Annotated in this window: 87 protein-coding genes and 1 pseudogene (2 of these 88 cut by a window edge); 34 read left to right on the top strand and 54 right to left on the bottom strand. The window is 66.3% G+C overall.

From position 1 onward, the window contains the following. From ACTOWJ_RS14740 to ACTOWJ_RS14710, 7 genes are all read right to left on the bottom strand, one after another. A protein-coding gene (locus tag ACTOWJ_RS14740) for a hypothetical protein (RefSeq protein WP_441335380.1) crosses the window boundary here: on the bottom strand, nucleotides 1-15 show its 5' end (the start). 870 nt of this gene lie to the left of the window's left edge; only the first 15 of its 885 coding nucleotides appear in the window; its start codon is at nucleotides 13-15; its stop codon lies off the left edge, out of view. A 33-nt stretch (nucleotides 16-48) separates the two neighbouring features. Continuing rightward, nucleotides 49-357 (bottom strand): hypothetical protein, encoded by a 309-nt coding sequence (locus tag ACTOWJ_RS14735; protein ID WP_441335379.1) that lies wholly within the window; start codon nucleotides 355-357, stop codon nucleotides 49-51. Nucleotides 358-652: 295 nt separating this feature from the next. Continuing rightward, nucleotides 653-1,693, bottom strand: a complete 1,041-nt coding sequence (locus tag ACTOWJ_RS14730) for an NAD(P)H-dependent glycerol-3-phosphate dehydrogenase (protein ID WP_441335378.1) — start codon at nucleotides 1,691-1,693, stop codon at nucleotides 653-655. A gap of 28 nt (nucleotides 1,694-1,721) precedes the next feature. Then, nucleotides 1,722-2,231 (bottom strand): protein-export chaperone SecB, encoded by a 510-nt coding sequence (secB, locus tag ACTOWJ_RS14725; protein WP_441335377.1) that lies wholly within the window; start codon nucleotides 2,229-2,231, stop codon nucleotides 1,722-1,724. A gap of 325 nt (nucleotides 2,232-2,556) precedes the next feature. After that, a complete protein-coding gene (locus tag ACTOWJ_RS14720; protein WP_441335455.1) occupies nucleotides 2,557-2,994 on the bottom strand; it encodes a rhodanese-like domain-containing protein in 438 nt (145 codons plus the stop codon). Nucleotides 2,995-3,365: 371 nt separating this feature from the next. Next, nucleotides 3,366-3,788, bottom strand: a complete 423-nt coding sequence (locus tag ACTOWJ_RS14715; protein WP_441335376.1) for a hypothetical protein — start codon at nucleotides 3,786-3,788, stop codon at nucleotides 3,366-3,368. Nucleotides 3,789-3,837: 49 nt separating this feature from the next. After that, nucleotides 3,838-4,296, bottom strand: coding sequence for a YiiD C-terminal domain-containing protein (locus tag ACTOWJ_RS14710; RefSeq protein WP_441335375.1), 459 nt, complete (start codon nucleotides 4,294-4,296; stop codon nucleotides 3,838-3,840). A gap of 96 nt (nucleotides 4,297-4,392) precedes the next feature. Here ACTOWJ_RS14710 and ACTOWJ_RS14705 point away from each other — a divergent pair, with 96 nt between their 5' ends. The 3 genes from ACTOWJ_RS14705 (at nucleotide 4,393) to ACTOWJ_RS14695 (ending at nucleotide 7,699) form a co-directional block, all read left to right on the top strand. Next, entirely contained in the window at nucleotides 4,393-5,202 is an 810-nt protein-coding gene (locus ACTOWJ_RS14705; protein WP_441335374.1) for a uroporphyrinogen-III synthase, read from the top strand. A 210-nt stretch (nucleotides 5,203-5,412) separates the two neighbouring features. Next, on the top strand, nucleotides 5,413-6,390 hold the full coding sequence (locus tag ACTOWJ_RS14700; protein WP_441335373.1) for a uroporphyrinogen-III C-methyltransferase: 978 nt from the start codon (nucleotides 5,413-5,415) through the stop codon (nucleotides 6,388-6,390). Between the two features lie 58 nt (nucleotides 6,391-6,448). Continuing rightward, nucleotides 6,449-7,699: a heme biosynthesis HemY N-terminal domain-containing protein gene (locus tag ACTOWJ_RS14695; RefSeq protein ID WP_441335372.1), complete on the top strand. Its 1,251-nt coding sequence runs from the start codon at nucleotides 6,449-6,451 to the stop codon at nucleotides 7,697-7,699. A 58-nt stretch (nucleotides 7,700-7,757) separates the two neighbouring features. On the opposite strand, the gene ACTOWJ_RS14690 is transcribed toward ACTOWJ_RS14695, so the two are convergent. Together ACTOWJ_RS14690 and ACTOWJ_RS14685 are read right to left on the bottom strand one after the other, a co-directional pair. Beyond that, entirely contained in the window at nucleotides 7,758-8,216 is a 459-nt protein-coding gene (locus tag ACTOWJ_RS14690; protein ID WP_441335371.1) for a helix-turn-helix domain-containing protein, read from the bottom strand. A gap of 672 nt (nucleotides 8,217-8,888) precedes the next feature. Further along, nucleotides 8,889-10,469: a CocE/NonD family hydrolase gene (locus ACTOWJ_RS14685; RefSeq protein ID WP_441335370.1), complete on the bottom strand. Its 1,581-nt coding sequence runs from the start codon at nucleotides 10,467-10,469 to the stop codon at nucleotides 8,889-8,891. Between the two features lie 33 nt (nucleotides 10,470-10,502). Between ACTOWJ_RS14685 and ACTOWJ_RS14680 the strand changes: the two genes are divergently transcribed. Continuing rightward, nucleotides 10,503-11,867, top strand: a complete 1,365-nt coding sequence (locus ACTOWJ_RS14680) for a hypothetical protein (RefSeq protein WP_441335369.1) — start codon at nucleotides 10,503-10,505, stop codon at nucleotides 11,865-11,867. Between the two features lie 38 nt (nucleotides 11,868-11,905). Continuing rightward, nucleotides 11,906-13,183 (top strand): XVIPCD domain-containing protein, encoded by a 1,278-nt coding sequence (locus ACTOWJ_RS14675; protein WP_441335368.1) that lies wholly within the window; start codon nucleotides 11,906-11,908, stop codon nucleotides 13,181-13,183. Nucleotides 13,184-13,270: 87 nt separating this feature from the next. Here ACTOWJ_RS14675 and ACTOWJ_RS14670 read toward each other — a convergent pair whose 3' ends face one another. Continuing rightward, a complete protein-coding gene (locus ACTOWJ_RS14670; protein ID WP_441335367.1) occupies nucleotides 13,271-14,005 on the bottom strand; it encodes a hypothetical protein in 735 nt (244 codons plus the stop codon). Between the two features lie 122 nt (nucleotides 14,006-14,127). On the opposite strand from ACTOWJ_RS14670, the gene ACTOWJ_RS14665 reads away from it, so the two are divergent. After that, nucleotides 14,128-15,582 carry a sulfatase-like hydrolase/transferase gene (locus ACTOWJ_RS14665; RefSeq protein WP_441335366.1) on the top strand — a complete coding sequence of 485 codons (1,455 nt, stop codon included), beginning with the start codon at nucleotides 14,128-14,130 and terminating at the stop codon, nucleotides 15,580-15,582. 69 nt (nucleotides 15,583-15,651) lie between these two features. On the opposite strand, the gene ACTOWJ_RS14660 is transcribed toward ACTOWJ_RS14665, so the two are convergent. Next, nucleotides 15,652-16,929, bottom strand: a complete 1,278-nt coding sequence (locus ACTOWJ_RS14660; RefSeq protein WP_441335365.1) for an acetyl-CoA C-acetyltransferase — start codon at nucleotides 16,927-16,929, stop codon at nucleotides 15,652-15,654. 116 nt (nucleotides 16,930-17,045) lie between these two features. Here ACTOWJ_RS14660 and ACTOWJ_RS14655 point away from each other — a divergent pair, with 116 nt between their 5' ends. Both ACTOWJ_RS14655 and ACTOWJ_RS14650 read left to right on the top strand, forming a co-directional pair. Next, complete coding sequence (locus ACTOWJ_RS14655) at nucleotides 17,046-17,963, top strand: hypothetical protein (RefSeq protein WP_441335364.1); 918 nt, start codon at nucleotides 17,046-17,048, stop codon at nucleotides 17,961-17,963. A gap of 98 nt (nucleotides 17,964-18,061) precedes the next feature. After that, a complete protein-coding gene (locus ACTOWJ_RS14650; RefSeq protein WP_441335363.1) occupies nucleotides 18,062-18,595 on the top strand; it encodes a hypothetical protein in 534 nt (177 codons plus the stop codon). Nucleotides 18,596-18,684: 89 nt separating this feature from the next. On the opposite strand, the gene ACTOWJ_RS14645 is transcribed toward ACTOWJ_RS14650, so the two are convergent. The 5 genes from ACTOWJ_RS14645 to ACTOWJ_RS14625 form a co-directional block, all read right to left on the bottom strand. Next, complete coding sequence (locus ACTOWJ_RS14645; protein WP_441335362.1) at nucleotides 18,685-19,908, bottom strand: hypothetical protein; 1,224 nt, start codon at nucleotides 19,906-19,908, stop codon at nucleotides 18,685-18,687. A gap of 149 nt (nucleotides 19,909-20,057) precedes the next feature. Further along, on the bottom strand, nucleotides 20,058-20,540 hold the full coding sequence (locus tag ACTOWJ_RS14640; protein ID WP_441335361.1) for a GNAT family N-acetyltransferase: 483 nt from the start codon (nucleotides 20,538-20,540) through the stop codon (nucleotides 20,058-20,060). 248 nt (nucleotides 20,541-20,788) lie between these two features. Beyond that, on the bottom strand, nucleotides 20,789-21,355 hold the full coding sequence (locus ACTOWJ_RS14635) for a superoxide dismutase family protein (RefSeq protein ID WP_441335454.1): 567 nt from the start codon (nucleotides 21,353-21,355) through the stop codon (nucleotides 20,789-20,791). Between the two features lie 311 nt (nucleotides 21,356-21,666). Then, nucleotides 21,667-23,070: a nitrogen regulation protein NR(I) gene (ntrC, locus tag ACTOWJ_RS14630; protein WP_441335360.1), complete on the bottom strand. Its 1,404-nt coding sequence runs from the start codon at nucleotides 23,068-23,070 to the stop codon at nucleotides 21,667-21,669. Continuing rightward, nucleotides 23,067-24,122 carry a two-component system sensor histidine kinase NtrB gene (locus ACTOWJ_RS14625; RefSeq protein WP_441335359.1) on the bottom strand — a complete coding sequence of 352 codons (1,056 nt, stop codon included), beginning with the start codon at nucleotides 24,120-24,122 and terminating at the stop codon, nucleotides 23,067-23,069. The genes ntrC and ACTOWJ_RS14625 overlap by 4 nt, the downstream gene beginning before the upstream one ends. Before the next feature lie 261 nt (nucleotides 24,123-24,383). Here ACTOWJ_RS14625 and ACTOWJ_RS14620 point away from each other — a divergent pair, with 261 nt between their 5' ends. Beyond that, entirely contained in the window at nucleotides 24,384-24,833 is a 450-nt protein-coding gene (locus ACTOWJ_RS14620; protein WP_441335358.1) for a hypothetical protein, read from the top strand. A gap of 287 nt (nucleotides 24,834-25,120) precedes the next feature. Here the strand turns inward: ACTOWJ_RS14620 and ACTOWJ_RS14615 are convergent, their stop codons facing one another. After that, complete coding sequence (locus tag ACTOWJ_RS14615; RefSeq protein ID WP_441335357.1) at nucleotides 25,121-37,480, bottom strand: FimV/HubP family polar landmark protein; 12,360 nt, start codon at nucleotides 37,478-37,480, stop codon at nucleotides 25,121-25,123. Nucleotides 37,481-38,072: 592 nt separating this feature from the next. On the opposite strand from ACTOWJ_RS14615, the gene ACTOWJ_RS14610 reads away from it, so the two are divergent. Then, complete coding sequence (locus ACTOWJ_RS14610) at nucleotides 38,073-38,468, top strand: helix-turn-helix transcriptional regulator (protein WP_441335356.1); 396 nt, start codon at nucleotides 38,073-38,075, stop codon at nucleotides 38,466-38,468. Nucleotides 38,469-38,682: 214 nt separating this feature from the next. Here the strand turns inward: ACTOWJ_RS14610 and ACTOWJ_RS14605 are convergent, their stop codons facing one another. Together ACTOWJ_RS14605 and ACTOWJ_RS14600 are read right to left on the bottom strand one after the other, a co-directional pair. Then, nucleotides 38,683-40,035, bottom strand: coding sequence for an amidase (locus tag ACTOWJ_RS14605; RefSeq protein WP_441335355.1), 1,353 nt, complete (start codon nucleotides 40,033-40,035; stop codon nucleotides 38,683-38,685). 327 nt (nucleotides 40,036-40,362) lie between these two features. Beyond that, nucleotides 40,363-41,916, bottom strand: coding sequence for an MBG domain-containing protein (locus tag ACTOWJ_RS14600; protein WP_441335354.1), 1,554 nt, complete (start codon nucleotides 41,914-41,916; stop codon nucleotides 40,363-40,365). Nucleotides 41,917-42,230: 314 nt separating this feature from the next. On the opposite strand from ACTOWJ_RS14600, the gene ACTOWJ_RS14595 reads away from it, so the two are divergent. Then, complete coding sequence (locus tag ACTOWJ_RS14595) at nucleotides 42,231-43,211, top strand: AraC family transcriptional regulator (protein WP_441335353.1); 981 nt, start codon at nucleotides 42,231-42,233, stop codon at nucleotides 43,209-43,211. A gap of 229 nt (nucleotides 43,212-43,440) precedes the next feature. On the opposite strand, the gene ACTOWJ_RS14590 is transcribed toward ACTOWJ_RS14595, so the two are convergent. From ACTOWJ_RS14590 to arsH, 4 genes are all read right to left on the bottom strand, one after another. Then, complete coding sequence (locus ACTOWJ_RS14590; RefSeq protein WP_441335352.1) at nucleotides 43,441-45,063, bottom strand: PA domain-containing protein; 1,623 nt, start codon at nucleotides 45,061-45,063, stop codon at nucleotides 43,441-43,443. Next, nucleotides 45,056-45,526, bottom strand: coding sequence for a post-PEP-CTERM-1 domain-containing protein (locus tag ACTOWJ_RS14585; RefSeq protein WP_441335351.1), 471 nt, complete (start codon nucleotides 45,524-45,526; stop codon nucleotides 45,056-45,058). Before ACTOWJ_RS14585 ends, ACTOWJ_RS14590 begins: the two co-directional genes overlap by 8 nt. An 843-nt stretch (nucleotides 45,527-46,369) precedes the next feature. Then, nucleotides 46,370-46,789, bottom strand: a complete 420-nt coding sequence (gene arsC, locus ACTOWJ_RS14580; RefSeq protein WP_441335350.1) for an arsenate reductase (glutaredoxin) — start codon at nucleotides 46,787-46,789, stop codon at nucleotides 46,370-46,372. 1 nt (nucleotide 46,790) lies between these two features. Next, nucleotides 46,791-47,585 carry an arsenical resistance protein ArsH gene (gene arsH / locus ACTOWJ_RS14575; RefSeq protein WP_441335349.1) on the bottom strand — a complete coding sequence of 265 codons (795 nt, stop codon included), beginning with the start codon at nucleotides 47,583-47,585 and terminating at the stop codon, nucleotides 46,791-46,793. Nucleotides 47,586-47,625: 40 nt separating this feature from the next. Here arsH and ACTOWJ_RS14570 point away from each other — a divergent pair, with 40 nt between their 5' ends. Both ACTOWJ_RS14570 and arsB read left to right on the top strand, forming a co-directional pair. Next, complete coding sequence (locus ACTOWJ_RS14570; protein WP_441335453.1) at nucleotides 47,626-47,988, top strand: ArsR/SmtB family transcription factor; 363 nt, start codon at nucleotides 47,626-47,628, stop codon at nucleotides 47,986-47,988. A 44-nt stretch (nucleotides 47,989-48,032) separates the two neighbouring features. Next, the gene (arsB, locus tag ACTOWJ_RS14565) at nucleotides 48,033-49,058 is read left to right on the top strand and encodes an ACR3 family arsenite efflux transporter (RefSeq protein ID WP_441335452.1); all 1,026 of its coding nucleotides are present in this window, start codon (nucleotides 48,033-48,035) and stop codon (nucleotides 49,056-49,058) included. Nucleotides 49,059-49,170: 112 nt separating this feature from the next. Here the strand turns inward: arsB and ACTOWJ_RS14560 are convergent, their stop codons facing one another. Continuing rightward, nucleotides 49,171-49,413 (bottom strand): hypothetical protein, encoded by a 243-nt coding sequence (locus tag ACTOWJ_RS14560; RefSeq protein ID WP_441335348.1) that lies wholly within the window; start codon nucleotides 49,411-49,413, stop codon nucleotides 49,171-49,173. Between the two features lie 488 nt (nucleotides 49,414-49,901). Between ACTOWJ_RS14560 and ACTOWJ_RS14555 the strand changes: the two genes are divergently transcribed. After that, nucleotides 49,902-50,774: a LysR substrate-binding domain-containing protein gene (locus ACTOWJ_RS14555; RefSeq protein ID WP_441335347.1), complete on the top strand. Its 873-nt coding sequence runs from the start codon at nucleotides 49,902-49,904 to the stop codon at nucleotides 50,772-50,774. 51 nt (nucleotides 50,775-50,825) lie between these two features. Here ACTOWJ_RS14555 and phnX read toward each other — a convergent pair whose 3' ends face one another. The 6 genes from phnX to ACTOWJ_RS14525 all read right to left on the bottom strand — a co-directional run bounded on the left by phnX (nucleotide 50,826) and on the right by ACTOWJ_RS14525 (nucleotide 56,520). Further along, nucleotides 50,826-51,635, bottom strand: coding sequence for a phosphonoacetaldehyde hydrolase (gene phnX / locus ACTOWJ_RS14550; protein ID WP_441335346.1), 810 nt, complete (start codon nucleotides 51,633-51,635; stop codon nucleotides 50,826-50,828). Then, complete coding sequence (locus tag ACTOWJ_RS14545; protein WP_441335345.1) at nucleotides 51,623-52,753, bottom strand: phosphonoacetaldehyde reductase; 1,131 nt, start codon at nucleotides 52,751-52,753, stop codon at nucleotides 51,623-51,625. The genes phnX and ACTOWJ_RS14545 overlap by 13 nt, the downstream gene beginning before the upstream one ends. 16 nt (nucleotides 52,754-52,769) lie before the next feature. After that, a complete protein-coding gene (gene phnE, locus ACTOWJ_RS14540) occupies nucleotides 52,770-53,573 on the bottom strand; it encodes a phosphonate ABC transporter, permease protein PhnE (protein WP_441335344.1) in 804 nt (267 codons plus the stop codon). Continuing rightward, on the bottom strand, nucleotides 53,567-54,391 hold the full coding sequence (gene phnC / locus ACTOWJ_RS14535) for a phosphonate ABC transporter ATP-binding protein (protein WP_441335343.1): 825 nt from the start codon (nucleotides 54,389-54,391) through the stop codon (nucleotides 53,567-53,569). Before phnC ends, phnE begins: the two co-directional genes overlap by 7 nt. Before the next feature lie 25 nt (nucleotides 54,392-54,416). Continuing rightward, complete coding sequence (gene phnD, locus ACTOWJ_RS14530; RefSeq protein ID WP_441335342.1) at nucleotides 54,417-55,265, bottom strand: phosphonate ABC transporter substrate-binding protein; 849 nt, start codon at nucleotides 55,263-55,265, stop codon at nucleotides 54,417-54,419. A 151-nt stretch (nucleotides 55,266-55,416) separates the two neighbouring features. Further along, nucleotides 55,417-56,520 (bottom strand): OprO/OprP family phosphate-selective porin, encoded by a 1,104-nt coding sequence (locus tag ACTOWJ_RS14525; protein ID WP_441335341.1) that lies wholly within the window; start codon nucleotides 56,518-56,520, stop codon nucleotides 55,417-55,419. Between the two features lie 253 nt (nucleotides 56,521-56,773). Between ACTOWJ_RS14525 and ACTOWJ_RS14520 the strand changes: the two genes are divergently transcribed. After that, nucleotides 56,774-57,955, top strand: coding sequence for an alkaline phosphatase family protein (locus ACTOWJ_RS14520; protein WP_441335340.1), 1,182 nt, complete (start codon nucleotides 56,774-56,776; stop codon nucleotides 57,953-57,955). A 155-nt stretch (nucleotides 57,956-58,110) separates the two neighbouring features. On the opposite strand, the pseudogene ACTOWJ_RS14515 reads toward ACTOWJ_RS14520, so the two are convergent. The 8 genes and pseudogenes from ACTOWJ_RS14515 to ACTOWJ_RS14480 all read right to left on the bottom strand — a co-directional run. Beyond that, nucleotides 58,111-58,296 (bottom strand): annotated as a pseudogene (locus ACTOWJ_RS14515) (CoA-transferase); the annotation flags it as partial. 166 nt (nucleotides 58,297-58,462) lie between these two features. Continuing rightward, a complete protein-coding gene (gene pobA / locus ACTOWJ_RS14510; protein WP_441335339.1) occupies nucleotides 58,463-59,641 on the bottom strand; it encodes a 4-hydroxybenzoate 3-monooxygenase in 1,179 nt (392 codons plus the stop codon). A gap of 78 nt (nucleotides 59,642-59,719) precedes the next feature. Beyond that, nucleotides 59,720-61,195 (bottom strand): benzaldehyde dehydrogenase, encoded by a 1,476-nt coding sequence (locus tag ACTOWJ_RS14505; protein WP_441335338.1) that lies wholly within the window; start codon nucleotides 61,193-61,195, stop codon nucleotides 59,720-59,722. Between the two features lie 343 nt (nucleotides 61,196-61,538). Next, nucleotides 61,539-62,018, bottom strand: coding sequence for a MarR family winged helix-turn-helix transcriptional regulator (locus ACTOWJ_RS14500; RefSeq protein ID WP_441335337.1), 480 nt, complete (start codon nucleotides 62,016-62,018; stop codon nucleotides 61,539-61,541). A gap of 118 nt (nucleotides 62,019-62,136) precedes the next feature. Beyond that, nucleotides 62,137-63,477 carry a spinster family MFS transporter gene (locus ACTOWJ_RS14495; protein ID WP_441335336.1) on the bottom strand — a complete coding sequence of 447 codons (1,341 nt, stop codon included), beginning with the start codon at nucleotides 63,475-63,477 and terminating at the stop codon, nucleotides 62,137-62,139. Between the two features lie 29 nt (nucleotides 63,478-63,506). Continuing rightward, nucleotides 63,507-64,952, bottom strand: coding sequence for an alginate export family protein (locus tag ACTOWJ_RS14490; RefSeq protein WP_441335335.1), 1,446 nt, complete (start codon nucleotides 64,950-64,952; stop codon nucleotides 63,507-63,509). Nucleotides 64,953-65,047: 95 nt separating this feature from the next. Then, a complete protein-coding gene (locus ACTOWJ_RS14485; protein WP_441335334.1) occupies nucleotides 65,048-66,913 on the bottom strand; it encodes a feruloyl-CoA synthase in 1,866 nt (621 codons plus the stop codon). Between the two features lie 45 nt (nucleotides 66,914-66,958). Continuing rightward, complete coding sequence (locus tag ACTOWJ_RS14480) at nucleotides 66,959-67,789, bottom strand: p-hydroxycinnamoyl CoA hydratase/lyase (protein WP_441335333.1); 831 nt, start codon at nucleotides 67,787-67,789, stop codon at nucleotides 66,959-66,961. Nucleotides 67,790-68,089: 300 nt separating this feature from the next. On the opposite strand from ACTOWJ_RS14480, the gene ACTOWJ_RS14475 reads away from it, so the two are divergent. From ACTOWJ_RS14475 to ACTOWJ_RS14440, 8 genes are all read left to right on the top strand, one after another. Further along, entirely contained in the window at nucleotides 68,090-68,524 is a 435-nt protein-coding gene (locus tag ACTOWJ_RS14475) for a hypothetical protein (RefSeq protein ID WP_441335332.1), read from the top strand. 674 nt (nucleotides 68,525-69,198) lie between these two features. Next, nucleotides 69,199-69,933 carry a FadR/GntR family transcriptional regulator gene (locus ACTOWJ_RS14470; RefSeq protein WP_441335331.1) on the top strand — a complete coding sequence of 245 codons (735 nt, stop codon included), beginning with the start codon at nucleotides 69,199-69,201 and terminating at the stop codon, nucleotides 69,931-69,933. Nucleotides 69,934-70,224: 291 nt separating this feature from the next. Continuing rightward, nucleotides 70,225-71,145: a 5-dehydro-4-deoxyglucarate dehydratase gene (gene kdgD, locus ACTOWJ_RS14465; protein WP_441335330.1), complete on the top strand. Its 921-nt coding sequence runs from the start codon at nucleotides 70,225-70,227 to the stop codon at nucleotides 71,143-71,145. Next, complete coding sequence (locus ACTOWJ_RS14460; protein WP_441335329.1) at nucleotides 71,142-72,743, top strand: aldehyde dehydrogenase (NADP(+)); 1,602 nt, start codon at nucleotides 71,142-71,144, stop codon at nucleotides 72,741-72,743. Before kdgD ends, ACTOWJ_RS14460 begins: the two co-directional genes overlap by 4 nt. A 22-nt stretch (nucleotides 72,744-72,765) precedes the next feature. Continuing rightward, complete coding sequence (gudD, locus tag ACTOWJ_RS14455; RefSeq protein WP_441335328.1) at nucleotides 72,766-74,118, top strand: glucarate dehydratase; 1,353 nt, start codon at nucleotides 72,766-72,768, stop codon at nucleotides 74,116-74,118. A 27-nt stretch (nucleotides 74,119-74,145) separates the two neighbouring features. Beyond that, entirely contained in the window at nucleotides 74,146-74,994 is an 849-nt protein-coding gene (locus ACTOWJ_RS14450; protein WP_441335327.1) for an NAD-dependent epimerase/dehydratase family protein, read from the top strand. Then, nucleotides 74,991-75,902: an SMP-30/gluconolactonase/LRE family protein gene (locus ACTOWJ_RS14445; RefSeq protein ID WP_441335326.1), complete on the top strand. Its 912-nt coding sequence runs from the start codon at nucleotides 74,991-74,993 to the stop codon at nucleotides 75,900-75,902. The genes ACTOWJ_RS14450 and ACTOWJ_RS14445 overlap by 4 nt, the downstream gene beginning before the upstream one ends. Before the next feature lie 40 nt (nucleotides 75,903-75,942). Then, entirely contained in the window at nucleotides 75,943-77,232 is a 1,290-nt protein-coding gene (locus ACTOWJ_RS14440; RefSeq protein WP_441335325.1) for an MFS transporter, read from the top strand. A 183-nt stretch (nucleotides 77,233-77,415) separates the two neighbouring features. On the opposite strand, the gene ACTOWJ_RS14435 is transcribed toward ACTOWJ_RS14440, so the two are convergent. The 3 genes from ACTOWJ_RS14435 to ACTOWJ_RS14425 form a co-directional block, all read right to left on the bottom strand. Beyond that, nucleotides 77,416-78,660 (bottom strand): hypothetical protein, encoded by a 1,245-nt coding sequence (locus ACTOWJ_RS14435; RefSeq protein WP_441335324.1) that lies wholly within the window; start codon nucleotides 78,658-78,660, stop codon nucleotides 77,416-77,418. Nucleotides 78,661-78,753: 93 nt separating this feature from the next. After that, nucleotides 78,754-79,884: an aminopeptidase gene (locus ACTOWJ_RS14430; protein ID WP_441335323.1), complete on the bottom strand. Its 1,131-nt coding sequence runs from the start codon at nucleotides 79,882-79,884 to the stop codon at nucleotides 78,754-78,756. Between the two features lie 44 nt (nucleotides 79,885-79,928). Then, entirely contained in the window at nucleotides 79,929-80,711 is a 783-nt protein-coding gene (locus tag ACTOWJ_RS14425) for a FadR/GntR family transcriptional regulator (protein ID WP_441335322.1), read from the bottom strand. Between the two features lie 275 nt (nucleotides 80,712-80,986). On the opposite strand from ACTOWJ_RS14425, the gene ACTOWJ_RS14420 reads away from it, so the two are divergent. Continuing rightward, nucleotides 80,987-83,203, top strand: coding sequence for an alpha-galactosidase (locus tag ACTOWJ_RS14420; protein ID WP_441335321.1), 2,217 nt, complete (start codon nucleotides 80,987-80,989; stop codon nucleotides 83,201-83,203). Nucleotides 83,204-83,374: 171 nt separating this feature from the next. Here ACTOWJ_RS14420 and ACTOWJ_RS14415 read toward each other — a convergent pair whose 3' ends face one another. From ACTOWJ_RS14415 to ACTOWJ_RS14370, 10 genes are all read right to left on the bottom strand, one after another. Next, nucleotides 83,375-84,316 carry an aldose 1-epimerase gene (locus ACTOWJ_RS14415; protein ID WP_441335320.1) on the bottom strand — a complete coding sequence of 314 codons (942 nt, stop codon included), beginning with the start codon at nucleotides 84,314-84,316 and terminating at the stop codon, nucleotides 83,375-83,377. A gap of 24 nt (nucleotides 84,317-84,340) precedes the next feature. Continuing rightward, the gene (locus ACTOWJ_RS14410; protein WP_441335319.1) at nucleotides 84,341-85,543 is read right to left on the bottom strand and encodes a glycoside hydrolase family 27 protein; all 1,203 of its coding nucleotides are present in this window, start codon (nucleotides 85,541-85,543) and stop codon (nucleotides 84,341-84,343) included. A 29-nt stretch (nucleotides 85,544-85,572) separates the two neighbouring features. Beyond that, a complete protein-coding gene (locus tag ACTOWJ_RS14405; protein WP_441335318.1) occupies nucleotides 85,573-87,135 on the bottom strand; it encodes a sodium:solute symporter family transporter in 1,563 nt (520 codons plus the stop codon). A gap of 112 nt (nucleotides 87,136-87,247) precedes the next feature. Continuing rightward, nucleotides 87,248-88,132, bottom strand: coding sequence for a 2-dehydro-3-deoxygalactonokinase (locus ACTOWJ_RS14400; RefSeq protein WP_441335317.1), 885 nt, complete (start codon nucleotides 88,130-88,132; stop codon nucleotides 87,248-87,250). Beyond that, complete coding sequence (locus tag ACTOWJ_RS14395; protein ID WP_441335316.1) at nucleotides 88,129-89,058, bottom strand: SMP-30/gluconolactonase/LRE family protein; 930 nt, start codon at nucleotides 89,056-89,058, stop codon at nucleotides 88,129-88,131. Before ACTOWJ_RS14395 ends, ACTOWJ_RS14400 begins: the two co-directional genes overlap by 4 nt. A gap of 17 nt (nucleotides 89,059-89,075) precedes the next feature. Further along, nucleotides 89,076-90,224 (bottom strand): galactonate dehydratase, encoded by a 1,149-nt coding sequence (gene dgoD / locus ACTOWJ_RS14390; protein ID WP_441335315.1) that lies wholly within the window; start codon nucleotides 90,222-90,224, stop codon nucleotides 89,076-89,078. After that, nucleotides 90,221-90,853, bottom strand: coding sequence for a 2-dehydro-3-deoxy-6-phosphogalactonate aldolase (locus tag ACTOWJ_RS14385; RefSeq protein WP_441335314.1), 633 nt, complete (start codon nucleotides 90,851-90,853; stop codon nucleotides 90,221-90,223). Before ACTOWJ_RS14385 ends, dgoD begins: the two co-directional genes overlap by 4 nt. Nucleotides 90,854-90,873: 20 nt before the next feature. Next, the gene (locus ACTOWJ_RS14380) at nucleotides 90,874-91,659 is read right to left on the bottom strand and encodes an SDR family oxidoreductase (protein ID WP_441335313.1); all 786 of its coding nucleotides are present in this window, start codon (nucleotides 91,657-91,659) and stop codon (nucleotides 90,874-90,876) included. Then, nucleotides 91,656-94,868 (bottom strand): glycoside hydrolase family 2 TIM barrel-domain containing protein, encoded by a 3,213-nt coding sequence (locus tag ACTOWJ_RS14375; protein WP_441335312.1) that lies wholly within the window; start codon nucleotides 94,866-94,868, stop codon nucleotides 91,656-91,658. The genes ACTOWJ_RS14380 and ACTOWJ_RS14375 overlap by 4 nt, the downstream gene beginning before the upstream one ends. Then, nucleotides 94,868-97,681, bottom strand: a complete 2,814-nt coding sequence (locus ACTOWJ_RS14370; RefSeq protein WP_441335311.1) for a TonB-dependent receptor — start codon at nucleotides 97,679-97,681, stop codon at nucleotides 94,868-94,870. The genes ACTOWJ_RS14375 and ACTOWJ_RS14370 overlap by 1 nt, the downstream gene beginning before the upstream one ends. Before the next feature lie 461 nt (nucleotides 97,682-98,142). Between ACTOWJ_RS14370 and ACTOWJ_RS14365 the strand changes: the two genes are divergently transcribed. The 8 genes from ACTOWJ_RS14365 (at nucleotide 98,143) to ACTOWJ_RS14330 (ending at nucleotide 108,798) form a co-directional block, all read left to right on the top strand. Then, nucleotides 98,143-98,961, top strand: a complete 819-nt coding sequence (locus tag ACTOWJ_RS14365) for a TetR/AcrR family transcriptional regulator (protein ID WP_441335310.1) — start codon at nucleotides 98,143-98,145, stop codon at nucleotides 98,959-98,961. 235 nt (nucleotides 98,962-99,196) lie between these two features. Next, nucleotides 99,197-99,772 (top strand): RNA polymerase sigma factor, encoded by a 576-nt coding sequence (locus ACTOWJ_RS14360; protein WP_441335309.1) that lies wholly within the window; start codon nucleotides 99,197-99,199, stop codon nucleotides 99,770-99,772. A gap of 155 nt (nucleotides 99,773-99,927) precedes the next feature. Continuing rightward, nucleotides 99,928-101,004, top strand: coding sequence for a FecR family protein (locus ACTOWJ_RS14355; protein WP_441335308.1), 1,077 nt, complete (start codon nucleotides 99,928-99,930; stop codon nucleotides 101,002-101,004). Between the two features lie 290 nt (nucleotides 101,005-101,294). Then, nucleotides 101,295-104,720, top strand: a complete 3,426-nt coding sequence (locus tag ACTOWJ_RS14350) for a TonB-dependent receptor domain-containing protein (protein WP_441335307.1) — start codon at nucleotides 101,295-101,297, stop codon at nucleotides 104,718-104,720. 177 nt (nucleotides 104,721-104,897) lie between these two features. Next, nucleotides 104,898-105,473: a hypothetical protein gene (locus ACTOWJ_RS14345; RefSeq protein ID WP_441335306.1), complete on the top strand. Its 576-nt coding sequence runs from the start codon at nucleotides 104,898-104,900 to the stop codon at nucleotides 105,471-105,473. Between the two features lie 300 nt (nucleotides 105,474-105,773). Then, nucleotides 105,774-106,688: a hypothetical protein gene (locus tag ACTOWJ_RS14340; RefSeq protein WP_441335305.1), complete on the top strand. Its 915-nt coding sequence runs from the start codon at nucleotides 105,774-105,776 to the stop codon at nucleotides 106,686-106,688. Between the two features lie 352 nt (nucleotides 106,689-107,040). Next, nucleotides 107,041-107,793 (top strand): hypothetical protein, encoded by a 753-nt coding sequence (locus tag ACTOWJ_RS14335; RefSeq protein ID WP_441335304.1) that lies wholly within the window; start codon nucleotides 107,041-107,043, stop codon nucleotides 107,791-107,793. 39 nt (nucleotides 107,794-107,832) lie between these two features. Beyond that, nucleotides 107,833-108,798 carry a hypothetical protein gene (locus ACTOWJ_RS14330; RefSeq protein WP_441335303.1) on the top strand — a complete coding sequence of 322 codons (966 nt, stop codon included), beginning with the start codon at nucleotides 107,833-107,835 and terminating at the stop codon, nucleotides 108,796-108,798. 199 nt (nucleotides 108,799-108,997) lie between these two features. Here the strand turns inward: ACTOWJ_RS14330 and ACTOWJ_RS14325 are convergent, their stop codons facing one another. Next, nucleotides 108,998-111,199 (bottom strand): carbohydrate-binding protein, encoded by a 2,202-nt coding sequence (locus ACTOWJ_RS14325; protein WP_441335302.1) that lies wholly within the window; start codon nucleotides 111,197-111,199, stop codon nucleotides 108,998-109,000. Nucleotides 111,200-111,534: 335 nt separating this feature from the next. On the opposite strand from ACTOWJ_RS14325, the gene ACTOWJ_RS14320 reads away from it, so the two are divergent. Next, nucleotides 111,535-111,948: a hypothetical protein gene (locus ACTOWJ_RS14320; protein WP_441335301.1), complete on the top strand. Its 414-nt coding sequence runs from the start codon at nucleotides 111,535-111,537 to the stop codon at nucleotides 111,946-111,948. Between the two features lie 6 nt (nucleotides 111,949-111,954). Here ACTOWJ_RS14320 and ACTOWJ_RS14315 read toward each other — a convergent pair whose 3' ends face one another. Beyond that, nucleotides 111,955-112,863, bottom strand: a complete 909-nt coding sequence (locus tag ACTOWJ_RS14315; RefSeq protein ID WP_441335300.1) for an NAD(P)-dependent oxidoreductase — start codon at nucleotides 112,861-112,863, stop codon at nucleotides 111,955-111,957. Nucleotides 112,864-113,061: 198 nt separating this feature from the next. On the opposite strand from ACTOWJ_RS14315, the gene ACTOWJ_RS14310 reads away from it, so the two are divergent. After that, on the top strand, nucleotides 113,062-113,835 hold the full coding sequence (locus ACTOWJ_RS14310; protein WP_441335299.1) for a trans-aconitate 2-methyltransferase: 774 nt from the start codon (nucleotides 113,062-113,064) through the stop codon (nucleotides 113,833-113,835). A 69-nt stretch (nucleotides 113,836-113,904) separates the two neighbouring features. Here ACTOWJ_RS14310 and ACTOWJ_RS14305 read toward each other — a convergent pair whose 3' ends face one another. After that, a protein-coding gene (locus tag ACTOWJ_RS14305; RefSeq protein WP_441335298.1) for a TonB-dependent receptor domain-containing protein crosses the window boundary here: on the bottom strand, nucleotides 113,905-115,343 show its 3' end. 1,627 nt of this gene lie beyond the right edge of the window; 1,439 of the gene's 3,066 nt are visible here — the last part of the coding sequence; its start codon lies off the right edge, out of view; its stop codon occupies nucleotides 113,905-113,907.

Here is a 115,343-nt window from a genome sequence, read left to right as displayed (position 1 = left end):
AGCGGGATCGGCCATTGCTCGTTCGCTCCATCGATCGGGTCAGCGCGTTCAGGGATAAATCTGTTCTTCTACGTCGGCGTGGATCAGCAGGACTTTCTCGCCGTGATAGGGCACGCGCACTTCGGCCTGCCATTTGTCGTCGAGCGGAATCACGGTCTTGGCCATCGGCGCGCATTTTTCGCTGATGCCGCAGCGGTCGATGACGACTTTCAGCGTGTCGCCGGCCTTCTCGTAGTTGACGCCGCCGGAGTAGTAGGAACTCTCCGGGAACACGCTGTAGCGGATGCTCAGCTCATCGTCCTGCAGCTTCTGCACGACGACCGGCTCGACCACCGACTTGGAATAACGGGGCTTCATATTCACTCCTGTGCATGCGGCGACGAAAGGAAACAACGCGAGCAGAGCCGTCGATCTCTTCCACATAAGACGCTCCATCGATGCGGCGGTACGACCGTGCGCGGCGACGCTGAGCGCGCCACGCCGGCACGGCGCCCCGCGTCCGACGCGAGGGCTGTGCATAGCTTGAACGAAAAAAACGCGCAGAACCTGTCAACGGTCCAGAACCATCGAATCGGGCACGCGCGCTCAGCCTCTATGCCTCAGCGCGGGCTTCGCGACGCCAGGGCCGCAGCGAACGTGGCCGCCCAGCGGCTCAACCGAACAGGTCGTTCGGATACTCGGGCTTTTGTTCGCGCGAGAGCAGCTTGCGCAAGCCGTCGGACGGGGTGATCTGTCCGTGCAGCACGGCGCGCACCGCGCTGGAGATCGGCAGCTCGATGCCGTGGCGCTCGGCTTGGCGCATGACTTCATCGGCGGTCTGCACCGATTCGACCACCTGGCCGATTTCGCGCACCGCGTCTTCGATCGACTGACCGCGGCCGAGCGCGAGGCCCAGGCGGCGATTGCGCGACAGATCGCCGGTGCAGGTCAGCACCAGATCGCCGAGCCCGGCCAGGCCCATCAAGGTTTCCGGCTGACCGCCGATGGCTTGATTGAGGCGCAGCATTTCGTTGAGGCCGCGGGTGATCAGACCGGCGCGCGCGTTGAGGCCGAGCTGCATGCCATCGGCGACGCCGGTGGCGACCGCAAGCACGTTCTTCATCGCCCCGCCGAGTTCGGCGCCGAGCATGTCGTCGCCGGTGTAGGCGCGGAACGCCGGACCGTGCAGCGCATCGGCCACGGCCTGGGCGAAATCGGCGTCGTCGGAATGCACGGTCAACGCGGTCGGCAGACCTTGCGCGACTTCCTTCGCGAACGACGGTCCGGTCACCACCGCCAACGGCACGTCGGCGCCGAGCACTTCCTCGGCGACCTCATGCAGGAAGCGGCCGCTGCCGGGTTCGAAGCCCTTGGTCGCCCAGGCTACGCCTGCGTGCGCGGGCCGGTACGGCGCAAGCATGCGCAGGGTTTCGGCGAAGGCGTGCGAGGGCACCACCACCAGCACCAGATCGGCGTCCTTCAACGCGACGGCCAGATCGGTGGTCGCGCGCAACGATTCGGGCAAGGCGATGCCCGGCAGATAGCGCGGGTTTTCGTGTCGGGTGTCGATGGCCGCGGCGCCGTCGGCGTCGCGGCCCCACAGCACGGTCGGATGACCGTGCCGGGCGATCAGCGCCGCCAGCGCGGTGCCCCAGGAACCGGCGCCCAAGACCGCGATGCGCGGCTTGGGCGGGGTGGCGATCTGCGAACTCATGCGCGCGGCCGGGCCTGTGGGTTCAGGCTCAGGCGTTGCCGACGGTTTCCGCGTCGGCCAGGCTTTCGCCCTGACCACGCTGGCGCAGGCCTTCGGCGTACAGCGCGTCGAAGTTGATCGGCTGCAGGAAGAACGGCGGGAAGCCGCCGGCCTGGATCAGATCGCTGACGAGCTGACGGGCATAGGGATACAGCACGTTCGGGCAGTGGGTGCCGAGCATCGCGTCCAGGGTCTGGGCATCGAAGCCGATCAGACCGAACACACCGGCCTGCTTCACTTCGGCCAAGTACATCGGCTTGTCGTTGGCGGTGCAGGTCAGGGTCACGCCGAGCACGACTTCGAAGGCGTTCTCGCCCACGCGCTGCACGTTCTGCGACAGGTTCAGCTGCAACTGCGGCTGGGCGGCTTCGGCGAACACCGCCGGAGCGTTGGGTACCTCGAAGGAGACGTCCTTGACGTAAATCTTTTCGACGGTGAACGCGGGGCCGGTTGCGGCATCGGCCGGCGCGGTGGCGCCGTTGAGGTTTTCTTCGGACATCGGGTAACTCCCCCAGCAGAATGAATTTCGGAAAAGAAGCCGATTATGCCCGCTCGCGCGGACCGGGACCAAACGGCCCGGTGAGCGGCGCTTGCGGCATGGATCGACGATGGAGCCGTTTGGATTGAGGCGGGCCGGGTACCAATCAAGACCCGGACGGAACCACTGCACAAAACCGGACGACGCGGCCGAGACGGTGCGAGCCGCCGCGGCGCCGAGTCAGTTTCGCGGCCGCCGGATGCAGGAGGCGAGATTCGGCCGTCGCGGGCGGGCCTTGCGCGACCACCCTAAGCGCGGTCGATGGCGGCGAGGCGACAATCCGGACTCAGTTGCGGCCCTTGACCAGCGGCAGCTCGGCCTGCTGCCAGGCCTGGATGCCGCCGTCGAGCCAGTAGACCTGTTCGAAGCCGGCCTTCTTGAGCCGCTTGGCCGCGTCGGCCGAAGCCTGGCCATTGCGGCACACCACCACCACCGGCAACTGCTTGGCATTGGCCAGCAGCTTGCTTTCCGGATCGAACTGGCTGAGCTGGACCGAACGGCTGCCGGCGATATGGCCCTTTTCGAACTCGCCGCTGGCCGACAGGTCGATCACCAGGGCGTTGTCGCGGTTGATCAGCGCGGTCAGTTCGGCCGGACGCAGGGCCTTGTAGCCGCGAAACAGGCGCGCGACTTCGGTGTAGATCAGTGCGACGGTCAGGCCGGCGAAGCCCAGCGACAGGTACAAGTGGCGGCCGGCGAATGCCAGCAATTCTTCAAAGCTCACGGGATCGGGACTCACGCACAGGGCGAATCGGGGCGGGGCCGGCACGGCCCACGCGGGGCGGCGATTGTCGCCCAGGGCGCGCTGCGGCGCAAAAGAAGCGGATCTGGGGCGGCGCGGCCTGGCGGAGATATTCCCCGTTTGCCGCGTTTGAACCCCTTTCCCGCTTGCGGGGCGAGAGGCCGCTCTCGCGAGCCAATGGCTCGTGCGGCGCCGAACGCCCGAACGCTGTGCGTTCTCGGGCCGGGGTGGGGTCGGGTGAGGGCTCGGGAGACCCGCGCGCCCACATCCGCCGCTTTCACGGGGGTAGGCGCTGTCGGGCACCTTCTCCCGCACGCGGGAGAAGGAACATCAAAGGCTTATGCCTCGTGGGCTTACTGGCCTTCCCAGAAATCCGGCAGGCCGCTGATCAGCCACCAGGTCTTCACTTCCGGATCCCATTCCCAGGCCTCGATATAGCGCACGTTGCGCTCGGCCAGGGTGTGGCGGTTGATCACGCCGATATTGACCATGCGCACCGCCGTGCCCTTTTCCTTGTCCATTTCGGTGCCGACGTCGTTATAGCCGGAGACCTGGATCTGCTTGTAGCGCTCCAACTGCATCGGCGTGGGCGCCAGCTTGGCACGCAGCTCGGGCTTGATCAGGTTGGCCGCGCCCTCGAAATCCCCCCAGCGGATCGCCGCCGAATAGGCGTACTGCTGCTCGGTGATCTTGTTGTTCTGGGTGCCGGTGGTCTGGCAGCCGGTCAGGGCGAGCGCGAACAGGCAGGACAGCAGCACGAACTTCAGCAGGCGCATCGCGGACTCCGACGGAGGGGGACGTTCGGCGTGCATCGTACCCGCCGCGTCAGGGCTTAGCGATGGCCACGTAGCGGGCCGTGAACTCGGTCGCCACTCCGCCCTCGGGCAGCAACGCGCGCGCGACCAGCGAAGTGCGGGCGCGGCCGCGATCGCGCAAGGTGTTGAGAAAGCTGCGCCAATCGGCGTCCGGCGCGAGCTGGGCATGCACGTCCAGGTCGGCGAACAGCGGAGCCAGGTAACGGGTCTGGCTGTCGGCGACGTACACATCGGCGTGCATGCCGGCGTTTTCGATGCCCAGCGAGACCACGCCCCAGGACGCGAGGGTCATCATCGAGGCCAGGCTGCCGCCGAACGCGCAGCCCTTGTCGTTGAGGTGGTACGACAGCGGCGCATGCAGTTGCAGGCGCTGGCCGTCGTAGCCGGCGATGCTGACTTGCATCGCCGCGACCGGCGGCATGGATTGGTAGTGTTGATGAAGGCGTTGCAGGGCGGCGTCTGTGCTCATCGATCGAAGGCTGCGATTGCGTGGGGGAAAGGGAGCGGGCGGCGGCGCGACGATGCGCGACTGCCGCGAATGCGCGGGCTGTGCGAAGCTGATCGCATGAGCCGCGAGCCGCTGCGACCGCCGCGATGGTACGTGATCTCGTTGCGACCTAGCGACGAGCACGAAGACTTGCGCGATATCGTTTCGCAATACGGCGGCGCATTGATTGAGCTGTCGCCGTGGTCGATCCGCACCGAGAACACGTCGCTCGCGCGCGCCGCGCTGGCCGATGCCTTGAACGCACGGCAGATGTTGGTGACCAGCCCCAATGCGGTGCGTGCGTTGCGCGATCTGTACGCGCACGATCGCCGCCAGGCGAATGCGCTGCCGGCATTGCCCGCGCCGGGGCAGCGCTGGCTTGCGGTCGGCGCCGCCACTGCGGCGGCGTTGCGCGAATTCGGTATCGCCGATGCGCTCTGGCCCGAACGCATGGACAGCGAAGGTCTGCTCGCGTTGCCGCAACTGCAACACATCGACGGCGCGACGATCGGTCTGTTGACCGCGCCGGGAGGACGCGGCGTGCTCGCGCCGGCCTTGCAGGCACGCGGCGCGCGAGTGCTGCGCGCGGACATCTATGCGCGCGAACCGGCGACGCTGTCGCGCACCGAAGTCGCGCGACTGGTCGCGCTCGATGCGCCCGCGGTGCTCGCGCTGTCCAGCGGCGAGGCGTTGCAACGCGTATTCGCGCAGTTGCCGCCGCAGGCCATCGAGCGCTTGCGCGGCGTGCGCGTCAGCGCGGCCAGCCCGCGCCTGGCGGCACTGGCGCGAACGTTCGGTTTCGCCGATGTCGGCCTCGCCGACGGTCCCGGCGCGGCGCAGTTGCTGGCCGGTTACGGCGAGCGCCTGGGCATGCGCGGCAGCGACTGAATCCGATCGGGCGGTCCGGGCCGCGTCGGGTGGACGGCTGCGAACCGCCCGCGACGCCCGCCCGGGGACGGACTCAGGGGCCGGATCGGTGGCCGCACCGCGAGCGCCTGCACGCGCGAAACCGGACCGTGTCAAGACAGTCTTGATGCCTGCATCCGGTAGCATGACCGGGTCATGAGCGAGCCTTACCCATCCGTGCCTGTCGAATCCGTGCCCACTTCCCCGCCCGCCTCCCCCGCCCCGCGCCGCGGCTCCAACGCTTGGCTGTGGCTGCTGATCGTGCTGCTGATCGCTGCCGGCGGCGGTTGGTTCGGCTGGCGCCAGTGGCAGCAGCGCCAGACCCTGGAACGCGAGGCCGCGGCCGATGCCGATCAGCGCCTGGAGGCGCTGGATCAGCGCCTGGACACCCTGCGCACCACCCAGGAAGCGCAGAACCGCCGCATCGTCCAGGCCGACAGCACCAATCGCATACTGCGCGACGAACTGCACGGCATCGGCCAGCGCGCGGCGCTGATCGAGGACAGCGTGTCCAAGCTCGCCGACCCCGACCGCCATGGCGCTCAGGCCATGCGCCTGGACGAAACCGAATTGCTGCTGAGCCTGGGCCAACAGCGCCTGCTGATCGCCGGCGACCTGGAAGGCGCGCGCCGCGCCTACGCGCTGGCCGGCGGCGTGCTCGACGGCGTCGACGATCCGGCCTATCTGAGCCTGCGCCAGACCCTGCTGCAGGAAACCGCCGCGCTCAAGGAACTGGGCATCGAACCGCGGATGCAGGCGATGGCCAAGCTCGACGCACTGGCGCAGTCGCTGAGCCTGCCGGAAGAAGCCGCCACACACGCCGCGCCGGCGCCGGCGCCGTGGTGGCAGCGCGCGTTCGGCACCCTGATCGAAACCCAGCCGGTCGATCGCACCGTCGCCGCGCACCCCAGCGATCGCGCCGCCGCGCTGGCCGGGCTGCAACTGGAAATCTCGCTGGCGCGCGCCGCCGCCGAACGCCGCGACGTCCAGGGCTACCGGATCGCGCTCAAGCGCGCCGAACGCTGGGTGCTGCGCTTGTCGGCGCCCTCGCCTGCGCAGGACCGTCAGCTCGCGGCGTTGCGCGAGATGGCCGCGTTGCCGCTTTCACTCTCGGTTCCGACCCTCGGCACCACACTGCAGCAGCTGCGTCAGCTGCGCACGGCCCATTGAACGAGCTGTCGATCGGGCCATCCGCATGCGCGCTGATCGGGCCTAAGGAGGTGCCGCGATGAATCTGTTCCGCAATCTGCTGTTCTGGATCGTGCTCGCGCTGGTCGGTGCGCTGGTCGCGCAACTGTTGGTGCAGGATCCGGGCAGGATCGTGATTACCTACGGCGGCCTCAACCACATAACCAACGTGCCCAAGGCGCTGCTGATGCTGATCGGCACGCTGTTCGGCCTGTGGCTGGTGTGGAAGGTGCTGAGCCTTCCGTTCGTGACGATGCGCCGGCACCGCAAGAAGCAGGCGCGCGCGCGTTTGATCGACGGTCTGGACGCGTTGCATCAGGGCCATTGGGCGCGCGCGGAGAAGTCGCTGGCGCTGGCCGCGCGCAATCGCGACGTGGCCGCGATCGCCAGGGTCGGTGCCGCGCGCGCGGCCGCCGCGCGCGGCGACACGGCGGCGCTGGGCCAACACTTGGACATCCTCGCCGCCGATCACCCGATCGCGCGCGCGCTGGCCGTGGCCGACCTGGCCCTGGCCGAGGACCGCCCGGCCGATGCTTTGGCCGCGCTCGACGCCGCCAATGCGCAACCGCTGCCGCCGCGCGGACTGGCGCTGCGCGCGCAGGCGCTGGCCGCGCTCGGCCGCGCCGGCGAGGCCTACGGGCTGCTGGGTTCATTGCGCCAACAAGGCGCCTGGCCGGCCGAACGACTGAGCCGGCAGGAAGCGACCTGGGCCGAGGCGGCGCTGCGCGAGGCGGCCGACGCCAACGTGCTGGCCGACCATTGGGAAACCCTGCCCAAACCGCTGAAAACCGACCCGGCCGCGGTCGCCGCCTACGCCGAACGCGCGGCCGCGCTGCGCTGGGAAGAAGCCGCCGCCAAGAGCCTGGAACAGGCGCTGGACGCGCGCTGGGACGAATCGCTGGCCGCGCTGTACGGCCGTTTGCCGATCGGACGCCTCGACGCGCGCCGCGCCCAAGCCGAACGTTGGCTCGCCACCCAATCGGGCAGTCCGGGGCTGTTGCTGAGCCTGGCCCGCATCGCCCGCGCACAAGGTCAGTGGCCGCAGGCCGAAGCCTATCTGCACCGCGCCCTGGCCCAGGGCGCCAACAGCGAGGCCTGGGAAGAACTCGGCCACGGCTTCGCCCAGGCCGGCGACGAAAGCCGCGCCCGCTTGAGCTACCTCAACGCCCTGCGCGCCGCGCGCGGCGAGGCCGCCACCGAACTGCCGGGCCGCGATCTGCGCCAGAAGCTGTTCGACGAGGCGGTGATCGAGGAACGCGACGAGTTCGGGATGCCGCGGTTGCGCGGCTGATCGGTTCGCAAAATGAAAGAGCCCCGGGACGCCACGGGGCTCGATCGAAATGCCGAAATCAGGCGCGCATCCTTTCCGATTTTGCACTCCAGCCGGCGCCTTTCTCGCTGGCGACGAATTTCCTGGGCGCAGGCAGAGCGCACTCGAGCACTCGCAGCGACTGTAGTGCAACCGCCAACTTCTTTTCACCCAGTTTGGCTTGCTTATAAAGCAAGCGCAGCAACCTCTCAGCTGGCGCATCCACCTTGGAACGGCCCTTTTCCCACCGGGCAACCGCCTGCTCGTTGCAGCCGAGCAGTTCCGCCAGCATCTTCTGCGACAGCTCCAGCTCGGCTCTGATGAAACGGAATTCAGCGCCGCTCAACGAATGCGGACTGCTCACGATGATCGAACCAAGCGCGAGGTGGAGTCCATCCAGATCATGAATGGTCACGCCCTCTCCATAAGGAGTCTTGACCACTTTGTAGCCGTTTTTCAGGAATACGTTGGGCAGGCCGCAGCCCGCATAGCGATACATTTCAATCCTCCGAAAGGATTACGTACAGTTTTTCTACACGCGCACCGTCGACCGATGCCGCGACCTGGATAGAGAACCATCGACTTGCGGCATACCGTCTCATCCTGAACTCCCACAAGCCGTCTTCCGTGAACATCGGTCTTCCCGCGATCTTGCCTTCTCTCAAACAGGACATCGCCTGTTGAAAGAGCATGGCTCCGGCCATGCTTCGCTTCTCAGGAGGAGGTACGAACACCACGTTCGAGGAATCTTTAGCGGCTTGGCGAACCCGAGGTTCCAACGTGTTCGCCGTGATCCTGAAGCGGCTGATGGCCATCCCTACCCCAGACTTGATCCTATCAATTTGATAGGCATAAGCAACGCTGATTTCCGAAACGGTGACGGCCGTTCATGCGGCTATTAGTTTGGTACGGCGCCGAATCCAGCAATAGGGAGCGATGGTTGCGCGACCCCAATATCTGGGATCGGCAGTCCGCTCATAACAGCAGCGGGCGAATTCGGGCGAGTTACATCCGACTATCGCGATGACGGCCGCTGTCAGGACACCGCCTCCTGCGCCGATCGAGCGGCCGCGGATGCACCGACCGCCCAGGTCCAGTCCGGCCGCGTCTTAAACGACGACGGCCCCGTAGAGGGACCGTCGTCGTTTGCGCGCTTATCCAGCAGCCGCGTTCAATGCAGCGGCACCGTCAAGGTCGAGGGATCGGCCGACGGCGAGCTGAAGCTCACCGTGCCGCCGATGCGGCTCGCGCCGGTGTAGCGCGGATCGGTGGTGTCGACCACCAGCACCAGACGGCGGCCGGCGGGGATGTCCCAACTGGTCGCTTCCAGGCGCAGGTCGACGGTCTGGGCGACGCCGGGACGCGCGCCGCGCAGCGAGTACGGCTTGTGGCTCAACAGCAAGCCGTTGCCGAGCAGGTCGACGCTGTACAGATAAGCGAACAAGGTCACTTCGCTCTGGCTCGGCGTCACCGTGACGCGCAATTGCGGCATGCCGCCCAGTTGCCGTCCGGTCCAGGAGATCGGCGTCTGCCACACGCCGGCGCCGGCGCGCGCGACCAGCGGAATCGACGCCTGCGGCGCGACCTGCACCGACTGCAGAAAACCGCTGATGAAGGCCACGCCGGAATCGGCCAGGGTCGGCAGGCCGGTGAGGATGGTGTGGTTCCAGCCGGTGCTCGGCGCGCTTTGCAGGTTGCCGGTCGGCGCGATCAGCCCGCTCGGCCGGCTCAACGCGAACACCGTGGCGCCGCGCTGCACTTCGTTCCAATCGGCGTAACCGCGCCAATCGCCGTCCTGCGACTTCAACCGCACCGGCGGCTCGCGCTCGACGCCGTTGGCCGCGTTCTTGAGGTGGTGATCGAACCAGCGGCCGACCGCGTCGTAGACCTCGTTGGGCAGGCCCAGCGCGCCGGGCGCTTCGACCGTGGCATGGTCGCCGTGGCTGAAGATCAATTGCTTGGGCCCACTGAGGCGATTGTAGAAATCGATGTACTGTCCCGGCGGAAACAGGCTGTCGTTGAAAGCATTGGCCAACAACACCGAAGTGCCGTTGCGGTTCAAGGCGTCCACGCCGGTGACGGGGCTGCGTTGCGGCACGATCGGCAGCAGGCCGTTGACCGCACCGTCGAAATCGCCGAAGGCGATGCGCGCGGTGGCGGCCGCCAGTTCCGGGCCCGGTCGGCCGGTCAATGCACCGGCCACCACCAGCAGCGCCGCGCCTTGCTGGCTGACGGTGCGATTGGCGTACAACGAGGCCTCCAGATCGGCCCATCCGCTCAACGCGGCCACCGATTTGATCCGCGGATCGCGCTCGGCCGCCAGCAGGCTGATGCCGGCGCCATAGGAAATGCCGCTGGCGCCGATCTTGTTCGGATCGGCCGGGGTATGCGCCAGCGCCCAGTCGATCACCGCGCTGACGTCCTCGACCGTGCCCGGCCCGGCGACGTCGATCTGCCCGGCCGAGTCCCAGAACCCGCGCGAGGTATAGCTGACGACGATGTAGCCCTTGGACGCGAGCGTGCCGCCGCGGCCGACGTACTCCAGGTTCGGCGCGCCCCAACTGGCCGGCATCACCAGCAGCGGGAACGGTCCCGGGCCCTGGTCCTTGGGCACCATCACGAAGGCGCCCATCTGCGCGCCGTCCCAGCCGGGAATGCGCTGGTAACTGCCGGTGAATCCGCCGGCGACGGCCGGCACCGCGAGCGCCCACAACAACACACACGACAGCAACCACGAACTGAGCTTGCGCATGGGTTCGTCCCCTCCCAAGGACTGTTCCGCACGATGGATACGTTTGCGTACGGTTTAACCGCGCGTCGACCGTACCACCGCGAATGGATGCACAACAATCGTGCCTTTGTGCAACTTGGTGAACCGATGCGATCCCGGTCACGGAACCGGCAGACGGTCGGACGATCCGGCGTTTCTCACGGCAATCGCTGCTTCGGCGGTGCCGAAGGCTGCGCTGTGTCTTGGCTCGGCTTCGGCCGCGATGCTTTTCGCAGAGCGTCGTGCCTGAAGGCCCTCCCACAAAAGCCATCGCGTCTTGCCCAGCACGGCACTCCACCGCCGCGCTTTTTGTGGGACGGCCTTCAGGCCCGACGCTTTTCGATCAAGTCGCCGGGCAACATCCGATGGACTCAAAAACATTTGCGCCCCGCCACCCAGGTCGTCGCGAACACACGCCGCTCAACATGCAGTGCCGGATGTTTCTTCCCGCCCCCGCCGTCTACACTGCGACGCGTCATGCGCGGCACTGCCTGCGCGCCCCAACCGCATCAACAGAGGATGCCCATGACCACGGCTCGCGCACCGTATCGCTTGATCGCGGCGTTCGCCTGCCTGGCGCTGGCGGCATGCACCTCCGGTGCCGAGCCTTCCCGCAGTTCCCAGGAATCCCGCCCGATGAACGACGCCGACGCGCCGTACAGCGATCAACCGGTCGAGGTGAATCTCGGACCGCACCGCTTCCGCATCCCCGCGAATTATTTCGACACCCAGCGCGGACAGGATTCGCAAGGCTTGATGCGCCTGATCCTGCAATGGCCCGAGCTGGAGCCGCTGCCGCCGGGCGTGCGCTACTACCAGGGCGGCGAGGAACGCTTCGTTCGCAATATCGATATCAGCCCCAACTACATCGATCGGGTTGCGTTGCAAACCAGCCTGGAGCGCACGCTGATCTCGACCATCGAGTCGGAACAAGAGCTACGCGAAAACCCCACATTGAATCCCGATTTGCGGATCAAGGGAGCGCCGGTGCACGGCCTGACGCCCTACTACACCGATTTCGCCAAGGTCGACGCCTATTACGCCAAGCTCTACGGTGACAAGGCTAAAGCCGCGAGCGAACGCCACTCAGTGTTCAACAATGATTGGTTCGTCGGCCGCGCCGCCGATGGTACGCTGACGACAGTCATCAAATGCACCGCGCGCGAAGAGCCCGAGGGCGCGCAGATCGTGGACGGCCGACTCAAGCTGCTCGATACGCTGCGGTTGCCGTCCTGCGATCACACCTTCCTGTTGCCGCGCTACGGCAGCAAGATCAACGTGAGCTATCTGCGCATCTTCATGCGCGACTGGCAGCGGATCGAACAGCGCGTTCGCGATATCTTCGATCGCGGCCACGTCGCCGACGCCGCCCAGCGTTGACCCGGCATGACGGCGCACACCTTTTTCAAGGAGGAAACATGAGCGGACTGAATCAACAGGACTTGCAGATCCTCGGGCACTACGCCCGTAACGGAAATCGCGAGTTGTATTGGAACTACCTCGCGCAGATGCCCGGTAACGACGGCTATGGCCTGCTCGCCCTAGGCGTGGTGCGCAACGACAACGCGCCCGGACAGGTCGCCAATCTTTACGCAGACATGCGCGCCCGCGACGGCGGTCGCAACATGAGCGAGCGCGACTGGGAGAATTTCGGCGCCGACCTGATCCGCCAGGATTTGGCCCTGCGCCGGGCGCAGTTCGCCGACAACAACCCGGAGCGGGCCTTGAACCTGCCCGCGCGCGACGTGCAGACCGCGCACGACAACGCCTTCCACAACGCCCGCATCGACCCCAACGCCTGGACCCCGCGCGTGCTGTTGGAAGCCGCGCGCAACGGCCGCGGCGAGGGCGAAGTCGAGCGTATCTGGACGCACATGCTCGATAACGATTACCGCGGCGGCGAGCGCATGTACTACACGCTCGGCGACATCGCTCGCAACATGCCCGCCGGCGAAGCGGCGGCGTACACCGCGCGCCTGGGCCTGGTGCGCACCATGGCCGCGACCGGCGCGCATCCCAACACCGATCCCGACACCATCGGCGGGCATCCGCTGACCTATCACTACAACACCCGCGACGGGCGCTGGAGCCAGACCAGCAGCGGCGGCGAGATGAGCCACATCAGCGAAGTGCGCGATGCGCGCCTGCTGGCCGAACTCAACGATGCGCGCGGGGTGCGCTTGCATCGCCAGGACCTGCGCGACGATTTCCATCCGGCCGATCCCAATCGCAACCGCCCGATCGTCGCCAGCCCCTGGGTGGTGGCCGACAACGGCCCGGCGCCGGGCACGCCCGACACGCGTCTGGCCAGTGCCGAGGCCTTGCCGTCCGATCCGCGTCAGACCGGTCATGCCCGACATGCCCTGTACTGCCAGTGCCGCGACGGCGCGCATCAGTTGGGCGGCACGTTCGGGCCGGGAGGCCAAGACGGCGACCGATTGGGCGCGCGCTTGTTCCAGCTCGCCAGCGATCAGCGTTTCGCCAGCGTCGATGCGGTATTGGTCGGCGGCCAGAACGCCTTCATCGTCCAGGGCGATCCGATCGATCCGGCCAGCCGGCGCGCGCATGTCGGCCTGCGCGAGGCGCTGGACACGCCGGTGGAGCGCTCGTTGCAGGTCGCCGCCGACAACCGCGCGGCGGCGCCGGCCGAACCGGCGCAGGAGCCGCAACGCACCGCGGCGCGCGCGATGGTCTGAGCGGCTGCAGCGGCGAACCGGGGCGTCGGGCTCGAAGGCCCGGCGCGTTCGGCCGACCGAACGCGAACCTCGCCGATCGCGCGCGCCTCAGAAATCCACGATCTCGCCATCCTCGTCCAGCCGCGCATGCGCCACGCTGCGCGAGCGGATCAGTTGCAACTGCGCCTGGACCACCTTGCGCATGTACGCCGCGGTTTCGGCGTCGTCCTGCTTGCCGGGAAACCCGCGATCGGCGTGCAGTGCCTCGAAGGTGGCCCGTGCCTCCTCGAAACGGCCGAGCCGCCGCTGCAGTTCGCCGACCAGCATGCGCGAGTGATGGGCGCGGTCGCTGCCGGCCTCGCGCAGCGCGCGGCGTTGCCAGACCTGCAAGGCCTCGGCGGCGTAACGCGGATAACGTTGGCCGGCCTCCCAGGTCGCACTGAGCAGCACGTTGGCGATCGCGTCCTCCGATTCGCCCATGAACGCCATCTGCTTGGCCAGCCGGTAATACGGCGTGTCGTTGGCGATCCAGGCGCGGTACTCGGCCGATTCGACGAAGCCGCGCAGGCGGGTCAGTTCGGCCTCGCTGTAACGGCGGCTGTCGTCGGCGACGATGAAGCCGTTGCCCGGACAGGTCGGCAGCGGCGCCGGCGAGGCGATCGGGCCGAAGCGCTGGGTATCGAAGTACATGCCGAAGGAGGTGCCCGAACCCATCACCCGCGAGGGGAACGGCTTGCCGTCGATCGGGCAGGTCACCTGGATGTCCATGAAGGTCATCGCCGACGTCGCCAGCGGCGACAGGCTCAGGACGAAAACGAGGGCGTAGCGGGTCGCGGAGCGCATGACAGTTCCTTGTCGTGACGGAGCGCACATCTTGCCTCAAGCCGGACGGCGAAAGGAGACGACCGCAGTCCCCTCATCGGCGCAGTTCGCGTTTGAACCTGCATTCCCAAAGGAGCGCCGCCATGGTTCTGAGCGATCTGTTCGCCGAGGGCAAGCAGCCCAATGTACTGTTCATCATCACCGACCAGGAGCGCAGCCTGGCGCAATGGCCGGCGTCGTATCAGCCCACGCTGGCGGCGAAGATGCCTGCCATGCAGCAACTGACCGGCAACGGGCTGAGCTTCGCCAACGCCTTCACCGGCGCATGCATGTGCTCGCCGAGCCGGGCGACGTTCTTGACCAGCCAGTATCCGCAGATGACCGGTTGCCTGAGCACCGGCGGACCGCCGCTGCCGCCGCCCTCGGCCTTTCCGAATCTGGCCACGGTGCTCAGCGCGGCCGGCTACGACTGCTACTGGATCGGCAAATGGCATCTGCTCGGCGGCGAAGAGCCGGGCAGTTCCAGCGGCGATCTGGCACCGTGGGGATTCCAGACCTGGGATCCGAACGACGCCGGCATCACTCTGGGCACCACCTACCTCGGCGGCGGCACCATCGACGGCGCGCCGGGTACGCCGAATCAGAACGATCAGCGTTACCTCAGCGACGCCTTGGCGTTCCTGGCCGATCCGCCGGCCTCGCCGTATTGCCTGGTGGTGTCGCTGGTCAATCCGCACGACGTGCATCTGGGCTACATGAACCAGGCCGCGAATTATTACGACGCCAACGACTACACCGCGACCGGCGCGCCGCTTCCGGCCAACGTCGATGAAGACCTGTCGAGCAAACCGCGCGCGCAGTCGAGCTATACCTTCGTCCAGATGAGCGACGGCAACGGCGCCAGCGAACAGGACTTCGTCGATTTCTACGCGTATCTGGTCGAGTACGTGGATTCGCAGATCAAGCAGATTCTCGATGCGATGAGCACCGACGCGCTCAACCAGACTTTGATCGTGCGTTTCGCCGATCACGGCGAGCTGGGGCTGTCGCATGGGTTGGTGGAGAAATTCGTCAACGCCTACGATGAAGCCATCCACGTGCCGTTGGTGTTCTCCAACCCGCTGGTCTGGCCGCAGGGCGCCGCGACTCAGGCGCTCGCCAGTTCGGTCGATCTGCTGCCGACCTTGGCGAATCTGCTGGGGGTGAGCGCGCAGTTCTCCGGCCTGGCCGGTGCCGATCTGAGCAGCGTATTGGACGGCGGCAGCGACAGCGTGCAGGACTACGTGCACTACACCTACGACGACATGAGCCAAGGCGGTCCGAGCGTGATCCGCGCGGTGCGTTCTTCGCAATGGTTGTATGCGGTCTACGTGCCGACCGAGGGTTCGCAGGGCCAGGGCGGCGACTGGGAGATGTACGACTTGTCCGCCGATCCGCAGCAAGACACCAACTTGGCCGGCAATCCCGCTTACGCCGAGCAGCAATGGGTGTTGGAAGCCGAACTGGCGATACAGATGAAGGAAAAGAACACGATCCCGGCGGGCTGGCCACCGCAGTACGTTGCGGGGCAGAGTCGTGGCAGGCCTGCGCAGGGCTGAGCCGGTCATGCTCGCAGTGGCGCTTTACTCCCTCTCCCGCAAGCGGGAGAAGGAAGACTCAAGGAAAACTCAACGCTCCAGAATCGCCACTACGCCCATGCCACCGGCGGTGCAGATCGAGATCAGGCAGCGGCCGCCGCCGCGCTGTTTGAGTTCCTTGGCCGCGGTGGCGACGACGCGCGCGCCGGTCGCCGCGAACGGATGGCCGGCCGCCAGCGAGGAACCGTTGGGATTGATCTTGGCCGGATCGATCCGGCCCAGCGCCGTGTCCAGGCCCAGGCGGTTCTTGCAGTAATCCTCGCTTTCCCACGCGCGCAGCGTGCACAGCACCTGCGCGGCGAAGGCCTCGTGGATTTCGTAGAGGTCGAAATCCTGCAGGGTCAGTCCGTTGCGCTTGAGCATCTCCGGCACCGCCACGGTCGGCGCCATCAGCAGGCCCTCGCCGTGGACGAAGTCGACCGCCGCGACCTGCGCATCGCGCAAATAGCACAGCACTTCCAGGTTATGCGCCTGTGCCCATTCCTCGGACGCCAGCAGACACGCCGCCGCGCCATCGGTCAGAGGCGTGGAGTTGGCCGCGGTGAGGGTGCCGCGGCCGGAGGTCTTGTCGAACGCCGGCTTGAGCGTGGCCAGTTTTTCCAAGGTGCTGTCGGCGCGCAGGATGTTGTCGCGCGCGACGCCGCGGAAGCTCACCACCAAGTCGTCGAAGAACCCGCGCTCGTACGCCGCGGCCAGCTTCTGATGCGAAGACAGCGCCCACTCGTCCTGCGAATCGCGCGAGATGTTCCACTGCTTGGCCATGTCCTCGCAGTGATCGCCCATGCTCTTGCCGGTGCGCGGCTCGGCCACGCCGGGGAACTCGGGCTTGAGCTCGCGCAGGTGGAAGCCCTTGAACGCGGCGATTTTTTCCTTGGTGCTGCGCGCGCGCGCGGCCTGCAACAAACGTCGGCGCAAGCTGCGGCCGTAGACGATCGGCACGTCGGAGGTGGTGTCCGAGCCGCCGCCGATGCCGGCGTCGATCTGCCCGACCGCGATCTTGTTGGCGATGGTGATGATCGAATCCAGCGAAGTGCCGCAGGCGCGCTGCAAGGTGATGCCCGGAGTCAGCGGCGACAGCCCCGAGGACAGCGCGGCTTCGCGGCCCAGGTTCCAGTCGCTGCTGTGCTTGATCACCGCGCCCATCGCCACTTCGCCGAGCTGCTGGCCGTGCAGGCCGAACTTCTCGACCAGCGCTCCCAGCGTCCGCACCGACATGCCCAGGTTGCCGACATCCGCATAGGCGGTGTTCTGGCGGCAGAAGGGAATACGCACGCCACCGAGCACGGCGACGGGACGGATTTGACGCATCGGCAACACCTCTCAAGGGTTCACGCGCAGGGCCCGTCATCGCGGAGCGGGCATAATGGGGCTCAGTGTAGCGCCGCACACGCGCTCTACCAAACGCCAGCGTATCCTTGGTGACCATGACCTCAGCCAGCCCCTCCACCAGCGGTCCGACCGCGCCCCTGCACGTCCTCGGCGCCCTCGCCCTGGAGCTCAAGGGCGACGCCGCGGTGGTCCGCAGCGCCCTGCCCCGCCAGGACGCAGGCGCCCTGTCGGAGAAGATCGCCCGCGATCTGGCCGGCTTCGCCAAGGACGCGGCCGCGCTGGACCTGATCACCGTCGGCGCGCACTACGACCCGGTCGAATTGCTGCGCCCGGGCTGGCCGCTGCACCGCGAGCTCGACGATCTGGCCGCGCGCGCGCCGCGCGAACGCGGCGCCGAACAGGCCGGCCGGGTCATCGCCTTCGGCGCCCACGACGCCCAGTTGCCCGGCGCGCTCAGCCCCTCGCCCGATTACGCCGGCGGCCCGCTGCGACTGGTGCCGTTCGCGCTCAGCGGCGATCCCGAACTGGTCGCCCGGGTCGGCGAGATTCTCGAAACCGGCCTGCTCGAACGCGGCATGGCCGGCGCCGACACCGCCTTGGCCGCGCAGGAGGCATTCGGCCTGCAGATAGAACACGCGCGCTACCTGACCGTGCACGACCTGGCCGCGATGATGGCCATGCAATACGACCACGCCGGCCTGGGCCCGCTATGGCCGTTGCTGGAAACCGCGCTGCTGCAGCCCGAAGGCGAAGAATGGCTCGACGCGCCGCCCGAGCCGCTGGTGCACTACGCCGACGGCGAAGCCCGCATCGCCCTGTTCTCCCCGGCCGCCTGGCATGCACGCTACGCGCCCGAAGCCCCGTGCGGCACCGAAGAATGCCGCGAAAAGCTCAACCGCCGCTATCAGCATTTCGAAGCGCGGCTCAAGCAGATCGCAGCGGTGTTGGGCGCGCATGCGGTGCCGGTGACGTTCGTGCATTGCGATGGCGAACCCGAGGCGGGTCAGCTCTGAAGGGAGCCGCTTCCGGATCGTGTTGGTTGGATGGTGCCAGCCGGATCGTGTCGGCTGTTCGGTAAGCGCTCGCAAACGCAGTTCCATCAGGTGATGCAATGTCGAAACTCGCTTCGGGATTGGCTAGCGCACTGCTGATCCTGTTCACGCCCCTGCCCGCCCCAGCGCAACCGCCCGCGGCGACGGCGCAGGAGCCGGCGCTCGAACCCGCGCCCGAACCCGCACGTTATCCGCCGCCGCGGCCGCTGGAACACAAACCGGTCATGGTCGATGGACGTCTGACGCAGCCGCTGCGCCTGCGCGAACCCGAAGCGACCGTCGCCGACGAAACCCCACTGGACGGCGGCGATTTCCAGCAGATGGTCCTTCGTCTCGCGCTCAACGCCATGGTCGGCCGAAGGTCGCTCGCACCCGGCCTGACCCGTTACAGCAACATCACCGAGGAGACCCAGTGGTACGTGTACGAGGCGCCGTCGCCCTACGCGCCGGCAATCCTGCGCTCGCGGCTGTCGCGCGATGCGCAGGGACACTATGTGTTGAAGATCGCGCGGCGCTGCGACGCCAAGCCCGCGGCCTGCGCGAAGTTCGAGACGGAGATGGTCGAGCGGTTGCGGTTGGAACGCTTGCCCTGAGCGCATGAAGAGGCGATCGCCGCGAATCTACGTCGCTCGCCACGTCGAACCCAGGGCGTCGGACCCAAGAAGTTTGCGATCAAACGGCACTACAGGCTCAGGCGACCGGCCATTTGGCTGCATTTCTCGAAATGCTGCGGATTGCTCCAAGCTTCGTCGATCGGCGGCTTCTTCATCTTGGACAGCAACTCGATCAGCTTGTCGCGATCCTGCGCGTCGCAGGCGAAACGGGCATAGTTCTGCAGGTTCCACTCGTCCGGATAACGCTTAAGCACGTCTTCGAAACCCTGCTTCATCCGGTCCCAGCGCACATCGGTGGCGTCGAATAGATTGGACCGGTAATACGTCTGGGCTGCGTACCAGTAGATCCGCGCGTACATGCTGTCGCCTTCGGTCTTCCGGGTACGCTGCGCTGCACTTTCAGCGAATGCTTCGATGTGCTCGACGCTGCCATCCCATTTGGGCAACAACGTGATGAACATCGCGAAGTAGCTCGGGTAGTGGCCGGGAAACGCGCGCTCGCTTTGTTCCAGCACCGCCAACGGATCGCCGCCGTGCTTGCTGCCACGCATCAGCTTGAGCGTGAGCCAATAGTATTCCGGCGCATGCGAAGCCACGGCGCGCTCGTGGTCCAGGTACTTCAGTCCACCCTCCAACGTGGCGAGGAATGGCTTCCATACCGACTTAGGCGTTTTGGCCACGTAGAGATTGCCGCGAATATTCCAAGCGTGGTCCAGCAGCACGTCGGCGTGTAGTAGCCGCGGCAGTGGCGAATCCGGTGCCTCGCGCGCCCAATTCAAGGTCTGCTGCTCCAGCCATTGCCAGTGATGCGCTTTCGCCTCCTCCGGCACATTCTCCAACAGGCCGGCGCTAACACCGGAGAAGAAAATGCTGCTCATCCACACGCCGCTGGGCGTGCGCCGGCTTTTTTCCACGTAGTCGCGATAGGCCGCTTCCGCGTCGCGCAGACGCTGTTGCTTAACGAAGGCGCGCCCCTGAAAGAACACTGCGTCGCGCACTTGCTGCTCGTCGCCGTCGAGCGCCGGTTGGGTCTGAGCTGGATTGAGCAGTCGGCGTTGCTCCTCTTGCTGCTCTGCCAGTCGCTTGGCTTCATGGCGCGCTTCGTGCTGCCGAAAGGCTTGGTTCAGGGCTTCGATCCGCGCCTGTCGCTGCTTGAAGTCCTCCAGCATCTGGCGACGCCGCTCAGCGCCGCGGGCTTTCGCCTCGGCGATTCGGGCAGCGCGCTCGGCCGCCTGAGGGTCGGCGGCCGCTGCGTCGGAGGTCGCAGCTTTCGCCGCAGGCAGCTCGGGCACCGAGTCGACTGGAGCGGCGGTTGTCGCTGGTGGCGCCGATGGGGCGACAGGCTGCGCACGCAACGACGAGTGCGGCGAGAAGATCAGGTACCAGCCCAACAAGCCGGCCGCAGCCGCGCGCTTTCCATCCATGGCGTCTCATCCTTCGGTCAGAATTCGGACTCGTAAAGCAGGTAACCGCTATCGTCCATTCCCAGCGAGCGATAGGTCCGCTGCGCTGCGATGTTCTCGCGCTCTACGTACAGCCGCAAGCCCACCACCCCAGGCGTTACCTGGGCCAAGGCGGCGACGTGACGGTGCAGTGCGTTATAGACACCCTGCCGGCGATGCTCCGGCGCCACGTACACGCTCTGAATCCACCACCAGTCGCCGTTGCGCCAATCGCTCCATTCGTGGGTGAACATCAAGGTGCCGGCGGGTACGGCGATGGTTTCGTGGCCGGCGACCTCGGCCTCGCGCATGGCGATGAAGTAACGCGCCTTGGCCTGGTCGGCCAGACCGGCGGCGACGCCGGCGTGGACGGTCGCCGGCTCCAGGCGCTTGTGTTCGGTTTCCCAGGCCATCGCGATCATCCATTCGGCGATCAGATCGCGGTCGGCGGGTACGGCGTCGCGGATGCGTAGGCGGCTCATGGCGATGACGAAGAGGGGTCGTGGCTGTCGAGTCTGACAGCGGTGAGTTCAAATATCGCGCGAGGTTCGCAATTTTATTTCGGCGGGCGCGATCGGTGTGCGTGGCCGGGATATCCGGTCGCAGAGCGTCGGGCCTGAAGGCCCTCCCACAATAGCCCCCGTTGCTGCGAGGACTTTTGTGGGAGGGCCTTCAGGCCCGACGCTTTCCGATCCGGGCGCCACCCACACCCGGATCGAAGCACACCGGCTCAGCGCACGATCTTGATCACGCCGCACGCCAGACGCGCGCCGGCGTTGCCGGTCGGCTGGCTCTGGTAATCGTCGGGCGAGGCATGGACGATCACCGCGCGTCCGGCAACGTCGTTCGGTGCGCCGCCGCCCAGGGTCACGCCGCTGGCATGGGCATCGACCTTGGCCACGCCTTCGGCATCGGCGACCAGGTTGTCCATGTCGCCGGCGTGATGAGCGCCGTGATCGACCCGGCCGTGCGGCTGGCCGGCCGGATTGAAATGGCCGCCGGCGCTGCTGGCGTCGGCCGCGCTGCAATCGCCCTTTTCGTGGACATGGATGGCGTGAATGCTGTTGGGCGTCAGGCCGCCGATCTCGCCGGTCAGGTGCACGCCGTCGCTCATCGGACGCAACGCCAGCTTGCCGCTGACCAGACTGCCGGAGGCCGATGCCAGTACCACGGTGGCCGACTGCGCGGTCGATACCGGCTTGGGCGCGGGCGGCGGCGGCGTGGGCTTGGCGGTCTGTCCGCCGCAAGCGGCGAGTACGGCGACCGCGGCGGCGATCGTGGCGGTGCGAAGCAAGATCTTCATGCGGGGCTCCTGTTCGGCGCCGCCGCGGGGCGGCGCCGGGTGTCGTGAGGTCCGACGCTAGGCCTGCGCGAGTTCAGCGCGAGTGAAACGCGCCGCGAGGTCCGACGCGGTGATCGTGGCCGTGCCGCTTCGATTATGGCGCTGGGCGCTTGCGCGTGTGCGCCGGTGATGAAAGTCGCCAAGCTTCGCATCGTCGTGCGTTGGCGGTTGCGGTGCGGATCGCCGCTGATGGCGCATTGGAATCACGGCAACGACGTAGTTGTGGTTTCGCGGTCGCGGCTCGCGCCGCTCCTACAGGGCCGCGGTCAGCTGCGGCGGCGGCCGGGACCCAGTTTGCGCGTGAGCGTGTTGCGCCCCAGGCCCAGGCGCGCGGCCGCTTCGGTGCGACGGCCGCCGGTGTGCGCCAGCGCGGCTTCCAGCAACGCGCGGTCGAAGCGTTCGCGCGCATCGGCATGCAGGTTGGCGCGCCCTTCGGCGAGTTGCGCGCGCGCCCACGCCGACAGCTGCGTTTCCCATTCGCTGGCGTCTTCATTGCGAACGGGCGCGATGCCGAGCACTTCGTCCAGATCCTCGCGAGTGATCGTCTCACCCGGCGCCAGCGCGGCCAGGCGCCAACACACGTTCTCCAGTTCGCGCACGTTGCCGGGCCAGTCGTGCGCCATCAAGCGCTCCAGCGCCGGCTTGGACAAGCGCTTGGCCGGCGCGGCGAAACGCAGCGCGGCGGCGGCGAGAAATCGCTCGGCCAGTTGCGCCACATCGCTGCGGCGCTCGCGCAGCGGCGGCAGGCGCAGTCGCACCACGTCGAGCCGATGCAACAGGTCGGCGCGGAAGCGTCCCTGCGCGACCAACGTTTCCAGGTCCTGATGGGTCGCCGCGATCACCCGCACGTCGACCCGGATCAACTCGCGCCCGCCGACCCGGAAGAATTCGCCCTCGGCCAGCACGCGCAACAGACGCGTCTGCAACGGCAACGGCATGTCGCCGATTTCATCGAGAAACAGGCTGCCGCCGTCGGCCTGCTCGAAGCGGCCGATGTGGCGCCGCTGCGCGCCGGTGAACGCGCCGGCCTCGTGGCCGAACAATTCGCTTTCCAGCAATTCGGCCGGGATCGCCGCGGTATTGAGCGCCACGAACGGTTTGCGCGCGCGCGGCGATTCGCGGTGCAGCGCCCGCGCCACCAGTTCCTTGCCGGTTCCGGTCTCGCCGGTGATCAGCACCGACAACGGCGCTTGCGCCAGACGCCCGATCGCGCGGAACAGCGTCAGCATCGCCGGGGTGTCGCCGATCAGACTGTCGGCGGCGGCGGGCGCAGCCGTCTCGACCGGATCGTCGCCCGGTACGGCCGCCGCCAGCGTGCGCGCGGCCAAGGCCACCGCATCGTCCAGATCGAACGGCTTGGACAGGAATTCCTGCGCGCCGCCGCGGAACGCGCCGGCGGTGCTGGCCACGTCGGTGTAGGCGCTCATCACCACCACCGGCAGCGAGGGTGCGCGCGCCTTGAGTTTTTCCAGCAGCACCAGGCCGCCGTCGCCGGGCATGCGCACGTCGGTGAACAACAGATCCGGTGCGCCGCGCTGGGCCAAGGCCTCGAGCGCATCGGCCGCGTTCTCGAAACCGTCGACCGCATAACCGGCCTCACGCAACGCGGTGGCCAGTACGAAACGGACCGAACGGTCGTCGTCGACGACCCAGATGCGCGCCGCGCTCATGCGCCGTCCTCGTGGTGTTCGATATGCATCGGCAGCAGCAGCGTGAACACGGTGTGGCCCGGACGCGAGCGATAGGCCAGCGAGCCGCGATGTTCGCGCGAGACCTGCTGGGCCAAGGCCAATCCCAGGCCGCTGCCTTCGGCGCGGCCGGACACCAGCGGCAGGAATAACTGTTCGGCCAACTCGTCGGGCACACCGCGGCCGTCGTCGACGATCTCCAGACGCAGCGCGATCGGATGCGCCGCATCGGCGATGCGCACGCCGTGTTCGATCCGCGTGCGCAGGTGGACGTGGGTCGCGCCGGCCTCGATCGCGTTGCGCACCAGATTCCACACCGCCTGCATCAGCCGGTCGGCGTCGCCGTCGAATTCGGGCAGGCTCGGATCGTAATCGCGCACCAGCCGCACCGCCCAGCCGGCATCGGCCTCGGCCAGGCGCAGCACGCGCTCAAGTACGGCGTGGATATTGAGCGGCGCGTGCGGACGCGGCGGCGCCGGCGTGAGCAGACGATCGACCAGCCCGGTCAAGCGCTCGACTTCGCTGTCGATCAAACCGATCAATTCGCGCGCATCGGCATCGTCGACCCGACGCGCCAGCAACTGCGAAGCCCCCTTCAATCCAGCCAACGGATTGCGCAGTTCGTGCGCCAATCCCTTCAGCGACGCCGACAAGGCCGAAGGCAGCAACAGCGCCGGATCATCGCCGGGGAACTCATCGACCGGATGCGCTTCCAGCAACCAGCCGCCATCGTCGCGCCGGCTCAGCCACACGTCGGCGAAACGGTCCTCGCCGTCGGCATAGCGCAGACGCATCCGGCGCATCCGCAGCGGCGCCTCATCGCCCCGCGCACGCACCAACGCCAGCGCCAGACGGCCGTCGCCGGCGTCCAGACCGGCCAGCGGCCAACCCAGCAGACGCCGCGCGCCGATCCCGAACCAACGCGAGAACGCGGTATTGCAGCCGCCCAGCACACCGGCCGCATCGCTCCAGGCCAGCGGCGTGGTCAGGCTGTCCAGACTCAGATCGGGCGCGGGCTGGGGGTCGGAGGGCATTGCACCATGATAGTGCAAAGCGTGGAGGGGCGAGTCCACCAGCACGGACTGGTTACTGGTGGACATAACACCGAAGTTTGTAACGAAAAACAGACTTCGGTGTTTTTATGGCTTTAAAGCCGGGATCGATGCCATTCCGACCAGCTAATCGGAGGCAAGTTTTAGGGTGATAGTGTTAATGCTGGCTATCGACCCTAAGCAGACTCCGGCTCTGCAGGGTCTTGCCTCTAGGGGAAGGGCATGGCGCGAGAAGGATTGAGCATGTTTGTCGCGGCCGCTTTGCTATGCGGGTGTTCCACGCTTCAGTCGCGACATGACGATTTTTGTGGGGAGATGGCGAGATTCGCCAATGCGACCGCGCTTGGAGAGACGCGATCTGTTGAGCTTCGCACCGATTGGGGAAGCTTCAGCAAGTCCTGCGCACACAATGGCTACGAGCCCGGAGAGGCATTCTGCCAGTGGTTGATGGCCAACACATCGACCGAGTTTGCGTACGCAAACATCAGGCGTGCTTTGGTGTGCCTCGATCCGGCCGCGAACTTCGCGAGCGTTGGCCGTACCTCGCCGGAGTATTTGACCGGCAAGATCGAGTCCTACTACGCCAAGGGGGCCGAGGACAACGTGCGCGTCGAAGTCGAGTATTCGGACGGCATCGAAGGCGAATGTCCGTTGTTGAAGATAACTGCGGAGCGATGGGATGCGGCTGAGTAGCACGGGCCTAGGTAAGGCGCACGTAGCCACAGGAGACGTCTGTCGACGTCCCCCGCGCGCTCGGGCTCGCTCAAGGTCGAACTCGCTACATCAGGTCGGCGCCGTACCGTCCGGACGGTGGCGCTCACGTTCTCGCGCCGCGACTCCGCCACAGATGCGGACAGGTAGGTCGAGTTGTCGCACCGCGTCGTGATCGCGTCCTGACGCCATGCGCGCAGAGCCCAGGATCCGCCTGCGTTCCAGGTAGTCGGTCCCAGGCTCGCGCGCATGGCGCTTGTCCTGCCTGCTCAACCGCCGCACTGCGCGGACTGTTCCGGTGCCGCCGCCGCGGCGACGGACTTGAACGGTCCGTGGCGTTCGATATGGCTGCGGGCATGCTGGCCCACGACCTGCTTCGCCTCGGCCACCGGAATGTCCTTGACCGCATCCGCGCACGGAATGCCGATGTCGGAATTCGCCTTCAGTCGGTTCATGTTGTGCCCGTTGAAGGCCTCCGTGTTGCCGCGATACAGGGCGACCATTCGTTGCTCCAGAACACCCGTCGTCATGCGGCTCGCGATACCGGTTACGGAATCCCCGGGGACGGTGGAGTAACGCGAGCAGTCGTCGAGCATCGGTTGCCCCCGCGATGGCGCCTTGCAGGCTCCGCCGCCGGTGGACGCGGGGCTGCTCGGTTCGGCGACGGCCGCGGCCGCAGGCGCAACGGCCGCCGCAGCGACCACCGGCAGTGCGGCCGAGGAGCTGCCACCGGAGGAAGCCGCGGCCACGGGGGCCGCCGGCGCCACGGTCGCGGTATCGGCTTGAGCCGGCGCCCACGGCGCGGCGGCTACCGCCGCCATCTGCGTGGTTCCGCCGAAAGTGAATCGCAAACCCGCCTGAACCGAGTGGGCCTGATCGTCGCTGCTCAAGTCGGCGCGGTATTCCACGAAACCGGTGGCGCTGGGCGTGAACGCGTAGGTCAGGCCCGCGCCCGCGTTGATCCGGTTGCGGTCCGGCGAGAAGCCGGTGATCGCGAACCCGGGCACTTGGGCCGCGGCGAAGTGGTTCTGCGTGCGTGGCGCATCGTTGCTCAGGTCGTGCAGGTAGCGGATGTCGAAGGTGGGACGCAGACGTCCCGCCTTGGCGACGAAACGCACGCCCGCGCCCACCGTGGTCGTGCGGTAGTCCTCGCCTTCCACGCGCAAGTTGGCCTCACCGGCGCCGGTTTCGATCACATCGTCCAAGCTCAAGCTGCTGTGATAGACGCCGACCAGCGGCTCGATGCTCGCGCTCGCCGTTTCGAAACGCCATCCCGCTTCGACCATCGCATACCAGCCGTCGGCATCGGCGTCGGCCCTGGCCGTGCGGTTGAACACGCCCACATGCACCGGACGGGTGACATCGAAGTTGGTTTTCGCGTAGCCGGCCGCGCCTTGCACCCATGCGCCGCCCTCGGGGCGCGGGGCGTAGCTGAAGTGAGCGCCGAGGTACCACTGATCGCCGTCGGCGCGATCGCCGCGACGCGGCACATCGAAGTCGGACTTGGCCATGCCGAGATGTCCGCCCGCGCGGAGGCCTTCGCCGAAGGGAGCGTCTGCGCCCAGGGTCACGCCCCACACATCGTTGTCGATATCGGCCAAGGTGTCGTTGCCCTCGAACGCGGCATCTCCGCCGAAGGTGGTGGCCCAAGCCGTGAAGCCATCGTCGGCGCGCTCGGTCCGTCCCACGTCGAGTTGCTGCCCGACGCTGCGTTGCAGGCGTTCGGCGCCGTAACGCGAGGCGCTGAGCAACGAGCCGTAGGTTTCGCCGGTCAGCGTGTCGAACATCGGCACCGCCTGCTCCGCGGTGACGCCGCGCGCGGCGGCCACGAGCTGTTCGACGGCGGGGTTGCCGCTATCGGCCAAGGCTTGCAGCGCGTTGGCGACCGCCAGTTGGTTAGCCGGCAGCCCCGGGAACTCGTTGAAGCGGTTGGCTTCCTCAAGACGCAGGAACACATCGCTGCCTTGCGTGAACAGGCTGGCGGCCAAGAACGGCAGCGCGTTCTGGGTGACCGAGGAGAAGCCGCTTCCGCTCAGGGTTTGCGCGTCGATGATGCGGTAATCGGTGATATCGGCGTAGGCCCCGGCTTGCGGCAGCGCCACCACGGTGCCGCCGTTGAGCGCGGCGGTGCCGGCGACGATTACGCTGTCGGTGGCGCCGGCGCCGTTCTGGCGCAGGATCACGCTGGAGGTGGGTGCGCTGGTGAAGCTCGCCACGTTCAGTGCCGTGCCGGGCGCGCTGGTGCCGGCCGCGGCGCCGGTCGCGCCCGGAAGGCCGCTCGGCGCCAGCTTTCCTGCCAGCGCCAGATTGCCGCCGATGGTGCCGTCGCCGACCAGGCTGCCGCCCGCCGCGACCGTGGTATCGCCCGCGAAGGTTCCGTCGACCACGAAGGTGCCACTGCCCGCACTGCCGTCGCCGATGGAGGCGGTGAGGAAATTGGCGGTGGTTCCGCTCGGCAGGACCAGGGTTCCCGGACCGACCAGTTTCAGATTCTCGAAGCCCGCGAACGCGGGGCTGGTCAGGGTGCCCTGCCCGCCTCCGCTCAGCGACAACAGATCGGTGCCGCCCTGCCCGTCGACCAGACCGGTCACGTTGGCCAATCCGGCCAGAGAGCTGTTGAACACGTCGTTTCCGCCGCCGAGACTGACCGTGCCGGCCACCGAACCCGATGGCGACAAGGTCAACACGTCGTCGAAGTTGCCGAAGGTCGCGGTGGTACCGGCCGCGCTGCTGATACCCGCGGTCACGCCATCGACCACGCTCAGCGCGCCGCCGCGGACGTCGAAATTGCCGGTGAAGCCGGACATCTCGCCGGTCAGGGCGACCGCGGAAGCGCCGTCCTTGATCAGGCCGCCGCTGCCGCCGACCGCGCCGCTCAGCGTGAACGGGTTGGCGCCGCCGAGCGTCAGTGCGGCCGCAGGGCCCACATCGATCGCGTTGCCCACATTCAAACCGGCGACGCTGGCCTGCAGGGCCCCATTGCCGCCGACTTGCAGCGCGCCGGTGCCCAGCGCGGTATTGCTGCCCACGTTGAGTTGGCCGCCGAGCAGATCGAATCCGCCGGAGAAGGTGTTGTTGCCGCTGATCGTGACCGCGCTCGGCCCCTTCAGGCCGAGACCGCCGCTGCCGCCGATATCGCCGGTGAGCGACAACGGCGCGGCATTGGCGATCGAGAGATCGCCGTTCAGGGCGAACGCGTTGTCCAAGGTGGCGCCGCTCAGCGAGCCCAGGTTGGCATCGCCGGCCACTGTCACTGCACCGGTGCCCAACGCCGCATCGCGATTGGCGACGACCGTGGAGCCCGCGCGCAGTTCGACGCCGCCGCTGAAGCCGCTGTTGTCGCCGCCCAGGCTCAACGCGCCTGTGCCACCGACGTTGAGGCCGCCCGTGCCGCTGAGCTGACCATTGAGGCCGAGGTTGCCGGTGCCGCCGAAGGTGAGGTCGGCATTCACTGCGACGTTGTTGGTCAGCTCTACGTCGGCGGACGAGGCCAGTGTGGCCGCGCCGTCGACCGTCAACCCGCCGGTGCCCAGTGCGGTGTTGCTGCCCACCGTCAGGGTGCCGCCGAGCAGATCGACGCCACCGCCGAACGTGTTGTTGCCGCCGAGCGTCACGCCGGCCGGACCGTTAACGCTCAGGGCGCCGGCGCCCGCGATGGGTCCCGCCAGCGTCAGGTCGTTCGCGCCGCCGATATCCAGCGACGCACCGCCGCCGAGGTTGATCGCGTTACCGAAGTTCAAGCCAGGCAGGCTGGCGCTCAGGTTGCCGCCCGGGCCCGACACGTTCAGTGCGCCGGTGCCGAGCGCGCCGGCGTTGCCCAGGCTCAGGCCGCCGCCGCCCGTCAGGTTGAGGCCGCCGCCGAAGGTGTTGGCGCCGTTGAGGCCCAACGTGCCGGTGCCGTTGAAGTTCAGGCCGCCTGCGCCGCCGATGGCGCCCGACAGCGACAGGTCGTTGGCGCCGCCGATGCCCAACGCCGCACCGGCGCCGAGGTTGATCGCGTTGCCCAGGTTCAGGCCGGGAGCGCCGCTCAAGTTGCCGCCCAGGCCAGACACGTTCAACGCACCCGTGCCCAGCGCGCCGGCGTTGCCGAGGTTCAGGCTGCCGCCGCCGCTTAGGCCCACGCCGCCGCCGAAGGTGTTGGCGCCGTTGAGGCCCAACGTGCCGGTGCCGCCGAAGTTCAAACCGCCCGCGCCGCCGATGGCGCCGGACAGCGACAGATCGTTCGCGCCGCCGATACCCAACGCCGCGCCACCGCCGAGATTGATGGCGTTGCCGAGGTTCAAACCGGGCAGGCCTGCGCTCAGGTTGCCGCCCAGACCCGACACGTTCAGTGCGCCGGTACCCAGCGCGCTGGCATTGCCCAGGTTCAGGCCGCCGCCGCCCGTCAGGCCGACGCCGCCGCCGAAGGTGTTCGCACCGTTGAGACTCAGCGTACCGGTGCCGCCGACGTTCAAACCGCCGGCGCCGTCGATGACGCCCGACAGCGACAGGTCGTTCGCGCCGCCGATGCCCAACGCCGCGCCACCGCCGAGGTTGATCGCGTTGCCGAGGTTCAAACCTGGCAGGCCGGCGCTCAGGTTGCCACCCAGACCCGACACGTTCAGTGCGCCGGTGCCCAGCGCGCCGGCATTGCCCAGGTTCAGGCCACCGCCGCCCGTCAGGCCGACGCCGCCGCCGAAGGTGTTCGCACCGTTGAGGCTCAACGTGCCGGTGCCGCCTAAGTTCAAGCCGCCCGCACCGTCGATGACGCCCGACAGCGACAGGTCATTCGCGCCGCCGATGCCCAGCGACACACCGACGCCGAGGTTGATCGCGTTGCCGAGATTTATGCCAGACAGGCCGGCGCTGAGATTGCCGCCCAGGCCCGACACGTTCAGCGCGCCCGTGCCCAAAGCACCGGCGTTGCCCAGGCTCAAGCCGCCGCCCGTCAGGGCGACGCCGCCGCCGAAGGTGTTGGCGCCGTTGAGGCCCAGCGTGCCGGTTCCGCTGACGTTCAAACCGCCCGCGCCGTCGATGACGCCCGACAGCGACAGATCGTTCGCACCGCCGATGCCCAGCGACGCACCGCCGCCGAGGTTGATCGCGTTGCCGAGATTAATGCCGGACAGGCCGGCCGCCAGGTTGCCGCCCAGGCCCGACACGTTCAGCGCGCCTGTGCCCAGCGCGCCGGCGTTGCCCAGGTTCAGGCTGCCGCCGCCGCTCAGGCCGAAGCCACCGCCGAAGCTGTTCGCACCGTTGAGGCCCAACGTGCCGGTGCCGCTGAAGTTCAAGCCGCCCGCGCCGTCGATGACGCCGGACAGCGACAAGTCGTTGGCACCACCAATGCCCAGCGCCGCGCCGGTGCCGAGGTTGATCGCGTTACCGAGGTTCAGGCCGGAAAGGCCGGTGCTCAGATTGCCGCCCAGGCCCGACACGTTCAACGCGCCCGTGCCCAAAGCACCGGCGTTGCCGAGGTTCAGGTTGCCGCCGCCGCTGAAGCCGAAGCCACCGCCGAAGGTGTTCGCACCATTGAGGCTCAGCGTACCGGTGCCGCCGAAGTTCAAACCGCCCGCGCCGCCGATGACGCCCGACAGCGACAGGTCGTTCGCACCGCCGATGCCCAGCGCCGCGCCGCCGCCGAGGTTGATCGCGTTGCCCAGGTTCAGGCCGGATATGCCGGTCGCCAGGCTGCCGCCCAGGCCCGACACGTTCAACGCGCCCGTGCCCAGCGCGCCGGCATTGCCGAGGTTTAGGTTGCCGCCGCCGCTGAGGCCGAAGCCGCCGCCGAACGTGTTCGCGCCGTTGAGCGCAAGCGTGCCGGTGCCGCTGAAGTTCAGGCCGCCCGCGCCGTCGATGACGCCCGACAGAGTCAGGCCGTTAGTGCCGCCGATGTCGAGCGCCACACCGCCGCCGAGGTTGATCGCGTTGCCGAGGTTCAGGCCCGCAACGCTGGCGCTGAGGCCTGCATTGCCCAATACATCCAACGAGCCGGTGCCCAGTGCACCCGCATTGCCCAGCACCAGGCTGCCTGCGTTGAGGTCGACGCCGCCAGTGAAGTTGTTGGCGCCAGAGAGCACCAGGGTCCCGGTGTCGTTCTTTACCAGTCCGCCGGTACCCGAGATCTGCGCCGAAATCGTTCCGGTCAGCCCCGCGTCCACGCGGATGATCGTGCTGGCATTGTTGGTCGTGAGCACACCGGCGAGGCCGCCGGCGATCTCGTAACCGTTGGAGGCGAACTGCAGACCGCCGAATTCCACCGGGCCGACGACGCTCACCACGCCCGCCGTGCCTTGGAGCACGCCGAAGGCACCGTTCACCCAGCCGCTGTTGGCGGTGCCGTTGACGTTGGTCCAGTTGGACGTAGGCGTAGCGGTCCAAATGCCTGCTCCGCCACCGACACTGCCGTCAGGCAACACGCCGATACCGTCCCAGAATTGCACGACGGCACCGGCGTTGACGGCGAGGTTGATCTGATTCGCCACGCCCGTCTGCACCTGGACGCTGTCCGGCGAGAACGGCCCCGGCAGCGAGCCGAGCAGCAGTCCCCGATCGTCCAGGGCGCCTGTGTAGCCGATCAGCTGATAAACGCCCGGTCCGAATCCGCCGATGTTGTTGACATTGATGGTGCCGTCGAGGGTGAGGTTGCCATTGACGACGACCCGATCGTTGATGCCGCCTGCGGCACCCAGGTCGTAGTTGAGCATCGCACCGCTGCCCAGGAACAACGATCCCATGGTGAGGGTGCCGGCTGCGCCGATACTGCCCGCGTTGAGCGCGCCGTTGAGCGTCACGTCGCCCAAACTGCCGGTACCGGTCAGCGTGGCGCCCGCATTGATGGTGGTCGGCGAAAGCAGCGAACCGTTCACCGATAGCGTGCCGGACTGAACCGTGGTGCCGCCGCCGAAGGTATTCGCGCCGTTGAGGCTCAGCGTGCCGGTGCCGTTGAAGTTCAAGCCGCCTGCGCCGTCGATGACGCCCGACAGCGACAGATCGTTCGCACCGCCGATGCCCAGCGATGCGCCGGCACCGAGATTGATCGCGTTGCCGATGTTCAGACCAGGCAAGCCGACGCTCAGGTTGCCGCCCAGGCCCGACAGATTCAGCGCGCCCGTGCCCAAGGCACCTGCGTTGCCCAGGTTCAGGCCTCCGCCGCCAGTGAGATTGACGCCGCCGCCGAAGGTGTTCGCACCGTTGAGGCTCAACGTGCCGGTGCCGCCTAAGTTCAAGCCGCCTGCGCCGTCGATGACGCCCGACAGCGACAGATCGTTCGCACCGCCGATGCTCAGCGACGCACCGCCGCCGAGGTTGATCGCGTTGCCCAGGTTCAAACCGGGCAGGCTGGCGCTCAGGTTGCCGCCCAGGCCCGACAGATTCAGTGCGCCCGTGCCCAGCGCGCCAGCATTGCCCAGGTTCAGGCTGCCGCCACCGCTCAGACCTAAACCACCGCCGAAGGTGTTCGCACCGTTGAGGCTCAAGGTGCCGGTGCCACCGAAGTTCAAACCACCCGCGCCGTCGATGATCCCGGACAGCGACAGGTCGTTCGCACCGCCGATGCCCAGTGATGCGCCGCCACCGAGGTTGATCGCGTTGCCCAGGTTCAGACCGGGCAAGCTGACGCTCAAGTTGCCGCCCACACCCGTCAGGTTCAGGGCGCCCGTGCCCAGCGCTCCGGCGTTGCCGAGGTTCAGAGTGCCGCCACCGCTCAGGCCTAAACCGCCGCCGAACGTATTCGCACCGTTGAGGCTCAACGTGCCGGTGCCGCCGAAGTTCAAACCACCCGTGCCGCCGATGATTCCGGACAGCGACAGATCGTTCGCGCCGCCAATGCCCAGCGACGCACTGCCGCCGAGGTTGATCGCGTTGCCCAGGTTCAGACCAGGCAAGCCGACGCTCAGGTTGCCGCCCAGGCCCGACAGGTTCAGCGCGCCCGTACCCAGCGCGCCAGCGTTACCCAGGTTCAGGGTGCCGCCACCGCTCAGGCCGAAGCCACCGCCGAAGGTGTTCGCGCCGTTGAGGCTCAACGTGCCGGTGCCGCCGAAGTTCAAACCGCCCGTACCGCCGATGATTCCGGACAGCGACAGGTCGTTCGCGCCGCCGATGCCCAGCGACGCGCCGCCGCCGAGGCTGATCGCGTTGCCGAGGTTCAGACCGGGCAAGCCGACGCTCAGGTTGCCGCCCAGACCCGACAGGTTCAGTGCGCCGGTGCCCAGCGCCCCGGCGTTGCCGAGGTTCAGGCCGCCGCCGCCGCTCAGGTTGAAGCCGCCGCCGAAGGTGTTCGCACCGTTGAGGCTCAACGTGCCGGTGCCGCCGAAGTTCAAACCGCCCGTGCCGCCGATGATCCCGGACAGCGACAGGTCGTTGGCGCCGCCGATGCCCAGCGACACGCCGCCACCGAGGTTGATCGCATTGCCGAAATTCAGACCGGGCAGGCCGGCGCTGAGATTGCCGCCCAGACCCGACAGGTTCAGTGCGCCGGTGCCCAGCGCCCCGGCGTTGCCGAGGTTCAGGCCGCCGCCGCCGCTCAGGTTGAAGCCACCGCCGAAGGTGTTCGCACCGTTGAGGCTCAACGTGCCGGTGCCGCCGAAGTTCAGACCACCCGTGCCGCCGATGATCCCGGACAGCGACAGATCGTTCGCACCGCCGATGCCCAGCGACGCACCGCCGCCGAGGTTGATCGCGTTGCCGAGGTTCAGGCCGGGCAGGCCGACGCTCAGGTTGCCGCCCAGACCCGACAGATTCAGTGCGCCCGTGCCCAGCGCGCCAGCGTTGCCGAGGTTCAGGCTGCCGCCACCGCTCAGGCCGAAGCCGCCGCCGAAGGTGTTCGCGCCGTTGAGGCTCAGCGTGCCGGTGCCGCCGAAGTTCAGACCGCCCGTGCCGTCGATGATCCCGGACAGCGACAGGTCATTGGCGCCGCCGATGCCCAGCGAAGCACTGCCGCCGAGATTGATCGCGTTGCCGAGGTTCAAACCGGGCAAGCCGAAGCTCAGGTTGCCGCCCAGACCCGACAGGTTCAATGCGCCCGTGCCCAGTGCGCCGGCGTTGCCCAGGTTCAGGTTGCCGCCGCCGCTCAGGCCGAAGCCACCGCCGAAGGTGTTCGCGCCGTTGAGGCTCAGCGTGCCGGTGCCGCCGAAGTTCAAACCGCCCGTACCGCCGATGATCCCGGACAGCGACAGGTCGTTGGCGCCGCCGATGCCCAGCGAAGCAGCTCCGCCGAGATTGATCGCGTTGCCGAGATTCAGACCGGGCAGGCCGACGCTCAGGTTGCCGCCCAGGCCCGACACGTTCAAAGCGCCCGTGCTCAGTGCGCCGGCGTTGCCCAGGTTCAGGCCACCGCCGCCGCTCAGGCCGAAGCCTCCGCCGAAGCTGTTCGCACCGTTGAGGCTCAACGCACCGGTGCCGCTGAAGTTCAGGCCGCCCGCGCCGCCGATGACGCCCGACAGGGCCAGGCCGTTAGTGCCGCCGATGTCGAGCGCCGCACCGGCGCCGAGGTTGATCGCATTGCCGATATCGAGCCCACCGATGTTCGCTCCGAACCCGGCATTGCCGGTTACGTTGAGCGCGCCGGTGCCCAGCGCGCCTGCGTTCCCCAGGAACAGGCCGCCGGCCGACAGATTCAACCCGCCATTGAACGTATTGGCGCCGTTGAGGCTCAAGGTGCCGGTGCCCAGCTTGAGAAGACCGCCGGCCCCGCCGATGGTGCCGTCAAAACTGCCATCCAGTCCCAGCCCGCCTATCGACAGTAGATTGCCGCCCAGGCCGATGCTGCCGGCGCCGCTCAGATTGCCGAACGAGGCGTCGAAACCATTGAGATTCAGGGTGCCCGCTGCGCCCAGGTTGACGCCGCTGCCGCCGAACAAACCAGCGGTAAGCGCATCGCCGAACTGCAGCGTGCCGAAGTCGACGGAAATGCCGGTGCCGGTGCCCAACAACCCGCCACCCGACAGCGTCAGCAAGCCGTTGCTGCCGGCCGAGCCGAAGTTGAGCGTGCCGCCCGCGCCCAGATTGAGGCCGCCGCCCCACCCCGCGCTGAGTCCGGCGCCGACCGACAACCGGCCGCCCGCTCCTGCCCCGAGATTGAGCGCGTTGCCGAACGTCCCGTTGAGTCCGAGGATCAGCTCGCCGCCGCCCAGATTCACCGCTCCGGTGCTGAAGGCGCCCAGATGATTGGCGCGCAAGCGGCCGCCGTTGAGCGAGAAGCCACCGGTGAACGCATTGGCGCCGTTCAAGGTCAACAGATTGGGACCGGCGTAGCTGACCCCGCCGTTGCCGGAGATCGCGCCACTCATGCTCCAGTCGAAATCGCCGCCGAGCGTCAAGTTCGCGCCGGGCGAGAGATTGATCGCGTTGGCGAAATTGAAACCGGCGAAGCCCGGGCCGAACCCCGCGTTGCCGGTGACGTTGAACAGCCCGGTACCGAGCGCGTCCGCATTGCCCAGTTGCAGCGTACCGCTGCCCAGGTTGAAGCCGCCGCCCCAGCTCGCGTTGTTTCCGCTCAGGTTGAGCACGCCGGTGCCGTTCATGGTCAGGCCGCCGATGCCGCTGAGATTGCCCGCCAATCCCAGGTTGTTGGCGCCGCCGAGGCTCAGGTTGGCATTGAGCGCGATCGCGTTCGCCAGCGTCACCGCGGCGCTCGACTCGAGCGTGGCCGCCCCATTGATCGCCAAAGTGCCGGTACCGAGCGCCAGGCTGTTGCCGACGCTCAAGGTACCGCCGCCCAGCGCCAAGCCGCCGCCGAAGGTGTTGGCGCCCGACAGCGACAGCCGGCCCGCACCGTTCCAGTTCAAACCGCCGGTGCCGCCGATCACGCCGCCGAAGTCCGAGTCGAGCCCGGTCGCTCCCAACGACAGGAAACCGCTGCCGAGCGAAAGGCTGCCCGAGCCGGTCAAACGGCCCAGCGTGGCGTTCACCCCATTGAGATTGAACGCGCCCGAGCCGCCGACATTGAACGCGGCGTTCGCCAGCAATCCGCCATTGAATCCCGCGCCCAAGCCCAGCGTGCCGAAATCCGCGGACAGCGCGGCGCCAGCACCGATCGACGAGCCGGCGCCCCAGTTGAGCAGCAATCCGCCGGTCGCGCCGCTCGCGCCAAAGCCCAAGTTGGCGCCAGCGCCCAGATTGAAGTTGCCGCCCAGCGTGGCGTTGAACCCAGTGCCCGCCGAGATCGTGGCGCCCAGGCCGCCGCCGAGATTGAAGGCATTGCCGAACACGCCGTTGGCGCCCAAGCGCAGCGAGGTACCGCCGCCCAGGCCGACCGCGCCGGTACCGAAGGCCAAGGTGTTGCCGGCGAAAACGCTGCCGCTGTTGAGCGCCAGACCACCGCCGAAGCTGTTCGCGCCCGACAACGACAACAGGCCCGTGCCGTTCCAGTTCAAGCCGCCCGTACCGCTGATCGCGCCGCTGAAGGTCGAGTCCAGACCACCGGTGCCGCCCAGCGAGAGGGAGCCGCTGCCCAGGGAGAAACCACCCGCGCCGGTCAGACGCCCCAGCGTCGTGTTGATACCGTTGAGATTGAACGCGGCGCCGCCGGCGACATTGAGCTCGGCGTCGCCCAGCAGGCCGCCGTTGAAGCCGGCGCCCAAGCCCAGTGATCCGAAATCCGCCGACAACTTCGCACCGGCGCCGAGGGTCGATCCGGCGCCCCAATTGAGTTGCAATCCGCCCGTCGCGACCGCGCGCCCGAACGCCAGCGACGAACCGGCGCCCAGATTGACGTTGCCTCCCAGCGTCGCATTGAAGCCGGTCCCGGCCGAGACCGTCGCGCCGAGGCCACCAGCGAGATTGATCGCATTGGTGAAGCTGCCGTTCGCGCCCAAGGTCAGCGACGTGCCGCCGCCCAGACCGATCGCGCCGGTGCCGAACGCCCCAAGACTGCCGCCAAACACGCTACCCGCATTGACCGTCAAGCCGCCGCCGAAGGTGTTGGCTCCCGACAGCGACAACAGACCCGTGCCGTTCCAGTCCAGGCCTCCCGCGCCACTCATGACGCCGCTGAAGGTCGAGTTCAATCCGGTGGCGCCCAGCGACAGACGGCCGGCGCCGAGATTGGCCGAGCCGACACCGTTGAGCGATCCAAGCGTCATCGAGCCGGCGGTCAAGCCGGTCATGTCGAGACCGCCGCCGGCATTAAGCGTGAGGCGCGCGGTGCCGCCCGTGCTGGTGCCGAGGAAGCGCGCCGTGCCGCCGGTGTTGACGCCGATCGTGGCATCGCCGGCGCTGCCCGAACCGTTGAAGTTGAGATTCCCGCCGACCGTGAGGGTGGAGGTGCCCGCCGTGCTGGAGCCCTGGAACAGCGCAGTGCCGCCGGTAGCGACACCGATCGTCGACGTACCCGCCGTAGCCGTGCCGTCGAAACCCAGGTTGCCGTTGGCGCCGACATTGATCAGCGAACTGGCGGCCGTGGTGCCGGCGCCGTTGAAATTGAGCGCCCCCGTCCCTGTCACCCCGACGTTGAACACGGAGTTGAACAGCGAGGTGTTCTCGATGCCCGTGCCGGTCACATTCAAGGTCGCACCAGCAGCGGTGCCAAGGTTGAAGGTGTACTGCGGCGCGAATGCGCTGAACCGCAGCGTCCCGATCGAACTGTTCGTGCCGTTGCCGAAGGACACCGCAGGAACGAAAGAGGCGTCGAAGATCGCCGTGCCCGTAGGCACCGAGCCCGAACTCCAGCTTCCGCCGTTTGTCCACACGCCACCGCCTGTACCCGTCCAAGTCGCATCCTGAGCGGCGGCCACGACGGGCACCGCCAGCTGCAGAAGAATCATCAACTGCAGCCCGATCCGGATGTTCCGGCTGAGAGGGTGCAAACATGCGGTTTTACGCGGTTCACCGTTCCATTTTTTGCTGAAACGATTGACCCAGAAACGACTGGTGGCGTTCTTCCGCATGACCGCTCTCCCCTGCATCAACGTATGGATACGACGGCGTGCCTTTCCCGAGACCTGCTCATGAATTGCATGAGTGCGAAATAAGGCTGGAGTGGTACGTGAGCTGCGTCTCAAATTGAGAGCAACGATCGTTCTGCCATGTCCAATTAATGTGCCGAATGCGCGCGAAAAAGCGTTGAATTCGTGAGCCTTTCTACACCTATTTGCGAAAGATTCATGTCTACTGCGACATGTGAAAGCCCCCGCGCGAAAAACATGAGCGGGAAAAAAACCCGTAATTTCAATCTGTTCAAGAATAATGTGAACAAGGTCGTTCAGCCTTTTGTCCGACCTTGGTAACCGGTTAGGGAAACCGGACGTGGACATTGACGACACGGAGTCCATTCGAATGCATATGGAAGACCGAGTACGGCGCGCGAGATTGCAAGCCAAGCTGTCGCAACAAGAATTGGCGAGCAAGATCGGCGTGCAACGCAGCGCAGTAGCGCAATGGGAAAAGAACGGGGGCAATCTGCCCTCGATGAATCACCTGATCGAAATTGCGTTGGCGACCGAGGTGACCTTGGAGTGGCTAGGAACGGGACGAGGCCCGATCAAACCCGACAACGAAACCTGGACACCCGCGGTTCGAAGCCTCGACTACGCCCAGGACGAGATCGAGTATCAATGCCTACAAGACCTGAGACGCCTTCCTCATCAGTTGCGGGAAAGTCTGGCCGGCATCATCGCCATCCTCGCGAAGAGTTACCCCTAGCGCGACTGCTAACGCGGCGGCTCAGCCTAGGCGCCCGCTCTCGCTTCTTATAGCTCTCAGAGCGCTCCGCTCCAGTGTGGTCAGCGGGCCCCTAGCCAATTTGGGCAGCAAGCTGCCGCCCAATTGGCGCGAGGGACAGGAAATCGATCAGATTTCACCGGCTAACTAGGTGTAACCCATCTATTGGTAAAAGCGTCCGCTGAAATTCCCGCGCTCAACCGGCGACCGCGCCCTCGGCCGCCAGCGCCACCGACAGCACGCGTTCGTCGTCGCCGCGCGGCGCGGACACCAGCAGACTCGTCGGCAAGCCCTGGCCGTCGACGCCGCTGGGCAGTGCGACTCCGGGCATGTCGAGAAAGCTGCCGAGCATGGTCAGACGCAAGGTCGCCAGATTGGTCTTGAAGAACAGGTCCATGTCGGCTTCCAGCGGCGCCAGTTCCGGCGCGACGTGCGCGACCGTCGGCAATACCAGGATCGCGCCGTCGAGCTCGCGGTGGACCTGTGCGATCAAGCGCTCGCGCGCCCATTGAAGTTGCACGTAGTCGACCGCGCGGAACTCGCGCGCGCTCTCCAGGCGCTTGCGTACGCGCGGGTCGAGCCGCTCGGCGTCGGGCGAGGCCAGCAGGGCTTCGTGCACGGCCAGCGCTTCCGGCGCCGCCATCCAACCTAAGCGCTGGATCAGCGCCTGGGTTTCATGCAAGGCGTCGACGCGGCGGCGTTCGACGCGCGCGCCGCGTTCGCCGAGCCGCTTCAGCGCTTCGGTCAGACGGTCGCGCACCGCCGGCTGCACGCGCTCGTCGTCGACAAAGGCCTCGTCGACGACGAAGACCTGGCCTTGCAGCGAGGCCGGCGCCACCAGCGCCGGTCGGCCGCGCAAGACCGCGTCGATCAGCGCGCAATCTTCGACGTTGCGCGCGATCGGCCCCAGGGAATCGAGGCTGCGCGACAACGGAAACACGCCCGAGCCCGGGTAATGCGCGCCGGAGGACTTGAATCCGACCAGACCGTTGAACGCGGCCGGTATTCGCACCGAGCCGGCCGTGTCGGTGCCCATCGCGATCGGCACCACGCCCAGCGCGACCGCGATCGCCGAACCCGACGAAGATCCACCAGGCACGCGCGCCGTGCGCGTATCGTGCGGATTACGCGGCGTGCCGTAATGCGGGTTGAGACCGAGTCCGGAGAACGCGAATTCGACCAGATTGGTTTTGCCGACGCAGACCAGGCCGGCGCGGGTGGCGCGTTCGACCAGCGCAGCGTCGGCGGCCGCCGGCGGATGCCCGGCGAACACCGCCGCGCCGGCGGTGGTGACGGTGCCGCGCACGTCGAACAAGTCCTTCCACGCCACCGGCACGCCGTCGAGCGGACTCAGCGGTTCGCCGCGGCGCCAACGCTGCGCCGAGGCCTCGGCTTCGGCACGCGCACGTTCGGCGATCAGGGTGATGAAGACGTGGCGCGTGTCGGCGGCGCGGCTCAGGCAGCGGTCGAGCACCTCGACCGGATCGAGACGGCCGGAGGCGTAAGCGCGGCCGAGGGCGGCGGCGCTTGTCAGGTCGGTGTCGTTCACGCGTGGGGAATCTCGAGAGGCGGAGGGCGCCGTGCGGATCGCGCCGACGGCCGATCGCAGCGACGGTACCAGAGCGGCACCGGCGATCGCGAGGCTGCGTTGGAGGAAGCGACGGCGCGCGTCGTCGTCGAAAGGCATGCGCACAGCCTAGCCGGCGCCGACGCGCGCCACTGCGTGGCGGTCCGCATTTTTTGGATACGCCTCACCCCGTCGAAACGCACAGACTCTGCGGACTCCCACGTACCAACCATGTGATTCTGTCCAACTGGCTGAATCGATTCGCCGAGCCCTGCACAATCCGCTCCGGCTACAAATTCTCGTTCATGCTCAATCGGAAGACAGGCCGACGGGCAGTCGCATACCTCCGTCGATAACGCGGACGCTGGCGCGATCGACGCTTTGCCCGTCCGCACTCGCACAACCCTCATCCTCGGCCGAATGGCAAGTACCTGCGGCGCCATCGTCTTCGCCCTTGCGTCCCTTGCCCTGGGTATTGAGCGAGGGCAGATCGAGGCTGGCGAACGCCGCCCGATACGCGCCTTCGGGTTGTCCCGCTACGCGCGGTTCCGACGGCAACAATCGCAGCAGACCGTTTTCGTAATTCAATGTGTAGTTGCCGCTGAGCAAGCCATAGCCCGATGGCGTGATCCGGTATTCGCCCGGGAAGGGGCCGTTGGCATCGGTGCTGTAGCTCGGACTCCCGCTCAGTACATCGGCCGCGCGATCGCCGCGACGCAGCCCGACGATGCTGGAGCTGTATGCGGGCAACAAGCCCCAATAGCCGGTGAGGTCGTCGGCGCGCACCGTCAGCGACGCCGGAGTGATCTGCAACTGCGCGCCTGCGAAATCGATGGTGTAGTTGCCGTTGCCCAGACTGCCCTGGCCGATCGCAAAGCCGCCGGCGTTTTCGCCGGCCTGGCGGGTCAGACTGCCGTTGAGGGTGTCGTTGCCGATCAGAAGACCGCCTGTCACCGACCAGCTCAGGAAGGGATCCGCGTCGCCGTAGACCTTGCGCAGGCCGTTGGCCGCGATGCTGATCGGACGCGGCGAAATCGACAGCCCGCCGTCAACGAAGCTGATCGTGTAGTTGCCGTTGGCGAGCGAGCCCTGGCCGATCAGATAGCGGCCGACATTCTCGCCGCCGCTGCGCGACAGGCCGCCGCTCAAACTGTCGCTGCCGACCAGGTTCCCTGCAGTAATCGCCCAGGTCAACGATGGGTCGAGATCGCCGTAGATCTTCGCCAGATTATTGGCGGTGACCGTAACCGGCCGCGGCGCGATCTGTAATTGCCCGTCGACGAAGCCGATGGCGTAATTGCCGTTGGCCAGCGAACCCTGGCCGATGGCGTAGTTGCCGACGTTCTCTCCGGACTGGCGCGACAATGCGCCCTGCAGGGTGTCGCCGCCGACCAGTTCGCCTTGGGTGATGCGCCAGGTCAGGATCGGATCGGCGTTGCCGTAAACCTTGCCCAACAGATCGGCGCTGACCGCGTTGCCTCTGGGCAGAATCTGCAGTTGCCCGTCGACGAAGCTGATGGCGTAGTTGCCGTTGCTCAACGAACCTTGGCCGACCGCGTAATTGCCCACGTTCTCGCCGGCGGCCCGGTCCAGTCCGCCGTTGAGCGTATCGCTGCCGACCAGATTGCCGCCGGTGACGCGGTAGCTGAGCGTGGGATCGAGGTTGCCGTAGATCTTGCTGAGCGTATCGGCCGTGATCGAAATCGCGCGCGGGGTGATCTGCAACTGCCCGTCGACGAAGCTGATCGCGTAATTGGCGTTGTTGAGCGAGCCTTGCCCGATCGCGTACGCGCCCACGGTCTCGCCGGTCGCGCGGGTCACGCTGCCCGCCAGGGCGTCGGCGCCGACCGCCTGCGAGCGCACGCGATCGCTGATCTTGGGACCGAGCAGAGCGTGTGCGGTCCGGCCGGAGTTTTTCGAACAGCGTCGCAATCTCGCCGGCCCGGTGTAGGAGCTGATCGCTGCCGGCGCATTGAACAGGGGACTATTTCTGCCATTAATGGCGGTTTTGTCCTGGGCTTACGTCTATCTTTGGGTGTTCTCAATAGACAGCCAGCCAAGCTGTCCATCGTACCGATCCGCCGCCTCGATACGATAATCACTGTTCGGATACCCGCCTACAGATGTCACGCCCCCGACTCGACTCGCAGGAATTCGCTCCTGAGATCGCTCCGCAAATGCTGCTCGCACTGGTCGAACTGTGCGGCGAACTCGGCGTCGCGCCCGTCCATTTATGCGCGGGGCTCGGCTTTCGAAGCGAAGATTTAGCGTCAGGAATGCTGCTCTCGTTGCGTCAGGCCTGGCGCATGATCCGTCGCGCCCTGCAACTGACCGGGCGAGCCGATCTTGGCCTGGAATTGGGCCTGCGCGAGAACCTGAGCCACTTCGGCTTGCCCGGATTCGCGATGAGCGCAGCGCGTACCTTCGGCGAGGCGGCTGAAATAGGCTTGCATTATCAGGACCAAACCGGCGGCATCACCCAGACGGAACTGCGGGTCCGCAATGGACTGGCCGAGTTCGTGGTGCGCTCGCGCCTTCACGACGACGGCGTACTGCCGTTTCTAGTCGAAGAAGCCTTCGCCAGCGACCTGGCCATCATGCGAATTCTGACGGGAGCGCAGGTGCGGGCGCTATCGCTGGAGCTGATGTATCCCGCGCCGGCGCATGCGTGGCGTTATCAGGAACTGTTTAGCTGTCCGGTGCATTTCGAAGCAAAGAGGAATGCGATGGCGATCGAAAGTCGATGGCTGGACGCCCCCGTCGCGACCCATTCGCCGGTGATGGTGCTGCAGTTGTGCGGACTGTTGGAACGGTGTCGGCAGGAACAGGCAGTTCCCGTGGCGAAAGCCGCGGTCGAGCGGGTCCTGGCCCGTTCTGGCAACGCGACGCTTTCGCTGGAAGAGGTCGCACGCACATTGGCGCTGAGCGTGCGCACGCTGCGTCGGCGGTTGCACGAATCGGGAACCTCGTTTCGGAGCATCAGCGATCACGCGCGCGCGCAGGCGGCACAGCAACTGCTGCGCGAGCAGGGTTCCACTGTCGCCGAGACGAGCGAACGGCTGGGCTTCAGCGACGTGCGCGCTTTCCGTCGCGCCTTCAAACGGTGGCTGGGCCGGGCGCCCGGCGATCAGCTCCCCGGCACCGACAAGAAAAAGTAAGCCAGTCGTCCGGATCCGGTTGCGCGAGTTTTACCGCCCTCGCTACGCCGCCGTATCCCGATCATCGGGTTTCCGACCCATGGTCCTTTAGAAAAATGCCGCTGCCGTGGTTCGGCAGCGGTCGATGTTTCGGCATGCAATGCGAGGCAAAGGCCGCGCGCCCTTGGGGCAGGATAAGGAGGAAGGGAGGGACGCGGCCGAATGGGCTTCTGAGTTCAGCCTACTTAAATTAGGGAAGTACAGCTGTGGCCAACGCGCATACCGCGATTTGCGTCTGTTGCAATCCGTTGATCAGGCCATCGTTTTTCAACTCGCTGGAGTAGGCGTTGACGCAGTTGATGTAGTTCACGCCCAGCAGGCCCGGATCGCGTTTGCACACCCGCGCCCGCGCGGTGATGCTCGCGCCGACGATGATGCCGCGCGGCGACACCGCGTCGACGCTGGAATCGCAGATGCCGATCATGGCGTTGCCGGGCGCCAGGCGCCATCCGATGTCGGTGAACAACGCCGGCGTGAGGTCCACGAGCACATTGGCATGCTCGTTTCCGGTGCTGATCGGTTCCATCAGCGCGTCCGGCGTCAGGGTCGTGGCGTAATGCGACAGGCTCGAACCGCCGGCCAACACCGATGGCGAATACAGCAAGACCCGACCTTGCGTATCGGCGCCGAGATAACGCCCCGCGACCGGAGTCAGCGAGACACTGATCCCGGGCAGCGCGCCGATGAGCTGGGCGCCGTCGGCCTGCGACAGACTCAGTGTCGGTATCGCGTTATTGCTGTAGCCGTCATCAAGGTGCGGCGCGGCTCCGGGTTGGTTGCTGGCGATGATGATGCCCTTGGCGCCGGCGAGTTGCGCGTAGAGCGATTTGTTGCCGCTCCTGCAACCTCCGGCCCTGGCCACCACGATCCGATCGATCACTTCGCTGGCGTTGGTCAGGAAGTTGCAGGCGAGCGAGGGGTTGGCGCTGCCGTCGTTCGCCAGCACGACGTCGCCCATGAATCCCGTCGTGGTCGCCGCGGGACCGAAACTCGCCGTCTCGAACGAGTAGGTTGCCGTCAACGCGCCGCCGGCCTGCATCGACAGCACCGGATCCAGATACAAGGGTGCTTCCTGGGTCACCGTCGCACCGGTGAACACGATCCCGCCGCCGACGATGGCGGCTTTGCGCTGAGCGTCGGTCATCGCGGTCCAGGCGAGGCCCGACACGTTGTCGAAGACGGGACGGGAATAGGCATCGGGCTTGCCCAGCATCATCGCGCCGGTGACTTTGTCGACCGTCGAGGCGAATCCCAGGCCATGCGCGATTTCGTGCATCACCACATTGAGGAAATTGCTGGCGCCGGCCGGTGTTTTTCCGTCCAGCCCGTAGTACCAGCGCCTGCTCGCCAGGCAGGTCGGAGTGCCGAGGTTGGCGTTGAAGCGGCTGATGATGTCGACGCTGCCGTCGACGCCGAGATTGCGCCCCGCCATCGCGTCCGCGAGCGCCGCCGGATACCAGGTCGCCGCCTGCGCCGCGCCGGGGAAATCGACATACGAATTCGCGCTGCCCGCCGAGCCGAGCGTGCCGGCAGTGGCGGTGCACGGTAGCGCGGTGAAGCTGGCTTGCACGCGGATCGGCACTTCGCTGCTGAGGACCGCGCCCCACAAGTCGGCCGCGTATTGGTAGGCGATGCGTCGTTGCTCGCCGATGGTCACGCCTGGATTGGCGCCGTTCGCCGCCGCCGGCGTGGGATCGTTCAGACCCTGGTTGGCCGGATCGACATTGACCAGCACGATCTGCGCGGCTGCAGCGGGGCCGGCGCACACAGCCAGGCTCAGGGTCAACAGCGCGATGCGGGGGGACTTAGTCATGGCCGTTCTCCTGCTGCGCTTGGCACGACTTGACCGAGCCCCGCGCATTGCAGCCGGCGGCTGCAGCGGGCACCGCGTATTCCAGGTTCTCCATCAACGATTGCGGCATCTGGATTTCGTAACCGCCGCCGTCGAGTCGCCGCACCGTGCGGGCGGCTTCGTTCACGTCGCGCGGGATAACCCGACCGTTCGTACGCATCGGCGGCGCGGCCTGCTTCAGCGCCGCCAACTCGGCGGCGGTGGGTTCGCGCAATTGTCCCGTGGCCGGATCGACCGCGACCACGCTGTCGTGCAAGGCGGGCGACGTGGATTCCGTCGCGACGCTATGCGCCGATCCTTGCTCGGCCTTCGGCGTTTCGGTCGGCGACGGTGGTCGTGCGTAAGCCGGGGCGCCGATCAGCGTCAATATCAGGACGTGCCAGGTCCATCGGCGATATCGATGAAGTCTTTTCTCGCTTTCCATGATCTTCTCCTTTGACAGGGAACTTCCACGAGACAGAACGAAGCCGCCACGGTGGATGGCGGCCGACTAGCGCTGGCGTTGGTGATTGGCGAAAGCGATCAGCCCCCGAATGAGTGTTCTGATCCGAGTAGCGTGGCTACGGCCGCGTCAGCGGGCCCGGGCCGATCGATTCGGCCCCACACTGGATGTACGAAGCATCCGCCGCATGCCGGCTCACCTGGGCGGTGCGGAGACGGCTGCACCGTAGCACTCGCCCACTGTTAAGAAAGATCGGTCATCGCACGATCGCCAAATGGCCGAAACGGTCCCTGCGTTTGAGACTTCCTTTGGGAAAAACAGCGCAATGCTCCGCCGCCTTTGGGAAAGAATCAGGCGATAGCGGCATTTACGCGAGCAGGGCGGCAAGGCCGTTTCCGGCAGTCGCGCCAAGGTCATATCGCCGTGACCCCGAGCTGTTCGCGCACGTACACGACTCGCGGCAACAGCGGAAACCGGCAAAAGCCGGTTTAAACCCGTCAAGGGAGTTGGATTCGGCGTGTCCCAGACACGTCAGACTGTCTGCCTCGCTTTGATCGGCGCCTGCCATACCCAAACTTCTGTGAGCAAAGCTGCTTGTTACTTGCAACCTGAACCACTGAGTACGTTGGATACAGAAGATCTCTGCACATTTGGCCAGCCGGAAGTCTGTCGAACAGACCCTGGTCAGGACTGCAATCCGCTCGTGTCGTCGACTACCGACTTCGAACTTCTGTTCACCTGGGCGGAATCGCAATGTTCGTACGTTCTGTACCAACCATGCGGTTTCTGGATTGCCGGCGACTGGGCGCTCCAGTCACCGCCTTACTAGCGAGCGCGTTGCCCTCGGGTGTCCACGACCACCTCGCCATCTTCCTTCACGAATGGCGCAGTCACCGGCGGCAAGAGGTCCAGAACCACCTCGGAGGGTCGACACAGGCGAATACCCCTGTCGGTCTGCACGAACGGACGATTGATCAATACCGGCGTGCGAAGCATCGCCTCCAGCAATGCCTCGTCGTCGAGACTCACATCGTCCAAGCCCAGCTCCAGGTATGGCGTGCCGTTCTGGCGGATGGCCTCTCGCACGCTCAGGCCGGCGCCGGCGATCAGTTCGAGCAGACGCTCGCGGCTGGGCGGATCGCGCAAGTAATCGATCACCTGCGGCTCGATGCCGGCATGACGAATCAAAGCCAGCGTATTACGCGACGTTCCGCACTGCGCATTGTGATAGATGATCGCGTGCATGTCAGTCTCCCTCGCAAGCGCCGACGCAGCAGGGCGTCGGGAGGACTACGGCGGCCGCGGTAGGCGCTGCGATCGACGCGGCGGCAGTTTCAATCGCGGCCGAAGCGATAGCGAGTTGTCGCGCAGCCAGATCGCCCTTGCGCTCGCTGTAACGGCTCGTGAGGTAGTCGCTGCGACCGCGCGTGAGCAGGGTGAATTTGACCAGCTCTTCCATGACATCGACCACGCGGTCGTAGTAGGCCGACGGCTTCATCCGACCGTGTTCGTCGAACTCCTGCCACGCCTTGGCCACGGACGATTGGTTGGGGATCGTGATCATGCGCATCCAGCGGCCGAGCAGGCGCAAGGCATTGACCACGTTGAACGATTGCGAGCCGCCGCAGACCTGCATCACCGCGAGGGTGCGGCCCTGCGTCGGGCGCACACTGCCCTCTTCCAGCGGCAACCAATCGATCTGATTCTTGAACACGGCGGTCACGCCGCCATGCCGCTCCGGACTCACCCAGACCTGGCCTTCCGACCATAACGACAGGGCGCGCAGTTCCTGCACTTTCGGGTGATTGGCCGGAACGCTGTCCAGTATCGGCAGCTCGTGCGGATCGAACACGCGGGTATCCGCGCCGAAGCGTTGAAGCAGTCGTTGCGCTTCCAGCGCCAGCTTGCGGCTGAAGGACTGAGGGCGCAGCGAGCCGTACAGGATCAGGATACGCGGCGGGTCAGCGGCCGCGCCCAGCAGGAGCGTGTCGGGGACCTCAAGCGCCGCCAGGTCGATATGAGGCAAATCCGGATCGGTCATGACGATTGCTCTCGGCCATCTATTCCATTATTCTAGATTAATGGAAATAAAAGAAGCAACCCAGTCCCTCGCCGCCCTTGGGCACGCCTCGCGGCTAGCGATCTTCCGACAACTGGTCGAGGCCGGTCCGGGCGGCCGCATGGCCGGCGAGTTGGCCGAAGCGCTGTCGCTGCCGGGCGCCACGCTGTCCTTCCATCTGAAGGAGTTGGTCGCTGCCGGTTTGATTCAAGGCGAGGCCCGGGGACGCTACGTCAACTATCGCGCGAACTTCGACGCAATGAATGGCCTGATCGAATTCCTCACCCGCAATTGCTGCGGAGGCGATGCAACGCAATGCGCGCCGGCAACGTGCGTTCCTGCGCCGACGAAGGCAGCCAAGCGCAAGGAAGCGGTCACGCCATGAGTTCGATGGCACAGGCGTCCGCCGATCGACCGCTGTCGCGCAGGATGAGCGCCTTTGAGCGCAATCTCACCTGGTGGGTGCTCGCCTGTATCGTCGTCGGCACCGGCCTTGGCTATCTCTGCCCCGGAGTGTTCGCGACGCTTGGCGCGGCGGAGATCGCCAAAGTCAATCTACCGGTGGCCGCGCTCATCTGGCTGATGATCATCCCGATGCTGCTGAAGATCGACTACGCCGCAATGGGACAGGTGAAACGGCATTGGCGCGGCATCGGCGTCACCTTGTTCGTCAACTGGGCAGTCAAGCCGTTTTCGATGGCGTTGCTTGCTTGGATATTCATCCGCCACGTATTCGCCGACTACTTGCCCGCCGAACAGCTCGACTCTTATGTCGCCGGCCTGATCCTGCTGGCCGCGGCGCCGTGCACGGCGATGGTCTTCGTCTGGAGCAGCCTGTGCGATGGCGACCCGGAGTTCACCTTGAGTCAGGTCGCGCTCAACGATCTGATCATGGTGATCGCGTTCGCGCCCATCGTTGGGCTGCTGTTGGGGATTTCTTCGATCACGGTGCCGTGGTCGACGTTGATGCTGTCGGTGGGTCTGTACATCGTAGTGCCGGTGATGATCGCGGCGATCGTGCGCAAGGCAGTGCTCGCGCGGGGCGGCGACGCAGCCCTGCAGACACTCCTTAAGCGCCTGGGGCCGATATCACTCGCTTCGTTGCTGCTGATGCTGGTGCTGTTGTTCGGCTTCCAGGGCAAGCAGATCGTGGCGCGGCCGGCGATCATCGCGATGCTCGCGGTGCCGATCCTGATCCAGGTGTACTTCAATTCCGGCGTCTCGTACTGGCTCAACCGCAAGCTCGGAGTCGCCCACAGCGTGGCAGGTCCGTCGGCGCTGATCGGAGCCAGCAACTTCTTCGAACTCGCAGTCGCCGCGGCCGTGGGCATCTTCGGTGTGCATTCCGGCGCCGCGCTGGCGACGGTGGTGGGTGTACTGGTTGAAGTGCCTGTGATGCTTTCAGTGGTGCGCATCGTCAACTCGTCCAAGGGCTGGTATGGCGCACGCGCCTGATCGTCTCACATGCATCGGCGCACGCACCTTGCCGACGGCGCAGACGAACAAACGGCGACCGCCAAGCTCGCAACCAGCTGACTATTTCGGCAGGCGCCTGTTGAGGAAAAAGCTATATCGCATCCTCAATCGGGGCTACCGCCGGTGAAGGATCGATAACGTTCACATACCATTCCGAGGTCAAGCGCGCGCCTGAACTCAGTAACGCTGCGCGCTTGGCCACGTCGTGCGCACCCGACACCGTCACGGATACAACCGCCCCCGCTTGTCGCGCTCGCGTCTCGACCTCATCACGCAATGCGATACCTACCGACCCCCAAAGATCGGGCGACGCCACCATGAAGTCGTCGATCAAGCATGCTTTTCCTCCCGGATTGTAGACCGGAGGCGCGGGCATGACCCGGCCAATGATGAAGCCATCGATAGAGCTGCCGTTGTCGTTTACGAGCAGTATCCAATCCGGCTGCTTCAGAAGTTCTTCGAAAAAACCGGCTTAAAGTTGGGCAGAGTGTTCGGCCTTGCGCCAGAAGACCTCGGAATGCGCCTCATAACTTCCGCGCTTTGCCTCCGACAACTCAACCATCCGCGGAATGTCTTGCCCGTCAGCATTTCTTACGGCCATTTCTGCGCTCCATGAAGTCTCGTGATTTTACTCCATCACCCGCAGGAACGCGGCTTATCGAGCGCTGGAACAGTACCGTCGCTGGTTTGTCCTCGGGCGGGACGCCAGGGGCCGGGATTGAGGCCGCAATTTAATCGCCTCGATGGGTCCGCGCATCGTCGCGCCGCGATACGCACGCAACAAATCGATGGTACAAGGAATAAAATTCGACCATTGACCGTATGAAGCCAGGATTGACACTGCCGCAGATCCGCGCATTCTGCGCGCTGGCCCAGCACCGCAGCTTCAAAGCCGCGGCCGAGCATCTGGAAGTATCGCAGCCGACCATCGTCGGCCAGATCGCCGGAATCGAAGAGGCTTACGGCACCAAGCTGTTTCAGCGTCAGCGCGAGAACAACCGCCTCACCGACACCGGCCTGGCTCTGCTCGGGCCGATGCGCGCCGCGCTCGACCAGGTGCCCGAAGCCGAATTCATCCTGCTCTCGCACAGCGCCGCGCAGACCGGGGAGTTCAACGTGGTCGCGGTCAACCCCGTGCGCGCCTCCAACCTGATCCGCGAATTCCGGGTGCTGTATCCGAATATCAAGGTCAATGTCAGCTTCGTCGCTTCGGACAAGGCGCAGCAGCTGATCGACGACGAATCGGTCGATGTCGGGTTCTTCGTGCCCGGCGACAGTCGCCCCGGACAACAGGCGATCCACTTCTACCGTTACGAGTTGATGGCGCTGCTCCCGGTCGGTCACGCGCTATGCGCGAAGCCGGCATTGGGGCTGGCGGATTTCGCCGGCCATGAACTCCTGATCCGCGAGCCGGGCTCGCTGACCCGCAAGCTGTTTTTGGCCGGCCTGGCCAAGGCGGGTGTGGAGCCGCGCATCGCCTACGAGCTGGGCAGCCGCGAGTCGGTGCGCGAAGCGGTGGCGCAGGGACTGGGCGTGTCGGTGGTGGCCGAGGATGAGCACACTCCGCACGAGCGCATCGTGACCAAGAAAATACTCGGCCAGGATCTGCAGGCCGACAGTTGCCTGGTGGTGCTCAACAAGCAATTGGGTTCGCCGCTGGTGAAGACGCTGATCGAACTCATCCGTCGGCGTTGAATCGCGAAGCGGCCCGTGGCGGCGGCGTCACAGGCCGCCACGGAGCTTCGATCAGGGACGCTCGCCGCGTGCGATGCGCGCTTGGATCTGCAGCAAGGCCTCGGGCAACTCGGCGATGGTGTCGACGATGCAGTGCGCACCGGCCGCGGCCAGGTTGACCGAAGCGCGCCGGCGCACGCGCGCGCGGTGATTCGCGTCGGCGGCGAGAAACTGCGGCAAGGTCAAGCCCGATTCGTTGCCCGACAGGCTCAATCCCACCGTCCACATGCCGGCGCGGCGGCCTTCATGGATGCCGGGGGCGGAGTCGTCGACCTTGACGCAGCCGGCGACGTCGCCGATGCCGAGCGCGATAACGTTCTGCAGCGCCATCCACGGCCCGGGACGCGAGCCGGCGGCGACCTCGCCGGCGGCGACCACGTGATCGGGCTTGAAGCCGCGCTGCGCCGCCGCTTCGATCAACACGTCCATGACTTCGCGCGGGTAACCCGAACACGAGCCGATCTTGATCCCGCGCTCGCGCAGCCAGGCCACCGTTTCGAGCGTACCGGGTATCAGGTCGGCGTGGTCGGCGACCTTGGCGATCTGCAAGGGCATGAAGGCGCGATAGATGCCGTCGACGTCGGCGTCGCTCATCGGCGCGCCGAACTGCGAGGCCCAGCGTGCGGCGATCGCCGGCGTATCGCCGAGCGCGCGGATGTGGTCCCACTTGCCCAGCCCCATCGGGCCGCGCGCTTCCTCCAGGCTCAACGCGAATCCGAAGGCCTGGGCGAAGGCTTCGACGAAGATGGTGGTGGGGGCGAAGGAACCGAAATCGACCGTGGTGCCGGCCCAATCGAGGATCACTGCTTCTAGCTTTGCCATGAGGGAATGCCGTTGGAGTGGAAGAATTCGTCGTAGAGCCGGCTGAGCCGGCCGAGGTCGCCGCTGAAATTCCGTCCGCGTTGTCCTTCGGCGGACTCGCGCACCAGCGCCTGCCATTGTTGCGGAGAGTAGCCGTAGCGGCGTGGGTCGGTGGCGACGCCCAACTCGGCGAAGAACGCTTCCAACCGTTGCGCGGCCAGCGCGGGCGGCGCGTCGAATATACGCTCGATATCGGCGGCCAGCGGTTCGCCGTCGCCGATCGCACGCACCAGCATCGGCAAGGTGATGCTGCAGGCGATGCCGTGGCTGACGCCCTTTTCCAGGGTAATGCGATAGGAGATGTTGTGCGCGAGCGAGGTCTTGGTGTTGGAAAAGGCCAGACCTGCATACAGCGAAGCCAGTTGCAGTTGCTCGCGCAGCGCCAGATCGCGCGGCGCGCGCAGCGATGCCGGCAAGATCCGCACGATGGCGCGCGCCGCGGCGATCGCGAACGTCGCGCTGACTGGATTGCGGTTGCGGTTCCACAGGCTTTCCAGCGCATGCGACAGCGCGTCGAGCGCGGTGCTGACGGTCAGTGCCGCGGGCAGGCTCGCGGTGAAACGCGGCTCCAGCAACGCGCTTTGCGCATACAGGCTCGGATGGGCGAGAGAGTGCTTGCGGTTGTTGCGACGGTCCCAGACCGTCGCCCAGCAGGTGACCTCGCTGCCGGTGCCGGCGGTGGTGGGCACGGCGATGAACGGGGTCGGATCGCGAGGCGCGGCCCGTTCGGCCAGCAATGCGTCGAGCGTGTCGAAGCGGCCGCCGGTGGCGCTGAGCACTTTGCAGGCGTCGATCACCGAGCCGCCGCCGAGCGCGATCAGCAACTGCGGCGGCGTCGGCAGCGCGGCCAGTTGCGCGCACAACTCGCGTAGGTTATCCAGATCGGGATTGTCGGCGACGGTATCGATGCACAGCAGCGGCGCGTGTCCTGCAGCGGTCTCCAGTTCCGCCGCCAATGCCTCAAAGACCGGCCCGGCGTGGGTCAGCAACACGTACGGGCGAGCCTGCACCCGCGATTTCAGGGACGACAGCGCCCCTTCCCCGGCGATCAGCTCGACGGGATTGCGATAAGTGAACATCGTGATTCCGGTTGGATCAGCGCAGGCGACTGCGCAACTGGGCCGAGAGCAGGTCGGTGGCGAACACCAGGGTGAGGATCACCAGCACGCAGGCCGCGGTGTTCTCGTACTCGAACAGTTTCATCGTGGTGATGAGTTCGAAGCCGATGCCGCCGGCGCCGACCATGCCGAGGATGGTGGAGATGCGGATGTTGGCTTCGAAGCGATACAGGATCACCCCGACCCAGGCCGGCAGCACCTGCGGCAACACACCGAAAGCGACCACGCGCGCGGTGTCGCAACCGGCCGCGCGCATCGCCTCGGCCGGGCCGGGATCGGCTTCCTCGATGGCTTCGGCGAAGAACTTGCCGAGCATGCCGGCGCCGTGCAGCGCCAGCGCGAGCACGCCGGCGAACGGGCCCAGTCCCACCGCGGCGACGAAAATCAGCGCCAGGATGATCTCGTTGATGCCGCGCAGCAGGTTCAACACCTGTCGGCTGGCGTGATAGAGCCAGGGGCTGGGCGAGAGATTGCGCGCGGCGATCAGGCTCACCGGCACGGCCAACACGACCGACAGCACGGTGCCGAGCAAGGCGATCTGCACCGTCTGCAACGCTGGGCCGAGCAGGTTCTCGTGGATATAGCCCAGATTCGGCGGCAGCATGCGGGCGAGGAAGTCGCCGATCCACGGCAAGCCTTCGACCAGTTTGCCCGGCGCGGACTCGGTACCGGCCGCGGTCCACCACAGCAACGCCGTCGCGGCCAGCAACGCCGGCGGCAGCGACCACCAGCCCAGCGGGCCGCGCGGCGGCTGGGAGACGAATCGATAGTTCTTCAACATGCCGCGACCCTCGCCTGCGGATAGAGATTGCGTTCGCGCAATTCGGCAGCCTTGCCGCGGACGAGCTTGGCCATGGCCTCGTCTTCCAGGCCGGGATAAATCCGCGCGAGGATCTCGGGCGTGAGTTCTTCCGGGCGACCGTCGAACACCACGCGGCCGCCGCACAGGCCGATGATGCGCTGGCCGAATTCCATCGCGTAGTCGATCTGGTGCAGGTTGCACAGCACGGCGATGCCGTTGGCGCGGCTGACGTCGCGGATATAGCTCAGGATCTGGCGCGAGGTCTGCGGGTCCAGACTGGCCACCGGTTCGTCGGCCAAGATCAGTTGCGGCTCCTGCGCCAACGCGCGGGCGATGCCGACACGTTGTTGCTGGCCGCCGCTGAGGCGGTCGGCGCGCGCGTTGGCCTTGTCGGTCAGGCCGACCTGGGCGATGGCCTTGAGCGCGATGTCCACGTCGCGGCGCGGAAACAGCTGCAGCAGGCAGGCCCACAGCGGCACCCGCGCCATCCGCGCCACCAGCACGTTCTTCAGCGCCGACAACCGCGGCACCAGATGGTGCTGCTGGAACACCATCGCCACTCGTCGCGCCAGCACCCGGCGCGCGCGCCGGTCGCCGAGCGCGTAGCGCTCGCCGTCGATGCGCACTTCGCCGCTGTCGGGTTCGACCAGCAGCTTGATGCAGCGCAGCAGGGTGGATTTACCGGCGCCGGAGGGGCCGAGCACCACCACGAATTCGCCGGCATCCACGCGCAGACTGACCTCTTCGAGCACGCGGGTGTCGCCGTAGCGCTTGCTGAGGTTGCGCACTTCGATCATGGCGCGCTCCTGCCGGCGAGGGGGCTCACTTGCGCACCTGAGCGGCGGCCGCACGCACCACGTCGTAGGCGCGGTCGTCGGTGGGCAGGTAGCGATTGACCTGGCCCTGATCGCCGAACGGCAGGTTGCGCAGCGCCAGGAAGGCCTTGCGGATACGCGCCTTGTCGGCGGCCGGCAGGTCCTTGCGCCAGACCATCGGCGATTCGGGAATCGCCGGCGAGCGCCAGATCACCCGGTAGTCGGTCGCGGCGATCATGCCCTTGGCCTGCGCCTCGGCGAGGATGCGGTCGGCCACGGTGGCGGCGTCGACGCGGCCGTTCTTGACCGCGAGCAGGTTGGCGTCGTGCGCGCCGGTATAGACCACGTTGGCGAAATCGCGCTTGGGATCGATGCCGGCCTGCTTGAGTCCCATCATCGGAAAGATGTAGCCCGAGGTGGAGGTGGGATCGACGAAGGCGAAGTTGCGGCCCTTGAGATCCTTGAGCGTGCGGATCGGGGTCTTGGCGCCGACGATGATCTGGGCGTGGTAGGCGATCGAACCGTTCTTGCTGGTCTCGGCCACGGCGAAGGCTTCGGCCTTGGCCACCTCGACCGCCTTGACGTACGAAAACGGCCCCAGATAGGCCACGTCCACATGGCCCGAACGCAGCGCTTCGATCACACCGTTGTAGTCGGTGGCCACAAAGCTTTGCACTTTCATCCCTAGCTGTTTGCCCAGCGCATCGAGCATGGGCTGCGACTGCTTGATCATCGCGCGCGAATCCTCGGAGGGAATCAGCGCGATCTTCAGGGTGTCCAGCGCCAGCGCGGCAGGCGCGTGCAGCAAGGTCGTCAGCAGGCTCAGGATCGCGGCGAATCGGAACGTGGGTTTCATGGAATCGACCTTGTGGGTGCGGTTGCGGCTTGCCTGGAAGGCCGCGCCAGTCTCGGTGCGCGCCGTGACATGAAAATGAAACAAGATTAGGAAAGGGCGCGCGCTGATTAGGTTCGGCCGAGTCAGTAGACTTTTTCTGCCTGAATGGCACTCAGAATGCGTACTGGAAGCGCAACCGCAGCTCGTTGCCGCGCAGCCGCAGTCCGCTGGCGTCGTGGGCTTCGCCACGCATGTAGCTCAGCCCGACCCGGGCGTTGCGGTCGGCGTACCAGTTCAATCCGATCGCGGTCTGGCGTCCGTCGAAGATCTGCCGGCTGCTGTCCAGGCCGATATCGGCGTAGTTGCCGTCGCCGGCTTCGTGGCGCAGGGCGAGTTCGAGCGCGCCGCGCTTGCCGTCGGGCTTGATGCGGCCGAACACGCCGTCCTGGTAGGGATGGGTTTCGCCGGTGAGGACCCAGCCGAGTTGCAGGTAGTAACCATCCAGATCGCGGCCGCCGCGATCGCTGACGAAGTATTCGCCTTGTGCGAACAGCGGCCCGTGGCTCAGCGCGGCTTCGGCGATGGCGGTATCGATGTCCGGCGCCACGGTATCGCCCTGGCGGCGGGTCGCGCTCACGCCCACATGCAGCACGGTATCGCCGGCGCGATAGGGCGCGTAGGTGACGCGGCCGGTGATGGCGCGGCGACCGAAGTCGTCGACGCCGTCGCCGCGCGCTTCGAACACGCCCAACGCATAGGTCCATCGCTCGCCCGCGCCATGCAACTTGACGCCCGAGGTGCGGTTGGGCGTGTACAGCTCCGAGGCTGCGCTGCGCTCCAGCGACAGGTTGTCGTTGTCGCTGGTCACCCGTTCCAGTCCCAGCGGTTCTTGTTGCTTGCCGATGGTGAACTGGGCCTTCGGGCCGAAGCCGGTGTAGGTGATGTAGAGATCTTCGGCGGTGCCGCCGCCGGGCTGCTGATCGCTTTCGGCGAGGTTGAACTGCATCTTGTAGCCCCAATCGCCGACCCGGCCGCGCACGTCCAGGCGCGCGCGGCGCATGTCGAAGTCGCGGGTGTCGATGCCGCGGTCGCGCGAGCGGGTGGCGTCGTAGTCGTACTGCAGGCGGCCGCCTAGTTGCAAGGTGGCGTTGCCGTCGCGGCTGGTGACTTTCAGGCCGCCGTCGGTGCTGACGGTGAAGGCGGATTCCTCGGCGTGCGCGGCCGGGAAGATCGCGCAAAGCGCGAACGCCAGCGCGCAGCGTCGCTGCATGGTCATGTCGGTATTCCCCTGGAAAGCCGCGTCGGGCGCGGCGGATGTCTGCGGATGCGGCGCTGCCGGTCGGCGGCTGCAGCGGGGCGCCATGCTCGGCGCGGGCGGTGACGATGCGGTTGCGCGGAGTTCGGCGCGGCCGATGAGTGATTAGCGCCGACCTAATCAGCGCGCGGGCTCGCTGTCATGCGCGGTCGGTGTAGTACACCGGCGGCCGCAACCACGGTCCGCCTCCCTTTACCGCTTGCGAGGAACTCCGATGAACATCGCTCTGTCGTGGCTGGCGACGCTGACCCTGGCGCTGACGGGCCAGGCCACGAACGCCGCGTCCGTGGATCGTTTCGCTTTCACTCCCAACGCTGCCATCTCCGGTTACAACCGCGAACACCTGGGCAACGTCACCCCCGAGCAGTGCGCCAGCGCGTGCCTGGATTCCTCGCGCGCGAACTGGTGCGTCTCGTTCGATTACTACAAGACCCAGAGCCAGTGCGACCTCAGCGACAAGCGCGCGGCCGACATCGGCGGACTCAAGACCGACTACGCGGGCAATCCCTATGACCACTACAGCCTCGGTCCGGTGGACGGACGGCCTAATCCGGTGCCCGGAGATCGGCATGTACTGCTGATCGGCCTCGACGGCCTGCGCGGTGATGCGCTGATCTGCGAGGGATGCGCCAAGCCGCCGACCATTTCGGCGCTGATCGCCGACGGTGCTTTCCACGGCAACGTACTCGCCGGCGGCGGCCAGGCGACCGTCAGCGGTCCGGGCTGGGGCAGTGTGTTCACCGGCTACTGGGCCGATCAGCACGGGGTGACCGGCAACGACATCAACCTGCCGCTGAAAAAGCCGCACGTATTCGATCTGATCAAGCAGGCCTATCCGACCGCGACCACCGCGGTGGTCGCCGATTGGGCCAATCTGACCGCGAACCTGCGCCCGAAGCAGGCCGACTACGTCGTCGCCAATGCCGCCAAGGATTCCCGGCGTGCCGCCGACGCGGTCAAGCAGTGGCTGTCGCAGACCCATGCACCGACGGCGATCTTCTACTACCTGCACAACCCGGACATCCATGCCTGCTGCTACGACCCGCTCAACGCCAACTACCAGCAGAAAATCCTGGCCGAAGACGCGCAGATCAAGCAGGTGCTCGACGCTCTAGTGCGCAGACCCAACTACGCTCAGGAACAATGGCTGATCGTGCTGACCTCCGACCATGGCGGGCTGAGTACCGGCCACGGCGGACAGAGCGCGCAGGAGCGCAGCACTCCGTTGGTGCTCAACAATACTTACGGCCAACCGCAGCGCACTGCGTACTGCCGCGGCGATCTGACCGCGACCTCGTTGACGCAGATCGACGGTGCGACACCGCATATCCTCGACTTTCTCGGTATCGCCAATACCAGCCCAGGCTCCAAGTCGCCGTCCTGCGGAACGCGATAAAGTAACGACAATCACCCACCTTCCTGGGCGGCGGCTACGGGACCCGGACTCCGGATCGAGCATATGGAACCGGAGACAGGGACAACCGCAAGTGCCCCCCAGGAACTTCAACCGCGTAGTCAACCGTCGAGCTCGCTCAAGTCAGATGCCTCGATACCCGCGCCGGCCCGTCCGGCGCGCTTGCGCGCATCGCCGCCGTCCATGTGCTCGACCGTGGTGACGAAATCGAGCTTGTCCTCGAATGCGCGCCGGGACCGTCGCATGATGATGAACACCTGCTTGGCCGAGCCCGCGATTTCGGGCGCGCCGCCCGCGCCCGGCAGCCGCGTCGTAAGGGCCGATCACCGCGGCCACCCTTTTTCGACGGCGTCGCGCAGGGAAACGATGCTTGCCATGATAGGGCCCAAAGAGTTTCGAAACGGACTTGCGTGGACGGATTTTCGCAGTTCGTCGCTACCGCGTTCGCATGCAGGTCGGCCCGGCGATGTTCGATCGGCGGCCACACCGTCATTGCTGCATCGGCAAACCCGCATAGTTTTCGGCGATGGTCGCGCGACCGGCGGCGCTGCCCAGCAGGTAGTCGAGCTCCGCTTCGCGGATGCGCCGGGTGAACCCGTCCTCGTCCGGGAAGGTATGCAGCATCGAGGTCATCCACCAGGAGAACCTCTCCGCCTTCCAGACCCGGCGCAGGACGCGTTCTGAATAGCGCTGCAGCGGCAGGCCGGATCCCTCGTCATTCGCCTGCTTCAACAGGCTAGCCAGCAGACCGACGTCGCCGGCGGCCAGGTTCAAACCTTTCGCACCAGTGGGAGGAACGATGTGCGCGGCATCGCCGGCGAGGAAAAGACGCCCGTACTGCATCGGTTCGACCACGAAGCTGCGCAGCGGCGCGATGCTTTTCTCGATCGTGGGCCCGGTGATCAAAGCGGCGGCGACGTCTTCCGGCAGGCGACGGCGCAGCTCGTCCCAGAAGCGCTCATCGGACCAGTTCGCGACTTGCTCGGTATCGGGCACCTGCAGGTAATAACGGCTGCGCGTGGCCGACCGCATGCTGCACAGGGCGAACCCCCGGGCGTGTCGCGCATAGATCAACTCTTCGCTGACCGGCGGGGTATCGGAAAGCACGCCGAGCCAGCCGAATGGATAGACGCGTTCGTACTCGCGCAGCACACCGGCCGGAATGGAGGCGCGGCTCACGCCGTGGTAGCCGTCGCAGCCGGCGATATAGTCGCATTCCAGACGCTCGCGCTCGCCATCGCGATTGAACTCCACGAATGGCTGTTCGCTCTCCAGCGAATGCAAGGCGACGTCATCGGCTTCGTAAACGCTGGCCCCGCCCGCGGCGTCGCGTGCCGCCATGAGGTCGCGCGTGACTTCGGTCTGACCGTAGACCATTACCGCTCTGCCGCCGGTCGGGCCGCTGAGATCGATGCGTTCGCGCCGCGCTTCCAACGCCAGCTCGAAGCCGTGATGGACAATGCCCTCGCGGTCCATGCGCGCGGACACACCGGCGGCGCGCAGCAGGTCGATCGTGCCTTGTTCGAGCACGCCTGCGCGAATGCGCGACAGCACGTAGTCCCGGCTGCGCCGTTCGACGACGACGTTATCGATGCCGCTGCGCTGCAGCAACTGACCTAGCAGCAGGCCGGCCGGGCCGGCGCCGATGATGGCGACCTGAGTTTTCATTCGCTCTCCCGAACACGAACGGGGTATCGCTGGGATGAACCGAAACGCCGCGACGACGGACTGCGCGTCCCGGCGGGATCAGAACGGGTACTGCGGAATGCGGTCCTTGATCGTCACCCACTGCCAATGCGTGTACTGCTCCCAGTCGGACGGCCCGCCGACGCTGGTGCCGTTGCCGGAAGCGCCGGTGCCGCCGAACGGGTTGACGCCTTCGTCGGCGACGGTCTGATCGTTGATATGCAGCAAGCCCACGTGCAGGCGCTCGCCCAAGGCCATCGCGCGTCCGACCGACGCGGAGAGGATGCCCGCGGACAGTCCGTACTCGGTGCGGCTCGCCAGCTCCACCGCTTCGTCGTCGCTGTCGAAGGCGATGACATTGGCGACCGGGCCGAAGATTTCCTCGTCGAACGCGCGCATTCCCGGCTTGACGTTGGACAGCACCGTCGCGTCGTAGAACAAGCCGCGATGACCGCCGCCGGCTTCCAGTACAGCGCCCGCGGCGATGGAGGAGCGGACGATCTCGTCGACGTGCTGCAGTTGCCGCTGATCGATGATCGGCCCGAGCGCGACCTGCTCGGTTGCCGGATCGCCCACCGGCAGGCGACGCGCCTTGTCGGCCAGACGACGGGTGAGTTCGGCGGCAATGCTGCGATGGACCAGCACCCTTCCCGTGGCCATGCAGATCTGGCCTTGATGGAAGTAAGCCCCGAAGGCGATCGCGGACGCGGCCTGATCCAGATCCGCATCCTCGAGTACGATCAACGCGTTCTTGCCGCCCAGTTCGAGCGAAACCTTTTTCAGATGGCGCCCGGCGATTTCGCCGATCTTGCGTCCTGCCGCGGTCGAACCGGTGAAAGCGATCATCGGTACGCCGGGCGCTTCGACCAGTGCCTGGCCTACGTCCGCGCCGCCGGGCAGTACGTGCAACAGCCCCTTGGGCAACCCGGCCTGTTCCAACGCCGCGGCGATCACGATGCCGCCCGCGAAGGGCGTGCGCGGGTCGGGCTTGAGCACGACGGCGTTTCCGACCGCCAGTGCGGGCGCGACCGATCGCATCGACAGAATCAGCGGAAAATTGAACGGCGAAATCACACCGATCACGCCCAGCGGCAACCGCCGGGCGAGGCTCAAACGGCCGGGAACGCTCGGCAGTACCTGGCCTTGCGCCTGCAACGGCATCGCGGCCGCTTGATGGAACAGCGAGATCGCTTCGCCCAGTTCGAACTCGGCCTTGGGTTGGATCGCGCCGCTCTCGCGAGCGACCAACGACACCAGCGCATCGCGTTCGCGCTCCAGCGCATCGGCGGCACGACGCATCACCGCGGCGCGCTCGCGCGGTGGCGTCGCGGCCCAGGCTCGCTGCGCCTGTTGCGCTTGCTGCACCGCATTGCTCACGTCCGCGGGATTGGCTTGGCCGACTTCATGCAGCACTCGGCCGCTGGCGGGCTCCACGACCTGATAGCGACCTCCCTGCCCGGCAAGCCAGTCGCCGTTGAAGATCCGTCCGCCCCAACGGGCGCTGTCGAGCAGCGATGAGGTTGTCGACTGAGTCATGAGCGTTCTCCATCGGATGACGAAATCGGGCCAGACGGTGCAGTCGGAGCACGCGGTCGACTCCAGACTCCTGGCGGCGGCGAAGTAACAAACAAAGCGCTGCGACCGCGCCGAAAGCGAAGGCCAGTGGCCGAGGGAGCCGCCGACATCGCCGCGGACGTTCCGATACGTGCATGAGCGATGCGAGACAGATCGATGTCTACCTGCGACGCAGTCGAGCGGACGCGTCCATGAAGCGCACTCGCAGGCATCAGGCGCCGTTTGAGGGCGTCAGCCGAAAGTTCGGCCGCGAGGTCCTCATGGGCCCCGACGCGGCCGCACCGTAACCAGCGGCGGCGTCGATCTAGACTTTGTCGAGCTTGTCGAGCAGCCGGTAGAACGTGCGCTGCTCCGCATCGGTCAGCATGCTCGAAACGCGAGTCTCCATTTCCACCACTTCGCGTTCGGCCTGCACCAACATTTCCTTGCCGGACGGCGTCAGATGCAGATGCTGCATGCGTCGATCCTGGCGGCCGCGCACTTGCCGCAGCAATTTTCGCTTGACCAGCTTGGCGACGACGATGACCAGATTGGGCGGCGAGACGTTGAGCACCTCGCCGATCTGGCGTTGATTGATGCCCGCATTGGCATCGGTCAGCACCAGGATGGAGAACTCGACCGGCTTGAGATCGAACGGCTTGACGCAATCCTGGAACAGCCGGCGCACCTGCAGCTCGGTGTGGGTCAACCGATAGCCGATCAACCGCAGCAACCGGTCCTGATCGACGGCGGGCATCGATCCGTCGTTGTCCGCTTTGATGGGATCGGCGTCGCTGGAGGTCATCGCAAGTCCTGCAAGAGGTTCGCTTTCCTGGGCGGCGCGCGGATGCGCCGACGATCTGGGTGTGGCTATGGCGTAAGCGTTCGGTGTTCATTATACGACCTTTGCTCCGTGGCCCGGATCACGCCTGGGCTTGCCATTGACGCTGCAGCAGCGCTCGATAGGGACGGGCCGCGGACAGCAGGCAAACGGCGCCCAGCACAGCTGAGAGCGCGCACACGCTACCCAACGACAATCCGACCTTGGCTTCGTCGCCCAACACGTAGTCCGTGCCGATCGCCACCAGGAACGGCCCCAATCCCAACCCGATCAGATTGACCAGCAGCAGATAGATCGACGTGACCTGACCGCGCAGTTGATTGGGTGTGATCGCCTGCAGGATCGACGGCGCCAACGCCACCGGCATACCGAGGAAAAAGGTCGACAGCGCCACCGCCACCAGCGCCGTGCGCGGGCCTGGGGCGAAGGCGAACAGCAGACTCGTCCCGATCAGCACCAAGGTTCCGACCAGCGCGATTTTCAGCGCGGCATCGATGCGGCCGCGGGAGATGAAGCGATCGGCCAGGAACCCGCTGACCAACATGCCGCCGATGCCGAAGGTGAGAATGATCACGCCGTATGCCGGGCCGATCTGTCCCGGCGTCCAGCCCCACTGGCGGATGAAGGTCGCCGGCAACCATGCGGTGATGCCGAAGGTGATCATCGCGGTGACGCCGTTGGCGAGAAACAGCGACGCGTAGACCCGCAGATTGCTGCGCAGATGCGACAGATCCCGAGGCGCGGCGCGCTCGGCGACGCTGATTTCGCGTCGAAGCGGCTCGCGCACCGTGTACATCAACGCGATCGCCGCCAAGCCCGGAAGCGCTACGAAGATGAAGGCCGCCTGCCAGGGCCGGAAGCTGCCCAGCAGCGGCAGAACGACCTCGGTGCTGCGACTGGTCGCGGCGATCACCATTCCACCGACGATGAACGCCATCGCCGAGCCGATATAGACGCCCGAGGTGTAGATGCTCATGGCGCGGGCGCGACGCTGCGGTGGGAAATAGTCGGCGAGCATCGAATACGCCGCCGGCGACAGCGCGGCCTCGCCGACGCCGACGAACACCCGCGCCAGAAACAAGGTCAGAAAGCTGGTCACGTAGGCGCCCGCGGCGGTCGCGGTGATCCATACCACGATGCCGAGCAGGATCAGATTGCGACGGTTCCTGCGATCGGCCACGCGTCCCAACAGCACGCCGATGAAGGTGTAGAACACCGCGAACGCGAACCCGTGGACGATGCTGAAGGCCGAGTCCGAAAGCCCGAGATCGCGCTTGATCGGCTGCACCAGCAAACCCAGGATCTGCCGATCGATGAACGACAACGTGTAGGCGAACAGCAGTACGAAGGTGACGTAGTACGCGTAGACCGGACGATAACCCGGTGGAGCCGCGGCGTCTGCCGCCGGCGATGAAGCATTCATGGCGATTCTCCCGGAAGCGGCGGCGGATCCTAGAAACGCAGGGTCAGGTACGGAGCGATGTAGAAGTAGTCTTGCCCGCGCGTAGCGCCCTGGCGCAGGAAGGGGCCGGCGCTGGTGTGGTTCGCGTAGACGTCGAGGGTCACGAAATCGTTGAAGCGGTACTTCAGCCAGATCACCTTGCGCACGCCGATATCGCGCTCGCGATTGGCGCTGCCCGGCTGGATCACGCGCCAGCCGGCAGCATAGATGCCGTCGTCCAGGCTTTGCCGTTGCAAGGCCAGAACGTAGACGTTCAACCACAACTTCGGTGTCGGCTTCAGAACCAGGTCCGGACCGAAATAGCGCACGTTGCTGGTGATCATGCTCCCGTCGAAGACGGATGCGCGCGAGAACAGGCCGTTGAAAGTATTCACCTCGCCGTCGTTGGCATCGCGGTCGCCGGAAGACGCCTCCAAGCGAAAGCCGAGTCGCGGCTTCCAGGCGCTCTGGTCGAAGGTGTAACCGGCGAAAAGCGTGCCCTGCCATGCGCGCACCTGCTGCTCGCCGAAGCTGCCTCGCTGTCCGATCAGTTCCAGATCGTAGTCCCAGCCTTTGTCTGCTCCACTGAGCCGGGCGGACAGCGTATGCCGACGATCCTCGCCGATCACGCCATTGCTGTAACGGCGATTTTTCTGCTCGGTGTCCAGATACAGGGCTTCCAGCTTCGCGACTTTCGGCGCGCTCGCCAGCAACGGAACTTCGACGTGCGCCCCCCACAGCCGCTGCGCGTCGTTGGTGCGGTCGTCGAAACCGCCTATGCGCGTTTCCACCGCATGTCCCCACAGCAGCCCGCCGCTCCAACGGGACTGGGTGTAAAGCAGACGTGCGGCATCGAACGGCATGCGCGAGTTGGCCGGATCGCGCGGATCGAGCAAGCGCTGCCAGCCGTAGGCGATCTGCTGCCGGCCGACCCGCAATCGCCAGGTCGGCGTGGGTTGGCTGCTCGAGAGCTCGCCGCTGGATATCTCGGCAAACCCTTGCGCCAATTCCAGCGTATTGCGATCCACCGACTGCACCGGACGCGTCTGCAGATCGGAGACGAAGCTGCTCGCCAATTCGCCGAACACACGCAAATTTGGATTGACGCGATAGTCGCCCCACACTCGCAAGCGTTGCTGCCAGTAGCCGTCGGAATCGCCGGCGAAACGTCCGAAACCGGGGTGATCGCGGTAGTCGTACAGGGTCCGGCTTTCGCCTCCCAGGCTCAGCCAGCCGTGCTCGCCGGCCGGAATGTACTTCAGACGCGCCCAACCGACGCGATCGGTGTCGGCGAGATAACGGTAGTCCTCCTCATAGCCCAGCAGTTTGAACGGCGGCGGGGTGGACTGCGCCGCGACCGCGCTGGAGCACGTCCACAGCAGCAGCGACCCGACGACGGCTTGCCGCGCCGACTCGCCGGCTGTCAACCAGCCGTGCCTGATGCGTTCCCTTTTCATCGACTCCCTCCCAAGATTCGAATCATGGCGATGCCACGGACGGTCGCTGCGAAGCAGCGATCCCTGATGACGAACACGCAGTTCGGAACGCGGGGTCAGTCCGGTGCGGTTGGCCTGGCGACACCGGAGTCGCGTTCCGTATACAACCGCGAGACGAGTTCCGAACGGCTGGCCAGCACATTGCGCTGGTTGATCGAGCCCTTATCGGTGACCTCGCCCCGCTCCAGACTGGGTGGTTCGACCAGCATCAGTGCGCGCTCGATCCGGCTGGCGCTGCCCGTGACGTTGCGGTTGAGCCGTTTAAGCAGGTCGCGCATCCACTGCATTACGCTCGGCGTCGCGACCAGTTGCGCCGGATCGGTGTCGGCCGGCGCACGCGCCAGCTCACGCAGAAGATCCTGGCGCGGGAAGATCAGCAAGCCGACCTCACTGCGGCCCGGCGCGGTCACGACCACGTCCTGGACGTAGGGCGCGCCTTCGAGCATGACCCGCGTGCGCAAAGGCCCGACGCTGACGAACACGCCGGAGGACAGCTTGAAGTCTTCGACGAGCCGGCCGTCGAACAGCAGGCCTCGCTCGGGACGTCGCGGATCGAGCAGTTTGGCTGCGTCGCCCGAACAGTAATAGCCGTGTTCGTCGAACGCCTGCGCGGTCTGCTCGGGCGCGTTCCAATAACCCGGCATGACGTGCGGCCCCTTGAACCGCATCTCCAGCTTGTCGCCCTGTGGCACCAACCTGACTTCGCAGCCGGGCGCGGGCAGTCCGATCTCGCCGGCGGTGTTGCTCAACCCGTTGGTGAAGGTGCATGAAGGCGAGCATTCGGTCATGCCCAATCCCGCCAGCATGCGCACGCGTTCGCCGCAATGCGCTTCGCCGATGCGCTCCAGCCGATCCCAGACTTCCTGCGACAGCGCGGCGCCGGCAAAGAAGAACATCTTGACCCGCGACAGGAAGTTCTCGCGCAACACCGAGTCATCTTCCAGCGCCTGGGCCAGATTCTCCCAGCCACGCGGCACGGTCATGTAGACCGTTGGCGCGATTTCGCGCAGGTTGCGAATGGTTTCGCCGAAATGCTGGGGCGTGGGCTTGCCGTCGTCGATATAGAAGCTGCCGCCGTTGTACAGCGCGATGCCGAGATTATGACTGCCGCCGAAGGTGTGGTTCCAAGGCAGCCAATCGACCATGATCGGCGGCTCCTCGCCCAGCACAGGCAGACTTTGCAGCAGCATCTGCTGATTTGCGCAGAGCATGCGCTGGGTGGTGATCACCGCTTTCGGCAAGCGGGTGGAGCCTGAGGTGAACAGAAATTTGACCAGGGTTTCCGGCCCGGTCGCTGCGAACGCGGCGTCGGCGGGCGCCAGATCGCGAGCGGTCAGCAGCGACGTGAAATCCACGCTGGCGCGAAGACCGTCCATAGCGCCCCGCACACCGATCACTCGCACGTCTTCGGCCGCGACGGCCTCTATCGCGCGGCCGTAGGCGGCGACATCGTCGACGAACACCAAGCCGGGGTTGAGCACCTCGAAGACATGGCGCAGTTTCTCGAAGTCGGTCGATAACAACGAATAGGCCGGGGATATCGGGCTGTAGGGAATCCCCGCGTACATCGCGCCGAACGCCATTTGCAGGTGTTCCAGGCTGTTGCCCGACAAGATCGCGAGCGGACGCTGCGCCGACAAGCCGAACGCCTGCAGATGCGCGGCGATGCGCCGAACGTTCTCGAACATCTGCGCGTAACCGATGCGACGCCATTCGCCGCCGGCTTCGCGTCGGGCGGCGAAGGTCGTATCCGGTTTCACTTGCGCCCAATGCACCAGCCGATCGAGCAAGCGAGCTGGATATGGCGCAAGCGGCATGGCCGAACGCATGCGCATGACACCGTTCTCGTCGAAATCGACTTGCGCACCGACGTCGCCCAGGCTGACCTGGCGATATCGGGATAGAGCAACGGTGGCGGACATGGGTTCTCCGGTGCGGCCGCGGCCGCAACATGGGCGACGTCGGCTTCAGCGCTTGTAAGTCTGCAGCCCCGGCTTGATGGATTTGTCGTCCAGGAACTGCTTCAGACCCTGCTGGCGGCCCCGTTCCGGATCGCGGTGATTGGACTGGTCGACCTTGGCATACAGGTAGTCCTCATTCTGCTCCCAGGTCAACTCGCGGCAACGCTTGAAACCGTGCTTCGCGAAACGCAGCACGACCGGGTTTTTCTCGAGCAGCTCCCCGGCGAGCCGGGTGACCTCTTGGCGCAACTGCGCCCGCGGCACGCTGGCGTTGACCAGGCCCATGCGAGCGGCCTCGGTGCCGGTGAAGGTGCGTCCCGTCATGATGTACAGCAGCGCGTTGCGATGCCCCATGGTGTCCGCCACGGCCTTGCTTACCAGGTTGCCCGGAGGGATTCCCCAGTTGATTTCCGACAGCCCGAACACCGCTTCATCGGCCGCGATCGCAAGATCGCAGGCCACCAACGGCGAAAACGCACCGCCGAAGCACCAGCCGTTGACCGCCGCGATGGTCGGCTTGCTGTAGAAGCGCAACAGTCGCCACTGCCACTGAGAGCAATCGCGGCGCATGCGCTCCTGGACGATCTCTTCCTGGCCGTCGGTCTCGCGGAAGTACTCCTTGAGATCCATGCCGGCCGACCACGAATCGCCGGCACCCGTGAGAACCAGCACCTGAGCCGAGGGATCCAGCTCCAGGGTTTCCAACACCTCGATCATCTCGCGGTTGAGTGTCGGGCTCATGGCGTTGCGCTTCTCGGGACGATTCAAGGTCACCCAGGCGATGCCCTCGGCGATGTCGACGGTCACGGTGCTCCAACGGCTTTGATAGTTGCTCATTGCAGGTCCTTGGGCGGCAGCAAGTGGTTACTCGATGTAATAGTTATAGATCATAATTATTATCCAGGAAAGCTGCACTGCAACATGCGCTCGGGGTCGCAGATCGCAAGGCGCGCCACGGCCATGGATGCAGAAGGCGCCAGGGACCGGGCCTACCCTGCGCAGCAATAATTAACGCGATGCGCATGCGTCCGCGCCGGGTTGGAAGCGAGCACGCGATGGCCGATGTCGGGCTTGGATCAAAGCGGGCGATCGGGCCGATCCAGAAACGCATCTGCTCCGGCGCTGTGCCCGGCGTCGATGTCCAAGGGCTCGGCCGCCCTGGATGTATCGTTGCAACCAACCGACCAAGGCCTGCGTGTCAGGGATATGCAACGACCGACGACTTCGACATGGCTTTGGGTGAGCGCCTGGTGGCTGCTCACCGGGCTGATATGGACGGGACAGATGATCGAGGCCTTTTCCGGACAGGTCGCCTCGTCCTACTTGCTGCGCACGGAAATGGCCAAAGCCATACTGTGGATCCCATTCACCCTGTTTCTTTTCTGGTGGGTGGCCGCCACCCGATCGAGCGCGGCGGCACCAGCGGTCGTCCGCACGCCTCCAGGAAGTCTCGTCGGTTCATCTGAGCACCCGCGCCGCAAGCGGCGTTATGAGTTGATGGCAGGCAATGGTTGGATTGCGCCACGCCGCCCAGCGCATGCATTGCGGCCATGTCTGTGCGAGTGCCGTTGAGAGCGCGGACGCCGTGCTTCCCGACTGGAAGAGCGTCTCGGCAAGCTCGCAAAACCGCTTGGCAGGCAACGGCTGCATTGATGCAGATACTTCATCGCGCAAGCAAGCCATTGGGGACGAACGACCAGAATCCGGACGCGAGTGTCGGGTGGATAACGGACTCGACCCGATCGCTCTGCCGATTGATCGGCTTCGGCCGCTTCTGTACCGGTTCTTGCCGGAGGCACGGTCTCTGCCGAGGTGGCCGCTCGCGCTACCCCCACCGTTTTTCGACAAGCAAGCAATTCCCCACCCGGAATCGCACGGCGCGCGGCGCGTTGAACGCTTCGCCCTGCCCATGTAGCCACTCATACGGCGTCGGCCAAGTCGATCATGAGCCCGCTCGACAAGAAGAACTACGGCTGCGTCGGTTTCACCGCCTTCGGCGGTGTGGGCGATCGCCTTCGCGGGAATGGCGAACTGGAAAGATCACGCTGAAGGCTCGGGATGTTCGGCTCCGTCGAAGTAAGCGCCGCCCGCTTTCGCGGTAATGCCGGCAAGCGAGTGACGCAGATAACCCACGACGCCTAGCCACCGATGGCGCCGCGCGGGCTGGCGACCTATCATCGTGTCCAACACGGCGCAACGGCTCAATCGCGCCATTCGTCTCTTCGGGATGGGTCTGCACCTCGCCAATGGCGCTCAATACACCCAGGAAAAAGGCCAGTCTTGCCGATAACGTGGTGGAGACGTTGACGCGGCAGATCCGCAACGGCGAATACGCGCCGGGCGACCGGCTGCCGACCGAATCGAAGATCATGCAGTCGCTTGGCGTCAGCCGCACCGTGGTGCGCGAGGCGCTCTCGCGACTGCAGGCGGCGGGGGCGGTGGAAACACGCCATGGCATCGGCACCTTCGTGCTGCCGCCGGAATCCGAACGCGGTCTGGGCCTCAACCACCCCGATCTGCTTACGATGCTCGATGTCCTGGCGGTGCTCGATGTGCGCATCAGTCTGGAAACGGAAGCCGCGGGGCTGGCCGCCCTGCAGCGCACCGACGCCCATTTGACGGCCATGCGCACGGCGCTGGATGCATTCAACGCCGCGATCGTCGCCGATCAGAACGCGGTGGAAGCCGACATCGCCTTCCACCTGCAGATCGCACAGGCCACCGGAAACCGTTATTTCGTGCAGTTGTTGACCCAACTCGGCAGCGCCATCATCCCGCGTACGCGCGTCAACTCGGCGCGCTATGCGGCGCGAAATCGCAGCAGTTATCTGGACAGCGTCAATCGCGAGCACGAAGGCATCCTCGACGCGATCCGCCGTCAGGATCCGGAGGCGGCGCGGGCGGCGATGCGCGAACACCTCACCAACAGCCGCGAGCGCCTGCGCCGGGCCAGCGAGATCGCTCCTGTCCAGACGGACTGAATCGAACTGCCTGACTTGTGACTGCCGCGACTGCGAACGCCGCGGAATCTTTTCTGGGAGGGAGCTTCAGCCCCGACGCTCTCCGATCCCACGCCACAACCTGGCCGAAGAGCGTCGGGGCTGAAGCTCCCTCCCACAACCAACTTCGGGGCTGCGACCGGGCGGGGGTCTCAAGAACCTTCCTTCCTGATCGCCCGCATTCGACAGACCCATTTTCTGTGACCGCCATCGCTTCTTAGCGGCCCTTTTTAAGTTGTACGATGACTGACAACTTAGCATCGGGATCGTCGAATGGCCGCAATCACGCCCCAAGAGCTCAAGGGCATCCTCTCCACGGGCCTGTTGTCATTCCCGCTGACGGACTTCGATGCCGACGGCGAATTCCGACCGGCGACCTACGCCGCGCGCCTGGAATGGCTGGCACCCTACGGCGCCACCGCCCTGTTCGCCGCCGGCGGTACGGGTGAATTCTTCTCGCTGACGTTTGAGGAGTACAGCCGGGTCGTGCGCACCGCCGTGCAAACCTGCGCCGGCAAGGTGCCGATCCTGGCCGGAGCGGGCGGCTCCACGCGAGCGTCCATCGCCTTCGCGCAGGAGGCCCAGCGCCAAGGCGCGCAGGGTGTGCTGCTGTTGCCGCACTACCTCACCGAAGCCAATCAGGTCGGCATCGCGGACCATATCGAACAGGTCTGCCGCTCGGTCGAACTCGGGGTGATCGTTTATAACCGCGGCAATTCGAAGCTGGATGCGCCGACGCTGGCACGGTTGGCCGACCGCAACGAGAACCTGATCGGCTTCAAGGACGGCGTGGGCGACATCGAATCGATGGTCCGCATCCGCCGCACCCTGGGCGATCGGCTCAGCTATCTCGGCGGACTGCCGACGGCCGAGGTCTACGCCGAGGCCTACAAGGCCATGGGCGTGCCTGTGTACTCCTCGGCGGTCTTCAACTTCATTCCGAAAACGGCCATCGAGTTCTACCAGGCCGTCGCGCGCAACGACTACGCCACCACCTCCCGGCTGATCGATACCTTCTTCCTGCCTTATCTGGACATCCGCAATCGCAGCGCCGGCTATGCGGTCAGCATCGTCAAGGCGGGCGCCACGCTGGTCGGACGCAGCGCAGGTCCGGTGCGCGCGCCGCTGACCGAGCTGCATGCGGACGAGCGTGAGCGACTGGCGGTACTGATCGAACAACTCGGCCCGCAATGACTACTGACGACATGCCCATCACTGGCGATCAACTCATCGGCCTTCAGGCCCTCGCAGGCGACCCCGCCGACCTGCGCGGCGTCGATCCGGCCGCCGGCACAGCGTTGGAGCCGGCCTTCAGCGCCGCCACCGCCGATCAGATCGATCGCGCTTGCGCACTGGCCGCTTTCGCATTCGATCCTTACCGAGCGCTGCCTCTGCCAGTACGCGCGGATTTTCTGGAGGCGATCGCGAACGAGATCATCGCGCTGGGCGATGCCTTGATCGAACGCGCGCATCGAGAATCAGGGCTGCCGACGCCACGCCTTAACGGCGAACGCGACCGAACCGTCAACCAACTGCGGCTGTTCGCGCAAGGCGTGCGCAGCGGCGCGTGGCAGGGGGTGCGCGTCGATAGCGCGCTGCCGCAGCGGCAGCCCTTGCCGCGGCCGGATCTGCGCCAATGGAAGATTCCGCTCGGCCCGGTCGCCGTATTCGGTTCGAGCAATTTTCCGCTGGCCTTCTCCGTCGCCGGAGGCGACACCGCATCGGCCTTGGCGGCCGGCTGCCCGGTCGTGGTCAAAGCGCATCCCGCGCATCCGGGCACCTGCGAACTGGTCGGCCGCGCCGTGCAGAACGCCGCGCGCAAGACCGCCGGCGTGCCCGAAGGCGTGTTCTCGCTGTTGGTCGGTGCAAGCAACGATCTCGGCGCAACGCTGGTCACGCATCCGAAGATACAAGCCGTGGCGTTCACCGGTTCGCGCGCAGGCGGTCTGGCCTTGGCGAAACTGGCCGCGACACGGCCGGTGCCGATTCCGGTGTACGCCGAGATGAGCGCGGTCAATCCGGTCTATCTGTTGCCCGCCGCGCTGTCGGTGCGCGGTGCCGCCCTCGCGGCGCCGTTCGTCGATTCGCTGACGCTGGGCGCGGGCCAGTTCTGCACCAATCCAGGTCTGCTGTTCGGCATCGCCGGGCCGGACTGGGATGCCTTCGTTGCCCAGGCCGCGCAAGTGCTCGCCGGCCGCGACGCGGCACCGATGCTGACCCAAGGGATTCATGCCGCCTACGAGCGGGGCAGCGCGACCCTGGCGCGGCATGCCGGCGTATCCCGGCTGTCGCAAGGCAACACCGACGACACCGGCTGGCGCGCGCAACCCAGGCTGTTCGCCACCGATGCGGCGTCCTTTCTCGCCGATGCGGCACTGGGCGCAGAAGTCTTCGGTCCATCGTCGTTGCTGGTCGCCTGCCAGGACGAGAACCAATTGCTCGCCGTGAGCGAAGCCTTGGAAGGCCAGCTCACTGCCACGCTGCTGATGGACGACGGCGACCTGCCCCTGGCGCGACGCCTGCTGCCGGTCCTGGAGCGCCGCGTCGGCCGCATCCTCGCCAACGGCTTTCCGACCGGTGTGGAAGTCAGCCATGCGATGGTGCACGGCGGCCCTTATCCGGCCACGTCCGACAGCCGCACGACGTCGGTCGGGACCTTGGCGCTCGAACGTTTCCTGCGTCCGGTGTGTTATCAGAACCTGCCCGACGCACTGTTGCCCGAAGCGCTGCGCCACGACAATCCGCTGGGACTGGGCCGTCTCGTCGACGGCGCCTGGTCACCCGGCTCGTAATCGCAAACCCACTGAGGCCGCCGTGAGCATCGACCTGCCCCAACACGCCCATGCCGTTCCGCGGGTAGTCGAACTCACGGTCATCCCCGTCGCGGGCCACGACAGCATGCTGCTGAATTTGAGCGGCGCGCACGGCCCGGTGTTCACTCGCAATCTGGTCATCCTCAAAGACAGCGCCGGCCATACCGGCGTGGGCGAAGTACCGGGCGGCGAAGCCATCCGCAAGACGCTCGCCGACGCCGCGCCGTTGGTGACCGGCCGCCCCATCTCGCACTATCGCGACATGCTCAACGAGGTACGCCGCCGCTTCGCCGACCGCGACAGCGCCGGCCGCGGCCAGCAGACCTACGATCTGCGTACCACGATCCACGCCGTCACCGCGCTGGAAGCTGCGTTGCTCGATCTGTTCGGCCAGTTCCTCGATCTGCCGGTGGCAGCGTTGCTCGGCGAGGGCCAACAGCGCGAATCGGTGGAGGTGCTCGGCTATCTGTTCTACATCGCAGATCGCGGCCGCACCGACCTGTCCTATCGCAGCGAGCTCGATGCCGTCGACGACTGGTTCCGACTGCGCAACGAGGCAGCGCTCACCACCGAAGCGATCGTCCGGCTGGCCGAGGCCGCGCATGCACGCTATGGCTTTCGCGATTTCAAGCTCAAGGGCGGCGTGTTGGCCGGCGAAGCCGAAATCGAAGCCGTCGCCGCGCTGGCCGAACGCTTTCCCGACGCCCGCATCACCCTCGATCCGAACGGTGCCTGGAGCCTGGACCAGGCCGTGCGCCTGTGCCGCGACCAGCACCGCGTGCTCGCCTACGCCGAAGATCCCTGCAGCGCGGAAAACGGCTACTCCGGCCGCGAAGTGATGGCGGAGTTCCGCCGCGGCACGGGCCTGCCGACCGCCACCAACATGATCGCCACCGACTGGCGCCAGCTGGCCCACGCGTTGCAATCGGGCGCGGTCGACATCCCGCTGGCCGATCCGCACTTCTGGACGATGCAGGGCTCGGTGCGGGTGGCGCAAACCTGCGCCGACTGGGGCCTGACCTGGGGTTCGCACTCCAACAATCATTTCGACGTATCGCTGGCCATGTTCACTCACGTCGCCGCCGCCGCGCCCGGCCGCGTGACCGCGATCGACACTCACTGGATCTGGCAGGACGGGCAGCGCCTCACCCGCGAACCGCTGCGTATCCGCGAGGGCCGCATCGACGTCCCGCGCCGCCCCGGCCTGGGCATCGAGTTGGACATGGACCAGGTGCAAGCGGCGCACGCGCTGTACCAGAGCCTGGGCGACGGCGCGCGCAACGACGCACTCGCCATGCAATACCTGATTTCCTCCTGGACCTTCGACCCCAAACGCCCAGCGCTGGTGCGCTGAGCCCAACCTCGGCCGCAGATATCGCGCATGTCATCCAAGCCCACCTCAGACAACACCGATTCCACCGCCAGCGCCACATCCCCGCGCTGTCATCGCCTGCTGCTGACCGGCGCCGCCGGCCACCTCGGCGGGGTGATGCGCGAGCGGCTCAAGCGTTACGCCGACATCGTTCGAATATCGGACATCAGCGCACTGAGCGCGATCGACGAACAAGAAGAAGTCGCGCTCTGCGACCTCGCCGACGCCGACGCCGTGCACGCCCTGCTCAAGGACGTGGACGCGGTGGTGCACCTGGGCGGCATCTCGGTCGAGCGCCCGTTCGAGGAAATCCTGTCGGCCAATATCGCCGGCACCTACCATCTGTACGAAGCCGCGCGCAAACGCGGCGTCAAGCGCATCGTCTTCGCCAGTTCCAACCACGTCACCGGCTTCTATCGCCAGGGCGAAGTCATCGACGCCGATGCGCCGGTGCGTCCGGACGGCTACTACGGCGTCAGCAAGGCCTTCGGCGAAAACCTTTCGCGTTTCTATTTCGACCGCTACGGCATCGAAACCGTTTGCCTGCGCATCGGCTCGTCGCTGGCCGAGCCCAAGGACCGGCGCATGCTGGTGACGTGGCTGGGCTACGACGACCTGGAGCATCTGATCGTCCGCTCGCTGTTCGCGCCCAACGTCGGCCATGCCATCGTCTTCGGCGCATCGGCCAATCGCGACCGCTGGTGGGACAACGGCCGCGGGGCGCACGTGGGTTTCGATCCCAAGCAGAACTCCGAACCGTTCCGCGCCCAGGTCGAATCCGTACCGCCGCTGGCTGCGGACGATCCGGCCGCGATCTTCCAGGGCGGCGTTTTCGTCAAGGTCGGGCCGTTCGAATGAAACCCGACGCCGACCGCGCGCGCAGCGCCGAACGCATCGGCGACATGGTCTGTCTGGTGGGCGAAAGTCCGGTATGGCGCGCATCGGAATCGGCGCTGTACTGGTTGGACATCGTCGGGAAAATGTTGTGGTGCTGGGATACATCGACCTCGGCCGCCACGAGTTGGCCGCTGCCGGAACGGGCCGGCTGCATGGCCATGACCGGCGACGGTGGCTGGTTGCTGGCCATGGAATCGGCGATCTACCGCATGCCGCGTCCACAAGCACAGCAACCGCTCGCGCTTGCTCGCATGACCGCCGTCGATCACAGCGCCGCGAACATGCGTTTCAACGACGGCCGCTGCGATCGACAAGGGCGTTTCTGGGCCGGCACGATGGTGCAAGACATGGACCTGGCGTCCAACGCCGGCAAGCTGTACCGCTACACGGCCGATGCGGGCATCGCGCAGGTGCTCGACGATCTGATCGTTCCCAACGGTTCGGCCTTCAGTCCGGACGGGCGCACGATGTATCTGTCGGATTCGCATCCGCGCCGGCAATGCATCTGGGCGTTCGACTACGACACCGACAGCGGCACGCCGCATTCGCGGCGGCTGTTCGTCGACATGCGCCAATACCCCGGCCGCCCCGACGGCGCCGCGGTCGATGTCGACGGCGGCTATTGGATCTGCGGCAACGATGCCGGGCGGGTGCACCGCTTCACCCCGGCGGGGAAACTCGACCGCAGCCTGCGCGTGCCCGTCGCCAAGCCGGCGATGTGCGCATTCGGCGGAACCCATCGCGACCTCTTGTTCGTGACTTCGATCAGGCCGTCTTCGCAGGACTTGCTCGCTGCATCGCTCGATGGCGCGGTGTTCGTCCTGAACCCCGGCACGCAAGGTATCGAGGAACCGACCTTCGCAGATTGACTCGGCATTCGCGCAGCAGCAGGTCCACCGGCATCACCTCATGGATACCTCAGTGCATACAGCCACCACCGCCATCGAACGCAATGCCGGCAGGTACCGTTGGGTCATCTGCGGCATGCTGTTTCTCGCCACCGTCATCAACTACATGGACCGGCAGATCCTCGGCCTGCTGGCGCCGATGCTCCAGCACGACATCGGCTGGAGCCAACTGGAATACAGCCGTATCGTCATCACGTTCTCCGCCGCCTATGCGGTCGGCATCCTTCTGGCCGGACGGATCGTCGATCGCCTGGGCGTGAAGCTTTCTTACTCCCTGGCGATCCTGTTCTGGAGCGCGGCCGCGATGCTGCATGCGGCCGTCTCGACCGTGGTGGGGTTCGCCGTGGTGCGCGCACTGCTGGGCTTGGGCGAAGGCGGCCACTTTCCCGCCGCGATCAAGACCGTCGCGGAATGGTTCGCGCCCAAGGAACGCGCCTTGGCCGTGGGCCTGTTCAATTCCGGGGCCAATATCGGCGCGGTGATCGCGCCCGCGGTGATTCCCGCCCTGGCCTTGGCCTACGGCTGGCGCGCGGCGTTCGTCATCATCGGTCTGCTCGGGATCGCGTGGTTCGTGGCCTGGCTGTTCGTCTATCGCCCGGCGGACAAGTCGGCGTCCGAGCCGCACGAAACGCCCGCCGTCGAGCTCCCGCAGACCCAAGCATCGCCCGCGCCTACCTGGCGCACGCTGCTGACCTACCGTCAGACCTGGGCCTTCATCGTCGGCAAGTTCCTGACCGATCCGATCTGGTGGTTCTATCTGTTCTGGCTGCCCAAATGGCTCAACGAAGCGCGCGGCCTGGACATGCGCCAATTGGGCCTGCCGCTGTTGACGATCTACACGATCACCATCGTGGGCAGCATCGGCGGCGGCTGGCTGTCGTCCACCCTGCTGCGGCGCGGAAAAACCGTGAACCGCGCGCGCAAGACCGCGATGCTGGTGTGCGCCTTGTGCGCGGTACCGGTGATGACGGTATCGGGCATCGATCATCTTTGGCTGGCGGTCTTCACCATCGGCCTGGCCGCCGCCGCGCATCAGGGTTGGTCGGCCAACCTGTTCACCACGGTGTCCGACCTGTTTCCGCAGCGCATGGTCGCCTCGGTGATCGGCTTGGGCGGCATGGCCGGTTCGCTGGGCGGCGTGCTGTTTTCCGAAGTCATCGGTCGCGTGCTCGAACGCAGCGGTCACTACTGGTCGCTGTTCGCCATCGGCGGCTCGGCTTATCTGGTCGCGTTCGTCGCCTTCCATCTGCTGTCGCCGCGCATGGAGGCGGCGAAGATCGCCCAGCATTGATCAGCGCTTACCGATCATGCCGGCCACCGGCCATTACGCCAACCAGGCGCTCAGGCCGGGTCGCTGCGATTCGCGTCGCACACAGAAACGGCTGTGTGTCGAGTCGCAGGCGAATCGTCGCGCGTTCTTGGCGATGTAGCGCACCGACGCTGTTGCATCGCCCACCAAACCCTGAGTGCGGGACTACGACCCGCACTCGCGCAGCCGATACGCCAGGTAGCGCTCATACAGCGTGGTATGCACGTTATGCAGCGCCAACTCGATCCGGAACGGCGTGCGCGGATTGCGATCGAGCAGGCGGGCGATGTGGAAGCCTACCGGCTTGACCGCTTGTTTGTGCACGTAGATCTCGAATCCGGAATAGAACGGATCGGCAAGCAGCCGGTCGATCCGGGCAACGATGGCCTGCGCGTCCGTGGGCAACGAGGCGCGCAGCGCTGGTTCGCGCTCGTACAAAAGCCGCTCGAACAATCGCTTGGACCGGCCGATTTTCAGCGACCGCGCGAGCGACCAGATCGCCCGATTGCGCTCGTTGTAGTACTCGAAGCCATCATGGCTCCGCAGCGCCTCGGCCGCTTCAGCGCTCACATCGTAGACGACGAAATTCTCGGCCTGATTGTTGAGGTCGTCCAGACTGCCTCGATCGAAGACATGGAAGATGAAACCGGGCAAGCCCATGAAGGCCTGCCGGCCGCTGGCGGCCGCGGCAACGGCGCGGCCATCATGGACGAAGCGCCCCGCGGAACTGCCCAGCAGAATGCTGCGGGTGGAATGCAGGCGATTGAAGGTCCCGATGACGATCTCATCGGCGCTGAACTCACGATCGAAGCCCTCGCGGCCGTACAGCTCGGCTTGGGCCGCGTACTGGGCGATCTGCCGGCCGACGCCGCACTCGCCGCGCACCTGGCCGCTGTAGAAGGCCTCGATCGCGCGGTAGTTCGACGCACGAGGACGATAGCCGCGCCCGAACAACGCGATCGGTTTCCAGCCGTCGCGCGCCGAACCGGTGGGTCCGAACCCGATCCACCCGATCTGCACCGACGAGAAGCGGAACCCGCGATTGTCGACCAGCCGGTCCGTGGCACGCCGCGTCGCCGCGCCGAGCGCGAATCCGAAAGCGCATCGGGTCGCGGAGTGATGCAGCAAGCCGTCGAGCAGGCGCTCGCGAGCGGACCCGCTCTGGCCGTCGGGAATCCGCACCACCAAGTCGCCGGACGCCTGCGCTTCGGCCAGGCTCGCCCGATCGCACGGGACGCCCGGATGAATCCGCACGCGTTCGTCGCGCGCGGACCCGAAGCGCCAGCCAAGATCGCTCAGCAAGCGCTGTTTGCAACTCGGCGAATCGACCGATTCCGCACAGGCCACACCGCTGGCCAGCACCATCGCGCCGACCGCGACGGCGGACAGACAGGGGCGTGCACGGCGCAAACCGGTGCGATCCATCTGCATAGGCCCGGAAACGGGTAGACACTGAGCGTACGAGCGACGCGTTAAGGGAGCATCAAGCGCCGCGCATCGGCTTCAGCCGGAACCCACAGCGCGACAGCTCGGCAACGAGCGGCCCTGTTTGAGCTCGCGCAGCGCCAGATGACGCTCATCGGCGCTCATTCGCGCCAGCACCTGCACGCAGTCATAGAACTGCGGCCAATCTCCGGCCTGTCGGAACAGAGCTTCGAACGACTCGGTCCAATCGTCGTAGAGACCGAACGGAACCAGTTTGGCGTTGTTGATCGGTCCTGCGGCCCATTCGTCCCAACCGCCCGCGCCGGCGTCTTCGCGCCATTGGCGGAAGCGCTCGCGAAAGCCGGAGACAGCCTCGTCCTTTCGCGCATCCATCGCCGCTTGATCGAGTCCGGACGCGTAGATTGTCGCCAACCGGCTTCTGAGCTCCAGAACCATCGCCAGGAACGCCTTGCGCTGCGAGTTGTCGTAGGACGCCGATGTATTGCCCACATACTCATGCCACTGCCGAAGTCCGCGGGCTTGCACGAAGTTGGCATACGACTCGTTGAACGCCGCGTCGCTCTTGACGAAAATCTTCTGGTGGGCCAATTCGTGAAAGATCGTGCCCACCAGCTCGTCGTCGCCCCAACGCATCATCGTGTTCAACACCGGATCGTCGAACCATCCCAACGTGGAGTAAGCGGGCACGCCGTCGACATAGGTTTCCAATCCCTTTTTCTGCAGGGCCAGCGCCAGCCTGTCCGCCTTGGCCTTGTCGAAGAATCCCTGATACTCGACGCAGCCGGCACCCAGGAAGCAATGACGCACGCCGTTGACCGAGTACGCCGGCGCCGCGTAGACATTCCACACTACGTAGTCGCGCCCCAGATCGGCGTAGCCGCGATAGCTCGGGTTGTCGGGCAGCCCTAGTCGCTCGGAGGCGAAGGCCCGCGCTTTGAGCACCCATCGCAGACGCCGGGCCAACTCCGGGTCGGTGGCGGACGTGTCGAGCAAGCGCTCGATCGGCTGACGCCGCATCAGGATATCGCCCTGGCCGCGGGCGACATGACCGTAGTAACCCAGACTCGTGCAAGCCGACGAAACGGCGATCGCCGCCAGGGCCAGCGACGCAGCCAGCGGAGCCGTCCGGGCCGCTGGCGCGGAGGCTCGTCGCCGTACCGATACCACGTCAGCCATCCAGCGAAGCATCGCCCGATCTCCATGTCGTCGTGCCGCCGCGCACCGCGGCGAATTCACTTGGATCGGACCGACGCCTTGTCCACCCGCTTGCGCGGCTTGCCCTGGTCGGCCTCACGCGCCTGCGCGTCGGCGATCAGCACCAGCACGTCGTTGATGATGCTCGACATCGCCGCGTGCGCGGCGGCCGCATCGCCGGCCTTGATCGCATCGAACACGCGTCGGTGCGCTGGGATGCTGGCGGTGTGGCCCTTGATGCGATTGGTCAGCTGGATCGAGATGCGCAGCGCGGTGTTCACCAGTTCGTGCAATTGCACGTAGAACGGGTTGCCGGTGGCATCGAGGATCGCCACGTGGAAGGCGACATCGGAGGTCAGATGGTCGTCCTCGCCGCGCTCGGCGGCGATCATCCGCTGCAGGCCGCGCTCGATGCCATCGATGGCCTTGACGTCGGCGCGGCGCGCGGCCAGGGCTGCGGCGGTAGGCTCGATGCCCAGCCGCATCTCGGTGAAGGACTGCAGCAACTTGTAGGAGAACTTGCGTTCGAGCATCCAGCGCAACACGTCGGCGTCGAGCAGGCTCCAACTGCGTTCGGGCTGGACCACGATGCCGCTGCGCGGACGCGCCGACAGCATGCCCTTGGAGGTGAGCATCTTGATCGCTTCGCGGGTGACGCTGCGGCTGGTCGAGTAGGCCTCGGAAATTTCCGCTTCGGTGGGAAAGCCGCTTTCGGCAAAACGCCCCAACACGATTTCCCTGCCCAATGCGTCGAGCAGCTGTTCGGTCAGCGTCATGCGGCCGGTCAACTGCGATCGTCCGGCGGACTCGATAGGAGGCATCTTCCGAAATGCTCGATGTGGGGTGGGTACGATATTCGCGACGCCGAACCGTTCCGGCAAGCACCCAGGCCTTGTTCGCGGACACGATAGCACGCGTCCCGACACCGGCAGACGCGCCGGCGCGGAGGTTCTGGTTCATCTTGCCGACTCGCTGCGACGTCGGCGCTCGCGCGATCGGCGAGTCGCGCGCGCGACTTGCGCGCGAGCGCCTCGACCGGGTCGACATCGTTTTATTTATATGATAAATACGATAAAGATCAGACGGAGGGGTCTGCATGCGTTCGTTTCTGCTTCGCGCCGTCGGCGGCGCGGCGTTCATCGCGTTGTGCTCGCTGCCCGATCCGGCCCGGGCGTCGGTGGGTTTCGATGCCCAAACCCGGGTGTTCCGGCTCGACGGCGGGCGGGTCACCTACGCCTTCGGCATCAACGAGGCCGGCCAGTTGCAGGCCGTGCACTGGGGCGGACGGCTCGCCGACGGCGATCCGCTCGGCCCGATCAAGGCCCTGCCCGGCCACGCCAGTTTCGATCTGTCCGCGTCGGTCACGCCGCAGGAATTTCCGGCCCAGGGCGGCGGCATCTACAGCGAGGTCGCGCTCAAGGTCGCTTATGCCGACGGCAACCGCGACACGGTGCTGCGCTACGTCTCGCATCGCATCGACGGCGACGTCCTCGTCGTCCGGATGAAGGACATCGCCGCGCCGCTGCAGGTGAGCCTGCGCTACACCATCGATCCGGACACCGGCGTGGTCGGGCGTTCGGCCTCGATCGAGAACCATGGCGCCACGCCGCTGCGCATCGATCAGGCGGCGTCGGCCTCCTACACCCTCGCGCCCGAAAACGACTACCGACTGCATCACCTCACCGGCCGCTGGGCCGGCGAATGGACTTTGCAACAGCGCCCGGTCACCGAAGGCGCCACCGTGCTGGAAAGCCGTCGCGGCTCCACCGGTCAGCAGAACACGCCGTGGTTCGCGATCGGCCGCGACGGCGTGTCCAACGAAGAAAGCGGGCCGGTGTGGTTCGGCGCGCTGGCCTGGTCGGGGTCGTGGCGGATCAGCATCGACAAGGACCAGCTCGGCGCGGTGCGCGTGGTCGGCGGCTATAACCCCTACGATTTCGCCTACCGGCTCGCGCCCGGCGAAACCCTGGATACGCCGGTGTTCTACGCCGGCTACTCCGAGCAGGGCATGGGCGGCGCCTCGCGCCTGATGCATCGTTTCCAGCGCGAACGCATCCTGCCCGGCAACGGCAAGCCGCGGCTGCGTCCGGTGCTCTACAACAGTTGGGAAGCCACCGAGTTCGCAGTCGACGAAGCCGGTCAGATGGCCTTGGCCGAGAAAGCCGCGCGCATCGGCGTGGAGCGCTTCGTCATGGACGACGGCTGGTTCGGCGCGCGCAACAACGACAAGGCCGGCCTGGGCGATTGGACGGTCAATCCGGTCAAATTCCCGAACGGGCTCAAACCGCTGATCGACAAAGTGCACGGCCTGGGCATGGAGTTCGGGCTGTGGGTCGAGCCGGAAATGGTCAACCCCGACAGCGATCTGTACCGCGCGCATCCGGACTGGGCGATCCAGTTTCCCGGGCGCCCGCTGACGCCGGCGCGCAATCAGCTGGTGCTCAATCTCGCCCGGCGCGATGTGCGCGATCACCTGTTCAAGGTGCTCGACGAACTGGTCACCCGCAACGACATCCAGTTCCTGAAGTGGGATTACAACCGCAACTGGTCCGAGCCGGGTTGGTCGCAACTGGCGCCGGAAGATCAACCCAAGCTCTACGTCGAGTACGTGCGCAACCTGTACTGGATTCTGGCCGAGCTGCGCCGCAAGCATCCGCGGCTGGAGATCGAATCGTGTTCGGGCGGCGGCGGCCGCGTCGATCTGGGCATCATGGCGTTCACCGATCAGGTCTGGCCGTCGGACAACACCGATCCCTACGACCGGCTGAGCATGCAGGACGGCTTCAGTCACGCCTATGCGCCGGCGGTGATGATGGCCTGGGTGACCGACTCGCCCAATTGGGTCAACAAGCGCGAAACCTCGCTCGACTATCGCTTCTTGTCGTCGATGCAGGGCGGCCTGGGCATCGGCGCCAACCTCAATCATTGGAAGGACGCCGATTTCGCCACGGCCAAGCGCATGGTCGAGGCCTACAAGGACATCCGCCGCACCGTGCAGCAAGGCGATCTGTATCGGCTGTTGTCGCCATGGGACGGCGGCCGCCGTTCGGCCACGCTGTCGGTGTCGCCCGATCAACGCCAGGCGGTGCTGTTCGCGTTCTTGCACAGCGCAACCAAGGCGCTGCCGGATCCGGCGATCCGCTTGCGCGGGCTCGATCCGGCCAAGCGTTACCGCATCGCGCGCGTGGGCGGCGGCGAACGCCCGGACGCGGCGCCGGCCGAGGCCAGCGGCGCGTACTGGATGGCGCACGGCGTGCCGGTGAGTTTGCGCGGCGATTTTCAGGCGGCCGCGTATGTGTTCGAGGCGAAGTGATGGGGTGGTCGTTCTTATGTCCCTCTTCCGTGAGTTGAGCGGACGCCGCTTGCGAGTCATCGATGTCACGCAACAGCATTCGCGCCTGCGGCGCTCAGGCCCTCACCTCGGCCCTCTCTCGCCTTGCGGGAGAGGGAGTTCGAGCGGCGTTGCGCATTCCTGATCCGGCTATCACTCGACAGCGGTAAAACGAAAACGCCGTTGCAGGCGCGCTCCCGGCGCCAACGCGGTCATGCCGTGCGCGAGCGCGCCGCCGGGCAGATGGACCGCGTCGATCGCATGATCGACCGGTTCGAAGCAGAAGAAATCCGCGCCCACCGGGGTGTACAGCACGAAGCGGTCGACGTCGCTGTCGATGTCCAGACCCAGTCGGCGGCGCGGCCAACGGATGCTCGCCTGCCCCGACCAACCGAGGAAACCGTGATCGACGCAATCGACGGGCAACAGGCGCGCATCGTCGAATCGCCAATGCTCGGGAATCGCCGCCAGTTCGGTCGGCAGCGGCGTACGGCCGTCGTTGAGCCAGACCCGATCCGCGGGCGCGCGCAAGCGGGTCTCGGCGTCGCGCGGGAAGAACGGATGCAGCCCCAGTCCGAACGGCAGGCTCGCCGGACCGATGTTGACCACGCTCAGCGCCACTTCCAGCGCACGTTCGCGTAGTCGGTAACGCAGGTTGGCGCGATAGCGATACTCGGAAGCGCCGGACTCGGAAGCGTCAGTCTCATCCAGCGTCAGCAAGGCCTCGTCCGCGGCGGCGTAGGCCACGCGCCACGCGCGTTGCCAACCGCTGCCGTGAATCGGCCAAGGCTCGTCGTCGCGGTTGCGCGGCAAGTCGATGCGGCGGCCGTCGAACTCGAAGCCGCCGTCGGAGATGCGGTTCGACCAGGGCAGCAACGGATAGCAGGCCAGCTGATTGGGATCAGGCTGATTGAGGTCAGGCTGATTGAGATCTGGCGGGTCGGGATCAGGAACGACACCGGCCGGCGACGCCGCGAACGCGCTGGCGCGCATCAGCGGCGTCAGTCTGCCGTCGACCACGGCGTCCAGGCCGAGCAGACCGCCACCCCACTCGGGGGCGATCCGCGCGCGCAAACCGGCGCTGGCCAGCATCATCGCCTGCACCGCCGCGCGCGCCGATCAGCGCGCGCTGATCCGGTACATCGCGGTCGCATGCGGCGCCAGGTCGACCCGCAACGAGCCGTCGCCCGGGTGCTGCTCGCGGCTCCACAGGTCGCGCACCGTGTACTGCCTGGACTTGTCCAGACCCAGCTCGGCGACGTCCACCGCGGCATCGCGCGCGGTATCGGTTTCGTTGAAGATCGCCACCGCGCGATCGCCGTTGGCGAGCGGCTTGACGATCACATGCACGCCGTCGCGGTCGCGGATGCGCTTGCCCTGCACGCCCAGCGGATCCTGGTCGATCGCGATGACCTCCTTGTTGAGCAGGATCTCCAGCGCCGCGGGCTTGATCGTGCGCAGGTCGGTGCCGATCAACAGCGGCGCGGCCATGATCGCCCAGAGACTGAAATGGCTGCGGTACTCGACGTCGGTCATGCCGCCGTTGCCGACTTCCAGCATGTCCGGATCGTTCCAATGCCCCGGCTTGGCGTATTGGTCGAGCACCACGTTGAGCTTGAAGATCTTCAGCATCGAGGCATAAGTGTCCTCGATGTCGCCGGTGGTGCGCCACGAGTTTCCGCCGACCGCCGCCTCGCCGGCCCACAGCCAGGGCTTGTTCTCGCCCCATTCGCACACGCTGTAGAAAATCGGCCGGCCGGTGGCGCGCAGGGCTTCGCCCATCGCCACGTAGCGCGGCTTGGCCGGCAGCTTCTCGTTGTTGCAGTTGTCGTACTTGAGATAATCGATGTCGTAGGACGCGAACAACTTCGCATCGCGCTCCTCGTGGCCCAGGCCGCCGGGGAAGCCGCGGTTCTCTTGTTTCGGCTCGCAGGTGAAGGTGCCGGCGCTGGTGTACAGACCGAACTTGAGCCCCTTGCTGTGCACGTAGACGGCGATCGCCTTGATGCCGCCGGGGAAGCGTTCGGGGTTGGGTTTGAGATTGCCGTCCTTGTCGCGCTGCCAGTACGCCCAGCAATCGTCGATGTTGATATAGCGGTAACCGGCGTCCTTCAAACCCAGTTCGATGAACTTGTCGACGATGCCGCGGATCATGGTCTCTTTGAACTCGGCCCGGCAGTGGGTGGAGTTCCAGTTGTTGAAGCCCATCTGCGGCGTGGCGGCCAGCGCGCCGGCCTCCGAGGCCCGCGCCGGCAGCTGGCTCGATGCCAGGGCGAGAGCGAGCGCGAACGTGGGCAGCTTGCTGAAGCGTGTGGATCGCATGCGAATTCTCCTGAGAAGGTCGGCCGCCGTCACCAGAACACGGCGTACAGCACAGCCACCACGACGACGACGACGAGCGCGCCGAAGTTGAAACTGGCCGGGGTGCGATAACTCACGTCGTCGGTGCGGATCAGATCGCTGCCGGTCCGCGTCTTGCTCAGCAACGACACCGCCACCGCCAACACCAGCGCGAGCAGGAACACCACGCCGACGCGATTCATGAACGGATATTCCGGCCACATCACCCGCACCGCGATCGACAACAGCACCGAACCGATCGCCGCGGCCAGGGCGCCGGCTTCGTTGGCGCGCTTCCAGAACAGGCCCAACAGGAAGATCACGGTGATGCCCGGGGTGAAGTAACCGGTTAAATCCTGGATGTACTGGAAGGCCTGATCGAAACTGCCCAACAACGGCTTGGCCGCGAGCATACCCAGCGCGACCGCGATCAGCGAGGCGATGCGGCCGACCCGGACCAATGTCGCCTCGTCCTGATCCGGACGCAGCTTGGCGTAGAAATCCAGGGTGAAGATGGTCGCCACCGAATTGATCTTGGACGCCAGCGACGCCATGATCGCCGCGATCAGGGCCGCGAACACCAGGCCCAGCACGCCGGTCGGCAGCAAGCCCATCATCGTCGGATACGCTTGATCGGGCTTGCTCAATCCCGGCGCCAATACCACCGCGGCAATGCCCGGAATCACCACGATCACCGGCACCAGCAACTTCAGGAACGCGGCGAACAGCACGCCTTTTTGCGCCTCGGCGATGTCCTTGGCCGCCAGTCCGCGCTGGATGATGTATTGATTGAAGCCCCAGTAGCTGAAGTTCATGATCCACAAACCGCCGAGCAACACGCCCAGGCCCGGCAGATCCTTGTAGTAAGGATTGTCCCGGCTCAGGATCATGTGGAAGCGCTCGGGCTGGACCTGCAGCAGGTGCTGGAAGCCGGCGATCACGCCCTGGCCGTCGCCGATGCGGTTCAAGGTCAGCGCGGTGATCATCAAGCCGCCGAGCACCAGCAGCGACACCTGCACGATGTCGGTCAACGCAACCGCCTTGAGCCCGCCGTAGACCTGATACGCCAGGGCGAAGCCGCCGAGCAGCAGCAAGGCGTAGATCTGGTCCATGCCGGTGACCTGGCTCACTGCGATCGATCCCAGCCACAGGATTGAGGTGAGATTGACGAACACGTACAGGATCAGCCAGAACACCGCCATGACGATGCGGATCGTGCGGCCGTAACGGTTCTCCAGGAACTGCGGCATGGTGTAGATGTTGTTGCGCAGGAACACCGGCAGGAAGAACTTGCCGACGATCAGCAAGGTCAGCGCGGCCATCCATTCGTAGGACGCGATCGCCAGACCCAGCGCGTAACCCGAGCCGGACATGCCGATGATCTGCTCGGCGGAAATATTGGCCGCGATCAGCGAAGCGCCGATCGCCCACCACGGCAGGGCCTTGCCGGCCAGGAAATAGTCCTGCGCGTTCTTGCGGTGTCCCTGTTTCTCCCGCGACACCCACTGCGCCAGCAAAAAGATACCGACCAGATAGCCCAACACGATCACGACATCCAATGCGGACAGCATCATTCGCCTCTCTTCTTGGGTCCGGCGATGCGGCGTGCCGGCGACTAGCTACGGAACCACTAAAACCACGAAAACCTGGATGCGCGCGCGGCCGCGGCCGCGACGCGATGGATCGTCACGCCATCGGCAAACCGCGTTGTCGCGCGAGCGCGTACAGGCCGCGCGCGGACACCTGTTCGTCGTGCGCCTGCACGCGGTGGCCGCGGTGCGTCAGCGCGGTCGTGTACGGCTCCAACAGGGCCGGCGGCGCGATCAGATGCACAGTCTCGGCCGAAGCCGGCAGCCGGCGAAGCTCATGGCCGATCAGCAGGCCGGACAGGAACGAGCGCAGCGCCGACGCTGGCAGCACGTCGAACAATCCGTGGGTGCGCACCGCGAACAGATGCTCGATCAGATCGCCGTCCAGGGCGGCGTGATCCAGCCCTCGCGCGAAGCCCTGCGCATCGTGCGGCCCGGGCTGCATCAAACGGCCGAGAATGCTGTGTTCGCTCAACACCTGAAACAGTTCGCCGGTCATGGCGGTGGAGAAATCGCGGATGCGGCCGTCGTCGATGCGCAGGTGCTTGCAGTGGGTGCCGGCCAGGCAGGCCAGATGCGAACCGGGGCCGAGCCGGTCGAGCAGGCCGCAGATCTGGGTCTCCTCGCCGCGCATCACGTCGTGCACGCCGTCGGCATGGCGCACGCTCAGTCCCGGAACGATCCACAATTCGCGATCGCCCAAGCCCGGCGCTTCGATCCGGCGCATGCGCTGAGCGATCTCGCCCAGGCCCGCCGGACACTCCACGTAGGCGACCTCGTGCCAGCCTTGGCGGCTGCCGACCATGCCGGCCATCGCCACGACGCGTTCGTCCCAACCCTGCGCGATCTCGTCGAGCACCGCTTCGAAACGGCCGGCGGACGCGAGCACGCCCTGATCGGAGCGGCGCGAGTCGATCACCCGGCCCTGCGGATCGAGTCGGAACGCACGCAGGCTGCTGGTACCCCAATCGATCGCGATCATCGGTCGTCGAACCTCGCTTCGGTCAATCCGCGCATGCCCGGCAGCGAGGCGACGAACACGCCGCCCGCATCGGGCTGGACGCTCAACTCGGCGTCGTCGAGTTCGTCGCGCGCGGTGGTGATGTAGATCCGGTCCAGCGCGGGTCCGGCGAAACTCAGGCAACTCACGTTCGAGGTCGGTACCCTCAGGCTGCGATCGATGCGGCCGTCGCGAGCGTAGCGGACCACTCGCCCGGCGCCCCAATGCGCGCTCCATACCTGGCCGTCGCGATCCACGGTCGCGCCGTCGGGAGAAGCAGGCGCATCGACTCGGGCGAACACCCGCGGTTCGCCGACCCTCGCCGTGCCGCTGTCGTAGGCCGCGCGCATGATCCGGCCGCTGCGCGAATCGCAGTAGTACAGGCCGCGCCCGTCCAGGTCGAAACACAGGCTGTTTGGAATCGCTACGCCGGGCAAGTCCAGCGCACGCAGGCCGTGACTCATCGAGTATTGATGGAACCGGCCGATCGGCGCGCGCTGCGGATCTTCGTTGAGCGTGCCGAACACGAAGCGGCCGTCGCGGTCGGCGCGTCCGTCGTTGATGCGCAGCGTCGGCCGGTCCGCGTCGACCGGCACCAGCGCCTGCACCTGGAGTTCCTCGGCATGCTCGGCCTGGCTCGGGTCGGCGAAGTACAAACCTTTCGCCAATCCGAGCAGCAGCCGGCCGGACTCGCACAGCGCGAACGATCCCAATCGGTCCGGCACGCGCCAATAGCGGGCCTGTTCGGTCTGCGGCCGGTAACGCCACAAGCGCGAGGCGTGAATGTCGGTCCACCACAACGACTGCTCGCGCTCGCACCACAGCACGCATTCGCCGAGCCGGCAGCGGCTGTCGACGGCGAGCGTCGCCCCAGCCTCGTGCATGGGCTCGTGCATGGACTCGTGCATGGGCGCAGCCATCGCCATCACCACTCCGCCACGCTGCCGTCGGCGTGGCGCCACAACGGGTTGCGCCAGTCCGATGCCTCGCGGCTGCGTTCGATCACCCGCGCTTCGTCGATTTCCAGGCCCAGTCCGGGCAGCACGAACGGACGCACCGAGCCTTGCTCCAGCGCGAAGGCGTCCTTGTTGACGATGTAATCGAGCAGTTCGCCGTCGGCGTTGTAGTGGATGCCGATGCTCTGCTCCTGCAGCACCGCATTCCAACTGGCGAAGTCCACGTGCAGGCACGCGGCCAGCGCGATCGGCCCCAGCGGGCAATGCGGCGCCAGCGCGACGTCGTAGGCCTCGGCCATCGAGGCGATCTTCATGCATTCGCTGATGCCGCCGGCATGCGACAGATCGGGCTGCACGATCGCCAGGCCGCCGGCGTGCAAGACGTTCTTGAACTCGAACCGCGAATACATCCGCTCGCCGGCCGCCAGCGGAATGGCGGTTTGCGCGGCCAGGCGCGGATAGTATTCGGCCTGTTCGGCCAGCACCGGTTCTTCGATGAACAACGGCCGATAGGGTTCGAGTTCGCGGATCAAGGTCTTCGCCATCGGCCAGCCGACCCGGCCGTGGAAGTCCAGGCCGAATTCGATGCTGTTGCCGAACACGGCGCGGATTTCGGCGACCTTGGCCACCGCCGCGTCGATCGCGCGACCGCTGTCGAGCAGGCTGAGCTCCTCGCAGGCGTTCATCTTGAAGGTGTCGAAACCCAGGGCGAGGCGGTCGCGGATCTGCTTGATGATGTCGGCCGGACGATCGCCGCCGACCCAGCAATAGGTTTTCATGCGGTCGCGTACCAGACCGCCGAGCAGCTGATACACCGGCACGCCCAGGGCCTTGCCCTTGATGTCCCACAAGGCCTGGTCGATGCCGGCGATGGCGCTCATGAACACCGCGCCGCCGCGGTAGAAACCGCCTCGATACATGGCTTGCCAATGGTCGTTGATGCGCGCCGGATCCTTGCCGATCAGTTGTTCGCCGAGCTCGGCGACCGCCGCTTCGACGGTGCGCGCGCGGCCTTCCACCACCGGCTCACCCCAACCGACCAGGCCTTCGTCGGTCTCGATCTTGAGGAACATCCAGCGCGGGGCGACGCGGTAGGTGCTGAGTCGGGTGATTTTCAAGGGCGCGCGCTCTGGTAGGCATCGACAAAAAGACCGCCGCGTTCGCGGGTGACCGCGGGCGATTGACCGGGGGTGTACAGATCGCTGCCCAGACCGGCGCCGGCGCAGCCCGATTGCAGGAAACCGGCGAGGTTGTCGGGGGTGACGCCGCCGACGGCGAACACCGGAACCTGCGGCGGCAACACCGCTTTGATCGCGCGCACGTAACCGGGGCCGAAACTGGTCGCCGGAAACAGCTTGAGCGCCTGCGCGCCCGCCGCCAGCGCGGCGAAGGCTTCGCTGGGCGTGGAGAAGCCGGCCGCGCAGATCAGGCCGCGCTGCACCCCATGGCGGATCACCGCGACATCGGTATTGGGCGTGACCATCAGCCGCGCGCCGGTCGCGGCCAACGCGTCCACGTCGGCCGGGTTCAACACGGTACCCGCGCCGATCACCGCGCGGTCGCCGGCGATGGCGACGGCGAGTTCGACGCTGCGCAACCATTCGGGCGAGTTGGTGGGAATCTCGATCAGGCTGATTCCGGCGTCGATCAACGCCAGTACGTGCGCTTCGACCTGAGCGGGCGCGATGCCGCGCAGGATCGCGATCAAGGGGCGCTGGGCTCTCCAGTCCACGGGCGGTTCGGTCATCGGCGAGGTCATTGGAATAATCATTCGTGGTACAGCTGGGTGCGCCCGCCATCGATGACGATGTCGGTGGCGTTGATGAAGCGCGCCTCGTCGCTGGCCAGGAACAAGGCGGTGTAGGCCACCTCGTCGGGCTCGCCGATCCGGCGCGACGGCAGCAGTTCGGTCTGGCGGCGGCGCGCGGCCTCGGGATCGGGCTGCGAGGACAGCCAGCGTTCGATGCGGTCGGTCAGGATCAGTCCCGGAGAGATCGAATTGAAACGCAGGCCTTGCGCCGCGTACTCCAATCCCAGCGCCTTGGTCAGCCCGATCAGCGCGTGCTTGGCCACCGGATACGGAAACGCGCCGGGGATGATCTTGTGGCCGTGCACCGAGGCGATGTTGACCACCGATCCGCGCCCGTGCTCGAGCATGATCGGCAACGCGGCGCGGCTGAAGTTCCAGGCGCCGCCGAGGTTGATCGCCAGATTGCGCCACCAGTCGTCCGGCGCCAGTGTCAGCGGATCGCTGAACACATCCACGCCGGCGTTGTTGATGACGACATCGATGGTGCCGAACGTTCGCGCGGCGCGATCGACGAAGGCCGCGACCGCATCGGCATCGGCGACGTCGCCGGCGACGAACAGTTCGCAGGCCGACGCCTGCCCCGGCGGCGGCGCCCGGTCGTAACCGGCCACGCGCGCGCCGTGTTCGACGAACAGGCGGGCGATCGCCGCGCCGATGCCGTTGGACGATCCCGAGACCAGGACCGTCTTGCCGGCCAGACGTTGCCCGGGCCCGGCGGGCGCGGAGGGAGTACGGTCGCTCATCGATTCGCCTCGGTGCCGGCCTGGACCGGCGCTATACGGAACTGGTAGCGCGAAGGCGCCACCGGAATACGGTACTGCGAATGCGGCTGGCCGAACTTGCTCCACGAATCGTCGCCGCCGACGCCGATCTGGCGTTCGTCGATCATCAGCGAGACCTGCTCGCGCGCGACGATGTCGCTGCTGTGCGCCTGCCCGATCGGCTTGCGGTCCAGATCGGCGTACGGGAACGCCAAGGCATTGACCGACAACGGCTTGGCCCCGGTCACCCGAATACCGTTGCCGTCGTCGGCGGTCAGCGCGAGCCAGCGCACGTCGATCTTGTTGCCGGTTTCCTGCGGGCGGATGTAGTCGTGGTTCTGCTCGGCGATCTTGCCGGCGTACACGCCGATTTCGGCGCCGCTGTAGCGGTCGGCATAGCTCTCGTGCGGGCCGCGGCCGTACCAGCTCAGCTCGGTGATGCGGCTGGGCAGGGTGAACATCAGTCCCAGGCGCAGGGGATCGGGCAAGCCGGCGTACAAGGGCTTGAACTCGCCGGCGACATCGACCGAACCGTCGCGCGCCATCGCGTAGTCGACCGTGTACTGCACGTCCGGCGTGGCCGCGCCGCCGATGTCGAACTCGACCCGCACCCGCGCGCCGCCGTCGTCGCCGCGCTGCACATGCACGGCGCGAACGCGGCGGCTTTCCGACAGCGCTTTCCAGATCTGATGGCTGGCGTAGACACCGGTGCCGATGTCGTTGTCGGTGGGTGCGCGCCAGAAGTTCGGCGCGCCGCCTTGCAGGAGGATCCGATCGTTGTAGGCGTAGCGCTGGATCAGGCCGGTGGCGCGATCGATGCTGAGTTCGGCGCCGGCGGCGCGCAGGGTCGCGGTCTGGGCCGTATCGCTCACCGTTACCGCGGCGCCCGACCGCGACGCGGCCGGCAACGACGGCGGCGGCGACAAGGCGAACTGCTCCCACGCCACCACATGCCCGGCCGGCACCAGCGGCACCGTGTCGACGCGGGTGCGCGCGCGCAGCGTGAGCAGGTACTCGGCGCCGGGCCGCTTGGCCAGCGGCGGTACACCGAAGTCGACCGCCTGGCTGCCATCGGCGGGCGTGGACAACGCTGGCCCCTTGCCTTCGCGCACGATCCGGCCGTTCTCGCGCAGCTGCCAGTCGAAATCGAAACCGCTCAGATCGATGAAGTTATGCCGGTTGCGCACGGTGAAGCGGCCGGCCGCCGCGTCCAGCGCTTCGAACTGGATCGGCCCGTAGACCTTGCTCAATTCGTGCAGGTGCGGGTTGGGCGTGCGATCGGGTTGCAGCAGGCCGTCGCCGAATTCGATCGCCTCCGCGCCGGACGGATTGGGGCCGTAATCGGCGCCGTAGGCCCAGTACGCGCGACCGGCGTCGGTGCGCTTGATCATGCTCTGGTCGACCCAGTCCCAGATGAAACCGCCTTGCAGCCGGTCGTGGGCGTAGATCGCATCCCAGTAAAGCTTGAGGCCGCCCAGGCTGTTGCCCATGGCGTGCGCGTATTCGCACAGGATCAGCGGCTGGTTCGCGAACTCCGAATGGGTCGCGTAGTCGACGATGCGCTCCACCGAATCGTACATCGGCGCGTAGAAATCCACGTACGGCTCGGGCCGGTGCTGCGAGTACAACGTGCCCTGGCCGAGATAGCTCACCAGGCGGGTCTTGTCGCGCGAACGAATCCACTCGGCGGCCTTGGCGAAGTTGGGCCCGGTGCCGGCCTCGTTGCCCAGCGACCAGAACACGATCGAAGGATGGTTCTTGTCGCGCTCGACCATGCGCTGGACCCGCTGCAGATGCGCGAGTTCCCACTTTGGATCGAAGCCCAGCTGGGTCTTGTCGCGCGGCCGCATGCCGTCGTCGCCCAGCTGCATGTAGCGGTGCGATTCGATATTGGCCTCGTCCATCACATACAGGCCGTATTCGTCGGCCAGCGCGTACCACAGCTCGGCGTTGGGATAATGCGAGGTGCGCACCGCGTTGATGTTGTTCTGCTTCATCAGCTCGATGTCGCGGCGCATCGAGGCTTCGGAGATGACGTGGAAGGTGACCGGGTCGTGCTCGTGGCGATTGACGCCGCGGATCTTGATCGCCTTGCCGTTGACCCGTACCAGGCCGCCGGACACCTCGACCGTGCGAAAGCCGATCTTGACCGCGCTGGCCTGCAGCAGGCGACCTTCGGCATCGTGCAGTTCCAGCAGCAAGGTGTACAGATTCGGCGTTTCCGCGGTCCACGGCCGCACGCCTTCGATCGTGCCCGCCAGGCTCAGCCCACGCGGTTTCGACGACGGCTCGACCGCCGCTTCGCGCGTCAACACGACGCGGTCGCCGTCGAGCACGCTGGCCTTGACCCGGCTCGCCGCGGCAGCGCCGGTGACGCTCAGGTCCAGATTCAATTCGCCGTTGCGATAGTTCTTGTCCAAGGTGGCGCGAGCGAAGAAGTCGCGCAGCCAGGTATTCGGCGCGGCGAGCAGATAGACGTCGCGCTCGATGCCGCTGACCCGCCAGAAATCCTGGTCCTCCAGGTAACTGCCGTCAGACCAGCGATACACCTGGATCGACACGTTGTTGCCGCCTGCGCGCAGATGGCGGGTGATGTCGAACTCGGCCGGCAGCTTGGAGTCCTCGCTGTAACCGACCTGGCGGCCGTTGACCCACACGTAGTACGCCGCGCCCGCCGCGCCGATGTGCAACAGCACCTGGCGCCCGTCCCAGCCCTGCGGCACGGTGAAATCGCGCCGGTAGGATCCGACCGAATTGATCGCGTGCGGGATCAAGGGCTGATCGGCCGGAAACGGATAGGCGATGTTGTTGTACAGCGGCTGGCCGTACCCCTGCGCCTGCCACATCGACGGCACCGGGATGGTCTTCCAGCCCGACACGTCGAAATCGTCGCGGTAGAAATCCAACGGCCGCGCCTCGACGCTCGGCGCGAACGCGAAGCGCCAATCGCCGTTGAGGTCGAGGAAGTAGCGCGAATCGGCGATCCGCCCGGCGCGCGCGAGTTCCACCGATTCGAACGGGAACGAGGTGGCGCGCATGGGTTCGCGATCGATCGCGTTGATCTGCGGACGCTCCCATTCGGCGACCGGCGCACGCGCTTGCGGCGCGGGCGCCGCTTGCGCGCCCGCCAGGACGCACAACGCCAGCAGCGCGAGCAAGCCGCGGCCGGCGCGGCGCACAGACGCCGGCATCACCATGATCCGCGGATACCGAAGGAGATCGCGCGACCGTTCGCCGCGACCCACTGCGGACGGCTGTCGTAGCGCGAGTACGCCGCTTCGGTCTCGTCGTTGAGGTTGGTGGCCTCGGCGAACAGCGAGATGTTGTCGTTGAGCTTGAAGTTGGCGCTCAGATCGATCTGGCCGTAAGGCTCGACGGTGGTCGGCTCGCCCTGCGATCCGCGCACCGCCGACAGATACTCGTCGCGCCAGTTGTAGGCCGCGCGGAAACCGATGCGGCCCTTTTCGTAGAACACGATCAGATTGCCCGAGTTGGCCAGGCCCACCACCGCGAACTGGCCGGTGGCGATGGACGGATCGAAGGTCTGCTTGCTGTCGACGTAGGTGTAGTTGGCTTGCAGGCCCAGGCCGTCGAACGGCGCGGGCAGGCGGTCGAAGGTGTATTGGAACGACAGCTCGGCGCCCTTGACCACCGCGGTGTTGGCGTTGACCGGCAGGGTTTCCAGGAACGGATAGCCCTGGATCGTGGTCGGCCGGGTCACGTTGGTGACGAAGTTCTCGACCTTCTTGTAGAAACCCGCCAGGCCGAGGTAACTGGTGTCGTTGAAGTACCACTCCGCGCCGAGGTCGTAGTTGCGCGCCTTGTACGGCTTGAGATCGATGTTGCCGGTGTTGATCGAACCCGGGCCCGGCGGCCGCACGCCGATGTCTTCGCTGATGCGCAGGCTGGTCAGAGTCGGACGGGTCAGCGTGTCGGACGCGGAAGCGCGCAACACGACGTTCTCGCGCACGTTGATGCGGAAGTTCAGCGACGGCAGCCAGTCCTGATAGCTGGTGCTGCGCGAGATCGGAACCGGCGGGGTGAAATGCACCTGCGCATTGGTCGGATCGCCGGGCGTACCGGTGATCGATTCGACCTGCGAGGACACCGCGCGCGAGGTCGCATCGGTCTTGACGAAGCGGATGCCGACATTGAGCGTCCACGGCATGTCGTGGAAGGTGTTCTCGAAGTTGGCCTGGGCGAACGCCGCATAGGATTTTTCTTCGACCAGCCACTGGCTCTGCGGCACGGGCATCGCGGTGAAACCGCCGTACTTGTTCAGCGCATCGGCGATGCGCTGGGCGCGGTTGGGGTCGTTGGGATCGTAGAACTCGCCGCCGGGCGCGAACTGGTTGTAGGCCGCCGGGCTCGACAGATAGGCCAGATAGGCTTCCGGATCGAAGGTCAACCACTGGGTCGGCGCGCCGCGCGACACGCCGTCGACCAGGGAGCCTGCGTTGAACACGCTGACCAGACTGCCCGGGACGCGCGCGGCGTAACCGCAGTAGGCGCAGTTCAGATCGCTGTCGGACGTGCGCACGGTGACGCTGTCCTTGGTGCGCTTGGAACCGGAAACGCCGAACTGCAGCTGCGACAGCGTGCCCTCGAAGAAGTTCTTGGTCAGGCTGATCTTGCCTTCGTACAACTCATCGCTGCGGTTGTCGCCTTCGCGATCGACGAAGTGCGCGCGCAGGTCGTTGGTGTCGGTCGTGGGCAGCAGGTTGCTGTAGCTCGGGAAGGCGCCGGGATTGAGGTTCCAGGTCGGGTTGACGCCGACGTTGCGCGCGCCCATCACCAGGAAGTAGCCCTTGCCGCCGCTTTTCTCTTCGGCTTTCGAGTACGAGCCATCGAAGTCCAGCTGGGTCGAGTCGGTGATATCCCAGGCGACATTGACGCCGATCTGCTTGTTGGTGGAATCGCGCGGGCTGGACGCGACGATGTGATCGTTGGCGAGCCCGCCGGTAATGCCGCGCACCGCGGTCTGCGCGGTGCCGTTGGCGTCGGCGGTGACCTGCTTGACGTCGGCCGGGTCCATGAACAAACCGAAGTTGTTCGACTGCGACTCGATCTCGTACTTGGAGTACATCGCGTCCATCGTCACCCTGAGCTTTTCGCTGGGGAGCCAATCGATCGCCGCGTTGACGCCGGTCCGGGTCCGGTCCTCTTGATTGACCTTGTATTCGATCGTGCGCGGTATCGCCACGCTGCCCGCGCCGCTCACGCCGTTGACGCCGTTGGTGCCGGTCAGCCAGCCGCCATCGTCGATGCTCTCGCTGAGGTGGTTGCGCTGATAGCGCACGAATCCGAGCAACGCGCCGAAGGTGCCGTCTGCGTTGGTGTTGCTGATCAGGCCGGAAAACTTCGGCTTGGTCTCGCCCGACATGCTGTCGTCCACGGCCGACACGCTGCCGGCGATGTGGAAACCCTTGTCGTCGAGCGGACGCCGGGTCTTGATGTTGACCGTGGCGCCGATGCCGCCTTCGCTGAGATTGGCCTGCGAGGTCTTGAACACCTCGGCGGTGCTGATCAGTTCCGACGGCAACACGTCGAAGCTGAATTCGCGACCGGAGTTTTCGGTCGCCATGGTCCGGCCATTGAGCAGCACGGTGTTGAATTCGGGGCCGAAGCCGCGAACGGTGATATAGCGCGACTCGCCGCCGGAGCGGTCCACCGATACGCCGGCGATGCGCTGCAACGAGTCGGCGACGTTCTGGTCGGGGAACTTGCCCACGTCCTCGGCCGACACCGCATCGACGGTACCGATGGCGTCCTGCTTGAGCGCCTGCGATTTCTGGATGCTCGCGCGGGTGCCGCTGACCACCACCACACCGAGCGTGGTCGGGTCTTTGTCGGCGCTCTCGGAGGCCGCGGCGGTCGGCGCGTCGGCGGACTGTTGCGCTTGCGCGGCGTGAGCGACGACGGCGGACATCGCCATCGCGGCCACCAGCGCGTTGCGGACACGAAGCGCGTTACGAACGGAAATGGTCAGTGCTGATTGATGCATTACCCTGCCCCGGCTGAACAGCGACGTTGGCTGTTGGTTGACGATCGACCGGACCTCGCCCCCGCTCGGTCCCTCCCTGCGCGGCCGTTCCGGCTGGGCCGGGGCGGTCGTGCCGTCCTATTTATATGATAAATAGTATTTATGGGATCAAAGCCGATGCAAGCTGCAGCGCAGCATGCGGCCCTGGGACGGCCCGGCCGGCCGCCGGCTTCCAGCGCGCCGCCCCGGCAATTTGAGTAATAAGGCACCCGGCGCAAACGCGACGCAGGCCACCGATTCGGCGCCAACGGCCGGCAATTACTGACATTAGTCACAAATATTGCGCCGCAGCGTGCATCCCGGTTTCCGACGTGATTAGGCTAACGCCCGTTTCAATTCGGGTTTCAAACCATGAATTGGAGCAATCCCTCAGCCGCCCGTGCCGCCGCCGATCGGGCCGCGGCCCACCGTGGATACCAGCCGTGAATCATCACAGCGCTCATCCAGGCACCAGCCCGGGCACCACCCGGGGCCGCCTGCTTGAGGCGGCCGAACTGTTGTTCATCAAGCACGGCTACGAGGGTATGTCGCTGCGCCAGATCACCAGCCACGCCAAGGTCAATCTGGCGGCGGTGAACTATCACTTCGGCAGCAAGGAAGCGCTGGTCCAGGAACTGCTGTCGGCGCGCTTCGATCGGCTCAACCAGGAGCGCCTGGAACTGTTGTCGGTGTGCGAACAACGCTACGGCGAAACGGCGATGGACGCCTGCGCGGTGTTCGGCGTGCTGTTCGTCCCGGCCGTGCGGCTCAGCCGCGACAGCGCCGGCGGCGTGGGTTTCATGCGCCTGCTCGGCCGGGTCTACAGCGATCCGTCGCAATTCATCCGCGACTATCTGCACGAGCACTACCAGCCGATCTACGCGCGCTTCTTCGAGGCCTTCGCCCGCGCGCTGCCGCATCTGTCGCGCAACGAACTGGGCATGCGCCTGCACTTCGCCCTCAAGGCCCTGGCCGGCGTGCTCGCCAGCGAAGACATGGACGAACTGATTTCGGCGATGTGCATGGGCGAGCCGGTCAGCGATTCGCTGATGCTGGCGCGGCTGATCGCCTTCGTCTCGCCGATGCTGACTGCGCCGTTCGACAACGGCGAACAGATCCAGGCGGTGGATCGGGTCATGACCATGGCCGCGAGCGCGGCGCAGGCGGCCGATTCCAAACTGTTGGCGCAAGGCAACGACGCCTCGCCGCGCAAGTCGCGCGGGACGGCGCCGCTGTGGACCGGAAAAGTGGTGGAGGCATGAACAGGCGCGGACAGCGTGCGGCGTTGGGGGACGCCGGAACCCGGTCCGCGGCAGGGCGCGTCGGCGGCTCGCCGCGGACCGCCGCAGCATCGCAAGCATCTCCCGGCGGCGGCATCGGGGCGCCGGGCGCGCGGCAGGGGCCGACGGTCCCGGTTCGCGGCGTCCCGGGGCGATAACGCCACGTCGCCGGCCTCCGCGGCCAGCGCCATTCCATCGCGGTATGGGGAAACAGACAATGTCCGATCCGGCGTCATGGCCACCCGAGTCCGCATCGCTAGCCGAGTACGGGCAGGACTGCGTCAACCAGTGGAATAACGTCTCGCTGCGTTACCGCACGCCGCTGCGCGGCTTTTTCTCCAAGCGGGTCAAGGACGCGGCCGAGGTCGAGGACCTGACCCAGGAAGTGTTCTTGCACCTGATCCGCCGCGCCCGCGGCGGGCCGATCGAGCACGTCGAGCAGTACGTCTTCCAGGTCGCGGCCAACACCTTGCGCGACTGGGGCCGGCGCCGCCGGGCCCGCAACCAGGACGCCCATGAATCTTTCGATGCGCAAACGCATCAACCCGCTACGGATATTTCGCCTGAGCGCGTCCTACTAGGGAAGGAAGAGATCAAATTGGTCAACCAGGTGTTGCGCGGGCTGCCGGAACGGACCCGCGACGTGTTCGTGCTGCGGGCACTGGAGAAGAAGAAATACGCGGAAATAGCGCTCATGATGGGCATATCCGTGCGGGCGACGGAGAAACACATGGCCAAGGCCCTGGCGCAGTTGGGCAGCGTCGTGGACCCGGCGGGAACGCGGGACGGATGAAGCGGTCCGGCCGCGAACGGCGCTTGCGATCTGTGCGGCCTTTGATCTGTGCGCTGGTAGGCGATTGGATTTTGCGTTCCGACACGGATCGGAACGCGGGGACGGATGCAACGTGGCAACTGGCCCGGCCGGGTCTTGCTGAGAGGTAACACCAGATGAAGTGCAAAATCTCGCCACTGAGGCAGGACTCGGCGGAATTCGCGCCGCAGGGCGTCGAAGAGACCGCCGCGCACTGGAGCGAGCGCCTGCGCGAGGACGACGATCCGCGCACCCAGGCGGCGTTCGAGGCGTGGCTGGACCAATCGCCGCAGCACACGGCGGCGTTCGAGCGCGTGGAAGCCGCGCAGGCGCTGGTGTTCTCGCTGGCGGGCACCTCCGAGATGCAGGCGCTGCGGCGCGAAACCATGCAGCGGTTGATGCAGGCGCGGCGCCGTTCGTTGATGCTGCGAGGCGGCGCCATCGCCGCCTCGCTGCTGCTGGCCACCGTGCTCGGCGTGCTGCTGATCAATCCGGGCAGCTCGTGGCAGACCCCGGGCGAGGCCACCGTCGCGGCAGCCGGCACCGTCTACCAGACCGGCGTCGGCCAGCGCTCGGTGGTGACCCTGGACGACGGTTCGATGGTCACTCTCAACACCGACAGCCGCATCTCCACGCATTACCAGGTCGGCCTGCGCGCGATCACCCTGGAGCGCGGGCAGGCTTTGTTCAAGGTGGCCAAGGACCGCAACCGTCCGTTCGTGGTCAGCGCCGCGGGCCGGCAGGTGACCGCGCTGGGCACCGAGTTCGATGTGTATCTGTCCAAGCGCGCGTTCGAAGTGACCTTGCTCGAAGGCCGCGTCACGGTGACCCGCGAAAGCGCGCCCGCGTCCAGCCGCATCGGCGCCGCGCCGTCGCTGGCCGAACTGCAACCGGGCCAGCAGTTCGTCGCTCTGGCCAAAACCCTCCCGCAAGTGCGCGCGGCCGACGTCAAGCGCGTGGTGAGTTGGCGGCACGGCCAGATCGTGTTCGAGAACGAACGGCTGGAAGACGCCATCGTCGAGATGAACCGCTATTCGCGCCAACAGATCGTGCTCAGCGATGAGCGCCTGGCCTCGCTGAAGATCAGCGGCGCGTTCAACACCGGCGACACCGGCACCTTCGTCGATGCGCTGACCGCGTACTTCCCGATCGAACACAGCGCGCCGCACGACGGCACCATCGTGTTGAAACCGGTCGCGCCGATCCAGGGCTGAGCGCCTGGACCGGACTGTCGGCCGGCGCAGCGCCGGCCGCGTGCCTTGCATAACCGCAGTCATCGGCCTTCGCGCGTCGTGTCGCGCGCTGATGTTTGCGCGCGCGTGCGGCGCGTACCGGGATCGCGAATTCGCGCGATCGGTGTTGCACCGCAAAACTAAACTCGCGAGTTCAAGAACCAACACACGCGGCGCGATATCGCATCGGCAGGTTCGGGTTTTCGGATCGGCCGCGTCTGTACTTACACAGGTCGCAGCGAAAGACGACCCGAAACCGGAGGGGAGAGCGAATGCATTTGCAAGACACCAAGCGTCCGCACAAGCGCACGATCAAGCCATGCGTGTTGTTCCTGGCTTTGCTTCCATGTCTGGCGGCGATGAGTCTGACGGCCCAGGCCGCGGAAGGCGCGGGCGCCACCGCCAGGTTCGATATTCCGCAACAAAAGCTCGGCACTGCGCTGTCGGAGTACGCGCGCCAAAGCGGTACGCAATTGCTCTACTCGCCGGAACTGGCCAACGGCAAGACCGCGCCGGCGGTGCGCGGCGAGAAGACGCCGCGCCAGGCGCTCGACGAGTTGCTCGCCGGCACCGGTTTGAACTATTCCACCAGCGCCTCCGGCGCGATCCTGATCGGCGATGCCGCCGCCGGCGGCGCCAGCCCGAGCGAGACCTCGCGAAGCGGGGAGAAGCAGGGAAACGTCCAAGAGGTCGCCGAAACGCAGCCGACGGCGACCTCCCAAGAAACTCTGGCAGAACCCACGGCGCCCGCAACGACGACAAGCCCCGCTAGGGCTTCCAGCGCGACCACCTTGGACACCATCGTGGTGACCGCGCAGAAAAAGGTCGAGAACATCCAGAAGGTGCCGATCTCGATCAGCGCCTTCGGCGGCAAGGACCTGGGCGATCGCAAGATCGAGACCGGCGGCGATCTGGTCACCGCCACGCCCAACGTCACCTTCTCCAAGACCAACTTCGCCAGCTACAACTTCCAGATCCGCGGCATCGGCACCCAGGCGCTGTCGGTGACCACCGACCCGGCCGTGGCGGTGAGCTTCAACAGCACGCCGCTGATCCGCAACCGCCTGTTCGAACAGGAATACCTGGACGTGGAACGCGTCGAAGTGCTGCGCGGCCCGCAAGGCACCTTGTACGGGCGCAACGCGACCGCCGGCGTGGTCAACATGATCCCGAACCTGGCCAATCCGGAAGCCTTCGAGGCCGACGTCAAGGGCGAGATCGGCAACTACGACACGCGCCGGGTCAGCGGCATGGTCAACGTGCCGCTCAGCGATGCCTTCGCCTTCCGCCTGGCCACGCAGTACACCAAGCGCGACGGCTACGACGAGAACACGGTCACCGGCAAGGACGTCAACGACCGCGACCTGCTGTCGGTGCGCACCTCGCTGGCGTTCAAGCCCAGCGACAGGTTCAGCGCCAGCTTCGTGTGGGAGCATTTCCAGGAAGACGACAACCGCTCGCGCACCGGCAAGCAGCTGTGCCACAACGATCCGGGCCCGGTCACGATCGGTTCGACCACGGTCTCGGCGATCGACCGCAACTACCTGAGCCAAGGCTGCACGGACGGTTCGCTCTACGACCAGGGCGCCTACGGCGTTCCCAACGGCGGCAGCATTCCCTTCATCCTGGGCGCGCAGGTCGCGCCGGTCGGCTTCAGATTCGACGCGGACGGCAACTACGTCGACAACGTCTATATCGTTCAACCCGGTCTGGATCCGTACGGCGGCCTCACCCAGTCGCGCGACATGCGCAAGATCGCCACCGACTACGATCCGAAGTTCAAGGCCACCAACGACATCTTCCAGCTCAATCTGGACGCAGACGTGAGCGATCACCTCAAGCTGGTGTCGCAGACCGTGTACACGCGCGACCAGTACTACTCGACCCAGGACTACGGCCGCTTCCAATCCAGGAAGGTCTTTTCCGACACCTCCACCGGCGTGCAGTACTTCGGGCCGGACGGCACCTTGGTCCCGGTATTCAACGCATTGCCCGGCGGTGTGTATTGCGATCCGCAGCTGGGCTGCTCGGACCGCATGCTGATGGCCGACCTGGTCGACTCCGACGCCAAGCAGTGGTCGCAGGAGTTCCGCCTGCAGTCGTCGTTCGACGGCGCGTTCAATTTCAGCCTGGGCGCCAACTACCTCGAATACAAGGTCGACGAAAGCTATTACGTATTCAACAATCTGATCACCGCGCTGGCCGACCTGTACTTCAACGGCACCGGTGCGGGCAATCCGCCGTCCAAATGCCCGGCCGGCAGCGCTACCCGTTTCTATGAATCGCTGGGTGAGATGGTCCCGTGCGTCTACATCGACCCGAACCCGATCGGCTCGATCAACGGCCAGGGCCACAACTACTTCCGCAGCCGCAACGTGGCCGAGACCAAGTCGGCGGCGATCTTCGGCGAAGGCTATTGGAAGCTCAGCGACACCGTGCGCCTGACCGCCGGCGTGCGTTTCACCAACGATCGCAAGATCACCACGCCCTACCCCAGCCAGACCTTGCTCAGCGATTCGACCGGCACCGCCGGCCTGCCGCTGCTCTTCGGCGGCTATGTCGGCTACGGCTATCCCGCGTTGCCCAAGATCACCCAGACCTGGAACGAGCCGACTGGCCGCCTGGTGCTGGACTGGTCGCCGGATCTGTCGTTCACCGACAGCACCATGTTCTATGCCTCCGCCTCGCGCGGCTACAAGGCCGGCGGCACCAACTCGCCCGGCATCGCCGCCAATCCGATCGCGCTGACCTTCGAGCAGCGCAATCCGGAGTTCAAGCCCGAGTTCGTCAACGCCTTCGAAATGGGCATGAAGAACGTCATGGCCGGCGGCAAGTTCGTCTTGAACGGCACCTTGTTCTACAACGACTACAAGGATTACCAGGTCTCGCAGATCCAGGACCGGGCGACGTTCAACGAAAACTTCGACGCCAAGACCTGGGGTGCCGAGCTCGAAGCGGTATGGCGGCCGACCGAGGCGTTCCAGCTCAGCGGCAACGTCGGTCTGCTGCGCACCCGCATCGGCTCGAACCAGTACTCCATCGACGTGATCGACCGCACCGCCGGCAATTCCGATTGGGTGGTGGTCAAGCCCTGGCTGCAGCTGGCCTCCAACTGCATCGCGCCCAAGGAGTATGTCGAAGCGGTGCTGCAAGGAAGCTATCCGCTGGATCCGCCGTACAACAACGCCGCCAATGTCCTCAACAGCTTCTGCGCGACCAATCTGCCGCTGGCCGGCGGCGGCTTCGGACCCGGCGGCCTCTACGATGGCTCCTACGGCTTCACCTACGATCCGGCCAAGGACGCGCCCAATGGCGGCGCCGGCTTCGCCAAGAACGTCGGCGGCAACGAACTGCCCAACGCGCCGCACATCACCGTCAGCCTGAGCCCGCAATACACCTTCATGACCGGCAACGGCGATTTCACCGTTCGCGCGGACCTCTACTACCAGGGTCCGAGCTGGGCGCGCATCTATCAGGACAAGATCGATCGCCTCAGCGATTGGGGCAACGTCAACGTGTCATTGACCTGGAACAAGATCGAAAGCGATCTGTCGGTGCAGCTGTACGTGAAGAACGCACTCGGCGGAAAAGCCATCACCGGCACCTTCGTCAACAGCGACGACACCGGCCTGGGCAGCAACGTGTTCATCCAGGACCCGCGCATCATCGGTCTGTCGGTGCGCAAGGGATTTTTCTGAGTCAGCCATCGCATCGCGGCCGCGTTCGCGCGGCCGCGGCGAGCAAGAGACGCCCGACGGCCGCGGCAGCGCGCCGCAACCGCAGGGCAGCGCAGCCACGGCGCCCGCTTCATCCGTGACAGCACGTTTGGACACGTCCGTGTCCGTACACCTCGACGCATCACAGGAGAACAAGCAATGTCGAAGTTCAAGACGTCCCTTCTCACCCTCGCCACGGCCGTCGCCGTATTCGGCGCCACCTCGGCTTCGGCGGCGTCCTACCAGATCTGGAACGGTTCGGCGTGGGTCGACAGCGGCACCTCGCACTTCACCGGGCCGACCACGGCGGTGTATTCCGGTATCCAGGCTCCGTGCAACGCCGACTTCACCGTCACCCTGTCGGGCGGCGTGGCCAGCGTCACCGCCGCCAGCTTCAGCGGTTCGAGCACCTGCACCGGCATCGTCGCCAACGTTCTGCCGTGGCCGCTGTCCCCGCCGACGCCCTATAGCGGCCCCAACCCGGTGTTCACCGGCTCGCCGACCCTGGTTCCGGCGCTGTGGAGCGTGACCATCAGCGGCGTACGCATCACCCTGCCGCCACCGATCAGCGCCAGCTGCCCGAGCACCACCACCACGGGCTCGGTCCCCGGCGTGCTCGACGCCAACAGCTACTTCGTGTTCAACGCCAACCTGGGTCCGTGCGCCGTGAGGACGCGTACCAACCAGGCGCCGAACGCGCTGGTCGCCAACCCGGCGGTGCGCGTGGTTCCGTAAGCCCCACGCGACTCCGATCGGCGGCGGCGCTGCCGGTCGATGGTTCGGTTCGGCCGTATGCGCAGCGCAGGGAAGCGCGCGAGTCGCGCATGCGCCGAACCAACGCTTCGAGCGTCGCAAGGACTTGCAGGCCGGGCAGGCGCGTGTCCTGTCCGGCCCTCGCGGCCCTGGCGAAACCCCCGCTCGAAGCGGGGACATCACCGATCGCGCCGCCGCCGCGCCGAACGCTGCCGCACCCTGGGCAGCGTTCGGCGTCGCCGGGCGCGCGCGCCGGCCGACCTACTCAATGGAGGATTCACTATGCGCAAGACGTCGCTTTCTTTCGCTGTGGCGACGGCGGTGTTGCTGGTTGGACAAGCAACCTCGGCGACCGCCGGCACGCCTTCGGGCCCCTACGCGATGTTCCGGTTCTGCCCGTACACCAATCCGACGGTGACCACCTGCGTGATCAACCGGACCACGTCGGGTTCGCTCAACATCGGCAGCACCAGCATGCCGATCGACAAACCGATCGTGCTGCAGGGCGGAATCGAGAACATCGGCCCCTCGCCGTTGTACGCCGCGGTCGGTGGACCGACGCTGTCGGCGCCCTCGGCCAAGGTGCCCGGCGGCCTGCTCGGCATCGTCAATCCCGCGCCGAACTGGCCGGGCCCGTTGTGGACGGCGTTCTGGGCCATCGTCGGCGCGGTCAACGACGTCAACGCGACGCTCGAGCCGGTGCAGAACGTGCAGACCAACTTCGGCAATGCGCTGTACCCGCCCACCGACGGCAGCGATCCCACCGCCGCGCGACTGGCCGTGCGCGTGCGCCTGGACAATCCGTTCCTCGGCGGCAGTTGCTACATCGGCTCGGCCCAGGATCCGATCGTGCTGAAGCTGCAGACCGGCACCACCGCGCCGCCGGCGCCCAATCTTCCCATCGCCGGCAATCCGGGCGTGGTCACCAACGTGTGGACCGACGAACCGAACTTCATCGGCTATCTGCAGGTCGACGACACCACCCTGGTGGACAACTCCTTCGCCGTGCCCGCGGCCAAGGGCTGCGGCAACATCGCCTTGGGGCTGCCGATCCTGACGCCGATTCTCGACGCGCTGGTGTCGGGCGCGGTCAACCTGAAAGTGGGCTTGCCGGCCGCCGCGGGCAAGAACACCGCGATCATGACCGGCAACGCGTCGCTCTCCGCATCGGAGTACGTGCTGGCCAGCGAGCAGTAAGGAAGTTGGCTAGGATGCATCCCATCGATTGCGCTTTGGAGTGGATCGGGATGCACGGCGGCGATGGGATCGTGGATGCGATGCGGCCTTCGCCGGCCGCCGGACGGTCGTCGCGTTGATGCGCGGCCGCATGCTCGCCGCGGCCGTCGCCGGATTGTTCGTGGCCGGCGGCGTGTATTACGCCGGTCTCGTTCAAGGCCGTTCTTCTACCGGCGCGCAACCGCCGGGAACCCCCGCCGCCGAAGGATCGGCCGCGGAGGAAGACGGCGTGAAGCATGGAGCGCACTCAGGGACGAAACCCGGCGCGGGCACTGCAGGAAAGCTTCCCGCGCCGGGAACTCCATTGAAGTACATGTACGCGGATATGCAAGCGCGGGCCGACGCCGGCGATGTCGCGGCCGCGACCCGGCTGTACCGCGACGTCAGCCTGTGCCGCCGTTTCGAGCGCCTGGATCGCGATAACGCCAAGTTGTCCGATGAGTTGCTCGCGCAGGCGGTCGACTCGATGAACGCCGAGCAGTTGAAGAGCTATCGCGCGCAACTCGACGGCGTCGAATCGCGCCGGCAGAACATGAACTCGATCCGCGACCTGTGCGACGGCGCCGGCCAGGACGCACTCGACAGCCTGCTGCCGAACTTGCGCCGCGCCGCGCAGCTGGGCGAGCCGTATGCGCGCGCGTGCTACCTCGAACGCGGACCCAATTACGATCCGGGCAGCCTGCTCGATCATCCCGAACGCTTGGGATCGTACCGGCGCGATGCACAGGCGCTGATCCAGGCCGGGCTGGACGGCGGCGATTGGCGCGTGGTCGACGTATTGCGCAACGCCTACCAACCCGGCTCGTCGAATCTGCTGTCGGCCGCGGTCGGCACCGATCCGTATCAGCGTTACCGCTATCTCAAGCTGTTCGGACTCGGCGCGCCGGCGGGTCAGGATCGCGGAGAGATCGAAAGCGATCTGCAGCGCGCCGCGGCCAAACTCAGCGCGGCGCAGATCGCCCAGGCCGACGCCTGGGCAGGCAAGACCTTCAACGACGATTTCCAAGCCAAGCCGATCGGCGCGGACGGTCCGTTGTGGGATCCGTGCGTGTTTCCTTACGATTGAATGAGACGGCGACGGTTTCCATCGCCACTGCGGGACGATATGCGAAGCAAAGGCACCTTGTTGATGGCGATCGCCGCGCTGGCCGCGGTGGTCGGCGCGTACTTTCTCGGCCGCGCCGACGTGACGCGGCCGACCGCGCCGATGCATGTCGCCATCGTCGGCGCGACCGCGACGGATGCGGCCGGCGAATCCGCGACGATCGGCGCCAGCCCTCCGAGCGACGAACGCGGCCTGCTGCCGCCGCCCAATGCGCCGTTGAAGGACAGCTACGCGCGACTGCAGGCGCGCGCCAACGGCGGCGACAAGGACGCGGCCAGCCGACTGCTGCGCGATCTGGATCGCTGCAACCGGTTGCGCGGTTCGCAGTGGAAGAACGACGGCGCGACCAGCGAACTCACCGGAAAATCCACCGACGGCATGAGCGCGGCGCAGCTGCGCACCTATCAACTGCAGCTCGATGCGATGCAGCTGCGACAGCAGGCGGTGCGCAATCACCAGGCGCTGTGCGCCGGCGTCGACGACAAGCTGCTCGACACCTTGGTGCCCAACCTGGCCCAGGCGGCGCGCCTGGGCGATGCGCAGGCGCGCGCCTGTTATCTCGAACGCGGGCCGCTGTACGACGCGCGCAGCCTGATCCGCCATCCCGAATCCTTGCAGTCTTATCGCAACGCGACTTCGGCGCTGATCGACGGCGGCCTGGCCGCCGGCGACTGGCGCGTGGTCGATCTGTTGCAGCAGGCCTATGAGCCCGGCTCGCAGCAGCTGCTCGCCGGGCTGATCGGCAGCGACCCGGTGCAGCACTACCGCTACCTCAAGCTCTACCGTCTGGGCGCCGAGCCGCACCGCGTCGCCCAGCTCGATCGGCAATTGGCTACGGCCACGGCGAATCTGAGCGCGGCGCAAGTCGCGCAGGCCGACGACTGGGCGCAGACCGCGCTGCGCCAGAACTTCAAGGACCCATCGACCCAGGCCACGCCGCAGGGCTGGGACGCCTGCGAGTTTTAAGGTCGGATCATCCGCCCCGCTCGCGTCGATCGAAGCCGCCCTTGTAGGAGCGGCGCAAGCCGCGACCGCGACATCGCGTCCACGCCGCAAACGGCCAGTCCGCGGTCGCGGCTTGCGCCGCTCCTACACCCGCACTTCCATCGTCGATCGCTCTCGCGGACGCGGACGACGCGCCGGCATCGTCCGCGCCTTTCACCGATCACTTCACCAAACGCACCGTGGTATTGGTCGCATTGGCAGCATCGCCGTACTGGTTGATGACATGCGTGATCTCACCATAACCGCCACCCAGCGACACCGTGGTCATGTTGTGGAACATCGCGCCGTTCAAACCCGCTGCCGGCGCTTCGATCGCGCTGAACAGCTTGACGCTGCGGTTGACGTTGAAGAAACAGTAGATACCCACGCCCCAGGCGTCGTGGCTGGTCACCGAATCGGCGACCTTGTAGGAGGCGAAACCGTTGACGCCGTTGTTCATCCAGCTGGCCTGATTGGGCACGTCGTAGGGAATCTCGCTCTGATAGAAGTACACCCGGCCGTTGTTGCCGTTCCAGATGGTCTGATACTTGTGGAAGTGCTCGACGAACAAACCGTAGGCCGACACGTTGTTGCCGTTGACGATCAGGCCGTTGACCGTGGTGTTGAGATCCCAGCCCCAACCGCTGCCGTGATCGGCGCGCCACAGCCACAGGTGATCGGCGATCACATCGTGACTGTTGATCTTCAAGCTCACCGTCGCGCGGCCTACCGCGGCGCCGCCGACGCGGAAGAACACGTCGTGCAGCGAGGTGGGGTTGCCCGCGTGGCTGGCCGAGCTGCCGTTGGGGCCGACTTCCAGCAACACCTGCGAGTTGGTCACGCCGGCATCGAACAGCACGCCGGCGATCTTGACCCCGTCGACGTCGGCCACGTTCATCGCATTGACGCCGTTGTCGGGAATCAAGGTCGCCAGGCCGATACCGAGCACCACGGTGTTGGCGCGGGTCACCCGCAAGGTGTCGTTCAAGCGGTAGATGCCCGGGGTGAACAGCAGATGCTTGCCTTGATTCAACGCAGCATTGAGCGTTGCCGCGGTGTCGCGCCCGGCGCGGGCGATATGGAAGGACTCGATCGGAATCGACTGCCCGGCCGCGGCGCCGTTGCCCCAACTGGTGCCGCTGCTGTCGCTGCGCAAGGCCGGTACGAACACGCTGTAGCGGTTGGACGCGTCCACGGTCAAGAACGGCTTCTCGCGCACCACCGGCACGGTGGCGCGCACGGTGTTGGGCGGGTTGGGCCATGACGCGCCGTTCGGCGCGCCGCTGACGCCGGCGAAGACCATGTTCCAGTTCGAGCCGGCCCAGCTGCCCATTTGCGAGTTGCGGGTGAACCATTGCTGCTGGCCGCCGGAATTGATCTGGCCGTCGACGCGGCTGTCGGCGATAAAGCCGCCGCTCGACCAACCGTTGTCGTCCAGCGCCATGTTGCCGCGCACGTGGATGCGCCGGAACGGCGCGGCCTGCGACACCGCCCAGCGATTGAGGCCGCCGCTGGGATTGATCGCCAGATTCTCGGCCGCGCGCCAGAAGTTGTGGGTGGCGTTGCCGTCGAACCAATCGGCCTCGGCGTGCACTGCGCCGTTGATGACGACGTCGCCCGGCGCCGCGCCCAAGCCCAGCACCTGAGTGTAGAAACCGACGTTGACGTCGATGTTGTAGTTGCCCGGCTTGAACACAATCGCGTACCGGTCCGGGCCGAATTGATTTTCTTCCTGCAGCCGGAAGATGTCGTTGGCGGTGGCCTGCATCTGCGAGGCCGACGAAGCCGGGTCGAAGATCACCACGTTCGGGCCGAAATCCGGCGTCGCGACGACGTTGCCGATCGAGAACCAGTTGAAGTTTCCGGTGCTGCCGCCGGCGCCGACGCTGTCCATGCGCAGTTGGATCACGTGCGAGCCCGCGGACAAGGAGATCGGCGCCGACAAGGTGCGCCAGTTCTGCCAGCCGCCGGTGTCGGGCACGCTCAGCGTCGAGGTCGCGGCGACGCCGTCGACGTTGAAATGGAAGTTGCCGCCCGCGCCTTGACTGGCCACCCGCACCTGCACGGTGTAGTTGCCCGCCTGCAGAACATTCACCGTGTAGTTGAGCCATTCCTCGCCGACCGTCCAACCCACGTTGAAGCCGCCGCCGCTGTCGCCGCTGGCTTCGATGCCGACGCCCTCGTTGCGATACTGGCCGCCTGGATTGCTGTTGCCCGGGTTGTAGTAGCCCACGTTCTGGCCGCCCAGGTCGAAGTTCTCGGCCTGCACCGTGCCGGGCAACGCCCAGGCGCTGCCTCCGTACGGGGTTCCGGCGCGGGCCTGACCCGCGGGCCAACTCAAGGCGAATGCAAAACCGATCACAAGGCCGAATACTGTCTTCACGGGTTGGGGTCTCCGAACGAAATCGCGCTGACGGATGCAGCGGTGCGCGCCCGTTCTACCCGGATCCACGCGGCGATCTGCCGCCTGCGTAGCGGATTAGCCGAAGGTCGTACGCGCGCGACGCGAACGCGTGGCGAACTTGCTGATGCAGGTCGCGCTCGATCCGCGCAATCGGCCCGGATTCGGCCACCGGCCGTGCGGCCGCTGTGCGTTCGCACATTTGGTTACCGATGATCCGATTCGAGCCGCGAGCCGTTGCATGGATCGCATGCACGATTCACCATGGGCCGGACCCACGATCACGCGCGCAGTTGCGACCGCCAGGAGCGCCGAGCATGGCCGAGCACCCGCCGATTCCGCCTTCGATCCAGAGCCGGCTCAACGCCATCTGCATGGGCCTGCCCGAAGTCGTCGAAGAATCGGCCTGGACCGGTATTCGCTGGGTGGTGGCGAAGAAGAACTTCGCCCACGCGGTGATGATCGCCGAGGGCTGGCCGCCCGCCTACGCCGAAGCCGCCGGCAGCGCCGGCCCGATGCTCGTATTGACCTTCCGTCTACCGCCCGCGCGACTGGCTGCGCCGAAATTCTCCCGGCCGCCGTTCTTCCGTCCGGTGTGGTTCGCCAACATCGTCGGTATCCGCCTCGATGCGCACAGCGACTGGGACGAGATCGCCGATCTGATCACCGAAAGCTACTGCGTGCTGGCGCCGAAGAAGCTCAGCGCGCTGGTGGACCGGCCGAACGGTTGATCGCGCTCAGCCGCCGGCCTGGGTGCGCGCCTGGATCGCATGCACCACCGCCGCCATGTCCGACGCGCCATGGCCCAACTGCAGCGCTTCGCCGAACAACGCGTGGCATACGTCGAGCAGCGGCGAAGCGATCTCGGCGCGGCGCGCGGCCTGGGCGATCAACTGATTGTTCTTGAGCACGTCGGCCAGCGCGGCCTGGACCGAATACTCGCAGTCGACCAGCTTGGCCAACTTGATCTTCGACACCGCGCTCGCCATCGGCCCGGCGTCGAGCACGGCCTGCAACTGATGCAGGTCCAGGCCGTGGCGCTCGGCGAAATGCACCGACTCGGCCAGGCCGGTGACCATCGAGATCAGGAACAGGTTCACCGACAGCTTCATCCACAAGGCGTTGGGCACCGCTCCGCAGACGAAAGCCTGCGCGCACATCGGCGCGAGCAGGGGCTGTACCTCGCGTACCGCCGTGTCGTCGCCGGCGAGCATCGCCACCAGTTGGCCGTTCTCGGCCGGAATCCGCGAACCCGACACCGGCGCTTCGACGTAGCCGCCGCCGGCGGCGCGGATGTCGGCCTCCAGCTCGCGCGAATACTCGGCCGAGGTGGTGCCCATGTGGACCACGATGCGTTCGCGCAGATCGATCGCGAAGCGCGAACCATCGCGGCCGAGCACCGCGTCGATCGCCGCCTCGTCGGCGAGCATCACGATCACCACGCGCGCGCGCCGGAATACGTCGGCCGGATCGGCGGCCACGCGCGCGCCGGCATCGCCGAGCACCCGCAACGCGCGCGCCGAACGGTTCCATACGATCGGCGCCATACCCGCGCGCGCGAGGTTCAAGGCCATCGGTTGGCCCATCACGCCCAGACCGATGAAGCCGATGTCGGTGAGGGTGTCGGTAACGCTGTCGGTATTCATGCCGCCTCTGCGAATGCGCGTGCGCGCGATCGGGTCGTCGCCGCCACAGTCTAGTCACGATCCAGGCCCGGTAGCGTGCGCCGCGCCTCCAGGGCGCGCGCCGCGAGCGCTACGGCCACGGCCGGCAAACCGGCGCGCACGCGGCGGCCACGGACGCGGCGTATATTTCCCGGATCGACGTCATCGTGGAGCGTATCCGTGTGGGATCCCGGTAAATACCTCGACTTCGCCGACCTGCGCGGGCGGCCGTTCTTCGATCTGACCGCGCGGATCGGCGCGCAGACGCCGCGCCGGGTCGTCGATCTGGGTTGCGGCCCGGGCAATCTGACCCTGAGCCTGGCGCAGCGCTGGCCCGATGCGGCGCTGGAAGCCAGCGACAATTCGCCCGAGATGGTGCAGGCCGCGCGCGCGGCGGGCATCGCCGCCGAACTGCTCGACGTGCGCGAATGGACGCCCAAGCCCGATACCGACGTGGTGATTTCCAACGCGGTGCTGCAATGGGTGCCCGAGCATCGGCAGTTGCTCGAACGCTGGGCGCGCGAACTGCCGCCGGGCGCGTGGATCGCGATCCAGGTACCGGGCAATTTCGACGCGCCTTCGCACGCGCTGACCCGCGAGTTGGCCGCCAGCGCGCGCTGGGCCGCGCGCTTGGCCGAGGTCGGCCTGCGCGAGGACGACGCGGTCGATACGCCGCCGCAGTACGCCGAACGCCTGGCCGCGCAAGGCTGCATGGTCGACGCCTGGGAAACCACCTACACCCAGCGGCTGGCCGGCGAGAACGCGGTGTTGGAGTGGATCACCGGCACCGCCCTGCGTCCGGTCAAGGCCGCCTTGGACGAGCAGGAGTGGCAGCAGTTCCGCCGGGATCTGGCGCCGATGCTGGACCGCGCCTATCCGCCGCGCGGCGACGGCACGACCTGGTTCGAGTTCCGCCGGATCTTCGTGGTGGCGCGCACTCCGGGCGGCGGTTGACGCCCGCCGTTCGCGCCGGCGACACGGCAAAATCTCTCCGCCGCCTCCTTGCGGCGAAGAGCCAAAGCGTTACAGCGCGTCGCCGCCGAATTTGTGCGTGTACTGCACGAAGATCTGGCGGCCGAGCGTGTCGAACCAGGATATGTCGTAGTAGGGATAGGTGGTGTAGCTCGCATCCCTCGGCGGCAGCTTGTCGAACACATTGATCACCGACAGCGCCAGCTGCGCGTAATCGCTGAAGCGGTATTGCATCGACAGGTTGTAGCGGTAGGTCGCGTTGACCCAGAGATGGCCGCCGTCGGCCGGATCGTAGATCCGATTGTAGGAATCGTAGTTGGGCAGCTTGCCCAGGCGCTCGCCGTGCACGGTCGCGGTCCAACGATCCTTTTCCCAGCTCACGCTGGCACTGGCCTTGCTGCGCGGGATGTCGAAGCCGTTGTTGATCGCGAACTGATCCAGGGCCCGGTCGCCGGCATATTGCCGGCTCTCGTGCTCGCGCACCCAGCTGTAGCTGCCGTTGAAGCGAAAGCCGCCGATCGCGGTTTCGAGCCGGTAGCGCGCGTTGAAATCCAGGCCGTTGGTGCGCTCGTTGGCGATGTTGATCGGATTGACCGAGGCGCCGTAGAGGCGACCGTCGCTGCTTCGGACGATGCGCGCGAGCGCATCGACGCAGGTCGGCGAATTCGCGCTCACCGGCGTCCCATCGGGCCGCTGGCCGAGGCGGCAGCTGGCCTCGTCCTGGAGAATGCCGTCGACCCGCAGGTCCTGCACCTGATCGCGCAAGTCGATATCGAAGTAGTCCAGCGAGAAATCCAGATTCGCCAGCGGCGACCAGACCACGCCGGCGGTCCAAGAGGTGCTGGTTTCCGGTCCGAGCTTGCGATTGCCGCTGCGGGTCACGATCAGGTTTTCTTCGGAAAACGAGCACTCCTTCAGGTCGGTGCCGGGCTCTTCGTTGCGGCAACGGTAGTAGTCCATGCTGAAGGCTTCCGCGTTGCCTTCGCCGGCGAAAACGTAATGCAGATCCGGCGCGCGGAACGCGCTGCCGTAGGAGGCGCGCACCAGCAGCGATTGCAGCGGCCGCCATTCCAGGCCGGCGCTGTAGGTGAGCTTGTCGATGCGATTGCCGCTGTAGCGGTATTGGTCGTAACGGCCGGCGACGCTGAGATTCAGGCGCTCGAACAAAGGCACCCGCAATTCGCCGGCGGCGGCCCAGCGATCGCGGCTGCCGTGGCCGTCGGAATCGCGCCAACTGTAGTAGTAGTACTGCGTGGCCAGCGGATCCGGACGCAGCTTGTAGCTCTGGCTGCCGGCTTCCAGGGTGCCGGCGAAACCGACTGCGCCGGCCGGCGTGGCGAACAGCTCGGTGTTGGTGAAGGTCAGCGACAGCGTGTCGGTGCGGGACTTGGGTTGGTAGGTGGTGCGTGCGGCGATGGAATCGTATTCGCTGCGGGTCAGTGGGCGATACAGGCGCTCGGGATCGACGTCGAAGATCGCAAGGCCGTCCT

The organism is Lysobacter sp. CA199, from assembly GCF_052078715.1.
Lineage (GTDB): Bacteria > Pseudomonadota > Gammaproteobacteria > Xanthomonadales > Xanthomonadaceae > Lysobacter.
This window is presented reverse-complemented; position numbering and strand designations above follow the sequence as displayed.

Bases quoted from the DNA above. Each gene is read 5' to 3' on its own strand.
- ACTOWJ_RS14650 (WP_441335363.1), top strand. From the start codon at position 18,062: ATGTCGAAACTCGCTTCGGGATTGGCTAGCGCACTGCTGATCCTGTTC.
- ACTOWJ_RS14330 (WP_441335303.1), top strand. From the start codon at position 107,833: ATGCGAAGCAAAGGCACCTTGTTGATGGCGATCGCCGCGCTGGCCGCG.
- ACTOWJ_RS14475 (WP_441335332.1), top strand. From the start codon at position 68,090: ATGTCCAAGGGCTCGGCCGCCCTGGATGTATCGTTGCAACCAACCGAC.
- ACTOWJ_RS14715 (WP_441335376.1), bottom strand. From the start codon at position 3,788: ATGCGCCTGCTGAAGTTCGTGCTGCTGTCCTGCCTGTTCGCGCTCGCC.
- ACTOWJ_RS14625 (WP_441335359.1), bottom strand. From the start codon at position 24,122: ATGCCCTCCGACCCCCAGCCCGCGCCCGATCTGAGTCTGGACAGCCTG.
- ACTOWJ_RS14555 (WP_441335347.1), top strand. From the start codon at position 49,902: ATGAAGCCAGGATTGACACTGCCGCAGATCCGCGCATTCTGCGCGCTG.
- ACTOWJ_RS14450 (WP_441335327.1), top strand. From the start codon at position 74,146: ATGTCATCCAAGCCCACCTCAGACAACACCGATTCCACCGCCAGCGCC.
- phnE (WP_441335344.1), bottom strand. From the start codon at position 53,573: ATGTTGAAGAACTATCGATTCGTCTCCCAGCCGCCGCGCGGCCCGCTG.
- ACTOWJ_RS14360 (WP_441335309.1), top strand. From the start codon at position 99,197: ATGTCCGATCCGGCGTCATGGCCACCCGAGTCCGCATCGCTAGCCGAG.
- ACTOWJ_RS14490 (WP_441335335.1), bottom strand. From the start codon at position 64,952: ATGAAAAGGGAACGCATCAGGCACGGCTGGTTGACAGCCGGCGAGTCG.
- arsC (WP_441335350.1), bottom strand. From the start codon at position 46,789: ATGCACGCGATCATCTATCACAATGCGCAGTGCGGAACGTCGCGTAAT.
- ACTOWJ_RS14525 (WP_441335341.1), bottom strand. From the start codon at position 56,520: ATGACCATGCAGCGACGCTGCGCGCTGGCGTTCGCGCTTTGCGCGATC.
- ACTOWJ_RS14685 (WP_441335370.1), bottom strand. From the start codon at position 10,469: ATGCGCAAGCTCAGTTCGTGGTTGCTGTCGTGTGTGTTGTTGTGGGCG.
- ACTOWJ_RS14695 (WP_441335372.1), top strand. From the start codon at position 6,449: ATGAATCTGTTCCGCAATCTGCTGTTCTGGATCGTGCTCGCGCTGGTC.
- ACTOWJ_RS14590 (WP_441335352.1), bottom strand. From the start codon at position 45,063: ATGACTAAGTCCCCCCGCATCGCGCTGTTGACCCTGAGCCTGGCTGTG.
- ACTOWJ_RS14470 (WP_441335331.1), top strand. From the start codon at position 69,199: ATGGCGCTCAATACACCCAGGAAAAAGGCCAGTCTTGCCGATAACGTG.
- ACTOWJ_RS14420 (WP_441335321.1), top strand. From the start codon at position 80,987: ATGCGTTCGTTTCTGCTTCGCGCCGTCGGCGGCGCGGCGTTCATCGCG.
- pobA (WP_441335339.1), bottom strand. From the start codon at position 59,641: ATGAAAACTCAGGTCGCCATCATCGGCGCCGGCCCGGCCGGCCTGCTG.
- ACTOWJ_RS14380 (WP_441335313.1), bottom strand. From the start codon at position 91,659: ATGAGCGACCGTACTCCCTCCGCGCCCGCCGGGCCCGGGCAACGTCTG.
- ACTOWJ_RS14410 (WP_441335319.1), bottom strand. From the start codon at position 85,543: ATGCGATCCACACGCTTCAGCAAGCTGCCCACGTTCGCGCTCGCTCTC.
- ACTOWJ_RS14440 (WP_441335325.1), top strand. From the start codon at position 75,943: ATGGATACCTCAGTGCATACAGCCACCACCGCCATCGAACGCAATGCC.
- ACTOWJ_RS14500 (WP_441335337.1), bottom strand. From the start codon at position 62,018: ATGACCTCCAGCGACGCCGATCCCATCAAAGCGGACAACGACGGATCG.
- ACTOWJ_RS14570 (WP_441335453.1), top strand. From the start codon at position 47,626: ATGGAAATAAAAGAAGCAACCCAGTCCCTCGCCGCCCTTGGGCACGCC.
- phnX (WP_441335346.1), bottom strand. From the start codon at position 51,635: ATGGCAAAGCTAGAAGCAGTGATCCTCGATTGGGCCGGCACCACGGTC.
- ACTOWJ_RS14430 (WP_441335323.1), bottom strand. From the start codon at position 79,884: ATGCTTCGCTGGATGGCTGACGTGGTATCGGTACGGCGACGAGCCTCC.
- ACTOWJ_RS14665 (WP_441335366.1), top strand. From the start codon at position 14,128: ATGGTTCTGAGCGATCTGTTCGCCGAGGGCAAGCAGCCCAATGTACTG.
- ACTOWJ_RS14620 (WP_441335358.1), top strand. From the start codon at position 24,384: ATGTTTGTCGCGGCCGCTTTGCTATGCGGGTGTTCCACGCTTCAGTCG.
- ACTOWJ_RS14710 (WP_441335375.1), bottom strand. From the start codon at position 4,296: ATGAGCACAGACGCCGCCCTGCAACGCCTTCATCAACACTACCAATCC.
- arsB (WP_441335452.1), top strand. From the start codon at position 48,033: ATGAGCGCCTTTGAGCGCAATCTCACCTGGTGGGTGCTCGCCTGTATC.
- ACTOWJ_RS14355 (WP_441335308.1), top strand. From the start codon at position 99,928: ATGAAGTGCAAAATCTCGCCACTGAGGCAGGACTCGGCGGAATTCGCG.
- arsH (WP_441335349.1), bottom strand. From the start codon at position 47,585: ATGACCGATCCGGATTTGCCTCATATCGACCTGGCGGCGCTTGAGGTC.
- ACTOWJ_RS14705 (WP_441335374.1), top strand. From the start codon at position 4,393: ATGAGCCGCGAGCCGCTGCGACCGCCGCGATGGTACGTGATCTCGTTG.
- ACTOWJ_RS14495 (WP_441335336.1), bottom strand. From the start codon at position 63,477: ATGAATGCTTCATCGCCGGCGGCAGACGCCGCGGCTCCACCGGGTTAT.
- phnD (WP_441335342.1), bottom strand. From the start codon at position 55,265: ATGAAACCCACGTTCCGATTCGCCGCGATCCTGAGCCTGCTGACGACC.
- ACTOWJ_RS14400 (WP_441335317.1), bottom strand. From the start codon at position 88,132: ATGATCGCGATCGATTGGGGTACCAGCAGCCTGCGTGCGTTCCGACTC.
- ACTOWJ_RS14345 (WP_441335306.1), top strand. From the start codon at position 104,898: ATGTCGAAGTTCAAGACGTCCCTTCTCACCCTCGCCACGGCCGTCGCC.
- ACTOWJ_RS14425 (WP_441335322.1), bottom strand. From the start codon at position 80,711: ATGCCTCCTATCGAGTCCGCCGGACGATCGCAGTTGACCGGCCGCATG.
- ACTOWJ_RS14730 (WP_441335378.1), bottom strand. From the start codon at position 1,693: ATGAGTTCGCAGATCGCCACCCCGCCCAAGCCGCGCATCGCGGTCTTG.
- ACTOWJ_RS14485 (WP_441335334.1), bottom strand. From the start codon at position 66,913: ATGTCCGCCACCGTTGCTCTATCCCGATATCGCCAGGTCAGCCTGGGC.
- ACTOWJ_RS14350 (WP_441335307.1), top strand. From the start codon at position 101,295: ATGCATTTGCAAGACACCAAGCGTCCGCACAAGCGCACGATCAAGCCA.
- ACTOWJ_RS14585 (WP_441335351.1), bottom strand. From the start codon at position 45,526: ATGGAAAGCGAGAAAAGACTTCATCGATATCGCCGATGGACCTGGCAC.
- ACTOWJ_RS14595 (WP_441335353.1), top strand. From the start codon at position 42,231: ATGCTGCTCGCACTGGTCGAACTGTGCGGCGAACTCGGCGTCGCGCCC.
- secB (WP_441335377.1), bottom strand. From the start codon at position 2,231: ATGTCCGAAGAAAACCTCAACGGCGCCACCGCGCCGGCCGATGCCGCA.
- ACTOWJ_RS14660 (WP_441335365.1), bottom strand. From the start codon at position 16,929: ATGCGTCAAATCCGTCCCGTCGCCGTGCTCGGTGGCGTGCGTATTCCC.
- ACTOWJ_RS14670 (WP_441335367.1), bottom strand. From the start codon at position 14,005: ATGCGCTCCGCGACCCGCTACGCCCTCGTTTTCGTCCTGAGCCTGTCG.
- ACTOWJ_RS14385 (WP_441335314.1), bottom strand. From the start codon at position 90,853: ATGACCGAACCGCCCGTGGACTGGAGAGCCCAGCGCCCCTTGATCGCG.
- ACTOWJ_RS14460 (WP_441335329.1), top strand. From the start codon at position 71,142: ATGACTACTGACGACATGCCCATCACTGGCGATCAACTCATCGGCCTT.
- ACTOWJ_RS14480 (WP_441335333.1), bottom strand. From the start codon at position 67,789: ATGAGCAACTATCAAAGCCGTTGGAGCACCGTGACCGTCGACATCGCC.
- ACTOWJ_RS14375 (WP_441335312.1), bottom strand. From the start codon at position 94,868: ATGCCGGCGTCTGTGCGCCGCGCCGGCCGCGGCTTGCTCGCGCTGCTG.
- ACTOWJ_RS14315 (WP_441335300.1), bottom strand. From the start codon at position 112,863: ATGAATACCGACAGCGTTACCGACACCCTCACCGACATCGGCTTCATC.
- ACTOWJ_RS14690 (WP_441335371.1), bottom strand. From the start codon at position 8,216: ATGTATCGCTATGCGGGCTGCGGCCTGCCCAACGTATTCCTGAAAAAC.
- ACTOWJ_RS14655 (WP_441335364.1), top strand. From the start codon at position 17,046: ATGACCTCAGCCAGCCCCTCCACCAGCGGTCCGACCGCGCCCCTGCAC.
- ACTOWJ_RS14505 (WP_441335338.1), bottom strand. From the start codon at position 61,195: ATGACTCAGTCGACAACCTCATCGCTGCTCGACAGCGCCCGTTGGGGC.
- kdgD (WP_441335330.1), top strand. From the start codon at position 70,225: ATGGCCGCAATCACGCCCCAAGAGCTCAAGGGCATCCTCTCCACGGGC.
- ACTOWJ_RS14335 (WP_441335304.1), top strand. From the start codon at position 107,041: ATGTACGCGGATATGCAAGCGCGGGCCGACGCCGGCGATGTCGCGGCC.
- ACTOWJ_RS14545 (WP_441335345.1), bottom strand. From the start codon at position 52,753: ATGTTCACTTATCGCAATCCCGTCGAGCTGATCGCCGGGGAAGGGGCG.
- ACTOWJ_RS14675 (WP_441335368.1), top strand. From the start codon at position 11,906: ATGAGCGGACTGAATCAACAGGACTTGCAGATCCTCGGGCACTACGCC.
- ACTOWJ_RS14520 (WP_441335340.1), top strand. From the start codon at position 56,774: ATGAACATCGCTCTGTCGTGGCTGGCGACGCTGACCCTGGCGCTGACG.
- phnC (WP_441335343.1), bottom strand. From the start codon at position 54,391: ATGATCGAAGTGCGCAACCTCAGCAAGCGCTACGGCGACACCCGCGTG.
- ACTOWJ_RS14735 (WP_441335379.1), bottom strand. From the start codon at position 357: ATGAAGCCCCGTTATTCCAAGTCGGTGGTCGAGCCGGTCGTCGTGCAG.
- ACTOWJ_RS14370 (WP_441335311.1), bottom strand. From the start codon at position 97,681: ATGCATCAATCAGCACTGACCATTTCCGTTCGTAACGCGCTTCGTGTC.
- ACTOWJ_RS14640 (WP_441335361.1), bottom strand. From the start codon at position 20,540: ATGAGCCGCCTACGCATCCGCGACGCCGTACCCGCCGACCGCGATCTG.
- ACTOWJ_RS14405 (WP_441335318.1), bottom strand. From the start codon at position 87,135: ATGATGCTGTCCGCATTGGATGTCGTGATCGTGTTGGGCTATCTGGTC.
- ACTOWJ_RS14340 (WP_441335305.1), top strand. From the start codon at position 105,774: ATGCGCAAGACGTCGCTTTCTTTCGCTGTGGCGACGGCGGTGTTGCTG.
- ACTOWJ_RS14320 (WP_441335301.1), top strand. From the start codon at position 111,535: ATGGCCGAGCACCCGCCGATTCCGCCTTCGATCCAGAGCCGGCTCAAC.
- ACTOWJ_RS14395 (WP_441335316.1), bottom strand. From the start codon at position 89,058: ATGCACGAGTCCATGCACGAGCCCATGCACGAGGCTGGGGCGACGCTC.
- ACTOWJ_RS14445 (WP_441335326.1), top strand. From the start codon at position 74,991: ATGAAACCCGACGCCGACCGCGCGCGCAGCGCCGAACGCATCGGCGAC.
- ACTOWJ_RS14415 (WP_441335320.1), bottom strand. From the start codon at position 84,316: ATGATGCTGGCCAGCGCCGGTTTGCGCGCGCGGATCGCCCCCGAGTGG.
- ntrC (WP_441335360.1), bottom strand. From the start codon at position 23,070: ATGAGCGCGGCGCGCATCTGGGTCGTCGACGACGACCGTTCGGTCCGT.
- ACTOWJ_RS14680 (WP_441335369.1), top strand. From the start codon at position 10,503: ATGGATACGTTTGCGTACGGTTTAACCGCGCGTCGACCGTACCACCGC.